Annotated in this window: 101 protein-coding genes, 2 tRNA genes and 1 pseudogene; 53 read left to right on the forward strand and 51 right to left on the reverse strand. The window is 69.2% G+C overall.

Annotation, left to right across the window (positions count from 1 at the left end; all coding sequences use genetic code 11):
• Positions 1–561: pseudogene (locus ACK4JY_RS07815) on the forward strand (peptidase M56); the annotation flags it as partial.
• Positions 562–596: 35 nt separating this feature from the next.
• Here the strand turns inward: ACK4JY_RS07815 and ileS are convergent.
• Entirely contained in the window at positions 597–3,524 is a 2,928-nt protein-coding gene (ileS, locus tag ACK4JY_RS07820) for an isoleucine--tRNA ligase (RefSeq protein WP_409604426.1), read from the reverse strand.
• 211 nt (positions 3,525–3,735) lie between these two features.
• On the opposite strand from ileS, the gene ACK4JY_RS07825 reads away from it, so the two are divergent.
• Positions 3,736–3,978: a hypothetical protein gene (locus tag ACK4JY_RS07825; RefSeq protein ID WP_409604428.1), complete on the forward strand. Its 243-nt coding sequence runs from the start codon at positions 3,736–3,738 to the stop codon at positions 3,976–3,978.
• On the forward strand, positions 3,959–4,639 hold the full coding sequence (locus tag ACK4JY_RS07830) for an AAA family ATPase (protein WP_409604430.1): 681 nt from the start codon (positions 3,959–3,961) through the stop codon (positions 4,637–4,639). The genes ACK4JY_RS07825 and ACK4JY_RS07830 overlap by 20 nt, the downstream gene beginning before the upstream one ends.
• Here ACK4JY_RS07830 and ACK4JY_RS07835 read toward each other — a convergent pair.
• From ACK4JY_RS07835 to ACK4JY_RS07845, 3 genes are read right to left on the reverse strand one after another with little or no spacing between them, the layout of a single operon-like run.
• Positions 4,569–5,516, reverse strand: coding sequence for a bifunctional riboflavin kinase/FAD synthetase (locus ACK4JY_RS07835; RefSeq protein WP_409604432.1), 948 nt, complete (start codon positions 5,514–5,516; stop codon positions 4,569–4,571). The genes ACK4JY_RS07830 and ACK4JY_RS07835 overlap by 71 nt on opposite strands.
• Positions 5,517–5,527: 11 nt before the next feature.
• Positions 5,528–5,986 (reverse strand): MaoC family dehydratase, encoded by a 459-nt coding sequence (locus ACK4JY_RS07840; protein ID WP_409604434.1) that lies wholly within the window; start codon positions 5,984–5,986, stop codon positions 5,528–5,530.
• A gap of 29 nt (positions 5,987–6,015) precedes the next feature.
• A complete protein-coding gene (locus tag ACK4JY_RS07845) occupies positions 6,016–6,885 on the reverse strand; it encodes a TIGR01459 family HAD-type hydrolase (RefSeq protein ID WP_409604436.1) in 870 nt (289 codons plus the stop codon).
• Between the two features lie 836 nt (positions 6,886–7,721).
• Between ACK4JY_RS07845 and ACK4JY_RS07850 the strand changes: the two genes are divergently transcribed.
• Positions 7,722–8,066 carry a YMGG-like glycine zipper-containing protein gene (locus tag ACK4JY_RS07850; RefSeq protein ID WP_409604438.1) on the forward strand — a complete coding sequence of 115 codons (345 nt, stop codon included), beginning with the start codon at positions 7,722–7,724 and terminating at the stop codon, positions 8,064–8,066.
• A 240-nt stretch (positions 8,067–8,306) separates the two neighbouring features.
• Here ACK4JY_RS07850 and ACK4JY_RS07855 read toward each other — a convergent pair whose 3' ends face one another.
• Positions 8,307–9,575, reverse strand: coding sequence for an EAL domain-containing protein (locus ACK4JY_RS07855; protein ID WP_409604440.1), 1,269 nt, complete (start codon positions 9,573–9,575; stop codon positions 8,307–8,309).
• Between the two features lie 108 nt (positions 9,576–9,683).
• Between ACK4JY_RS07855 and ACK4JY_RS07860 the strand changes: the two genes are divergently transcribed.
• From ACK4JY_RS07860 to ACK4JY_RS07875, 4 genes are read left to right on the forward strand one after another with little or no spacing between them, the layout of a single operon-like run.
• Complete coding sequence (locus tag ACK4JY_RS07860; RefSeq protein ID WP_409604442.1) at positions 9,684–10,454, forward strand: SDR family NAD(P)-dependent oxidoreductase; 771 nt, start codon at positions 9,684–9,686, stop codon at positions 10,452–10,454.
• A 48-nt stretch (positions 10,455–10,502) separates the two neighbouring features.
• Entirely contained in the window at positions 10,503–10,883 is a 381-nt protein-coding gene (locus ACK4JY_RS07865) for a DUF6165 family protein (RefSeq protein WP_409604443.1), read from the forward strand.
• Positions 10,873–11,835, forward strand: coding sequence for a glycosyltransferase family 9 protein (locus ACK4JY_RS07870; RefSeq protein WP_409604445.1), 963 nt, complete (start codon positions 10,873–10,875; stop codon positions 11,833–11,835). Before ACK4JY_RS07865 ends, ACK4JY_RS07870 begins: the two co-directional genes overlap by 11 nt.
• Before the next feature lie 4 nt (positions 11,836–11,839).
• Positions 11,840–12,799 (forward strand): lysophospholipid acyltransferase family protein, encoded by a 960-nt coding sequence (locus ACK4JY_RS07875; protein ID WP_409604447.1) that lies wholly within the window; start codon positions 11,840–11,842, stop codon positions 12,797–12,799.
• On the opposite strand, the gene ACK4JY_RS07880 is transcribed toward ACK4JY_RS07875, so the two are convergent.
• The 4 genes from ACK4JY_RS07880 to xseA all read right to left on the reverse strand — a co-directional run bounded on the left by ACK4JY_RS07880 (position 12,800) and on the right by xseA (position 16,140).
• Entirely contained in the window at positions 12,800–13,330 is a 531-nt protein-coding gene (locus ACK4JY_RS07880; protein WP_409604449.1) for a response regulator, read from the reverse strand.
• Positions 13,331–13,443: 113 nt separating this feature from the next.
• Positions 13,444–14,286 (reverse strand): M23 family metallopeptidase, encoded by an 843-nt coding sequence (locus ACK4JY_RS07885; protein WP_409604451.1) that lies wholly within the window; start codon positions 14,284–14,286, stop codon positions 13,444–13,446.
• Positions 14,283–14,483 (reverse strand): DUF2093 domain-containing protein, encoded by a 201-nt coding sequence (locus ACK4JY_RS07890; RefSeq protein WP_409604453.1) that lies wholly within the window; start codon positions 14,481–14,483, stop codon positions 14,283–14,285. Before ACK4JY_RS07890 ends, ACK4JY_RS07885 begins: the two co-directional genes overlap by 4 nt.
• Before the next feature lie 46 nt (positions 14,484–14,529).
• On the reverse strand, positions 14,530–16,140 hold the full coding sequence (xseA, locus tag ACK4JY_RS07895; protein ID WP_409604455.1) for an exodeoxyribonuclease VII large subunit: 1,611 nt from the start codon (positions 16,138–16,140) through the stop codon (positions 14,530–14,532).
• Between the two features lie 170 nt (positions 16,141–16,310).
• Here xseA and ACK4JY_RS07900 point away from each other — a divergent pair, with 170 nt between their 5' ends.
• The gene (locus ACK4JY_RS07900) at positions 16,311–17,096 is read left to right on the forward strand and encodes a DUF3313 family protein (RefSeq protein ID WP_409604457.1); all 786 of its coding nucleotides are present in this window, start codon (positions 16,311–16,313) and stop codon (positions 17,094–17,096) included.
• 22 nt (positions 17,097–17,118) lie between these two features.
• Here the strand turns inward: ACK4JY_RS07900 and ACK4JY_RS07905 are convergent, their stop codons facing one another.
• Positions 17,119–17,700, reverse strand: coding sequence for a class I SAM-dependent methyltransferase (locus ACK4JY_RS07905; protein WP_409604459.1), 582 nt, complete (start codon positions 17,698–17,700; stop codon positions 17,119–17,121).
• Between the two features lie 49 nt (positions 17,701–17,749).
• Between ACK4JY_RS07905 and ACK4JY_RS07910 the strand changes: the two genes are divergently transcribed.
• Entirely contained in the window at positions 17,750–18,271 is a 522-nt protein-coding gene (locus ACK4JY_RS07910) for an ion channel (RefSeq protein ID WP_409604461.1), read from the forward strand.
• Here the strand turns inward: ACK4JY_RS07910 and map are convergent.
• Positions 18,258–19,073 carry a type I methionyl aminopeptidase gene (gene map, locus ACK4JY_RS07915; protein ID WP_409604463.1) on the reverse strand — a complete coding sequence of 272 codons (816 nt, stop codon included), beginning with the start codon at positions 19,071–19,073 and terminating at the stop codon, positions 18,258–18,260. The genes ACK4JY_RS07910 and map overlap by 14 nt on opposite strands.
• Positions 19,070–19,282, reverse strand: coding sequence for a ParD-like family protein (locus tag ACK4JY_RS07920; RefSeq protein ID WP_409604464.1), 213 nt, complete (start codon positions 19,280–19,282; stop codon positions 19,070–19,072). Before ACK4JY_RS07920 ends, map begins: the two co-directional genes overlap by 4 nt.
• A gap of 119 nt (positions 19,283–19,401) precedes the next feature.
• Here ACK4JY_RS07920 and ACK4JY_RS07925 point away from each other — a divergent pair, with 119 nt between their 5' ends.
• From ACK4JY_RS07925 to ACK4JY_RS07940, 4 genes are all read left to right on the forward strand, one after another.
• The gene (locus tag ACK4JY_RS07925) at positions 19,402–19,557 is read left to right on the forward strand and encodes a hypothetical protein (RefSeq protein ID WP_409604466.1); all 156 of its coding nucleotides are present in this window, start codon (positions 19,402–19,404) and stop codon (positions 19,555–19,557) included.
• Positions 19,558–19,580: 23 nt separating this feature from the next.
• Positions 19,581–20,015 carry a hypothetical protein gene (locus ACK4JY_RS07930; RefSeq protein ID WP_409604467.1) on the forward strand — a complete coding sequence of 145 codons (435 nt, stop codon included), beginning with the start codon at positions 19,581–19,583 and terminating at the stop codon, positions 20,013–20,015.
• Between the two features lie 48 nt (positions 20,016–20,063).
• Complete coding sequence (gene purD, locus ACK4JY_RS07935; RefSeq protein ID WP_409604469.1) at positions 20,064–21,353, forward strand: phosphoribosylamine--glycine ligase; 1,290 nt, start codon at positions 20,064–20,066, stop codon at positions 21,351–21,353.
• A 79-nt stretch (positions 21,354–21,432) separates the two neighbouring features.
• Positions 21,433–23,352: a methyl-accepting chemotaxis protein gene (locus tag ACK4JY_RS07940; protein ID WP_409604471.1), complete on the forward strand. Its 1,920-nt coding sequence runs from the start codon at positions 21,433–21,435 to the stop codon at positions 23,350–23,352.
• Positions 23,353–23,380: 28 nt separating this feature from the next.
• Here the strand turns inward: ACK4JY_RS07940 and ACK4JY_RS07945 are convergent, their stop codons facing one another.
• The 8 genes from ACK4JY_RS07945 to ACK4JY_RS07980 form a co-directional block, all read right to left on the reverse strand.
• The gene (locus ACK4JY_RS07945) at positions 23,381–24,997 is read right to left on the reverse strand and encodes an AbgT family transporter (RefSeq protein ID WP_409604473.1); all 1,617 of its coding nucleotides are present in this window, start codon (positions 24,995–24,997) and stop codon (positions 23,381–23,383) included.
• 147 nt (positions 24,998–25,144) lie between these two features.
• Positions 25,145–25,801: a murein L,D-transpeptidase catalytic domain-containing protein gene (locus tag ACK4JY_RS07950; RefSeq protein WP_409604474.1), complete on the reverse strand. Its 657-nt coding sequence runs from the start codon at positions 25,799–25,801 to the stop codon at positions 25,145–25,147.
• 406 nt (positions 25,802–26,207) lie between these two features.
• The gene (gene lpxK, locus ACK4JY_RS07955; RefSeq protein ID WP_409604476.1) at positions 26,208–27,224 is read right to left on the reverse strand and encodes a tetraacyldisaccharide 4'-kinase; all 1,017 of its coding nucleotides are present in this window, start codon (positions 27,222–27,224) and stop codon (positions 26,208–26,210) included.
• On the reverse strand, positions 27,221–28,516 hold the full coding sequence (locus ACK4JY_RS07960) for a 3-deoxy-D-manno-octulosonic acid transferase (RefSeq protein WP_409604478.1): 1,296 nt from the start codon (positions 28,514–28,516) through the stop codon (positions 27,221–27,223). Before ACK4JY_RS07960 ends, lpxK begins: the two co-directional genes overlap by 4 nt.
• A gap of 1 nt (position 28,517) precedes the next feature.
• Positions 28,518–29,204, reverse strand: coding sequence for a lysophospholipid acyltransferase family protein (locus tag ACK4JY_RS07965; RefSeq protein WP_409604480.1), 687 nt, complete (start codon positions 29,202–29,204; stop codon positions 28,518–28,520).
• Positions 29,201–31,042: an ABC transporter ATP-binding protein gene (locus tag ACK4JY_RS07970; protein WP_409604482.1), complete on the reverse strand. Its 1,842-nt coding sequence runs from the start codon at positions 31,040–31,042 to the stop codon at positions 29,201–29,203. Before ACK4JY_RS07970 ends, ACK4JY_RS07965 begins: the two co-directional genes overlap by 4 nt.
• 65 nt (positions 31,043–31,107) lie before the next feature.
• Entirely contained in the window at positions 31,108–31,755 is a 648-nt protein-coding gene (locus tag ACK4JY_RS07975) for a hypothetical protein (RefSeq protein ID WP_409604484.1), read from the reverse strand.
• Complete coding sequence (locus ACK4JY_RS07980; RefSeq protein ID WP_409604486.1) at positions 31,733–31,915, reverse strand: hypothetical protein; 183 nt, start codon at positions 31,913–31,915, stop codon at positions 31,733–31,735. Before ACK4JY_RS07980 ends, ACK4JY_RS07975 begins: the two co-directional genes overlap by 23 nt.
• 90 nt (positions 31,916–32,005) lie before the next feature.
• Here ACK4JY_RS07980 and ACK4JY_RS07985 point away from each other — a divergent pair, with 90 nt between their 5' ends.
• The gene (locus tag ACK4JY_RS07985) at positions 32,006–32,671 is read left to right on the forward strand and encodes a fused DSP-PTPase phosphatase/NAD kinase-like protein (protein WP_409604488.1); all 666 of its coding nucleotides are present in this window, start codon (positions 32,006–32,008) and stop codon (positions 32,669–32,671) included.
• Positions 32,672–32,674: 3 nt separating this feature from the next.
• Here the strand turns inward: ACK4JY_RS07985 and ACK4JY_RS07990 are convergent, their stop codons facing one another.
• The 3 genes from ACK4JY_RS07990 to ACK4JY_RS08000 all read right to left on the reverse strand — a co-directional run bounded on the left by ACK4JY_RS07990 (position 32,675) and on the right by ACK4JY_RS08000 (position 33,440).
• Entirely contained in the window at positions 32,675–32,914 is a 240-nt protein-coding gene (locus ACK4JY_RS07990) for a hypothetical protein (RefSeq protein ID WP_409604490.1), read from the reverse strand.
• Positions 32,911–33,129 (reverse strand): hypothetical protein, encoded by a 219-nt coding sequence (locus tag ACK4JY_RS07995; RefSeq protein WP_409604491.1) that lies wholly within the window; start codon positions 33,127–33,129, stop codon positions 32,911–32,913. Before ACK4JY_RS07995 ends, ACK4JY_RS07990 begins: the two co-directional genes overlap by 4 nt.
• Before the next feature lie 65 nt (positions 33,130–33,194).
• Complete coding sequence (locus tag ACK4JY_RS08000) at positions 33,195–33,440, reverse strand: DUF4170 domain-containing protein (RefSeq protein ID WP_409604493.1); 246 nt, start codon at positions 33,438–33,440, stop codon at positions 33,195–33,197.
• Positions 33,441–33,545: 105 nt separating this feature from the next.
• On the opposite strand from ACK4JY_RS08000, the gene ACK4JY_RS08005 reads away from it, so the two are divergent.
• Positions 33,546–33,800 carry a hypothetical protein gene (locus ACK4JY_RS08005; RefSeq protein WP_409604495.1) on the forward strand — a complete coding sequence of 85 codons (255 nt, stop codon included), beginning with the start codon at positions 33,546–33,548 and terminating at the stop codon, positions 33,798–33,800.
• Here the strand turns inward: ACK4JY_RS08005 and ACK4JY_RS08010 are convergent.
• From ACK4JY_RS08010 to ACK4JY_RS08030, 5 genes are all read right to left on the reverse strand, one after another.
• The gene (locus ACK4JY_RS08010; protein WP_409604497.1) at positions 33,797–34,588 is read right to left on the reverse strand and encodes an inositol monophosphatase family protein; all 792 of its coding nucleotides are present in this window, start codon (positions 34,586–34,588) and stop codon (positions 33,797–33,799) included. The two genes, ACK4JY_RS08005 and ACK4JY_RS08010, sit on opposite strands and share 4 nt — an antisense overlap.
• On the reverse strand, positions 34,585–35,940 hold the full coding sequence (locus ACK4JY_RS08015; protein WP_409604498.1) for a TldD/PmbA family protein: 1,356 nt from the start codon (positions 35,938–35,940) through the stop codon (positions 34,585–34,587). Before ACK4JY_RS08015 ends, ACK4JY_RS08010 begins: the two co-directional genes overlap by 4 nt.
• Before the next feature lie 65 nt (positions 35,941–36,005).
• Positions 36,006–36,419, reverse strand: a complete 414-nt coding sequence (locus tag ACK4JY_RS08020) for an MAPEG family protein (RefSeq protein ID WP_409604500.1) — start codon at positions 36,417–36,419, stop codon at positions 36,006–36,008.
• 8 nt (positions 36,420–36,427) lie between these two features.
• On the reverse strand, positions 36,428–38,194 hold the full coding sequence (locus ACK4JY_RS08025) for a M14 family metallopeptidase (protein ID WP_409604502.1): 1,767 nt from the start codon (positions 38,192–38,194) through the stop codon (positions 36,428–36,430).
• A 101-nt stretch (positions 38,195–38,295) separates the two neighbouring features.
• Positions 38,296–39,831 (reverse strand): UbiD family decarboxylase, encoded by a 1,536-nt coding sequence (locus tag ACK4JY_RS08030; protein ID WP_409604504.1) that lies wholly within the window; start codon positions 39,829–39,831, stop codon positions 38,296–38,298.
• Positions 39,832–39,929: 98 nt separating this feature from the next.
• On the opposite strand from ACK4JY_RS08030, the gene ACK4JY_RS08035 reads away from it, so the two are divergent.
• The gene (locus ACK4JY_RS08035; RefSeq protein WP_409604506.1) at positions 39,930–40,202 is read left to right on the forward strand and encodes a type II toxin-antitoxin system Phd/YefM family antitoxin; all 273 of its coding nucleotides are present in this window, start codon (positions 39,930–39,932) and stop codon (positions 40,200–40,202) included.
• The gene (locus tag ACK4JY_RS08040; RefSeq protein WP_409604508.1) at positions 40,199–40,582 is read left to right on the forward strand and encodes a type II toxin-antitoxin system VapC family toxin; all 384 of its coding nucleotides are present in this window, start codon (positions 40,199–40,201) and stop codon (positions 40,580–40,582) included. Before ACK4JY_RS08035 ends, ACK4JY_RS08040 begins: the two co-directional genes overlap by 4 nt.
• A 14-nt stretch (positions 40,583–40,596) precedes the next feature.
• Here ACK4JY_RS08040 and ACK4JY_RS08045 read toward each other — a convergent pair whose 3' ends face one another.
• The 4 genes from ACK4JY_RS08045 to ACK4JY_RS08060 are packed head-to-tail and all read right to left on the reverse strand — an operon-like array spanning position 40,597 to position 43,493.
• Positions 40,597–40,845: a helix-turn-helix domain-containing protein gene (locus ACK4JY_RS08045; protein ID WP_409604510.1), complete on the reverse strand. Its 249-nt coding sequence runs from the start codon at positions 40,843–40,845 to the stop codon at positions 40,597–40,599.
• A 38-nt stretch (positions 40,846–40,883) separates the two neighbouring features.
• A complete protein-coding gene (locus tag ACK4JY_RS08050) occupies positions 40,884–41,735 on the reverse strand; it encodes an aldo/keto reductase (RefSeq protein ID WP_409604512.1) in 852 nt (283 codons plus the stop codon).
• 25 nt (positions 41,736–41,760) lie between these two features.
• A complete protein-coding gene (locus ACK4JY_RS08055) occupies positions 41,761–42,639 on the reverse strand; it encodes a serine aminopeptidase domain-containing protein (RefSeq protein WP_409604514.1) in 879 nt (292 codons plus the stop codon).
• Between the two features lie 50 nt (positions 42,640–42,689).
• Entirely contained in the window at positions 42,690–43,493 is an 804-nt protein-coding gene (locus ACK4JY_RS08060) for a hypothetical protein (RefSeq protein ID WP_409604516.1), read from the reverse strand.
• Positions 43,494–43,634: 141 nt separating this feature from the next.
• On the opposite strand from ACK4JY_RS08060, the gene ACK4JY_RS08065 reads away from it, so the two are divergent.
• The 12 genes from ACK4JY_RS08065 to ACK4JY_RS08120 all read left to right on the forward strand — a co-directional run bounded on the left by ACK4JY_RS08065 (position 43,635) and on the right by ACK4JY_RS08120 (position 57,223).
• Positions 43,635–43,874 carry a DUF3297 family protein gene (locus ACK4JY_RS08065; RefSeq protein WP_409604518.1) on the forward strand — a complete coding sequence of 80 codons (240 nt, stop codon included), beginning with the start codon at positions 43,635–43,637 and terminating at the stop codon, positions 43,872–43,874.
• Positions 43,875–43,979: 105 nt separating this feature from the next.
• Positions 43,980–45,398: a M20/M25/M40 family metallo-hydrolase gene (locus tag ACK4JY_RS08070; RefSeq protein WP_409604520.1), complete on the forward strand. Its 1,419-nt coding sequence runs from the start codon at positions 43,980–43,982 to the stop codon at positions 45,396–45,398.
• 11 nt (positions 45,399–45,409) lie between these two features.
• A tRNA-Leu gene (locus ACK4JY_RS08075) sits at positions 45,410–45,494 on the forward strand.
• Positions 45,495–45,700: 206 nt separating this feature from the next.
• Positions 45,701–48,010, forward strand: coding sequence for a TonB-dependent receptor (locus tag ACK4JY_RS08080; protein ID WP_409604522.1), 2,310 nt, complete (start codon positions 45,701–45,703; stop codon positions 48,008–48,010).
• Position 48,011: 1 nt separating this feature from the next.
• Complete coding sequence (locus ACK4JY_RS08085) at positions 48,012–49,337, forward strand: spinster family MFS transporter (RefSeq protein ID WP_409604524.1); 1,326 nt, start codon at positions 48,012–48,014, stop codon at positions 49,335–49,337.
• Positions 49,334–50,983, forward strand: a complete 1,650-nt coding sequence (locus tag ACK4JY_RS08090; protein WP_409604525.1) for a carboxylesterase/lipase family protein — start codon at positions 49,334–49,336, stop codon at positions 50,981–50,983. The genes ACK4JY_RS08085 and ACK4JY_RS08090 overlap by 4 nt, the downstream gene beginning before the upstream one ends.
• A gap of 11 nt (positions 50,984–50,994) precedes the next feature.
• Positions 50,995–52,557 carry an AMP-binding protein gene (locus ACK4JY_RS08095; protein ID WP_409604527.1) on the forward strand — a complete coding sequence of 521 codons (1,563 nt, stop codon included), beginning with the start codon at positions 50,995–50,997 and terminating at the stop codon, positions 52,555–52,557.
• The gene (locus tag ACK4JY_RS08100) at positions 52,544–53,290 is read left to right on the forward strand and encodes a TetR/AcrR family transcriptional regulator (RefSeq protein ID WP_409604529.1); all 747 of its coding nucleotides are present in this window, start codon (positions 52,544–52,546) and stop codon (positions 53,288–53,290) included. The genes ACK4JY_RS08095 and ACK4JY_RS08100 overlap by 14 nt, the downstream gene beginning before the upstream one ends.
• A 32-nt stretch (positions 53,291–53,322) precedes the next feature.
• Complete coding sequence (locus ACK4JY_RS08105; protein ID WP_409604531.1) at positions 53,323–54,210, forward strand: SDR family NAD(P)-dependent oxidoreductase; 888 nt, start codon at positions 53,323–53,325, stop codon at positions 54,208–54,210.
• Between the two features lie 175 nt (positions 54,211–54,385).
• Positions 54,386–55,816, forward strand: coding sequence for a pyruvate kinase (pyk, locus tag ACK4JY_RS08110; RefSeq protein WP_409604532.1), 1,431 nt, complete (start codon positions 54,386–54,388; stop codon positions 55,814–55,816).
• Between the two features lie 60 nt (positions 55,817–55,876).
• Positions 55,877–56,917, forward strand: coding sequence for a DNA adenine methylase (locus ACK4JY_RS08115; protein WP_409604534.1), 1,041 nt, complete (start codon positions 55,877–55,879; stop codon positions 56,915–56,917).
• 45 nt (positions 56,918–56,962) lie between these two features.
• Positions 56,963–57,223 (forward strand): hypothetical protein, encoded by a 261-nt coding sequence (locus ACK4JY_RS08120; protein ID WP_409604536.1) that lies wholly within the window; start codon positions 56,963–56,965, stop codon positions 57,221–57,223.
• Between the two features lie 211 nt (positions 57,224–57,434).
• Here ACK4JY_RS08120 and ACK4JY_RS08125 read toward each other — a convergent pair whose 3' ends face one another.
• Both ACK4JY_RS08125 and ACK4JY_RS08130 read right to left on the reverse strand, forming a co-directional pair.
• Complete coding sequence (locus ACK4JY_RS08125) at positions 57,435–58,073, reverse strand: ribonuclease HII (protein ID WP_409604538.1); 639 nt, start codon at positions 58,071–58,073, stop codon at positions 57,435–57,437.
• 26 nt (positions 58,074–58,099) lie between these two features.
• Positions 58,100–58,687 (reverse strand): DNA-3-methyladenine glycosylase I, encoded by a 588-nt coding sequence (locus ACK4JY_RS08130; RefSeq protein WP_409604540.1) that lies wholly within the window; start codon positions 58,685–58,687, stop codon positions 58,100–58,102.
• A 123-nt stretch (positions 58,688–58,810) separates the two neighbouring features.
• Here ACK4JY_RS08130 and ACK4JY_RS08135 point away from each other — a divergent pair, with 123 nt between their 5' ends.
• Complete coding sequence (locus ACK4JY_RS08135) at positions 58,811–59,050, forward strand: hypothetical protein (protein WP_409604542.1); 240 nt, start codon at positions 58,811–58,813, stop codon at positions 59,048–59,050.
• Positions 59,051–59,103: 53 nt separating this feature from the next.
• On the opposite strand, the gene ACK4JY_RS08140 is transcribed toward ACK4JY_RS08135, so the two are convergent.
• Entirely contained in the window at positions 59,104–59,892 is a 789-nt protein-coding gene (locus tag ACK4JY_RS08140) for a YgfZ/GcvT domain-containing protein (RefSeq protein WP_409604544.1), read from the reverse strand.
• Between the two features lie 83 nt (positions 59,893–59,975).
• On the opposite strand from ACK4JY_RS08140, the gene ACK4JY_RS08145 reads away from it, so the two are divergent.
• Together ACK4JY_RS08145 and ACK4JY_RS08150 are read left to right on the forward strand one after the other, a co-directional pair.
• Positions 59,976–60,929: a glycosyltransferase family 9 protein gene (locus ACK4JY_RS08145; protein WP_409604546.1), complete on the forward strand. Its 954-nt coding sequence runs from the start codon at positions 59,976–59,978 to the stop codon at positions 60,927–60,929.
• Positions 60,930–60,938: 9 nt separating this feature from the next.
• A complete protein-coding gene (locus ACK4JY_RS08150; protein WP_409604548.1) occupies positions 60,939–62,270 on the forward strand; it encodes a dihydroorotase in 1,332 nt (443 codons plus the stop codon).
• 10 nt (positions 62,271–62,280) lie between these two features.
• On the opposite strand, the gene ACK4JY_RS08155 is transcribed toward ACK4JY_RS08150, so the two are convergent.
• The 4 genes from ACK4JY_RS08155 to folE all read right to left on the reverse strand — a co-directional run bounded on the left by ACK4JY_RS08155 (position 62,281) and on the right by folE (position 64,605).
• The gene (locus ACK4JY_RS08155; RefSeq protein WP_409604550.1) at positions 62,281–62,955 is read right to left on the reverse strand and encodes an SdpI family protein; all 675 of its coding nucleotides are present in this window, start codon (positions 62,953–62,955) and stop codon (positions 62,281–62,283) included.
• A complete protein-coding gene (locus ACK4JY_RS08160; RefSeq protein WP_409604552.1) occupies positions 62,952–63,239 on the reverse strand; it encodes a metalloregulator ArsR/SmtB family transcription factor in 288 nt (95 codons plus the stop codon). Before ACK4JY_RS08160 ends, ACK4JY_RS08155 begins: the two co-directional genes overlap by 4 nt.
• A 116-nt stretch (positions 63,240–63,355) precedes the next feature.
• Positions 63,356–63,799 carry a biopolymer transporter ExbD gene (locus ACK4JY_RS08165; protein ID WP_409604554.1) on the reverse strand — a complete coding sequence of 148 codons (444 nt, stop codon included), beginning with the start codon at positions 63,797–63,799 and terminating at the stop codon, positions 63,356–63,358.
• A gap of 170 nt (positions 63,800–63,969) precedes the next feature.
• Positions 63,970–64,605 carry a GTP cyclohydrolase I FolE gene (gene folE, locus ACK4JY_RS08170; RefSeq protein ID WP_409604556.1) on the reverse strand — a complete coding sequence of 212 codons (636 nt, stop codon included), beginning with the start codon at positions 64,603–64,605 and terminating at the stop codon, positions 63,970–63,972.
• 115 nt (positions 64,606–64,720) lie between these two features.
• On the opposite strand from folE, the gene cysS reads away from it, so the two are divergent.
• Positions 64,721–66,130 (forward strand): cysteine--tRNA ligase, encoded by a 1,410-nt coding sequence (cysS, locus tag ACK4JY_RS08175; RefSeq protein WP_409604558.1) that lies wholly within the window; start codon positions 64,721–64,723, stop codon positions 66,128–66,130.
• A 780-nt stretch (positions 66,131–66,910) separates the two neighbouring features.
• Here cysS and ACK4JY_RS08180 read toward each other — a convergent pair.
• The 3 genes from ACK4JY_RS08180 to ACK4JY_RS08190 are packed head-to-tail and all read right to left on the reverse strand — an operon-like array spanning position 66,911 to position 69,425.
• A complete protein-coding gene (locus ACK4JY_RS08180; protein WP_409604560.1) occupies positions 66,911–67,117 on the reverse strand; it encodes a hypothetical protein in 207 nt (68 codons plus the stop codon).
• A 10-nt stretch (positions 67,118–67,127) separates the two neighbouring features.
• On the reverse strand, positions 67,128–67,574 hold the full coding sequence (locus ACK4JY_RS08185) for a hypothetical protein (RefSeq protein ID WP_409604561.1): 447 nt from the start codon (positions 67,572–67,574) through the stop codon (positions 67,128–67,130).
• A 36-nt stretch (positions 67,575–67,610) separates the two neighbouring features.
• On the reverse strand, positions 67,611–69,425 hold the full coding sequence (locus ACK4JY_RS08190) for a tetratricopeptide repeat protein (RefSeq protein WP_409604563.1): 1,815 nt from the start codon (positions 69,423–69,425) through the stop codon (positions 67,611–67,613).
• A gap of 131 nt (positions 69,426–69,556) precedes the next feature.
• On the opposite strand from ACK4JY_RS08190, the gene flbT reads away from it, so the two are divergent.
• Both flbT and flaF read left to right on the forward strand, forming a co-directional pair.
• A complete protein-coding gene (gene flbT, locus ACK4JY_RS08195; RefSeq protein ID WP_409604565.1) occupies positions 69,557–69,979 on the forward strand; it encodes a flagellar biosynthesis repressor FlbT in 423 nt (140 codons plus the stop codon).
• On the forward strand, positions 69,939–70,304 hold the full coding sequence (gene flaF, locus ACK4JY_RS08200) for a flagellar biosynthesis regulator FlaF (RefSeq protein ID WP_409604567.1): 366 nt from the start codon (positions 69,939–69,941) through the stop codon (positions 70,302–70,304). The genes flbT and flaF overlap by 41 nt, the downstream gene beginning before the upstream one ends.
• A 2-nt stretch (positions 70,305–70,306) precedes the next feature.
• Here the strand turns inward: flaF and ACK4JY_RS08205 are convergent, their stop codons facing one another.
• Entirely contained in the window at positions 70,307–71,578 is a 1,272-nt protein-coding gene (locus tag ACK4JY_RS08205; RefSeq protein WP_409604568.1) for a lytic murein transglycosylase, read from the reverse strand.
• Between the two features lie 193 nt (positions 71,579–71,771).
• Here ACK4JY_RS08205 and ACK4JY_RS08210 point away from each other — a divergent pair.
• The 4 genes from ACK4JY_RS08210 (at position 71,772) to ACK4JY_RS08225 (ending at position 72,966) form a co-directional block, all read left to right on the forward strand.
• Positions 71,772–71,848: transfer RNA gene (locus ACK4JY_RS08210), tRNA-Ala, on the forward strand.
• Positions 71,849–71,994: 146 nt separating this feature from the next.
• Positions 71,995–72,120, forward strand: coding sequence for a type B 50S ribosomal protein L36 (gene ykgO / locus ACK4JY_RS08215; protein WP_168044709.1), 126 nt, complete (start codon positions 71,995–71,997; stop codon positions 72,118–72,120).
• A gap of 172 nt (positions 72,121–72,292) precedes the next feature.
• Positions 72,293–72,568 carry a DUF2312 domain-containing protein gene (locus ACK4JY_RS08220; RefSeq protein WP_409604570.1) on the forward strand — a complete coding sequence of 92 codons (276 nt, stop codon included), beginning with the start codon at positions 72,293–72,295 and terminating at the stop codon, positions 72,566–72,568.
• 2 nt (positions 72,569–72,570) lie between these two features.
• On the forward strand, positions 72,571–72,966 hold the full coding sequence (locus ACK4JY_RS08225; RefSeq protein WP_409604605.1) for a hypothetical protein: 396 nt from the start codon (positions 72,571–72,573) through the stop codon (positions 72,964–72,966).
• On the opposite strand, the gene ACK4JY_RS08230 is transcribed toward ACK4JY_RS08225, so the two are convergent.
• From ACK4JY_RS08230 to ACK4JY_RS08240, 3 genes are all read right to left on the reverse strand, one after another.
• Entirely contained in the window at positions 72,967–75,768 is a 2,802-nt protein-coding gene (locus tag ACK4JY_RS08230) for a TonB-dependent receptor (protein ID WP_409604572.1), read from the reverse strand. It abuts the gene before it with no gap.
• A gap of 179 nt (positions 75,769–75,947) precedes the next feature.
• Positions 75,948–77,420 carry a sigma-54-dependent transcriptional regulator gene (locus ACK4JY_RS08235; protein ID WP_409604574.1) on the reverse strand — a complete coding sequence of 491 codons (1,473 nt, stop codon included), beginning with the start codon at positions 77,418–77,420 and terminating at the stop codon, positions 75,948–75,950.
• Between the two features lie 139 nt (positions 77,421–77,559).
• The gene (locus tag ACK4JY_RS08240) at positions 77,560–79,410 is read right to left on the reverse strand and encodes a DUF4153 domain-containing protein (protein WP_409604576.1); all 1,851 of its coding nucleotides are present in this window, start codon (positions 79,408–79,410) and stop codon (positions 77,560–77,562) included.
• A 362-nt stretch (positions 79,411–79,772) separates the two neighbouring features.
• Here ACK4JY_RS08240 and rplJ point away from each other — a divergent pair, with 362 nt between their 5' ends.
• The 3 genes from rplJ to ACK4JY_RS08255 all read left to right on the forward strand — a co-directional run bounded on the left by rplJ (position 79,773) and on the right by ACK4JY_RS08255 (position 81,562).
• Positions 79,773–80,288: a 50S ribosomal protein L10 gene (gene rplJ / locus ACK4JY_RS08245; RefSeq protein WP_409604606.1), complete on the forward strand. Its 516-nt coding sequence runs from the start codon at positions 79,773–79,775 to the stop codon at positions 80,286–80,288.
• A 66-nt stretch (positions 80,289–80,354) separates the two neighbouring features.
• The gene (rplL, locus tag ACK4JY_RS08250) at positions 80,355–80,741 is read left to right on the forward strand and encodes a 50S ribosomal protein L7/L12 (RefSeq protein WP_409604578.1); all 387 of its coding nucleotides are present in this window, start codon (positions 80,355–80,357) and stop codon (positions 80,739–80,741) included.
• A gap of 143 nt (positions 80,742–80,884) precedes the next feature.
• On the forward strand, positions 80,885–81,562 hold the full coding sequence (locus tag ACK4JY_RS08255) for a type 1 glutamine amidotransferase domain-containing protein (RefSeq protein ID WP_409604580.1): 678 nt from the start codon (positions 80,885–80,887) through the stop codon (positions 81,560–81,562).
• Positions 81,563–81,600: 38 nt separating this feature from the next.
• Here ACK4JY_RS08255 and ACK4JY_RS08260 read toward each other — a convergent pair whose 3' ends face one another.
• The 3 genes from ACK4JY_RS08260 to ACK4JY_RS08270 form a co-directional block, all read right to left on the reverse strand.
• Entirely contained in the window at positions 81,601–83,562 is a 1,962-nt protein-coding gene (locus ACK4JY_RS08260; protein ID WP_409604582.1) for a M61 family metallopeptidase, read from the reverse strand.
• A gap of 15 nt (positions 83,563–83,577) precedes the next feature.
• On the reverse strand, positions 83,578–85,524 hold the full coding sequence (locus ACK4JY_RS08265; protein ID WP_409604608.1) for a M61 family metallopeptidase: 1,947 nt from the start codon (positions 85,522–85,524) through the stop codon (positions 83,578–83,580).
• A gap of 92 nt (positions 85,525–85,616) precedes the next feature.
• Positions 85,617–86,126 (reverse strand): FKBP-type peptidyl-prolyl cis-trans isomerase, encoded by a 510-nt coding sequence (locus ACK4JY_RS08270; protein ID WP_409604584.1) that lies wholly within the window; start codon positions 86,124–86,126, stop codon positions 85,617–85,619.
• A 154-nt stretch (positions 86,127–86,280) separates the two neighbouring features.
• On the opposite strand from ACK4JY_RS08270, the gene ACK4JY_RS08275 reads away from it, so the two are divergent.
• From ACK4JY_RS08275 to ACK4JY_RS08300, 6 genes are all read left to right on the forward strand, one after another.
• The gene (locus tag ACK4JY_RS08275; protein ID WP_409604586.1) at positions 86,281–86,892 is read left to right on the forward strand and encodes a hypothetical protein; all 612 of its coding nucleotides are present in this window, start codon (positions 86,281–86,283) and stop codon (positions 86,890–86,892) included.
• Complete coding sequence (locus ACK4JY_RS08280; protein WP_409604588.1) at positions 86,885–87,109, forward strand: helix-turn-helix transcriptional regulator; 225 nt, start codon at positions 86,885–86,887, stop codon at positions 87,107–87,109. Before ACK4JY_RS08275 ends, ACK4JY_RS08280 begins: the two co-directional genes overlap by 8 nt.
• 57 nt (positions 87,110–87,166) lie before the next feature.
• Positions 87,167–88,534, forward strand: coding sequence for an acyl-CoA thioester hydrolase/BAAT C-terminal domain-containing protein (locus ACK4JY_RS08285; protein WP_409604590.1), 1,368 nt, complete (start codon positions 87,167–87,169; stop codon positions 88,532–88,534).
• 277 nt (positions 88,535–88,811) lie between these two features.
• Positions 88,812–92,927 (forward strand): DNA-directed RNA polymerase subunit beta, encoded by a 4,116-nt coding sequence (gene rpoB / locus ACK4JY_RS08290; protein WP_409604592.1) that lies wholly within the window; start codon positions 88,812–88,814, stop codon positions 92,925–92,927.
• A 95-nt stretch (positions 92,928–93,022) separates the two neighbouring features.
• A complete protein-coding gene (gene rpoC, locus ACK4JY_RS08295) occupies positions 93,023–97,219 on the forward strand; it encodes a DNA-directed RNA polymerase subunit beta' (protein ID WP_409604594.1) in 4,197 nt (1,398 codons plus the stop codon).
• 107 nt (positions 97,220–97,326) lie between these two features.
• A complete protein-coding gene (locus tag ACK4JY_RS08300) occupies positions 97,327–98,091 on the forward strand; it encodes an SDR family NAD(P)-dependent oxidoreductase (RefSeq protein WP_409604596.1) in 765 nt (254 codons plus the stop codon).
• Positions 98,092–98,108: 17 nt separating this feature from the next.
• Here the strand turns inward: ACK4JY_RS08300 and ACK4JY_RS08305 are convergent, their stop codons facing one another.
• Together ACK4JY_RS08305 and ACK4JY_RS08310 are read right to left on the reverse strand one after the other, a co-directional pair.
• Positions 98,109–98,834, reverse strand: a complete 726-nt coding sequence (locus ACK4JY_RS08305; protein WP_409604598.1) for a hypothetical protein — start codon at positions 98,832–98,834, stop codon at positions 98,109–98,111.
• A 67-nt stretch (positions 98,835–98,901) separates the two neighbouring features.
• Positions 98,902–99,657, reverse strand: coding sequence for a hypothetical protein (locus tag ACK4JY_RS08310; protein ID WP_409604600.1), 756 nt, complete (start codon positions 99,655–99,657; stop codon positions 98,902–98,904).
• Positions 99,658–100,004: 347 nt separating this feature from the next.
• Here ACK4JY_RS08310 and rpsL point away from each other — a divergent pair, with 347 nt between their 5' ends.
• The 4 genes from rpsL to ACK4JY_RS08330 all read left to right on the forward strand — a co-directional run.
• On the forward strand, positions 100,005–100,376 hold the full coding sequence (rpsL, locus tag ACK4JY_RS08315; protein ID WP_055832311.1) for a 30S ribosomal protein S12: 372 nt from the start codon (positions 100,005–100,007) through the stop codon (positions 100,374–100,376).
• A gap of 69 nt (positions 100,377–100,445) precedes the next feature.
• Positions 100,446–100,919, forward strand: coding sequence for a 30S ribosomal protein S7 (gene rpsG / locus ACK4JY_RS08320; RefSeq protein ID WP_055832312.1), 474 nt, complete (start codon positions 100,446–100,448; stop codon positions 100,917–100,919).
• A 149-nt stretch (positions 100,920–101,068) separates the two neighbouring features.
• On the forward strand, positions 101,069–103,150 hold the full coding sequence (fusA, locus tag ACK4JY_RS08325; RefSeq protein ID WP_409604603.1) for an elongation factor G: 2,082 nt from the start codon (positions 101,069–101,071) through the stop codon (positions 103,148–103,150).
• A 92-nt stretch (positions 103,151–103,242) separates the two neighbouring features.
• A partial coding sequence (locus ACK4JY_RS08330; protein WP_292097508.1) for a GTP-binding protein occupies positions 103,243–103,363 on the forward strand: 121 nt, incomplete at its 3' end.

Here is a 103,363-nt window from a genome sequence, read left to right on the forward strand (position 1 = left end):
GCGCCGCCCGCGCCGCCGGCGCCGCCCGCCCCGCCAGCGCCGCCTCCCCCGCCGCGCGTCCAGGACGGCACGCGGATAACGATCACGGACGGGGGGCGGACCCGGGTCTACCATTCGGTGGAGGAGATGGATCCGGAGACGCGCCGCGCCCACGAGCAGTCCAGGGCGGAGGCCTCGGCGGCCCGGGTGCAGGCCGCCGAGGCGAGGGAGCAGGCGCGCGCCGCCCGCGCCGAAGGCGCTCGCGCCCGGGCCGAGGCCGCCGAAGCCCGCGTCCACGCGACGGCCGCCCGGGAGGAGGCTCGCCACGCCATGGCCCGGGCCCGGGTCGAGATGGCCAGGGGCGCGGATGAGATGGAGCGGGGCGCGAGCCAGATGCGGGAAGAGGCCCGCCGTCTGCGCGATCCCGCCTATCGGGCGCGGCAGATCGAGGAGAACCGGGCGCGCGGCAGCACGGTCTCTGACGCCGAGCTGCTGGCCCTGTCGCGTCGTCTGCCGGAGCAGGCCGACGAGATGGAGCAGCAGGCCCGGCGGATGCGGGCGCAGGCCGCGGACCGGACCTGACGCCGATCAGGCCCCGCTTCGGCGGGGCCTTTTGCTTATGAGCGGGCGGCGTCCCACCAGCGGACGGCGTCGGCGTCGCGGGCGCTGAGGTCGGGGTAGGCGGGGTCCGAGCCGACGTCCGGCACGCGGCGCCATGAGCGGGCGCATTTCGGATGGTCGGCGAGGCAGACCTCGACCGTGACGGCGTCGCCGCCGGTGACCAGTTCGGCGCCCGAGGTGCGGAACACCTCGGCGGGGTCGAGGCCGTCGAACGGGGCGAAGGCGTCGGCCGGGCCGGTGACCACGGGCCAGGCGTCGAGCGCGCCGCCGATGATCTTGTCGCGACGGGCGGCTTCCAGCGCCTCGTTGACGACCTCAAGCACCGTTTCGACCTTGGCCCAGCGCGCGGCCTCGGCTGGATTGCGCCAGTCGTCCGGCGTCTCCGGGATGACACGGGCGCAGTTGGAGCCGGCGTCGGGGAAGCGGGTGGTCCAGGCCTCTTCCATGGTGAAGGGCGTCAGCGGGGCCAGCCAGGCGGTCAGGCGCAGGAAGATCTCATGCATGACGGTGCGGGCGGCGCGGCGACGGAGGGCGTCGGGCCGGTCGCAGTAGAGGCTGTCCTTGCGGATGTCGAAATAGAGGGCCGACAGGTCGTTGGAGCAGAACTCCAGCACTGGCCGCACCACGTCCTGGAAGCGGTATTCGGCGTAGGCCTTGCGGACGTCGCGGTCGAGCTCCCACAGGCGGTGCAGGATGAAGCGTTCGAGCGGCGGCATCTGGTCGAGGGGCAGGCGTTCAGCCTCCTCGAAATCGGCCAGGGCGCCGAGCAGGTAGCGGACGGTGTTGCGCAGCTTGCGATAGGCGTCGACCGTGGTCTGCAGGATCTGTTTGCCGATCCGCTGGTCCTCGGCGTAGTCGACCAGGGCGACCCACAGACGCAGGATGTCGGCGCCGGATTCCTTGATGATGGTCGCGGGGTCGGTCGTGTTCCCCTTCGACTTGGACATCTTCTCCCCGTTCTCGTCCTGGGTGAAGCCGTGGGTCAGGACGGCGTCATAGGGGGCGCGGCCGCGGGTGCCGGCCCCTTCGAGAAGGTTGGACTGGAACCAGCCGCGGTGCTGGTCCGAGCCTTCGAGATAGAGGTCGGCGGGCCAGTGCGACGGGCGGTCGCCGGCGTAGCCGTGGGCCGGGTCGCGGGCTTCCAGGGTGAAGGCGTGGGTGCAGCCGGAGTCGAACCAGACGTCGAGGATGTCCTGGACCTTCTCGTAGCGCTGCGCGTCGTGGGCGCCGAGGAAGTCCACGTCGGGCCGGTCGAACCAGGCGCCGGCCCCGCCTTCGGTGACCGCGGCGAGGATGCGGGCGTCGACCTCGGGGTCGTGCAGCGGCTGGCCGGTCTCCTTGTCGACGAACATGGCCAGCGGCGTGCCCCAGGCGCGCTGGCGGCTGATCAGCCAGTCGGGACGGCTCTCGACCATGGTGCGGATGCGATTCTTGCCGGCCGCCGGGTGGAAGGCCGTGGCGTCGATGGCCGACAGGGCGCGCTCGCGCAGGGTTCCGTCGTCCTTCAGCGGCTGGTCCATGCGGATGAACCACTGCGGCGTGTTGCGGAAGATGACCGGGGCCTTCGAGCGCCAGCTGTGCGGATAGGAGTGCTCCATCCGGCCGCGCGCCAGCAGGTTTCCGGCCTCGATCAGCTTTTCCATCACGGCGCCATTGGCGGGGCCGAATTTGCCGGTCTTCTTGCCCTCGGTCTCCAGCACCTTGAGGCCGGCAAAGAGGGGGACGGAGGGGTAGTAGGCGCCGTCGGGATCGACGGTGTCGGGGACCTCGTGATGGCCGTGGGCCTTCCACACCTCGAAGTCGTCGGCGCCGTGGCCGGGGGCGGTATGGACGAAGCCGGTGCCGGCGTCGTCGGTGACGTGGTCGCCGGCCAGCAGGGGCACGGAGTAGCCGTAGCCGGACGACAGCGCCGCCAGCGGGTGGGCGCATTCGAGGCCCGACGGGTTCAGGTCGTCGATGCGGGCCCAGCTGGCGATCTTCGCGGCCTTGAAGACTTCTTCCGCCAGTTTGTCGGCGACGATCAGGCGGTCGCCGGGTTTGGCCCAAGGCTCGAACTCGAGCCCGGTCTCCATGGCCGTGACCTCATAGAGGCCATAGGCGATCTCGGGGCCGTAGCTGATGGCGCGGTTGGCCGGGATGGTCCAGGGCGTGGTGGTCCAGATGACGACCGACGGATTGGCGCTGCGGAACGAAAGGAGGTCGTCGGGATGGTCGTCAGTGGCGGCGACGACCGGGAATTTGACCCAGATCGTCGGGCTGACGTGGTCGTGGTATTCGATCTCGGCGTCGGCCAGGGCGGTGCGTTCGACCGGCGACCACATGACGGGTTTGGAGCCGCGGTAGAGCTGGCCCGAGTTCTTGAACTTGTGGAATTCGGCGACGATGGCGGCCTCGGTGGTGAAGTCCATCGTGGCGTAGCGATGGTCCCAGTCGCCGAGGATGCCGAGGCGTTTGAACTGGTCGCGCTGCACGTCGATCCAGCCGGCGGCGTATTCGCGGCAGGCCTGGCGGAACTCGGCCTTGGAGACCTCGTCCTTGCGCTTGCCCTGGGCGCGGTAGCGCTCCTCGATCTTCCACTCGATCGGCAGGCCGTGGCAGTCCCAGCCGGGGACGTAGTCGACGTCGTTTCCGAGCAGGAAGCGGCTGCGGACGACGAAATCCTTCAGCGTCTTGTTGAGGGCGTGACCGATGTGGATGTCGCCGTTGGCGTAGGGCGGGCCGTCGTGGAGGACGTAGAGGGGCGCGCCCTCGGCCTGACGCTGTTTGCGCAGGGCGGTGTAGAGGTCGCCCCACGCCTCGATGATCGCCGGCTCCTTTTGCGGCAGGCCGCCGCGCATGGGGAAGGGGGTCTCGGGCAGGAAGACGGTTTCGCGGTAGTCGCGGGCGGGAGGGGTGTCTTCACCGGTCTTGGGGGCGTCAGCCATGAAGTCTCGTTTCGTCGTGTGTGATCGTTCGCGTGGAGTTCAATGTCCCGGCGAGCGCGGGGCATCGGCCCTGCGGCGCTACGCCGGGCGGCGAATTGAAATCAGGCGAAACACGCGGACGGTCATGGTTCGGGCGGTCTAGCAGGCGGTCGGTCCCAACGCCAGCCGACCCCTTGCCAACCCTCCTGTCGGGGCTGATATTCAGGGGGTCATGACCGATATCACCATCCAGCGTATTCCGGCCTCCAGCCGGCCGGGCCGCAAGCCCAAGGGCGTGACGTCCAAGCGCGTGACGGCGGCCAATGGCGAAAAGGTGACGATCCGGTCTATCGAGGCCAATAGCCCGACCTTCGGCGAAGACCTGCTTTACGTGTTCGGCCGCAATGTCGCGGCCGCGCGGCGCGAGAACAAGGCTCTGCTGGGGACGCCGTCCGGTGTCCGGAAGGCCAAATAGGCAGCCCACGCTCTGGATCGTCGCGGGGCCGAACGGCTCGGGCAAGAGCACCATCTATTCCCTGCTTTCGGCCGAGGAGCCGTCCGGGTCGATCTGGATCATCAATCCGGACGAGCTGTCCCGTCGCATTGAGGCGCAGGAGGGCCTGCCCCAGGTCGACGCCAACCTGGAAGCGGTCAAGCGGATCGAGGCCTGGCTATACGCCTCGGTGCACGCGCACCAGACCGTCGGTGTCGAGACCGTGCTGTCGACCGACAAATACCGGGCGCTGGTCAAGGAGGCGAAGGCGCACGGCTTCGCTGTCAGGATGATCTTCGTCTTCCTGCCGGACCCCGACCTCAACGTGGAGCGGGTGCGGGTTCGGGTGCTGAAGGGCGGCCACGACGTGCCGGAGGACCGCATCCGGGCGCGCTGGACCCGCTCGTTCCAGCAGTTCTCGTGGTTCCTCGCCGAGGCGGATCGGGTCGATGTGTTCGACAACGCGGGAGCCGAGCCGAAGCTCGTAATGACCAAGGCCGACGGGGCCCTGACCATCAGGGAGTCCCTCATTCCCGCGATGGCGCAGGCCGTCACGGCTGCGTTCGATGAGCTCACCTGGGTCGGGCCTCCCGGTGCAGAGCCTGACGCGCCGCCGCCGCGTCCCGGTCGATCTGGACCTTGAGGGCGTCGAGGTCGGCGAAGGTCTGCTCGCCGCGCAGGAGGGCGATCAGTTCGGTCTCGACGGTCTGGCCGTAGAGGTCCGCGTCGAAGTCGAACAGCCAGACCTCAAGCAGGGGCTCGTCGAGGGCGAACATCGGGCGCAGGCCGAGGCTGGCGACGCCGTCGATCAGGCGGCCGTCGGCCAGGCGGGTGCGGGTCGCATAGACCCCGTAGGCCGGGCGCATGTAGTCGCCGAGGCGGATGTTGGCGGTGGGGACGCCGATGGTGCGGCCGCGCTTGTCGCCGTGAACGACCTCGCCTTCGATGGCGAAGGGGCGGCCGAGGATGGCGGCGGCGCGGGCCATGTCTCCGGCCTTGAGGGCTTCGCGGACCGCCGAGGACGAGAGTTTCAGACCGTCGGGATCATCGACGCGGTCAGCGATGCTGACGCCGAAGCCGAGCATCTGGCCGTGGCGGCGCAGGCCCTCGGGCGAGCCGGTGCGGCCCTGGCCATAGGTGAAGTCGAAGCCGACGGCGGCGTGGCGGACGCCCAGACCGCCGGCGAGGACTTCGTGGGCGAAGGCCTGGTCGGACATGGCGGCCATGTCGGCGTCGAACGGCAGCAGGTAGAGGCGATCGACGCCGAGCGGCTCGAGCGCCCGGGCCATCTGGGCCGGGGTCATCAGGCGGAAGGGGGCGGCGTCGGGCTGGAACCAGCGGCGCGGATGGGGGGCGAAGCTGACCACGCCGAGCGGGGCGCCCAGCGCGCGGGCGGCCTCGCGGGCCGTGGCGATGACCGCCTGGTGGCCGCGATGGACGCCGTCGAAGGCGCCGATGGCGACGGCGGCGCCCTTGAGGTCGGCGGGCAGGACGCGCCAGTCGGTGACGGTCTGGATCACGCCGTCCGCCTTCAGTCCTTCGCCGGACGGCGGCGGCGCGGCACGCGGACGAGGGCCATGCCGTCCATGATCATCTTGCCGTCGACGAAGCCTTCGCAGGCCAGCTCGACGCGGGCGGTGTCGGGATCGACCGAGACGACGCTGATGCGGACCACGACGTCGTCGCCGATGCGCACCGGGAGGTGGAAGCCGAGCGTCTGGGACAGGTAGATGGCGCCGGCGCCGGGCAGGATGGTGCCGACCACGGCCGAGCCGAATGAGGCCGAGAGCAGGCCGTGGGCGATGCGGCCGCGATAGGCCGTCTTCGCCGCATAGGCCTCGTCGAGGTGGACCGGATTGAAGTCGTCCGACGCCTCGGCGAACAGCTGGATCCGCTGTTCGGTGACGTGGATGATCTTCTCGGCGGCCATGCCGACGCGGAGCTCCTCAAGGATGTATCCGCCCGAGGGGTGTGCCGTGACCAGTTCCATGCCGGGGGCTTAGCCTGATTTGGAGGCTGTCACCACGCCAGATCGAGCATGGCGTAGCGCGCGTATGTGGTCTCGGCTTTCAGCAGATCGGCGGCGCGGGCGGGGTCGAGACGGCCGTCGGGGCCGCGGGCGGCGTCGCCGTGGATGCCCTGGGCGATGAACAGGCAGTCGAGGGCCTGTTTGTCGGCGCCGAGCACATCGGTGACGACGCCGTCGCCGATGCACAGCACGCGGGCGCGGTTGACCGGCCGGCCGAGCAGGCGCTCGCCCTCGGCGATGGCCAGCTGGTAGATCGGGCCGAACGGCTTGCCGGCCATGGTGACCCGGCCGCCGAGGCTTTCGTAGAGGTCGGCGAGGGCGCCGCCGCAATAGATCAGCCGGTCGCCGCGCTGGACCACGCGATCCGGGTTGGCGCAGATCATCTCGAGGTCGCGGGCGGCGCCGGCGGCGAGCCGGTCGCGGTAGTCCTCGGGCGTCTCGGTCTCGTCGTCGACCAGGCCGGTCACGGAGATGAAGGCGGCGTCGGCGGCGCCCTGGGCGATGTCGAGGCCGAGGCCGTCGTACAGCGGCCCGTCGCGATCCGGGCCGATGATCCAGGCCGGGCCAGGGGCGCGTTTGGCCAGTTCGGCGCGGGTGGCGTCGCCCGAGGTGACGAAGGCCTTCCAGCTGTCGCGCGGCACGCCGAGCCGGTCCAGCTGGGCCACCACGTCGGACGAGGGGCGCGGGGCATTGGAGATCAGGATGACGTGACCGCCCTGTTCATTGAACCGGGTCAGGGCGGCGCAGGCCTCGGGCCAGCTTTCGCGGCCGTTGTGGATCACGCCCCAGACGTCGCAGAGCAGGATGTCGTAGTCGGCGGCGATCTCGCCGAGACCGGAGAGGGCGTGGGGGAGGGTCATGCCGGGCTGATAGCGGTTTCGGGGGAGGGGGTGAAGGGATGAGGGATTAGGATGAGGGATTGGGGATTGGGGATGTGGGGTGCGGGGTGTGGGGTGTGGGAGGAGGCACGGGTCTCCGCCGCCTGCGGACAGTCGGTGCGGGAAGGCGTGCGGAGCGCCGGGCCTGCGCCCGGAGTTCGTTGGAGTTACCGTTTCGACGCAGACAGACGCTCCGCGTGGAGGCGAACGGAAGCTTGCGTCGGGTGGCGGTCTTATCGCCTTACCGCAGCGCCTCCGGCGGGCGGGCCGTGCTTGCGACACGGTCCCCGGACCGGGCGAGTATCCCCCTCGCCCCTGACATCGCATCCGGCCTTTTCCTCAGCCGGACAGACCCCGGGCGTTCGCCTGCCTTCAGATGGCAGGCCGGAACCGGGTCCCCGCTTCTCCACATCCCGCCGCCAGATCACGCAAGGCCTCTGCGCCTCCCCGTGCGACGGAACGGAGCGCATTTTAAGGGAGCCCCGCCCTCGTACAGACAAAACGGATCGAGAAAAGGCTAGTGCGTTGTTTGTAAGCGAGAATATTCTGACAACTAGACTATAGATTCGCGAATTGTAAGCACAGCGTCACGACGACTTTCCTTCTCCCCTTGGGGGAGAAGGTGGCTCGGGGAGCGAGACGGATGAGGGGGATGGTTGAGGCAGGTCGTCTGTCAGCCGGTTCGGAGCCGGCCCACCCCTCATCCGGCCCTCCGGGCCGCCTTCTCCCCCAGGGGGAGAAGGATGCGAACAGCTCTCCCGCCGGAACGCCCCGGCCGACCCGCCGTTGATCCTGCGGGGCTTTCAGGGAGAAACGCGATGCGACATCTGTTGGGCGTGACGGCGGCGGCGGTGTGCGGGCTGACGCTGGCGGGGTGCGCCAGCACCGACAACTACGCCTCGGCGTGCGAGCGCGACTACGCCCGCAACCAGGAACGGGCCATGGCCAGCGGGGCGGTGCTGGGCGCGGCGATCGGCGCGGCGGTGGCCGGAAGCGGCGACCGGGAACGCGGCGCAGCCATCGGCGCGGCGGCGGGCGCCCTGCTGGGCCATACCCTGTCGGAGGAGGACGATCCCTGCGGCTACGGCTTCGGCGGCTACAATGAAGACCGCCGCTATGGTCGCGAGCGGGTCTACTGGCAGGATGGCGGTCGCCGCTGGTGAGAGCGCGGGCCCGCGGCGGCTATTTGCCCGCCGGGGCCCGACGCCGGGCGCGGCACAGGTCGCAGAATTCCCAGCCTTCGTAGCGGCGGTCGATGCGCCAGCGGTGCCGCTTGCATTGCAGACGCCTGACGAGTTTTCGAAGCCAGCGCACTGACATCTCCTGAAGGTCGATGATCGGCCTTGGCGGATGTCTGGCGACACGCCGGGCGAGGATGGGTTGGTGGCGCGCCGGGATCAGTTCTAGCCGAAACGTCTCCGGTGATCCGCGCTTCTCAAGGTTGAGCGGATGAAATCAGCCGGGGGATCGGTTTCGGCGAGAACGGCTTCCTTGATGGCGCGCGGCTCGCCGAACAAATGCCCCTGGCCGACCGAGATGTCCAGTTCGAGGATGTCGACAATTTGACGCTCCGTCTCGCATTTCTCCGCGATCAGCTCGATGCCGTAGCGGCGGGTGACGCCGGCGAAGTCGGCGGCGGAAATGTCGCGCAGGGCCGGCAGGGCCGAGGCGGCGTCGGCGTCCAGCAGGGTCTCGATCAGCAGGTCGGCGCTGACCTTCATGAATTTGACGTCCGACCTCTGAAGATCCGCGAAGTCGAGATCGAGGGTCTGGACCTTGTCGATCGAGAAGCGGAAGCCGAGGTCGGCCAGCTTGGCCATGTTGCGCGCCTCGACCGCGCCGCGGGCGTCGAAGGTGGCCTGGCCCAGTTCGAAAATCAGCGCCTGGTTGAGGTCGCGGTTCTCACTGAGGAAGTCGAGGAACTGGGGGAAGAAGGTCTCGTCGCCGAGCGAGGACAGGGCGACGTTGCAGAAGACGCCGACCTTGCGGTCCTGACGGGCGAGGCGACGGACGATCTGGGCGCAGCGGAACAGCAGCAGGTTGTCGATGGCCGGGACCAGGCCCTCGCCCTCGGCGACCGACAGATATTCGGCCGGCATCATGACGCGATCGTCGGCGGCGCGCAGGCGGGTGAAGCTCTCGTAGAAGATGGTGCGGCGCTGCGGCAGGGAGACCACCGGCTGGAGGTAGAGGTCGACGCGGTTCTCGGAGAGGGCCTCGTGAATGGTCTGCAGCAGGACGTTGGACTGCTCGCGGTGGCGGGCCTCGTAGGTGTTGTCCGGGGTCGGCTGGGAGATGCGCTGGTCAATCGACTCGCTCATCTGCTGGATCAGGGATTCCAGCATGCGGACCTCGCCCGACAGCTGTTCGGTCGAGGACAGGGCCCCGGTCTCGATGGCCTGGGCCAGTTCGGTCAGGGCCCCCTGGGTCGACTCCATGGCGTCGGCGAGCAGACGGTGGGCCTCGCGGACCTGGTCGATCTCTTTTTTCAGGACGGCGCGCTCGGTCTTGCCGGAGACCCAGGTGTGGACGGCGAGCAGCAGGCCCATGCTGGCGATGCCGGCGGCCGCCCCGGCTCCGGCGCCGAGGCCGGCGCGCCACACGAAGGCGCCGACCGTCAGGGACAGGAACAGGTAGCCGAAGAACAGAAAGCCCTGGGTCAGTGCGCGCATTGGAAACGGTTGTTCCGTGTTCCCGGATGGAATCGCCCGAGTATCGGGGTATCACGACAGATCGCCTAGCGTTCCTGCACGGATTCTCCCCAAGCTTCGAGGTTAACGATGGAATTGTTCGATCTGACCGGCCAGGTCGCGGTCATCACGGGTTCTTCACGCGGCATCGGCAAGGCCATCGCCGAACGGCTGGCCGAGCACGGGGCCCGGGTGGTGATCTCGTCGCGCAAGGCGGGGCCCTGCGACGAGGTCGCCAGCGCCATCAATGCGAAGCACGGCGAGGGCCGGGCCATCGCCGTGCCGGCCAATATCGCCTCGAAGGAAGAGCTGCAGCGGCTGGTCGACGAGACCAACGCGGCCTTCGGCAAGATCGACATCCTGGTCTGCAACGCCGCCTCCAACCCCTATGCCGGGCCGATGGCGGGGATTTCGGACGACCAGTTCGGCAAGATCCTGCAGAACAACGTGGTCTCCAACCACTGGCTGATCCAGATGGTGGCGCCGCAGATGCTGGAGCGGAAGGCCGGGTCGGTGATCATCGTGTCGTCGATCGGCGGCCTGAGGGGCAACGCCCTGATCGGCGCCTACAACATCTCCAAGGCGGCCGACATGCAGCTGGCGCGCAACCTGGCGGTCGAGTGGGGGCCGTCGAACGTGCGGGTCAACTGCATCGCCCCGGGCCTGGTGCAGACCGACTTCGCCAAATATCTGTGGGAGAACCCCGAGCTGCTGAAACAGGTGACCGACCCGGCGCCGCTGAAGCGGATCGGCCAGCCGGACGAGATCGCCGGGGCGGCGGTCTATCTGGCGGCGCCGGCCTCGGCCTATATGACCGGCCAGACGCTGGTCGTGGACGGCGGCATCACCATTGCCTGGTGAGGCCGCAGGCGCGGGCTGGCGGTCCATACAGATGAGGGAAGACGCGCCATGCTGATCAGGATTCCGGTTTCGGTCGGCGAGCTGTTCGACAAGATCACCATTCTGAAGATCAAGGCCGCGCGGCTGTCCGACGCCGGGCAGCTGGAGAATGTGCGGCGCGAGCTGGAGGAACTGGAGGCGGTGGCCACGGCGATTCCGGCCTCGCCCGCGCTGGACGACCTCGTCGGCCGGCTGCAGGCCGTCAACGACGGCCTGTGGGATGTCGAGGACGGCAAGCGGGCGCATGAGCGCGAGGGCCGGTTCGACGCCGACTTCATCGCCCTGGCGCGGCGGGTCTACAAGGAGAACGACCAGCGCGCGGCGCTGAAACGCGAGATCAACCGGCTGACCGGCTCGACCCTGGTCGAGGAAAAGTCGCATGGGGGGTGAGCGGGCCGATGACGGCGTCCTGATCATCACGGGCAGCCTGATCGGCGACCTCATCATGAGCACGGGGGCGATCGCGGAGATCGTCCGGCGCCATCCGGGGGCGCCGGTGACGGTGGTCTGTCCGCCGGCCACGGCCGTGCTGTTCCGCCATCTGCCGGCCCCGACCGAGGTCATTCCGCTGGCCAAGAAGAAGCGCGGCGAACACTGGCTGGAGCTGTGGTGGGCGCTGCGCAAGCGGCGCTGGGCGAGGATCTATGATTTCCGCAACAGCGGGGCGGGGCGGTTCCTGAACGGGCCGCGGTCGCTGACGCGCCGGTCTGTGGGGGTCGCGCACAAGGTGCTGGAGGCGTCGAGCATTCTCGGCGACGGGGCGGCGCTGGCGCCGGTGGTGTGGCTGACCGGGGCCGAGCGCGAGGCCCTGCCGCCGGCGATCCGGACGGCGAAGCGGCTGCTGGTGATCGGGCCGGGGGCGACGCGGATCGGCAAGGCCTGGCCGGTCGAGCGGTTCGCCGCCCTGGCGGCGCGGCTGACTGAGGCGGGCGGCCTGCTGGAGGGGGCGGTCGTGGCCCCGACCGGCGGGCCGATGGACCGGCCGGCGGCGGCGGTGATCGGCGCGGCGGTGGGGCCGGACCGCTTCGTCGACATGACCGGCGCCGACCTGCTGACCACCGCCGCCCTGATGGCGGGCGCCGACCTGTTCGTCGGCAATGACTCGGGCATGATGCATCTGGCGGCGGCGGCGGGGGCGCCGACCCTGGGCCTGTTCGGCCCGACCGACGAGCGGCTGTACGGGCCTTGGGGCGAGCGCGCCGCAGCGGTGCGGGCGCCGGGCGTCGATGTGGTGTTCGGCAAGGTGTCGAAGACGGTCAGCCCGACCGAGAACCAGATGGGCGATTTGACGGTCGACGAGGTCGCCGCGGCGGCGGACCGACTGCTCGGCGACGGACGATAGCGGCATGGCGGCGGAGACTCCGGACGGCGGGCGGCGGCGGGCGAAGGGCCCGGGCGGCCGGCTGCGGCAGGACCTGATCTGGCGGCTGGAGAGCGTCGGCTTCGCCGGCTTCGTCGGCCTGATGCGGTTGCTGGGGGTGGAGCGGGCCTCGGCGCTCGGCGGCTGGCTGCTGCGCACCCTGGGGCCGCGGACCGGGACGCAGAGGACGGTGATGCGGAACCTGCGCATCGCTTTCCCGGACATGCCGGCGGCGGAGCGCGAAAAGCTGGCGCTGGACCAGTGGACGCAGACCGGGCGCGCCTTCGCCGAGACGGCGGTGATGGACCGGCTGGTCGCCGAGGACCGGATCGAGGTGGTCGGGCGCGAGCGGCTGGAGGCGATCCGCGACTCCGGCCGGCCGGTGGTGTTCGTCGGCGGGCATTTCGCCAATATCGAGACCCAGGCGGCGGTCATCGTCGGGGCCGGGATTCCGTGCCAGATCACCTATCGCGCCGCCAACAATCCCTATGTCGACGTCCAGATCCGGGCGGCGCGGGCGCGCTACGGGATCAAGCTGTTCGCGCCCAAGGGGGGCGAGGGCGCGCGTGAGCTGCTGGCCGGCCTGGCGCGCGGCGAGTCGGTGGCGCTGATGAACGACCAGAAGTTCGACGAGGGGCCGGAGGTGATGTTCTTCGGCCAACCGGTCAACGCCGCGCCGGGGCCCAGCCGGCTGGCGCTGCGGTTCGGCGCCGTGCTGCAGCCGCTGTCGGTGGTGCGGTTGCCGGGCGTGCGCTTCCGGGTGACGGCCTATGAGCCGATCACGCTGGAGACCACGGGCGACCGGTCGGCCGACATCGCCCGGGGGGTGCAGGCGATAACCAGCTTCATCGAGGCGCGGGTGCGCGAGGCGCCGGTCGACTGGTTCTGGGTGCACAAACGCTGGCCGGACCGGGTCTACGCCGCCCTCAAGGCCGACGAGGCCTGATCAGGCGGAGGCGCCGGTCGAGGGCTCGACGGCCTCGCGCGCGGCGTCGATGGAGCGGCGGAAGGGACCGGGGTAGCCGGGCGCGGCGACGCGGCGGCGGTCGGGGCCGAAATAGCCTTCGGTCTTCACAAAGGGACGCGGTTTCCAGATCACCGACTGGATGCGGTCGAGCACGGCCTTGGCGGTGATCGGCTTGGCGAGGAATTCGGTGACGCCGGCGTCGCGCGCCTCATAGACCCGCTCCTTGCCCGAATGGCCGGTCATCATGATGATCGGCAGATAGGGGTTGGCGCTGTCGGGGCTGTTGCGGACGAGGCGGGTGAACTCGACCCCGTCCAGCGGGAACATCTTGTAGTCGACGAGAGCCAGGTCGACGGGGTGATCGCGCAGGATCTGCAGGCCGGCGCCGCCGTCGCCGGCCTCGAGAACCTTGCGAATGCCGGCGGATTTCAGAACCGCCGAGGCGATGGCCCGCATGTGCGGATTGTCGTCGATCAGGAGGACCTGGATCGCGGAGAGGGAGGTCGTCATGGTGGAAGGTCGCAAAGGCGCGTTCGGCGCTCGGTGGGCGGATGGTAGGGACCGATCGACGCTCCGTCCATGACCGACCGTCGATCAGGGGCGGCGTAACCGCTTACGGCCGCTCAACTGTGCACAAGAAGCGACGGGTCGAGGTTGCGGTCACGCCATTTCATACGCCAGCACAGGTGCGGGCCGGTGGCGCGGCCGCTCATGCCGACGCGGCCGAGCGGGTCGCCGCGCGCCACATCCTGGCCGGCGCGGACGTCGAGGCGGGACTGGTGCAGATACGCCGTGATCAGCCCCTGGCCGTGGTCGATCAGGACCAGGCCGCCCTCGAAATGCAGATCGGTCTCGGCGAGGGTGACGCGGCCGGCGGCGGGGGCGCGGATCACCGTTCCGGCCGGGGCCGCCAGGTCGATGCCGTAGTGCGGCCGGGCCGGCGTGCCGTTGAGCACCCGCTGGGCGCCCCAGCGGCTGGTGACGCGGAAGCCGGTCAGGGGCCATGCGAAGCCGTGCCGGAAATGGTCGGCGTCGATCCGGCTGGCGAAGCCTCCGGTCTTGAGTTCGGCCTCGCGGGCGATGCGCGCGAGCAGGGCGGGATCGGTCGGCGTCACCGTGGCGGGCGGCAGGCCGTCGACCCGGGTTACGGCGAAGTCGCCGGGGGCGATGTCGAGGATGCGGCGGGCCGAGCGGCCGTCGCCGCGCGCCTCGATCTCGACGCTGCCGGGGGCGTCGCGGTCGAAGCCGACGATGAAGGCGCCGCTGGCCGAGGCGGCGGTCAGGGCCTCGCCGTCGACGAAGATCAGGGCCCGCGGCCAGGTCTGCCCGAGGGCGTGGCCGCCCTGGACGAAGCGGCCGGTCAGGGGAAGGTCGTCGGCGGCTTGCGCCCGGGCGGACCCGGCGGCGGTCAGGGCGGCGGCGCCCGCCGCGACTCTGGCAAGGAAGGCGCGGCGGTCGGGGCTCATCGCGGCGGGACGAGGCCCTGCCGCGCCTCTTCGGGACCGGCGTAGGCTTCCTGCCGCTCGACCGACCAGTAGCGCAGGATCTCAAGCGGGATGGCGCGGCCGGTGACGGCGCAGGTCGCAAAGCGCCCGGCCTTGAGCACGGCGAATTCGCCGTGGGCATAGTGGAGGGTGGCGGGACCGGCGTCTTTATCGACCATGCGGCAGGCTAGCCCGGCGCGGCCGACGGGGACAAGGGCCGGGCGGTCAGAACAGGTCGCCCTGGCCCGGCGGCGGGGCCTTGGGGCGGGGAGCTGCGGTCGGTTTGGGACGCGGCGCGGGCGGGGCGTCGCCGTCGCCGTCGACATGGGCGTCGCGGGCGCCGTCGCCGAAGACGAGGCGGACGGCCTGACCGGGCAGGAGGGCGGCGGCGGACGTCAGCCAGTTGCGGTCGGCGTCCTCGACCCGGGCGAAGCCGGGCTTGGGCCGGCCGGGGTCGAGCGAGGCGAGGGCGCGACCGAGGGCCGCGAGGCTGGCCGTGTCTTTTTGCAGACGCCCGGAGAGGAGCGGCTTCAGTCGGGCGCCGACCGCGTCCAGACGGGCGGCGCGCTGGTCGAGCCGTCGTCGCAGCGGTTCGGGCGACAGGCGGGCGGAGACGCGCAGCAGGGCGGTCTGGTGGGCGGCGATGTGCTTGTTCAGGGCCGAGGGCAGGCGGTCGCCGAAGGCCGTGAGGCGATCGCGGCGGCGTTCCAGCGCCCGGTCCAGCAATCCGCGCGACAGACGGCCGGCGATGGTGATCAGCTGGCGCTCATGCACCGCCACATTGCGCTGCAGGCCCGAGCCAAGGCGGCTGGCGGCGTGGTCGAGGCGCTGGCGCGGCAGGGCCAGCAGGTCCTCGGGGCGGGCCGGCAGGCCGCGCTCGACGGCGCGCAGCCGGGTGCGGCGCTCCTCGATCAGCCGGCCGCCGGCGCGGACCAGGCGGCGGTCGAGGTCGAGCACGGCGGCGCGCAGGTCGGCCAGCACCGGCGTGGCGATCTCGGCCGCGCCGGTCGGGGTCGGGGCGCGGCGGTCGGAGACGAAGTCGATCAGGGTGGTGTCGGTCTCGTGCCCGACGGCGGAGATGATCGGGATGCGGGCGGCGGCGACGACGCGGGCCAGACCCTCGTCATTGAAGCACCACAGGTCCTCGACCGAGCCGCCGCCGCGGGCGACGATCAGCAGGTCGGGGCGCGGGAGGGCGCCGCCGGGGGTCATGGCGTCGAAGCCGCGGATGGCGTTGGCGACCTGGCCGCAGGCGGCGTCGCCCTGGACCACGACCGGCCAGACGATGACCCGGCACGGCCAGCGCTCGGCGATGCGGTGCAGGATGTCGCGGATCACGGCCCCGGTCGGGCTGGTGATGACGCCGATGACGGCGGGGAAGGTCGGGATCGGCTGTTTGCGCGCCGGGTCGAACAGGCCCTCGCCCTGCAGTTTGACCTTGAGCCGCTCCAGCTGGGCCAGCAGGGCCCCGGCGCCGGCGGCCTCCATGGTCTCGATGACGATCTGGTACGAGGAGCGGGCCGGGTAGGAGGTGATCTTGCCGGTGACGATGACCTCCAGCCCGGTCTCGGGCTGGACGCCGAGGCCGCGGGCCTGGCCCTTCCAGACCACGCCGTCGATGGCCGCCTTGTCGTCCTTGAGCGTCAGATAGACGTGGCCCGAGGCGTGGCGATTGACCTTGGAGATCTCGCCGCGCAGCCGGACATGGCCGAAACGGTCCTCGAGCGTGCGCTTGAGGGCGAAGGACAGTTCCGAGACCGTCTGGGGCGGATTGTTGTCGCGGGGCGCCGCCGGTTGATTCGCCGGGCTCTCGAAGACGTAGGAGTCGTCGCTCATCGGACGAGACTAGCTGGGGGCGGCGATGACGGGAACCGGCCAGTGGGCCGGCGGCCTGAAATCCGCTCCTCGCCGGCGCCGCCGGTGCGCCGCCCGCCCCGTGGGCGGAACCGCCCCGCGCCGCCGCCGTTGCGACAGGGCGGCCCTTTCGCAGCCGCAGGATAGTTTTCATGAGCCCTTCGACATCCGCCCCGCTGCTGCTGCTGATGGCCGGCGCGGCCGCGCTCGGGGCCTGCCAGACAGCGCCGGCGGCCAATGCCGGCTTTCTGTCGACCTATGACGGGCTGGAGACCAAGGAGGGCACGCTGCGGGTGTCGGTGCGCGACCGGCGTGACGAGGGCGCGGCGGCGGCGATCGAGCGATTGTTCATCGCGCCGGCGCAGCTGACCGAAGGCGCGGCGGAAGGCGTGGCGCCGGGCGATGTGGCCCTGGTGCTGGGCGAGGTCGACCGGCAGGTCTGCTACGAGCTGAGCCGGCGCTTCACCCTGCTGCCCGAACGGGCCGCCGACGCGGCGACAGCGCGCATCGCCGTGACGCGGATCGAGCCGACCGGGACCGTCGGCTCGGGGCTTTCGGCCGTGGCCAGCGCCTTCATTCCCGGGCCGATCGGCCTCCGGCCGCCGGGCTCCACCGGCATGCTGGCGGCCGAGGCCGAGCTGGTGACCATCGACGGGACCCAGGCCGCGGCCCTCGCCTGGGCGCGCTCGGCCAATGTCGTGGGGACGGACAGTCCGTCGCTGTCGCGCGTCGGCGACGCGCTGCAGTTCGCCGAGGTGTTCGGCGACCAGGTCGGCGAGAGCTTCGCCCCGGAAGGCCGCGAGGCCCGGCCGGTAGCCGACCCGGATCCCTGCGCCCATTTCGGGCCGCGTGAGCAGCCGGGCGGCTTCATCACCCGTTTCGTCACCGGCCTGTATGTGCCCGAGACCCAGGGCGTGAAGCCGCAGCCGGCGAAATAGCCGGACCGGCACCGGCCGACCGCTACGCCGTCGCCCGCACGGCGTCGAAATAGTGGTTGCCGCCGCCGTCGTCGTAGTGGCCGGACGGGCGCAGGCCCGCCTGTTGGAGCGCGCGCCGGTACTCATCCTCGCCGAGCGATTCGGAGGGCTGGCGCGTCAGGCTGTCGGTCCATTGGCAGGCCTGTCGCGGGGCGCTGAACAGAAAGCGTCCGCCCGGCTCGAGAGCGCGGGCGATCCGGGCGATGACGGCGCGCTGGTCTTCGGCCGGGAGCAGGAACAACAGGCCGACGGCGAGGGCGCCGTCGAAGCGGCGGTCGAACAGACGGCTGGTCTCGGCCGGCTCGCAGGCCACCTCGGCCGAGGGCAGGCGGCGGCGGAATTCGGCGACGAGAGTCGGCGAGGCGTCGACGCCGAAGACCGCGAAACCGGCCGCGACGAGGGTCTCGCCAACAGGGGCTCCCGAGCCGCAGCCGACGTCGAGAACGGCGGCGCCGGGGGGCAGCCGTGTCGCCCAGTGTCGGACGACGTCGGCGCCGATGTCGGAACGGGCGGCGATGAACCGGCGCGCGATCGCGTCCCAGCCGCGGGAGGGGTCGGGTGTCATGGGGGCGAGGCTAGCATGACCGGGACGGGGAACCGCGAGGGCTCCCGGGATGGTGGAACTGGCCGGTGCGGTGGAGGCGGGCGGTCGGTCAGGAACGAACCGGCGGCGGCGGCATTCGTCCGGCGTGGTTGAAGAAAGCGTCCAGACCGTCACCCTTGGCAAGCAGCTGGCGGCGTCCGGCGGCATGATGCTGGTGATGACGGTCGTTCACGCGCTGGGGCTGACGGGGATTTCCAAGCTTCTCAACCTCAGGAAAGAGCGCCTCAAGGAGATGGACTTCAGCGTCAAGAGCATCTCGCTGCTGTCGGCGATGGGTCTGTCGCTGCTCGTTCTGCACACGGTGGAGATCGGGATTTTCGCCGCCTTCTATCTGCTGATCGATGCGATGCAGACCGTCGAGGAGGCGCTGTACTACTCCGCCTCGACCTACGCCACGCTGGGGCGGACCGCCGACTACTTCCCGGCCGACTGGCGACTGATGGGGGCGATCGAGGCCCTGATCGGCTTCCTCCTGATCGGCTGGTCCACCGCCTTCATCGTCAGCAAGGTGAACCGGCTCATGCCGGGCTGACCGGCCGGCGCGTCGATGACCGACCGGGGCGGCTCGCGGCCGGTCCCGTCTCGTCCGGTCGCAGGGTCAGCACCCGCACCCCGTCGCGGGTCACCGCCACCGTGTGTTCGAACTGGGCCGAGAGCTTGCCGTCGGTGGTGACGACGGTCCAGCCGTCGTCCTCGGTGCGGACCGAGCGAACGCCCTGGTTCAGCATCGGCTCGATGGTGAAGACCATGCCCTCGCGCAGGGTCAGGCCGGTTCCGGCCTTGCCGAAATGCAGCACCTGCGGCGGCTCGTGCATCTCGCGGCCGATGCCGTGGCCGCAGTAGTCGCGCACGACCGAATAGCCCTTCTGTTTGGCGTGGCGCTCGATGGCGTGGCCGATGTCGCCGAGGCGCGCGCCCGGACGGACGGCGCGGATGCCCTTCCACAGCGCCTCGCGGGTGGCGCCGACCAATCGGCGCGCGGCCGGCGTCACCGCGCCGATCAGATACGTCTTGCTGGAGTCGGCGATGAAGCCGTTCTTCTCGAGGGTGATGTCGAGATTGACGATGTCGCCGTCGGCGAGGATTTCGTCTGCCGACGGCACGCCGTGACAGACGACATGGTTGCGCGAACTGTTCAGCACGAAGCCGTAGCCATACTGGCCCTTGCTGGCCGGGCGGGCGCCGAGCTGGTTGACGATGAAGGCCTCGACCCTGTCGTTGATCTCGAGCGTGCTCATCCCGGCGAGGGGCAGGGTGTCGAGCCAGGTGAAGACCGAGGCCAGCAGGCGGCCGGATTCGGCCATCAGCTCAAGCTCGGCCGGGGTCTTGGTCATGCGGCGGCGGCGGCCGGGAGGACGGCGTCGACGCCGGCGGCCCTGAGCTCGCGCGCGACCAGCTCCTGTAAGGTCAGGCCGGGGTTGAGTTCGCACAGCATGCCCAGCTTGATCCAGAAGGCGGCCTGGGCGTTGATCGAGCGGCACGAGGCGCGGCTGGCGCGGCGCAGCTGTTCGTGCAGCTCGTCCTCGATGTTGACGATGCCCATGGGGCGCTCCTGAATATACGGTTCGTATATGAACTGTATATTCGAGCGCGGGACTCTGCAAGGCGTCGGGTGCGGCGAGACGACCCGGAACCCCCCGGGGCGCGCGCCGTTCGGTTTGGATGCCCGCTGACCTGCCCGAGATCGACCCCGCCGACCGTGATCCGCGCGAGCGCGGGCTGGAGCGCCGCAGCGGCGGGCCGGCCCTGAGCCCGTGGCTGATCATCGGCGGCATCGCCCTGGTCGCGGTCGCCGTCTACGTCGTCTCGGCGCTGTGATCCAATCTTCGAAGGAAAAGACCATGAACCGACTGACCCTCGCCGCCGTCTCCCTGCTGGCTCTGGGCGCCGCCGCCTGTTCCGACCGTGAGGATGATGTCGCCATGGCCCCGGCCCCGGGCGCTGCTCCCGTGGCCGTCCCGGAAGAGACGGCCGAGGCCGCGACGCAGACCGCCGCCCTGGCCTTCGGCATGACGCGCGGACAGCTGGAGGACGCCGATCTGATGTCGCTGAACAACACCGACCTGGGCGATGTCGAGACGCTGGTGCTGGACGCCAGCGGGACCCTGACCCACGTCGTGGTCGAACTGGAGGGCCGGGGCGATCTGAAGAAGGCGGTGCCGCTGGCCAATCTGGGCGTCGGCGAACAGGTCGACGGCAGCGCCATCGACCTGACCACCGACCTGACCGCCGCCCAGCTGACGGCCCTGCCGGAGTGGACGCCGCCGGCGCAATAACCACGCCGCACGCTTGACCGGCCTCGCGGGGCCGGTCATTGCGCGGGGATGAACATCCTGCTGGTGGGATCGGGCGGTCGCGAACACGCCCTGGCGTGGAAGATCGCCCAGTCGCCGCTGGTGCGACGGCTGGTCATCGCGCCCGGCAATCCGGGCATGGACAGGCTGGGCGAGCGCGTCGCCCTGAAGGTCACCGACGCCGACGGCCTGTGCGCCCTGGCCCGGGAGATGAAGGCCGATCTGGTCGTCGTCGGGCCGGAGACGGCGCTGGAGGCCGGACTGGCCGACCGGCTGACCACGGCCGGCATCCCCTGTTTCGGGCCGACGAAGAAGGCGGCGCAACTGGAGACGTCGAAGGCGTTTTCCAAGGCCTTCATGGAGCGGCACGAGATTCCGACGGCCGGTTATGGCGTCTATGAGCGGCTGCACGAGGCGCGCCAGGCGCTGTCGGTGTTCAAACCCCCCTATGTGATCAAGGCCGACGGCCTGGCGGCCGGCAAGGGCGTGGCCATCAGCCCGACGAAGCGCGAGGCCGAGGGCGAGATCGAGCGGATGCTGGGCGGCCGCTTCGGCACGGCCGGGGCCCGGGTGGTGATCGAGGAATTCATGGACGGCGAGGAGGGCTCGCTGTTCGCCGTCTGCGACGGGACCCGGGCGGTGCTGCTGGGCGGGGCGCAGGATCACAAGCGCGCCTATGACGGCGATCTGGGCCCCAACACCGGCGGCATGGGCAGCTATTCGCCGGCGCCGGTGTTCACGCCGGACCTGGTCGGGGCGGCCGAGCGCGAGGTCGTCGGGCCGGTGATGGCCGGCATGGCGCGCGAGGGCATGCCCTATCGCGGCGTTCTGTATGTCGGGCTGATGGCCACGGCGGACGGCCCGAAGGTGGTCGAGTTCAACGCCCGGTTCGGCGACCCGGAATGCCAGGTGCTGATGATGCGGCTGGACGGGGACATCGTGCCGCTGCTGCTGGCCTGCGCGCGCGGCGACCTGACCCGGGTCGAGCCGCCGGCGTTCCGCCCCGAGACGGTGATCTGCGTCGTGCTGGCGGCCACCGGCTATCCCGACAGCCCGCTGGAGGGATCGATCATCCGCGGGGCCGAGCAGGATTTCGGGCCGGATGTGCAGGTGTTTCACGCCGGCACGCGGCGGCGGGACGATGGCCAGCTGGCCGCCGCCGGGGGGCGGGTGCTGAACGTCTGCGCCCGCGGCAAGGACATCGCCGAGGCCCGCCAGCGCGCCTATGCGGCGGTCCGCAAGATCGACTGGCCGGGCGGCTTCCACCGCACCGACATCGGCTGGCGGGCGATGGAGCGGGACGCCGGCGCGATGACGTAGGGGTTTGTACGTACAGGCCGCTTAAGCCGACTTTCAACGCGCCGTGAGACGCCGCTGGGGCAATAACCAGGGCGGGTCCATGAAAGCGTTGTCGATCGGCGGACGTATCAATCTTCTGACACTGCTGTCGGTGGCCGGCCTTCTCGTCATCCTCGGCCTGTCGCTGATGCGGCTGGACTCGGTCATGCGCAGCGAGATCGCCGACCGGACCCGCAAGACGGTCGAGGTCGCCCACGGCGTCGTCGCCCACTACCACGCCCAGGAGCAGGCCGGCCTGCTGACCCGGACCCAGGCCCAGTCGGCGGCGAAGGAGACGCTGCGGGCAGTCCGCTACGGCGGAACGGACTATTTCTGGGTCAACGACATGCACCCGCGCATGATCATGCATCCGACCAATCCCCGCCTCGAAGGCACGGACATCAGCGGCAATACCGACGCCAACGGCGTCCGCATGTTCGTGGAAATGGTCAGGGTGGTGCGCGAGGACGGCGAGGGATTCGTCGGCTACCAGTGGAACAAGCCGGACGAGACCGCGGCCTCGCCGAAGATCTCCTACGTCAAGGGTTTCGCGCCGTGGGGCTGGGTCGTCGGCTCGGGCGTCTATACCGACCAGGTGGCCGCCGCCGTCGGCAAGGCCGCCATCGGTCTTGGCGGCCTGGCGCTGCTGGTCGTGCTGGTCACGGCCGGCGCCGGCTGGCGGATCGGCCGGTCGGTCTCGCGTCCGATCGTGGCCCTATCGCAGCGCATGCGCGGGCTGGCGGACGGCGACCGGACCACTGACATTCCCGGCCTCAGGCGCGGCGACGAAGTCGGACAGATGGCGGCCGCCCTCGAGGTGTTCCGCGACGGCGCGAATACGGCCGACCGGCTGGAAGCCGAGGCCGTGGCCAGCCGCGAGGCGGCCGAGGCCGAGCGGGCCCGCAACCAGCGTCAGGCCGACGCCGCCGCCGAGGAGCAGGCGATCGTCGTCGAGGCCCTGGGCGAAGGTCTCGACCATCTGATGCGCGGCGACCTGACCTACACCCTGACCCAGACCTTCCCGGCCGACTACGCCAAGCTGCAGGCCGACTTCAACGCCGCCATCGGCCAGCTGAAGGAGGCCATGTCGGTGGTCGCCGGCAACGTCTCGGCCATCCGCTCGGGCGCCGGCGAGATCGCCCAGGCCTCCGACGACCTGTCGCGCCGCACCGAACAGCAGGCCGCCAGCCTCGAGGAGACCGCCGCGGCGCTGGACGAGATCACCGCCACCGTCAACCGCACCGCCTCGGGCGCGCGTCAGGCCTCGGAGACGGTCCAGGCCGCCAAGGGCGACGCCGAGACCAGCGGCAATGTCGTGCGCGACGCCGTCGGGGCCATGGGCGCGATCGAGAAATCGGCCCAGGAGATCAGCCAGATCATCGGCGTGATCGACGAGATCGCCTTCCAGACCAATCTGCTGGCGCTCAACGCCGGGGTCGAGGCGGCCCGGGCCGGCGACGCCGGCCGCGGCTTCGCCGTGGTCGCCTCCGAGGTGCGGGCCCTGGCCCAGCGCTCGGCCGAGGCGGCCAAGGAGATCAAGGTGCTGATCTCGGCCTCGACCAGCCAGGTCAACGCCGGCGTCAGCCTGGTGGGTCAGACCGGCGAGGCGCTGCAACGCATCGTCAGCCGCGTCGCCGAGATCGACGGCCTGGTGTCGGAGATCGCCGCCTCGGCCCAGGAACAGGCCACCGGGCTCCAACAGGTCAACACCGCGGTCAACCAGATGGACCAGGTGACGCAGCAGAACGCGGCGATGGTCGAGCAATCGACCGCCGCCAGCCACTCGCTGTCGCAGGAGGCCGAGACCCTGGCCGGCTCGGTGTCGCGCTTCCAGATCGGCGCCGACGCCGGCGCCGTCCCGGTCCGCGCCGCCCCGCGCCCGGTCCACCGCACGGTCACCGCCATGAAGACGGTCGGCCGCGGCGGCGCCGCCCGCAAACCCGCCCCGGTCGCCGCCGAAGACGGCTGGGAAGAGTTTTGAGTTCGGGGCCCGAACCCGGGCCCCGACGTCAGCCCGGCGTGTAGAAGGTCGGCGATCCCGGCCCGACCGGCAGGCCGAAGCCGAACACCCAGACGAAGAACAGGATGGTCCAGCCGATCGTGAAGAAGATCGAATAGGGCAGCATCATCGCGATCATGGTGCCGATGCCGACGTTGCGGTCGTAGCGCACGGCCCAGGCCAGGATCAGGCCGAAATAGCTCATCATCGGGGTGATGATGTTGGTGGTGGAATCACCGATCCGGTAGGCGGTGGCGACCAGTTCGGGCGAATAGCCGATCAGCATCAGCATGGGCACGAAGATCGGCGCGGTCATCGCCCACTGGGCCGAGGACGAGCCGATCGTCAGATTGACCAGGCAGCAGATCAGGATGAAGCCGATGAAGATGGCCGGCCCGGTCAGGCCGCTGTTCTGCAGGAAGGTGGCGCCCGCGACGGCGGTGATGCCGCCGAGGTTGGACCAGCCGAAGAAGGCGACGAACTGGGCGGCGAAGAAGACGATCACGACGTAGAGGCCGAGGGTCGAGACCGCCGAGGCCATGCCGTCGATGACGTCCTTGTCCCTCTTCATCGTGCCGGTCACGCGGCCGTAGGCGAAGCCGACGACGACGAAGAAGACGAAGATCCATGTCACGAAGCCGCTGAAGAAGGGCGAGCGCAGCCGGTCCCCGGTCTCGGGGTCGCGCAGCAGTCCGCCCTCGGGCCACAGGGTCAGGGCCATCAGGGCGAGGACGCCCAGCATGGCCAGGCCGGCCACCATCAGGCCCTTCTTTTCCATGCCGGTCAGGGGCTCGAGCGAGGCGCCCTTGAGGATCTCGGGGTCCGCCACCTTCGGGTCGTAGGGCCCGATCTTGGGCTCGACGGTATAGGTGCTGACGAAGGTGCCGATGGCGGCGATCATGGGCACGCTGACGGCCATGAAATACCAGCTGGCGGTGACCGAGACCTGATAGGCCGGATCGATCAGACGCGCGGCCTCCTGGGTGATGCCGGCCAGCAGGGGGTCGATAGTGCCGATCAGCAGATTGGCGGCATAGCCGCCGGAGACGCCGGCGAAGGCCGCCGCCATCCCCGCGAGCGGGTGTCGTCCCAGCGAGTAGTAGACCGCCCCGGCGAGCGGGATCAGCACCACATAGCCCATCTCCGAGGCGATGTTGGACATGATGCCGGCGAACACCACCATGAAGGTCACGAGGTTGCGGGGCGCGGCCAGGACCGTGCCGCGGACGGCGGCAGACAGCAGGCCCGAGCGCTCGGCCACGCCGACGCCCAGCATGGCCACCAGCACCACGCCGAGCGGCGCGAAACTGGTGAAGTTGCTGACCAGGCCGGTGAAGATGCGGCGCAGGCCGTCCTCGGTCATCAGGCTGACGGCGCGGATCATGCCGTCGTCGGCGCGGCCGGACGAGCCCACCGGGCGTGGGTCCTCGACCGCCACCCCGAGGGCGCCGAACACCCCCGACAGCAGGACGATGCCGACGGCCAACAGGAAGAACAGGGTCACCGGGTGCGGCAACAGGTTGCCGAGCCATTCCACGGTGTCGAGGAAGCGGGTGAAGGCGTTGCGCCTGACGGGCGGCGGCGGCGGCGTGGGGCCTTCCGGGCCGATCCGGGCGGTGTCGGTCATCGCGGTCCTTGCGTGCGGTTGGCGTTCCGTGGGCTCCGCGCCGGCAGGCGAAGCGGGGATCCCGACTCCGCCTCTGGCTAACCGGCCGGTCGGGCATCATCAACGGAGGCCCGCGAGGGGCGCCAATTCGTCACACCCGCGGCGGTGTCAGGCCCAAGCGAACAGCAGGCGGCCTTCGCCCATGCGCTCGCGCAGGGCCGGCAGGTCGTGGTGGGCGACGGAGAAGCAGCCGTAGCTGCGGCCCAGCTTGCCTTCGCGGGCGAGGAAGGCCGGGTCGGCGTAGTCGGCGCCGTGGATGATGATGGCCCGCTCGCGCGCCCGGTCGTTGGAGTATTCGAGCCCGTCGAGCAGGACGTTGGGGCCCTGCTGGGCGCCGTGGCTGGCCCCGGCGGTGGCGTAGGCGCCGACCGAGGACATGTGACTGTCGGGGGTGTTGCCGAAGCTGGTGGCGAAGCCGGTGTGCGCCGGGTCGGAGCCGCGGCCGTGGCTGGTGCGCATCAGGGTGACGGCGCCGCCGTGCAGATCGACCTCGTACAGCCGCTCTTCGCCGGAAAATTTCTTGAAGTCGACCAGATACATGCGGTCGCGCTGGGTGATCTTGCCGGTGTGGATGTCGAGCGCCGCCATGGCCCGCTCCATCAGTTCCTTGCGCACCGAGCCGCGCGGATCGAGCGGGCGGGTGGAGTTGAGTTGGGCGGTGATGGTTTCGGGCGGGCGGGCGACCTGGAGCGCCGGCGTCGGCGGGACCTGTCCGTGGGCGAGGGTGACCGGCGGTTTGACCGCCGCCGTGGCGCAGCCCGACATCAGCGCCGCGCCCCCCAGGATAAAGCCTCGTCTAGCAAGCCGCATGCGACGCCCCTCGCGCGGTTTCAGGAAGGCACAGGTTGTTTCAAATCATGACGTGGGTAGCAACCTGCGGCGTGGCCCCGACCCTGCGCCCGACGGGGTGAACAGGCCGTTTCGACGGGCCGGATCACGGAGATCGTGTCTGCAGCGGCGGCCGCTGCCTTATTTCGCACGGCCCGGGGGCTGCCGCGAAGCCCCGCCATCGCGAAGGTTTCGCCACGCCGGATAACCCGTGTTCCGGCAATTGGGGCCGCCGCCGCCGGCTTGGCGACCGGCGTTGTGCAGCGCGGTAAAACTCTCGTGATCGAAGGGAACCGCTGGCGAAAACGCCCGATCTGGCCCGGGTCGTCGCAGTTGGCGGGGTTCAGCGGGGCTCCCGGACCGCGCGCAGCAGCAGGGCCTGGAAGCCGCCCTCGTCGTCGAAGCGGGCCCTGACCGGCCATGAGACGACGCGCTCGCGCCATTCGGGCGGCAGGCGGAACCAGTCCTTTTCGGTGGTGATGAGTCGGGCGTGGGAACGCCGGGCGCGGTCGGAGAGGAAGGCCAGGTCGCTGTCGCGGAAAGCGGCGTGGTCGGGGAAGGGGGCGAAGTCGACCAGCTCGGCCCCGGCGGCGTCGAGGGCGCGCTCGACCTTCCACGGCTTGGCGATGCCGGCGAAGCCCAGCAGCGGACCGCGCGGCGGGGGGGCGGCGGGCACAAGCCGGGCGACGAAGACCGGCAGGGCGCCGAAGGCGGCGAGCAGCTCGGGGTCGGGGGGCGGGGCGTCGGCGGGCATCAGAATGACCACGGCGTCGGCGCGGGCGAGGCCGGCGCGCAGCGGCTCGCGCATCGGGCCGGACGGGAAGACGCCGCCGTCGCCGAACGGCCATTCGCCGTCGCGGGTCTCGCCGTCGACGACGACGAGGCTGAGGGACTTCTTCAGCGCCGGATTCTGGTGGGCGTCGTCCAGCACCACGACCTGCGCGCCCGCCCCGGCGGCGGCGCGGGCCCCGGCGACGCGGTCGCGGGCGATCCAGGCGGGGCCGCCGAGAGCCAGCATCAGCGGCTCGTCGCCGACGTCGGCGGCGGTGTGGACGGCGGGATCGACCCGCACCGGGCCCTTCAGCCGGCCGCCATAGCCGCGCGACAGGGCGTGGGCGGAGACGCCGGCCTCGTGCAGCAGACGCAGGGCCTCGCGCGCCACCGGGGTCTTGCCCGAGCCGCCGACCGTCAGATTGCCGACCGAGATAACCGCGGCGCCCGGATCGATCGGCTCGGCGCGGGCGATGCGGCGGGCGGTGGCGGCGGCCCAGACCCACGACAGGGGCGTGAGCAGCATCCGCGTCATCGGCGCGTGGCGGCGCTCGCGGTCGTACCACCAGCGGGGGGTGTTGAGCTTCATCGGCGGCCCCGAACGGCAGAGGGCGGCAGCAGGGCGGTCAGTTCGTCCCACAGCCGGTCGAGGCCCGAGCCGGCCTCGGCGGCGGCGCGGCGGCCGCGCTCGCCCATGGCTTTCGCCGCCCGGTCGTCGGCGAGCAGGGGAGTGAGGACAGCCGGCAGGTCCCACGGGGCCTCGACCACGGCCAGGCCGCCGGCGGCGACGAGGGCGTCGGTTATGGCGGCCCAGTTGCTCATGTCGGGGCCGGTGACGGCGGGCTTGCCGAGGCGGGCCGGCTCCAGCGGGTTGTGGCCGCCGACCGGGGGCTTCTCCAGCGCGGCGGAGAAGCTGCCCCCCATCACAACCACCTCGGCGAGGCGCAGGAACAGGCCCATCTCGCCGAGGGTGTCGGCGACATAGAGGTCGGTCTCGCGATCGGGCTCGCGGCCATCGGAGCGCAGGGCGAAGCGGTAGCCGTCGCGGGACAGGGCGGCGGCGATGTCGCCGCGGCGCTCGGGGTGGCGCGGCACGAGGATCAGGCACAAGCGGTCGGCCAGCCGGTCGAGGGCGCGGACGAGGGCGATCTCCTCGCCGTCGTGGGTGCTGGCGGCGACGACCACGGGGCGGTCGCCGATGGCGGCGCTGAGACGGGTGAAGGCCCCCGGATCGTGCGGCGGGGCGGCCCCGGCCAGCTTGAGGTTCACATGGCCATCGATGCGGGCGCCGAGACTTTCCAGCCGGGCGGCCGAGGCCTCATCCTGCGGCAGGATGCGGTCGAAGGCGGTCAGGACCTGACGCGCCGCGCCGGGGACGCGGCGCCAGCCGTCGGCGGTCTTCTCGGTGATGCGGGCGCTGGCCAGCACCAGCCTCACCTCGCGGCGGCGGGCCGCGAGGATCAGATTGGGCCACAGCTCGCTCTCGACGAACACGGCCGCGGCCGGCCGCCAGTGGTCGAGGAAGGCGCGCACGGCGCCGGGCGTGTCGACCGGGGCGAACTGGTGGATGACGCCGATCGGCAAACGGCTGGCCAGCAGGGTCGCCGAGGTCAGGGTGCCGGAGGTGACCAGCACGGTCAGGTCGGGGCGGCGTTCGCGCAGGCGCTCGACGAGGGGCAGCAGGGACAGGGTCTCGCCGACGCTGACGCCGTGCAGCCAGACCAGATCGCCGGCGGGGCGAGCGACGGAGGCGAAGCCGAGACGCTCGTCGACACGGGCCGGGTCCTCCTTGCCCTGTTTGGCGCGGGCGTCGAGCAGACGCGGGGCCAGCGGCTCGATCAGGCGGGTCAGGAGCCGGTAGACGATCAGGGCGGGGCTCACGTCAGATGCGCTCCAGCCCGGTGAGGGCGTCGGCCTCGGCCTCGAGGGCGGTGGTCTTCTCCCGCCAACGGTCGGCCACGTCGGACAGGTCGCCGCCTTCGGGGAAGGTGTCGAGGTCCCAGATGACGGCGCCCTTGCCGAACGGCATCGGCAGCAGGGAACGGTCCCAGCTGTTCAGGCGGATGGCGGGATTGCAGGACAGGCCGATGAAGAGGACGGGGACCTTTGACAGCTTGGCCATCAGCGGCAGGCCCTCGGCCATGCTGCGCACGGGGCCGCGCGGGCCGTCGGGCGTGATGCAGAGGGCGGCGGTCTTCAGTTGGCGCAGGCCGTCGCGAAGGGCCTGGGTCCCCCCCTTGTCGACTTCGCCCTTGTCCCTGTTGGCGGTCGAGCCGCGCACCGCGGGAATACCCAGCCGGGACACGGCCTTGGCGACGAATTCGCCGTCGACGCTGCGCGAGATCACGCCCTTGATCGGCTGGGCGCGATCCAGCGGCCAACTGTAGGGGCCCAGTGAGGTGCGCGAATGCCAGAAGACGACCAGCACGCCGCCGCCCTGCTTCCACACGCCCTCGGCCAGCGCCTGATTGCGGTGTTCCCAGCGGATCGTGGCGTAGCAAAAGCGCAGCCAGCACGAGAGCAGCCAGGCGAGAGCCGACTGGATGACCGGATTGCGCAGCGGCCTCACGAAACCGTCCCCACCGTGACCGGGTCGCCGTCGAGCGACTGCTGGCGGGCGAGGCGGGCGTAGAGGCCGCCCTTCTTCACCAGCTGGGCGTGGGAGCCGGTTTCGACGATGCGGCCGGCGTCGACGACATGGATGCGGTCGGCGTGGCGCACGGTCGACAGCCGGTGGGCGATCATCAGGGTGGCGCGGCCCTGCATCAGCCGTTCGAGAGCGGCCTGGACGAGGGCCTCGCTTTCGGTGTCGAGGGCGCTGGTGGCCTCGTCGAGCAGCAGGATCGGGGCGTCCTTGAGGAAGGCGCGGGCGATGGCGATGCGCTGGCGCTGGCCGCCCGACAGGCGCAGGCCGGCCTCGCCGGCGCGGGTCAGATAGCCTTCGGGCAGGGCGGTGATGAAGTCGTGGGCGGCGGCGGCGTCGGCGGCGGCCTCGATCTCGGCCTGGGACGCACCGGGACGGCCGTAGGCGATGTTGGCGGCGACGGTGTCGTCGAACAGGAAGGGCTCCTGCGTGACGAGGGCGACGCGGACGCGCAGGTCGTGCAGCTTGAGCGTCCGGATGTCGCGGCCGTTGACGGTCACGGCGCCGCCGGTGACGTCGTAGAAGCGCGGCAGCAGCGACAGCAGGGTGCTCTTGCCGCCGCCAGAGGGGCCGACGAGGGCGACGGTCTCGCCCGGCTTCACGGTCAGGGAGACGTCGGACAGGGTCGGGGCACCGCCCGCGCCGCCGGCGGCGTAGGCGAAGCTGACATGGTCGAAGGCGACGGTGACCGGGCCGTCGGGCAGGGGGGCGGCGTCGGCGGCTTCGCGGATCTCGGGCTGGATGTCGAGGGCGCCGAACAGGCGGCGGGCGGCGGTCAGGCCCTCGGCCATCACGGTCTGCAGATTGGTGACCTGGCGCAGCGACTGGCCGGCGGCCATCAGCAGGCCGATGTAGGCGGCGAAGGCGCCGACGGTCATGGCGCCGTCGCGGGCGCGCCAGCCGGCGTAGGCCATGACGGCGGCGACGACGAACATGGCCACGAGATTGGAGAAGGGCCCGGCGAAGGCGCGGCTGTCGGCGCTCTTGATCACATGGCGCTGGCGGCGGGCGACGACCTCGCCGACGCGCGCCTCCTCGGCCGCCTCGCGGTTCTCGATCTTGATCAGTCGGACGCCGTCGAGGTTCTCCATCAAGGCGGTGGACAGGTTCGAGGTCTCGACCATGGCCCCGGTGGTGGCCTTGCGCATCCGCTTGCCGAAGCGGCGCAGCACGAAGGCGATGATCGGCGCCCCCAGCAGGACGATGGAGGTCAGCCGCCAGTCGGTCCAGGCCATGTAGGAGATGACGGCGACGAGGGTCAGGGCGTGCTGGGTGTAGTTGACCACGCCATTGGTGAAGGCCTCGCGCACCAAATTGGCGTCGAACAGCACCGAGGAGACGAAGCCGCCGGAGTGCTGGCTGCGCAGCCGAGCGAGGTCGGCGCGAATCATCGAACCGAACAGGCGCACCTGGATGTCGCCGACGATGCCGTGGCCGAGACGGTTGACGAGGGCGGCCTGGCCGAGGGCGGCGACGGTCCAGATCAGGCCGGCGCCGATGATGATCAGCGGGATGGCGGTCAGCGCCTGGCCCGGCGGCACGGTGATCACGCCCCAGATGGTCACGGACTCGCCGAGGAACAGGCCGTCGATGGCCGGCTCGAGCAGTTGCAGCACGGTGGCGGCCATGACTCCGACCACGGCGGCGCACAGGATCGACAGGAACAGCGCGGCCCGGTGGTGCGAGAGGTAGTCGCGCCAGATGCGACCCAGCAGGGGGCGGAGCGGCTCCTTCTGGTCGGCGGCGGGGGCGGGCGTCGTCATCGGTCCGAGGTCGGACGGGTGGGAAGGGAAGTCAAGCGGGGAGGTGGGCTGCGGCGGGATCGAGGTCAGCCGGGTTCGGCCCGGGTCGCGATCCAGTCCCGCACGGCGAACAGGAAATCGCTATGGGTAAGATCGTCGGCGTCGAGGCGTCGAGGCGTCAGGAGTTCGCGGAGCTCCCGGGTGAAGAGGCGGTAGTCCGCTTGCAGGGCGGCGGCCCCCGGTAGCGGCGGTTCATTGGGGCGCCGGTGCTCCGACAGCCAGTTCCGCACACAGCAGATCGCCGCCTCGGGGTCATTCCCGTGCGACTCCACGTCCTGGCCGCTGATGTCGGAGAGGGCGCGGTCGTAGCGATGGGGTTCGGCGTCCAGAACAAGCGCCCGTTTGCGGCGATGCCGCTTCTCGCCCAGCAGACGCGCGCCGAGGTGGAGGCCGAGCTCCATCGGCATGTTGAAACGTGGCGACCCATCCGGCCCCACCTCCACCCTGGACAGGTCGTGGATGCCCCAGTCACAGGCGCCCAGAATCACGGCGATCTTGGCGATGCGGACCTCGGCGCCGTCGGTGGAGTCGAGGGCGCAGCGCGGGTGGTAACCGGAGACGATGATCGTGAAGACCATGGCCCGCAGGATGGGGCGATACGGATCGGCGAAGGGGCAGTTGATGAAGACCGACCGCGAGGCGGGGGCGGGTCTAGGCCTGGGCGGGCGCGCCATGGGGACGCTCCGACTTCTCCTCCAGATCTTTGCGGATGGCGCGGGCAAGCGATGACCGGCGCCCGGGCATGGGGGCGATCTTGATGCCGCGGTACACCACGGTCCGGTCGGGACGGTTGGAAGCCAGCGGCCGGGTTCTGTCCTTTGCGGGCGTGGTCATGGTCGAATTATGTGACCGGAGCGGGCTGAAGGCAAGGATTCCACCGTCTGTCGGATGACGCGCTCCGCCCGACCCGCTATCTCCATCGCCATGTCCCGCTACGACCTCACCACCCGCGCCGGCCGCTTCAGGGCGAGGTGGGACTATGCGTGGAAGGATCACGGCTTTCTGAGGCGGTGGTTCATGAACGCCCACTGGCTGGGCCCCGATCTGGTGCGGACCAACCAGCCGTCGCCGCGGCAGCTGGCGTACTGGAAATCGCAGGGGATCAAGACGGTCATCAACCTGCGCGGCGCGCGCGACGAGGCCTATTATGCGCTGGAGAAGGCGGCGTGCGAGCGGCTCGGGCTGACCCTGATCGACGCCCCGCTGGATTCGCGCGATCCGCCGCAGAAGGACCGCATCCACCGGGCGCGCGAGTTGTTCCGGACGATCGAATATCCGGTGCTGATCCACTGCAAGTCCGGGGCGGACCGGGCGGGGATGATGGCGGTGCTGTACCGGCATTTCCATCTCGGCGAGCCGATCTCGGAGGCGATCCGGCAGCTGGACAAGAAATACCTGCACCACCGCGAGGGGCTGACCGGGGTGCTGGACTATACGCTGGAGAAATATTTGGCGGAGGTCGAGCCGACAGGGGTCAGCTTCATCGACTGGATCGACAGCGACGCCTACGACCCGAAGGCGATCCGGGCCGAATTCAAGGCGCAGTGGTGGGGCACGCTGCTGACCGAGAAACTGCTCAAGCGAGAGTAGGGCTCAGCCCCACGGGCCGCGCGGGGTCCCGGACGACGGCGGCGTGGGCGAGGATGGGTCGCCGCCCTGTTCGGCGGCGAGTTCGGCCTCGCGGCGGGCCCTGCGGTCGGATTCCCAGCCGCGGAACCAGCGGGTCCAGTCGCGCTCGCCACGCCACGCCATCACCCACAGGACCAGGGCGGTCAGCAGGAAGACGAGGCTGGCGATCTCCTCGCCGCCAAGGGTGCGTCCGAACAGGGTCAAGGGCGGGGTTCCTGCGATGACGCCGACGGGGCGTCTTCGTGGGTGAAGGTCTCGCGCGGTGTGGCGACATCACCGGGGGTGACCGGGTCACTCCACGCCGTGTCGTTTTCCACCGGTCCGGCGGTCGGCTGGTCGGGTTTGCGGCGCGAGGCCCAGACGACGATGACGGCGCCGACGATCAGCAGGGCGAGGATGATCAGGGCGGGGGTCGACATGGGGCTCTCCGGGTTCAGGCTTGACGGTCTCTGTCGAAGCGCTCCAGCCGGGGCGGGGGTTCCCCCTAGTGCCCGTGGGCGTCGCCGCGCGGGTCGATCATCCGGTGCGCGTGGAGGATGAAATAGCGCATGTGGGCGTTGTCGACCGTGGCCTGGGCGCGGGCCTTCCACGCCTTGCGGGCTTCCTCATAGTTTGGGAAGGCGCCGACGAACTCGACCTTGGACAGGTCGCGGAACACCGGGGCGTCGAGGTGGCGCAGCTCTCCGCCGATGACGAGGTGGAGCAGCTGGGGGGCGGTTTCGGTGGTCATGGGACGTCCAAGGCGGGAACTGGCGGGGGCGCCTGCCGAATAGGCGTTGTGGGCCGGTCGATCAACGGGTTTGGCGCTTTCCAAGCGGTCTGGCATAATCGCGGTATGGCCGACGATCCCGACAATCTGGTTCTGGTCTACCTGCGCCGCATCGACGCGAAGGTCGACGCCATGGCTCAGGACATTCGCGAGCTGAAGGAAAGAGTGTCCTCGCTTGAGGTTGCTGTGGCGTCAGTACGCCGGGACATCGCCGTTTTGGCCGAGACCGACGCCCGCCTGCAAAACGCTGTTGACCGGATGCGTGACGACATCGGCCGCATCCAGCGTCGACTGGATTTGCACCCCGAGCCCGCAGCCTAGCCCATCGGGATCGACAGCGTCCGTCGAACGATCAACGGGTGAAGGGCCGGGGCGCTGCAGACGAGGCTGTTCTGGCGCGGGTCGGGCTGATTGAAGCGCCAGGCGCCGCCGTGGTGGTCGCTGACCTTGCCGCCGGCCTCCTCGACGATCAGGGCCCCGGCGCAGACGTCCCAGTCCCATTTGGGGGTCAGGTTGATCGCCGCGTCGAAGGCCCCGGCCGCGACCAGAGCCATGCGGTAGGCGAGGGCGTTGCGCTTCTCATAGCGCATCACCGGCCACGGCTCGGGCCAGTGCGGGCCCTCCATCAGCCGGGCGTCGGCCAGCACCGAGGCGTCGTCGAGGTCGGCGGTGTCCGAGGCGGTGATCGGCCGGCCGTTGAGGAACGCTCCGCCGCCGCGCGCGGCGGTGAAGGTCTCGCCGAGCGCCGGGGCGTGGATGACGGCGGCGACCGGCCGGCCGTCCTCGACAATGGCGATGGGAATGCACCACCACGGCTTGTCCTTCATATAGGCGACGGTGCCGTCGATCGGATCGACCACGAACAGCCGGCGGGCGGACAGGCGGTCGGGGGTGTCGGCGGTCTCTTCCGACAGCCAGCGGTGATCCGGCCGGGCGCCGATCAGGGCGTCGCGCAGCAGGGCGTCGACGGCGATGTCGGCCGAGGTGACGGGGGAGCCGCCCGACTTGGACCAGATCTTCAGCCCGGCCTCGCGCTCGGCCAGCGCCAGCTCGCCGGCGGCGAGGGCGGCGAGGCGGATCAGTTCAAGGTCAGCCGCCAGGTCGCTCATTTGCCCGCGATGGCCACCGCGTCGAACATCAGCGACGGGCTGTTGTTGGCCCCGCGGTACTCGAGGTCGGAGCCGCGCTGCATCCGGGCATAGAGGTCGGTCAGCTTGCCGGCCACGGTCACTTCGCTGACCGGATACGAGATCACGCCGTTTTCGAACCAGAAGCCGGAGACCCCGGCCGACCAGTCGCCGGTGTTGGCGTTCAGCGACGGGCCGAACATGGAGGTGACCAGCAGGCCGGCGCCGGCGTCGGCCATCAGGCCGTCGAGGCTGCGCTCGCCCGGCTCCAGATGCAGGCTGTGAGTCGAGACTCCGGGCGGGCCGGCGAGGCCGCGCGAGGCATGGCCGGTCGAGGCGAGGCCCAGCTGGGCGGCGGCGGCGCTGTTCAGCAGCCAGCTGGTCAGGACGCCGTCGTCAATGATTGATCGGCGCGTCACCGCCACGCCCTCGTCGTCGAACGGCGTCGAGCCGAGGCCGCGCGGGCGGAACGGGTCGTCGATCAGGTTGACGCCCTTGGGCAGGACGAGCTGACCGAGGCGGTCCTTGAGGAAGGACGTCCCGCGCGCGATCGACGGGCCCGAGATGGCGCCGATCAGGGGCGAGAGGATCTGCATCGCCAGCCGGTTCTCGAAGATCACGGGGGCGGTGGTCGAGGCGATCTTGCGCGGACCGGTGCGGGCGACGGCGCGGTGGCCCGCCTCGGCGCCGATGCTGTCCGCGGACGGCAGGTCGGCCAGGTGGCGAGCGGCGCGGTTCTCGCCGCCGCGCTCCATGGCGCCGTCCTTCTCGGCGATGACGCCGACGCCGAGCGAGAAGGCCGAGCCGTGATAGGCGCCGTCGAACCCGTGCGAGGTGACCAGGCGCCAGCGGCTGGACGAGGCCGAGGCGTGGCCGCCTTCGGAGCGGGCGACGCCCGGCACGGCGAGGGCGACGGCCTCCGCCTCGGCGGCGACGGCTTCCAGATCGGCGGCGCCGCGTTCGGTCGGATCGTAGAGGTCGAGGTCGGCGAACGGGCCGCGGGCGAGCCGGTCCTGGGGGGCGAGGCCGGCGTAAGGGTCTTCGGGGGCCAGTCTGGCCATGGCCACGGCGCGCTCGACGAGGCGGGTCCGGGTGGCGTCGGACAGGTCGGAGGCGGAGACGGTGGCCTGACGCCGGCCGATGAAGACGCGCAGGCCGAGGTCGCGGCTCTCCTCGCGCTCGACGTCCTCGAGGGCGCCGTTGCGGACGCCGACGGACAGGGCGGCACGCTCGGCCGAGACGGCTTCGGCGGCGTCGGCGCCGGCCTTCAGCGCGGCGGCGACCAGTTCGGGCAGGATGTCGGGGGAGGCGGAGGTCGGCAGGCTATCGGGCATGCCCCGATATGGCCGGGCCGATCGCGTCGCGCAACCGGCCGCTCGGGTCGGCGGTTCGGCCGTCGTCAGCTGTGGGGCGGGCCGCTGAAGGCGTGAACGACCAGCATCAGGCCGGCGAGGATCAGGGAGAGCCATGTCAGGCTCATGCCGATGACGCGGCCGACCGTCGGGCGCGTGGCGCTGAGGCTGATGGCGTGGACCAGCCGGCCGAGGAGCAGCGCTGCCCCGAGGCCATGCAGGACCCAGGCGGGCATCCCCAGCACGGCGAGGAGGGCCAGGGCGCCGATGCCGGCGGGGATGTATTCCGCGGCGTTGCCGAAAACCCGCGAGGCAAGGAGAACCTGAGCGTTGCCGCCGTCGCCCAGCACCACCCTGTTCCCCCGCCGGGCGATCGCCACCCGCGCACCCAGCCCCACGAGGAGCAGGATCATCAGGCCGCTCCACAGGGCGGCGGCCTGAACAGATGTCATCGCGGCCATGGGGGCCCTCAGTTCTCGCGCGCCACCGGATAGAGGCGGTAGCGGTCATCATAGAACGGGGTTCGCTCATAAAACCACTGCAAACGCGCGTCGCCATTGGCGGCGAATTCCGGCTCGGCGGCCAGTTTCGCCTCGAAATCGGCTTGCAGGCCCGGATCGGCGGCCAGCATGCGTTCGGCCAGCGGGGCGATGGCGTAGCCCTCGATATATTCGACGCGGCTCAGCACCTCCGGGAACATCCCCCAAGCGAAGAAGCTCTCGCTGGATTGCGGCTCCAGCAGCAGGACGACGATGTCGCCGAGCGGCTGGTCGGTCGGCACCCGCACCGAGCCGGTGGGGAAGGTCCAGTCGCGTCGCTGCGGCGTCACCGAGGTGACCGTGACCGGCACATGGCCCTCGTTCGGACGGGTCGACAGCTTCGGGTCGTCGAGACGCAGCATCTCGACGGCGACCGTCTGAGGGGCGTCCAGGGTTTCCATCGACACGCCGTGCAGGCGCAGCCGCTCGATGATGTCGGTGCGGTAGGACGGCACCCAATAGGCCTCGGGCCGGGTCAGGGTCAGGGTCGGGTGGGATGAGTAGAAGGGCAGCTGCCACAGCTCGGGATCGGCCTGGCCCAGCCAGCGGATCTCCTGACGGCCCGAGGCGGGGCTGTCGTACATTTCGTAGCGGATGCCCTTGAAGGCGCGGGTGGTCGAGGGCTGGTCGTCCTGGACGAAATTGGCCGGGAGCTCGGCCGGGCGCAGGGCGCTGTCGGCGGCGATGGCGGCGCGCAGATCGGGGCCTTCGGCGGCCAGGAGGCGCATCGCTTCCTCGAGGAAAACATAAGTGCCGAGCACGCGCTGCTCATGCGGCTTGAGGCTGTGGTTCTCGATCAGGATGGTCGGGACGTGGGCGGCCGAGCCCCAGCCGTTGGAGAAGCGCTCGCCGAGGCCGCCGTCGGACAGGCCGGCCTTCGGATCGTCGCCGACTCCGAACACCAGTTCGCCGGGGATATGGCCCTGGGCCTCGAGCGCGGAGTTCATCGCCGGCTTGAAGGCCGCATCGAGCCAGGCAGCGGTGGCCGGCGAGCGGGAATAGATGCCGTTCTCGCCGTTGTAGCCGTAGGTGACGTCGTACTGGTAATCCATGCCGTCGGTGACGTGGATGTCGACGTAGAGGTCCGGCGAGTATTTGAGGATCAGGCCGCGCACCGCCCGCATCTCGGGCTGGTCCAGTTTCAGGTAGTCGCGGTTGAGGTTCTGGTTGGTCGCCGTGTTGCGCCAGCCTTGGATGCGGGGGCCACGCTGGTTCGGCCGGGCATAGGCCGAGGCGCGCTCGTGGCCGTCGACCGACAGGATCGGGATCAGGATCAGATTAACCCGGTCCAGCAGGGCATCCTTGCCGTTGAAGGCGATGTCGCGCAGCAGCATCATGCCGGCGTCCTTGCCGTCGATCTCGCCCGGGTGGATGCCGGCCTGGGCCAGCAGCACCGGCTTGGCCGGGTCGAAGGCCGCGCCGTCGCGCGAGGCGATCACGGCGTAGATCGGACGGCCCTCGGGCGAGACGCCGAACTGTTCGATGCGGATCAGGTCAGAGGCGGCGTCCAGCCGGTCGAACCAGGCGCGCGTGTCGGCGTAGGTCGGGCTGAAATCATGCGCCGGGTCGGCCTCGAATGGCGTCACCCACGGGTCCGAGGCGTCGCGCAGCAGAGCCTTCGAGGCGCCGTCCCAATCCGGCGCCGGCGGCAGGAAGGGCTGGTCCCACGGTGCGGCGTTGGAAACGGACTGGGACATGGCGGGACTCGCTACGGACAGGACTGAGGCGATCAGGGTGACGACCAAACGCATGAAGACTCCCGAGGGCCATGAGAAACTGGCGCGGACCTTAGACGGCTTCAACGCGATTTCCAGATCGGCGCGCCGTCGCCGGGCAGGCCCAGGCGGTCCCACATTCCGGAGACCCGGTCGACAACGGCCTCGTCCATGCGGATTTCCTCGCCCCATTCCCGCTTCGTCTCGGGCGGCCATTTGTCGGTGGCGTCGAGGCCGATCTTGGAGCCGAGGCCGCTCTCGGGGCTGGCGAAGTCGAGATAGTCGATCGGGGTGTTCTCGATGACGGTGATGTCGCGCGCCGGGTCCATCTTGGTCGAGATGGCCCACATGACCTGTTTCCAGTCGCGGGCGTCGATGTCGTCGTCCACGACGATGACCCATTTGGTGTATATGAACTGGCGCAGATAGCTCCAGACGCCCAGCATCACCCGCTTGGCGTGGCCGGGGTAGGCCTTCTTCATGGACACCACGGCGATGCGGTAGGAACAGCCCTCGGGCGGCAGCCAGAAGTCGGTGATCTCGGGGAACTGGGCCCGCAGCAGGGGGATGAAGACCTCGTTCAGCGCCTCGCCCAGCACCGAGGGCTCGTCCGGCGGACGGCCGGTGAAGGTGGTCAGATAGATGGGGTCCTTCCGCATGGTGATGGCGGTGACGTGGAAGACCGGGAAGGTCTCGACCGAGTTGTAATAGCCAGTGTGGTCGCCGTAGGGGCCCTCGGGCGCGTGCTCGTCGAACAGGACGTGGCCCTCCAGCACGATCTCGGCGTTGGCGGGGACCATCAGCGGCACGGTCTTGCAGGGGACGAGTTCGGCCTTCTGGCCGCGCAGCAGGCCGGCGAACTGGTATTCCGACAGGGTGTCCGGCACCGGAGTCACGGCGGCGAGGATGGTGCCCGGGTCGGCGCCGAGGACGACGGCGCAGGGCAGGGGGCCCTTCTTGCCGGCCTTCTTGTGCCGGGCGTAGTGCTGGGCTCCGCCGCGGTGAGCCAGCCAGCGCATGATGGCCCTGTCCTTGCCCAGCACCTGCATGCGGTAGATGCCGAGGTTGAAGTCGTCCTCGCGGTCGTCGGACGGTCCCCTGGTGACGACGAGGCCCCAGGTGATGAGGGGCGCCGGCTCGCCGGGCCAGCAGCCCTGGACGGGGAGGGCGGTCAGGTCGATCTGGTCTCCCTTGAGCACGACCTGCTGCACCGGGGCGGTCTTCACCACCTTCGGCCGCATAGACATCACCGTCTGGGCCAGCGGAAGCATCTCCATGGCGTCGGACAGGCCGCGAGGCGGAGTCGGGTTGCGCAGGAAGGCCAGCAGTTCGCCGACCTCGCGCAGTTCGGCGGCGGTGGTGCGGGTCTTCTTGTCCATGGTCACGCCCATGGCCACGCGCTTCACCGTTCCGAACAGATTGGCGAGGCAGGGGATGGGGCTGATCGAGCCGTCCGGCATGACCGGCTTTTCAAACAGCACCGCCGGACCGCCGTTGCGCAGCAGCCGGGTCTGGATCTCGGTCATTTCGAGGTGGGTGGAGACGGGCTCGGACACCCGAACCAGTTCGCCCTCGGCCTCGAGCATCGCCATGAAGTCGCGCAGGGATTTGTAGGCCAAGGGGAACGCTCCGTGAGGGCGTCATGGATTAGGCGGAGGCAGGCGTCGTGTCACCCGCGACCTTGCCGCAGGGGGCTGGGTGAACTAACTTAGCTAATATGCGCCAGGTCAATATCCACGAAGCCAAGACCAAGCTTTCGGAGCTGATCGCCGCCGTCGAGGCGGGCGAGGAGGTGGTGATCGCGCGAGCGGGCAAGCGCGTGGCGCGGCTGATCGCCGAGGCGCCCGAACGCAAGGTCTATCGTGAGCCCGGCGCGTTGAAAGGCCAACTGATCTGGGATGAGAAGGCCTGGCGCGAAGGCGACGCGGAAATCCTTGAGATGTTCGAGGAGTCCGCCAAGGCGCCTCTTGATCCCGACAACAAGCCGTGAGGCCCTACTGGCTCGACAGCAACGTTCTGCTCTGGTGGCTGATCGATGATGAAAGGCTCAAGAAGCACGATGTTCGAGAGCGGCTTCGGTATGCCCGGCGCGTCATGGTCAGCGTCGTTTCGCCTTGGGAGCTCTGGATCAAACAGGCGACCGGCAAGCTGACTCGGCCATTCGACTTCGACGAACAGGTCGCCTTGGGGTTGGGCCTGGAGCTTGTCTCACCGACCCTCGCTGACGCCAGTCTGGCGACAGGCCTGCCGCTCCTGCATCGCGATCCGTTTGACAGGATGATCGTCGCCCAAGCCATCAACCGGCAGGCGACGCTGATCACCAGCGACGAGCAACTGATCCAGTATGGCGGCGAGGTGGTGCTTCTCTGACTTGAGGCGACGGCTCAATACGCCCGCGTATCCGACACCAGCGCCCACAGCGGCAGGTGCAGGGCGCTGGTGGCGGCGCCGATCTGGGCGGTGGTCAGGTGGGCGCGGCCGGCCTCGGCGCGGCGGGCGTCCTCGACCGGCATGTGGATCAGGGCGGCGACGTCCTCGATGGACAGGCCGCGATCCTCTCGCCACCGCTTCAGTCTGGCGCCGACCGCTGCGTCAAGCGGATCGACGCCGGGAAATCCCAGCACCGAGCCCATGCGTCTACTCCCTTGGCGCGCCGACTAGACGCGGCGCTTCAGGCCCATTCTTCATCCCATTTGAACGCCGGATCAATCCAGTCGCCGAGACGGCCGTCGGGACGGGCGAGGGCGTGGACGCGGTCGACCTCCTCTTCCGACAGCTGGAAGTCGAAGATGTCGAAATTCTCCTCGGCCCGGTGAACCTTCGACGTGCGCGGGATGGCGATGACGTTCTGCTGTATCAGCCAGCGCAGGGTGACCTGACCGGGCGTCTTGCCGTGGGTCTTGCCGATCTCGACCAGGGTCGGGTCGTCGGCGATGGCGCCCTGGGCGAGCGGCGACCAGGCGGTGATCGAGGAGTCCAGATCCCTGGCCGCCGCCTTCAGCTTCGAGAGCTTGAGGTAGGGGTGGTATTCGACCTGGTTGGTGATCAGCTTCGCCCTCGACAGTCCCTGCGCCTCGCGGAATTCGGCCGAGGGGAAGTTGGACAGGCCGATGGTCCGGGTCAGGCCCTGGTCCTGGGCCTCGTTGAGCGCGCCGAGGGTCTCGGCGAACGACGGCTCCCGTTTCGGCCAGTGCAGCAGCAGCAGGTCGGGGGTGAATCCGAGGCTGGCGGCGGACTCCTTCGCCTGGTTCAGCAGGCCGTCGCGGTCGAAATGGGCGACCCAGATCTTGGTGGTCAGCCAGAGGTCGTCGCGGGCGACATGGCCGGCCTCGATGGCGTCGCGGATGCCGTCGCCGACGGCGGCTTCGTTGTGATAGATCCACGCCGTGTCGATGTGGCGATAACCGATGCGCAAGGCCTCCGCGACCATGGTCCGGGCCACCTCGGGCGTCAGGTTCCAGGTGCCGAACCCGAGCTGGGGAATGGAATGGCCGTCGACGGTGATGGCGGGCTGGTCGGTCATGCAGAACTCCGGACTGGGGAGGAGTTTAACTGGGGGCGGCGGCCCCAGGTTCAACCAGCCAGTCGAACATCTCGTCCCACAAGGGCTCCATCCGGCGGCGGAAGGCGCCCTCGTGGCCGATGCGGGCGACGCCATAGTCGGCCGGGGCGCGCACCACGACCTCGCGCGGCGCATTGGGATAGACCTCCAGCAGGATGGGCGAGGTCACCGGCGTGGCGATCGGGTCGTCGGTGAAGATCCACGAGCGGATCGGCGCCGTCACCGCCTCGAAATGGTGCGGCCGCAGGCGGTCCTTGAGCTCGTCGCGAAAATACGCCGGCTTAAGGCACCAGCGCCGCCAGGTCCGCCACACGCCGCGCGGCAGGTCGGTCCCGGCCCACAGGCCGCCGCCCTTGATATAGCCGCGCCGGAACAGGCTCCACGGCCCGTAGCCGAGCCAGAAGAACAGCTCGAGCGGATTGTAGGCCCGGTGGTGCCGCCCCCAGTAGCCGCTGCCGACCGAGACGAAGGCGTGGCGGGCGATGCGGTGCTGGTTGGGCATGAAGCCGAGGAAATGGCCGCCGACGCTGTGGCCGACGTGGACGACCGGCAGGCCGGGCGCCGCCTCGATCAGGGCGTCGAGGGCGGCAGGCATGTCGAGCCGGCCCCAGTCGGGATAGTCCATCTCCATCGCCGCCAGATCGTCGGGCCGCGAGCCGGCGATGCCGCGGAAGTCATAGGTCAGCACCGCCGCGCCCTTGCCGGCGAGATGCCGCGCGAACCGGTCGTAGAAGCCCTTGGGGAAGCCGGTGCCAGAGCTGACCAGCACCGCGACGGTCGGGGTTTCTGCGGAGATCAACCGCATCGACAGCGGATAGCCGTCGGCGGCGGGGGCAGTGAAGTCACGGAGGACGGGGTCGCTCATCTCACGGGTCCGTAGTTATTCGCAACGAACCTTAGCCGACTGACGCGGCGTCAGGTCAAGGGCTGGTCCCGCGGCGCCGGCGGGGAGGCGGTCCACGGGCCGAGGGCGAGGAGGCCGTCGAAGGCTGGGTCGAGGTCCGGCGACAGCACGACGCCGCGCGCGGCGGCGTCGTCCACCGGCGTGATCGCCGCCACGCCGCACTCGTCGCGACACAGCCAGGCCTCGCCGCCCTGCCGCGCCACGGCGAGCGACAGGCTGTCCTCGGGCCGGATGTGCGCCGCCGCCGGCAGGCCAATGGGGGAGCCAACGCGGCGGGTCTTTTCGGCGTGGACGCGACCGACGAACACCAGCACGCGGTCGTCCGGGCGGGCGCGCGCCGCCTCGACCCAGACGGCGGCGCGATCCAGTTCGGCATAGGACTGGCCGAAGCCGGGCAGGCGCGGGCTGTCCGGGACGGTGGCGACGACGGTCAGCGGCCGGCCGTCGCGGCGCAGCGCGCGCAGCCGCAGCAGCATCGCCATCATCGCCTCGCTGCCGCGGCCGTCGTGAAACCGGAAGGGGCCGTAGGGGTAGTCGAGCAGGACGGCCCGCGCCGCCGCATCGGTCTCGGCCGCCATGAAGGCGTCGAGCGTCGGCTGCATGGCCGTGGGGAATTCCAGCGCCGCGGTGACCGGGCCCCGCTCCAGCGCGAGGCAGACCAGATCGGCGAAGGCGGCCGGCGCCTCGACCGTCCCGTGCGTCTCGCCGATGAAGATGAAGCGCGTCCCGTCGCGCCACAGGGCGTCAGACCCCGGCAGGGGGGCGCAGGCGGGGGCCTGGCCGAGGGCGAGGGGGGCGGCGAGGGCGGCGAGCATGGGCGTCTCCTCCTGTACGGGGACTGGGAAGACAGGGGGAGATTGCGGCGATTCCCCGGCAAGGACGGCTTGGACACCGGCGCGGCGGTCGGCTAAAGGCCGCTGCCTGAGTTTTCGCCTGAATTTCGAACGAGCGCCCCGATGTCCGACGCCCTTCCCGACCGCCTCTGTGTCGATCCCGACAGCCCGTTCCACGACGCCGACCTGCTGGCGCAGGGCGTCGGCGTCCGCTTCAAGGGCGAGGACAAGACCAATGTCGAGGAATACTGCGTCTCCGAAGGCTGGGTGCGTCTCGCCGTCGGCAACCGCGTCGATCGCCGCGGCAAGGCCCTGACGGTCAAGCTGCAGGGCCCGGTCGAGCCCTACATCAAGGGCGAATAGCCTCGAACCGCCTTATGGCGTGGCTGACAAAACTCCGCCCGAGGTCGCTTCTCCCGCCGGCCTGCCGGGTCTAGGTTCGGCGTCTTCTGAGTCCCGGAGCCGTCCATGCGCCTGTCCGTCCGCCTTCTCGCCGCCACCGCCCTGGCCCTCGCCGCCGGCCCCGTGCTGGCGCAGGACGCTCGCACCGTGCGCGAGGCCGAACAGCTGCGCGACCGGGCGCTGCAGGACAATGTCGCCTGGGAACTGGTGTCCGAGCTGACCACCCGGTTCGGGCCGCGTCTGGCGGGGTCGGAGTCGGAGCAGGCCTCGGCCCGCTGGGGGGCCGGGAAGTTCCGTGAAATGGGCTTCGACAACGTCTCGATCGAGGAGTTCCCGCTGGCCTTGTGGACCCGCGGCGAGGCCCGGGTCGAGATACTGTCGCCCTTCCCGCAGCCGCTCGAGGTCGTCGCCCTGGGCGGATCGATGGCCACGCCGGCGGAAGGGATCGAGGGCGAGGCGGCGATCTTCGAGACCTATCAGCAACTGCTGGACCAGCCCGAGGGCGCGCTGACCGGCAAGATCGCCGTGGTGCTGCAGGACACGGTCCAGGCCCAGGACGGGCGCGGCTATGGCGCCACCTCGCCGGTGCGCGGCAATGGCCCGACCGAGGCGGCGAAGCGCGGCGCGGTCGGCTATGTGCTGCGCTCGCTGGGCACCCATGATCACCGCTTCGCCCACACCGGCGCGACCCGGGTCGGGGAGGGGACGGTGCCGTCCTTCGCCATGAGCCCGCCCGACGCCGACCAGCTGCGCCGTATCGTCGCCATGACCGACCAGCCGGTGCGGATGCGGCTGTTCTCGAGCGGCGGCTTCACCGCCGACAGCAAGAGCCAGAACGTCATCGGCGAGGTGCGCGGGTCCGGCGCCCCGGAGGAGGTCATCGTCATCGGCGGCCACCTCGACAGCTGGGACCTCGGCACCGGGGCGATCGACGACGGCGCCGGGGTGGCGATCACCGCCGCCGCCCTGAAGCTGATCGAGGACATGCCGCGCAAGCCGCGCCGCACCATCCGCGTCGTCTGGTGGGGTTCGGAAGAAGTCAGCCAGCCGCCGCCGGCTCAAGGGCTGGCCGGCGCGCGCTTCTACGCCTCCAGCCGCGCCGCCGAGATGGCCAACCATGTCGCGGTCAGCGAAAGCGATTTCGGCGCGGGCCCGATCTACAGCCTGGCCCTGCCGGCCGGCGCCGCCGACACCGATTTCCGCCGCGCCGCCCAGGCGGTGCTGACGCCGCTGGGGGTGCTGTTCGACGGTTCGCCGGCGACCGGCGGCGGCCCGGACACGGGTCCGACGGTGGCGGCCGGCGTTCCGGCCTTCCGCCTGAACCAGGACGGCACCGACTATTTCGACACCCACCACACCGTCGACGACGTGCTGGACCGGATCGACCCGGAGGCGATGGATCAGAACGTCGCCGCCTGGGCCGCCTTCCTGTGGCTGCTGGCCAACTCGGATGTGGACTTCCGCGCGCTGAAGCCGGCGCAATAGGGTTCACCGCCGCGAGCGTGGCGAAACTGGTAGACGCACGGGACTTAAAATCCCGCGACTTCGGTCATGCGGGTTCGACCCCCGCCGCTCGCACCACCCCGGCGCCCCACTTCCATTTCCAGCGCCCTTCGCCGCCACCGCGGTCAGACGCCAGCGCGTGAGCGCGGCGCCACGGCCGACCGCGCCACGTCCACGGCAAGATGTTCACACACACGAGAGGGAATATTGACAAGCCCGGCGTTGCGTGTCCCTCTTCCGTCCAAGCGCTGACGTTCATGATCGGCGTATGGGAGGGACAACACATGAGGGCGATACTGCTCGCTTCCGCCTGCGCCGCTGCGCAGATGGTCGTCGCCGCGCCGGCTCTGGCCCAGGCGCAACAACAGCAACCCGCGGTTTCGGCGTCGGAAGACGAACGCCAGGACCGTCAGGCCACCAGCATCGAGGACGTCATCGTCACCGCCACCCGGCGCGCGGAACGGCTGCAGGACGTGCCCGTCAGCATCACGGCCCTGTCGCAGGAGGATCTGAACGAGCGCGGCATCGTCAACTACGACGGCCTCGCCACCGCCACGCCGGGCGTCGTGCTGAACCGGGCCTCCGCCAATTTCAACAACTTCACCGCCCGCGGCATCGCCACCAACGGCTATGGCGCCAATCTGCAGAGCACCGTCGCCATCTATCTGGACGAGCTGCCGATCTCGTCCAATGGCAACTCCACCATCCTCGATCCCAGCCTTTATGATGTCGAGCGGATCGAATTCCTGCGCGGGCCGCAGGGCACGCTGTTCGGATCGGGATCGCTGGCCGGCGCGCTGCGTATCCTGACGCACGATCCGGACCCGAGCGCTTTCGACTTCTCCGCCCTTGTGGACCTCGGGACGACCGAGGAGGGCGGGCTGCGCCAGCGTTACAATGCGATGGTCAACGTCCCGCTGATCAGGGACGAACTGGCCCTGCGCGTCGTCGGCTTCTCGCGGCACGAGGAAGGCTGGGTCGACAACGTCGGCACCGGCATCGAGGACTCCAACTCGCTGGTGCAATACGGCGGCCGCGCCATCCTGATGTGGGCGCCGACGGAGCGGTTTTCCGCGCGCCTGATGTATTCGAAGGAGATCAGCAACCCGCATGACTCCTCGCTGACCAACCCCGACAGGGGTGAATACGTCCGCCTGACGGATCGGCCCGATCTGTTCCAGAGCGACATGACCAACTACAACCTGACGCTGGAATACCAGTTCGACGGGGCGTCGCTGACCAGCTCGACGACGCAGTCCGACTATACCGGCCTGTTCTATGTCGACCTCGCCGGGACCTACGCCCAGGCCTTCCCCTTCGCCCTCGACGCGGACGCCTGGGACAAGACCTTCGTCCAGGAGGTGCGGCTGGTGTCGGATCCGGGCGGCAGCTTCGACTGGTCGGTCGGCGGCTTCTATTTCCGCAAACGCCGGGACGTGGATTACAACTACCGCTCCAGCGAGGAATTCCTCGCCGAGCAGGGGTTCACCGGCCTGCCGGACGAATACTATCTGCGCTTCGGCTCGCATTTCATCGCCCACGAGGTCGCGGCCTTCGGCCAACTGACCTACCGGTTCACGCCGGACCTGTGGATCACCGGCGGCCTGCGCTACGGCACCACCGACGCCCAGGGCTTCACCGAAGACGGGGGCTACACCTCCGACTATCTGACGCGGGCCTATGTCGCGGAGGTTCTGAACTTCCCCAACCCGGGTCCGCTCGTCGTCACCGACGTTCCGCCGGTGACCGGGGTCAAGGCCGAGGAGAGCGGCTTCTCGCATCGGCTGAGCCTGTCGTGGCGCCCGACGCCGGCGGTGACCACCTATGCGGCGGTGTCCACGGGCTTCCGGCCGCCGATCGTCAACGCCCGCGCCGGCGCGCCGCCGCCCGCAACCTTCCCGGACGACATCATCATCCCGGACGGGGCCACGTCCGACAATCTGACCAACTACGAGATCGGGTTGAAGGGGCGGTGGTTCGGCGGCCGGCTGGTCGCCGATGCGGCCGTGTACTGGATCGACTGGAACGATATTCAGGTCCAGGCAAACCGTGTCTCGGACTCGGTCCAGTTCGCCACCAACATCGGCGGCGCGACCAGCAAGGGCGTCGAGATGTCGGTCATCGCCATTCCGGCGGATGGCTGGACGGTGGCCCTGACCGCCGGGTTCAACGAGGCCAAGGTCGACGACCTGACGCCCGAGGAAGCGGCCATTTCGGGGGCCGTGATGGACGCGCGCCTGGCCGGGCCGGAAGTCCAGGGCTCGGTGCGGGTCAACTACGAATGGCAACCGACGGCGGGAATCATCGCCAACGCCTCGGTCGCCGTCTCGCACGTGGGCAGCTTCCCCAACAGCTTCCCGAACACGCCGGGGCAGCCGCTCGTGCCGCTGCCGACCTATGACGACACCGACGCCTACACCTTCGTGAACGCCAACCTGGCCCTGGCCTTCGACCAGTTCACTGTCGCCGCCTATGTCGAGAATCTGTTCGATGACCGGTCGGTGAACTACATCCATCCCGAGGCCTTCCTCGACGGTCGCTATGGCCGTCTGCGCCCCCGGACCATCGGCGTTCGTGTCGGCTATGAGTACTGAGATGGGAACCGTCGACACCACCGTCCCGGGTGCGCCTGTCGCGCGCCCGGGGGCCCGGGCCTGGTTCGTTCTGGCCGTCCTGTGCTTCGTCTATGTGCTGAACTTCCTCGACCGGCAGCTGCTGTCGATCCTGGCCAAGCCGATCCAGGATGAGCTGGGCGTCACCGACGGACAGCTGGGGCTGCTCGGGGGCTTCTATTTCGCGCTGTTCTACTGCGTCCTGGCGATTCCCGTCGGCTGGCTGGCCGACCGGACCAACCGGGTCCGGGTGCTGGCCTTTTCCTGCGCCCTGTGGAGCGCGGCGACGGCGGCGTGCGGCCTGTCGACCAGCTTCGGCCAGCTGGCCGTCTCGCGCATGGCCGTCGGTGTCGGGGAGGCCGGCGGCGTGCCGCCGTCCTATGCGATCATCTCGGACTATTTCCCGTCCGGGATGCGGGGCCGGGCGCTGAGCCTGTTCAACCTCGGTCCGCCGATCGGTTCGGCCCTCGGGGTCGCCTTCGGGGCCTCGATCGCCTCGGCCTATTCATGGCGCGACGCGTTCCTGTGGGTCGGCCTGGTGGGCGTGGTCACCGCCGTGTTCGTCTGGCTGTTCGTGCGCGAGCCGAAGAAGGGCAGACTGGACCAGCCGCTCGAGACCCATCCGCCGGCCGACGCCGCGCCCGTGCCCCGGGCCGGCTTCCTGGCCACCTGCAAGATGTATTTCGCCAATCCCGTTTTGCGCGGCATGGCCCTGGCGTGCGGCGCGACCCAGTTCATCACCTACGCCCTGCTGAATTTCGCCACTCTGTTCCTTATGCGCGAGAAGGGCATGACGCTGCAGGAGGTGGCCCTGTGGTACGCCCTCGTGGTGGGCATCGGCGTCAGCGCCGGCATGTTCGCCTCGGGCTGGCTGATCGACCGGCTGAGCCGGCGCTCGAAGACGGCCTACGCCTGGCTGCCGGCCGTGGGCCTGGCCCTCGCCGCGCCCTTCTTCGCCGCCTTCGTCTGGGCGCCGAGCTGGCAGCTGGGGCTGATCTTCCTGATCCTGCCGATGGGGCTGAACTATTTCTACCTCTCGCCGGCCATCACCATGGTCCAGGAAGAGGTTCGCCCGGACCAGCGCGTGCTGTCGGGCGCCCTGCTGCTGCTGGTCATGAACCTGATCGGCCTGGGGCTGGGACCCACCTATCTGGGCGCGGCCAGCGACTTCTTCCGCGCCAGCTATCCCGACAATTCGCTGCAGATGGCGATGTACACCCTGCTGCCCTTCTACGGCCTGGCGATCGCGATGTTCGTCGGTCTGGCGGCGACGATCCGGCGGCAGGCCGCGAAGGAGGCCCGGGCATGATGCGGATATCCACTGGCGTTCTGGCCGCCCTGGCGGTCGCCGGCTGCGCCCTGATCCCGACGGCGGCCTCGGCCCAGCCGGTCGTCGACGCCCCGGCCGGGGCGGTGCGCGGCGAGGCGGCGGAGGGCGTCAATGTCTTCCGCGGCCTGCCCTACGCCCTGCCGCCGACGGGCTGGCGTCGGTGGCGGGCGCCCGCGCCGATGCCCCGCTGGAGCGAGACCCGCGACGCGACGGCGTTCGGGCCCGCCTGCCACCAGCCGACCGCGCGCGGGACCAGCATCTACGCCGCCGCCGAGCCGCCGGAGATGAGCGAGGACTGTCTGTCGCTCAACATCTGGTCGCCCGAGGGCGCGACCGAGGCACCGGTGTTCGTCTGGATCCACGGCGGGGCCCTGACCACCGGCGCCAGCAGCGAGGCGATGTACGACGGGGCGCGGCTGGCCGCATCGCAGGGCATGGTGGTGGTGTCGATCAACTATCGCCTCGGCGTGCTGGGCTATCTGGCCCACCCCGAACTCAGTGCGGAGTCGCGCCGCAAGGTCTCCGGCAACTACGGCCTGCTGGACCAGATCGCGGCCCTGAAGTGGATCGAGGCCAATATCGCCGCCTTCGGGGGCGACCCGGACAGGGTCACCATCGCCGGCGAGTCCGCGGGCGCGCTCAGCGTCATGTATCTGATGGCCTCGCCGCAGGCGCACGGTCTGTTCGACCGGGCCATCGCCCAGAGCGCCTATATGATCTCGACGCCGGAGCTGCGCTCCAGCCGCTACGGCGATCCGCCGGCCGAGGCCGTCGGCGTCTGGCTGCAGAGCCAGCTGGGCCTGACCAACCTCGCCGACCTGCGCGCCATGGACCCGCAGACCCTGACCACCTCGGCGGTCCAGACCGGCTACCATCCGTGGGGGACGATCGACGGGGAGGTGCTGCCGGAGCAGATGGTCGAGATCTTCGACCGCGGCCAGCAGGCCGCCGTGCCCTTGCTGGTCGGCTTCAATCAGGGGGAGATCCGCTCGCTGCGCGCCCTCGCGCCGCCCGCGCCGGCCACCGCCTCCGACTACGAGGCGGCCGTCCGCAGCCGCTATGGCGAATTGGCCGACGCCTTCCTCGCCCTCTATCCGTCCAGCGACATCGCCGAGAGCGTGCTCGCCGCGCCGCGCGACGCCCTGTACGGCTGGACCACCGAACGGATGGCGCGGCGCCAGACCGCCCTCGGCCAACCGGCCTTCGTCTATCTGTTCGACCACGGCTATCCAGCGGCGGACGAGGCCGACCTGCACGCCTTCCACGCGGCCGAGATTCCGTATGTCTTCGGCGGCCTCGACCGGCTCCCGCCGCGCTGGCCGGTCATTCCCGACACCCCGGTCGAGCGGGGACTGTCCGATGCGTTGATGGCCTGGTGGGGCTCGTTCGCCCGCGACGGCGCGCCGACCGCGCCCGGTCAGCCGGCCTGGCCCGCCTGGGACCGGACCCGGTCCTACATGGCCCTCGAAGAGGCCCCGGTCGTCCGCGAGGGCCTGATGCCCGGCATGTTCGATCTGCGCGAGACCGAGGTCTGCCGACGCCGCGTCGCCGGCGGCACGCCGTGGAACTGGGCTGTCGGCGTGATCGCCACCCCCTTGCCTCCTGCTGCGTCGCCCTGCCCATGATCGATGGAGAAATGCAGGCCTTCCCCCTGACGCTCGACAAATTCCTCGATCACGCCGCCAAATGGCGTCCCGGCGTCGAGGTCGTGACGGCGGTGGGAGAGGGACGGGTCCAGCGCGTCGGCTACGCCGAACTCCGGCGGCGCAGCCTCAGGATTTCGGCGGTGCTGGCGGGCCTCGGCGTGCGGGCGGGCGAGCGGGTGGCGACCTTGGCGTGGAACACCCAGGCCCACGTCGAGGTCTGGTACGGCGTCATGGGCATGGGGGCGGTGTGTCACACGCTGAACCCGCGCCTGACCGAGGCGCAGCTGGCCGCCATGGTCGGGCAGTCGCAGGCGCGCATCCTGATCGCCAGCGCCGACCTGGCGCCGCTGGCGCGGCGGGTCGCGGCGCGGACGCCGACGCTCGAGACGGTGCTGACCATCGACGCCCCGGCCGGCGCCGCCGGCCCTGCCGCCGACGACCTCGAGCCGCTGATCGCCGCGGCTGGCGAGGATGCGGTCTGGGGCGGCTTCGACGAGACCGCGCCTTGCGGCCTGTGTTTCACCTCGGGGACCACGGGCGCGCCCAAGGGCGTGACCTACACCCATCGCTCCAGCTTCCTGCACACCCTGCGATTGCTCCAGGCCGACGTCATGGCGATTACCGCGACCGATGCCGTGCTGGCGGCGGTGCCGATGTTCCACGCCAACGCCTGGGGCCTGCCCTTCGCGGCGCCGGCGGCCGGGGCGCGGCTGGTGCTGCCAGGGCGCGAGCTGGACGGGGCCAGCCTCGCCCGGCTGATCAACGCCGAGGGGGTGACGCTGGCGGTCGGCATCGCAACCGTCTGGCTGGGGGTGCTGGAGCATCTGGAGGCGACCGGCGGCGAGACCCCGAGCCTGAAGCGGATCATCGTCGGCGGCGCGCCCATGGCGCCGGCCCTGATGGAGCGGATCGAGCGGCGGCTGGGCGTTACGGTGCAGACCAGCTGGGGCATGACCGAACTGTCGCCGCTGGGGACCTGCGCGCCGCCCGACGATCCGGATCGGACAGCCCAGGTCTCGGGCCGCCCGGCCTTCGGCGTCGACCTGCTGCTGACCGACGCCGACGGCCGGACCCTGCCGGAACAGCGGGGCGTCGAGGGCCATCTACGCGTCCGCGGCGCCGCCGTTCTGGAACGCTATTTCGGCGAGACCGACAGCGCCACCGATGCGGACGGATGGTTCGGCACCGGCGACCTCGCCCGGATCGGCATCGACGGCGATCTGGTCATCACCGGCCGGGCCAAGGATCTGATCAAGTCCGGCGGCGAATGGATCAATCCGGCCGAGATCGAGGCCGTGGTCAACGAGCACCCGTCGGTTTCCCTCGCCGCCGTGATCGGCCGGCCCGACCCGAAATGGGGCGAGCGGCCCGTGCTGGTTATCCAGACGCGGGACGCGCAGGATGTCAGCGACGAGGACATCCTGTCGCCCTTGCGCGGCCGCGTGGCCCCGTGGTGGATTCCCGATGAGGTCATTCGCTTGCCGGAGATGCCCCTGGCCTCGACCGGCAAGATCGACAAGATGCGCTTGAGAGTTGACTATGGCGGCTGCTGAAAAGACGTCCGGACGCGAGACGCCCAAGGCGCGGAGCGAAGCGGCCGAGGCCGCCAGGCCGCGGCGACGGCGCACCAAGGTCGAACAGCGCGCCGACAAGATGGAGCAGATCCTCGACGCGGCCGAGTATCTGTTCTCGGTGCACGGCCTGTACGGCGTGACGCTGAAGGACGTGGCCCAGCGGGTCGGCGTCCACCACACCCTGCTCAACTACTATTTCACCGACAAGAAGAAGCTGTTCGACGCCGTCATCGCGCGGCGGGCCGAGGTCACGAGTGGGCTGCGGATGAAGGCGCTGGATGAGTATGAAGCCGCCAGCGGCGACACGCCGACGGTCGAGGGCGCCCTGCGCGCCTTCCTCGACACCGACCTCGACCTCTACAGCCAGGGCGGGGAGAACTGGAAGAACTACGGCGCCCTCGGCGCCCAGGTTTCCAACACGACCTATGGCGCCGAGTTGATGGACCTGCATTTCGACCCGGTGGTCCTGCGGCTGATCGATATCCTGAAGAAGGCCCTGCCGGGCTGCGCCGAGGCCGACATCTTCTGGGGCTATCACTTCGTCACCGGCGGCCTGATGCTGACGCTGGCGCGCACCGGGCGGATCAACCGGCTGTCGGGCGGGCTGTGCGACTCCGATGATTTCGAGGCGGTGAAGGACCGGATGGCCACCTTCATGGCCGCCGGCTTCCTGAGCATCTGCAAGCCGGGCGCCGCGCGGCCGGCGCTCTGAACGATCCAATCACACACAACGGGAGACAAGGCATGACGCTCAAGGGGCGGGTGGCGATCGTGACGGGCGCGGGCGGCGGGCTGGGACGCCAGCACGCCCTGTATCTGGCGCGTCAGGGGGCGCATGTGACGGTCAACGACCTCGGTCAGGCGGCCGCCGACGCCGTCGCCGCCGAAATCGTCGCGGCGGGCGGCCACGCCATCGCCGTCGCCGGCTCGGTGACCGACGAGGCCGCGGTCGAGGCGATGGTCGAACGCACGCTGGCGACCTGGGGCCGGATCGACATCCTGATCAACAACGCCGGCATCCTGCGCGACAAGAGCTTCGCCAAGATGAGCCTCGACGACTTCCGCCTGGTGCTGGACGTGCATCTGATGGGCGCGGCGGTCTGCTCCAAGGCGGTGTGGGAGGTCATGCGCCGGCAGACCTACGGCCGCATCGTCATGACCACCTCGTCCTCGGGCCTCTACGGCAATTTCGGCCAGGCCAACTACGGCGCCGCCAAGATGGCCCTCGTCGGTCTGATGCAGACACTCGCCATCGAGGGCGAGAAATACAACGTCCGGGTCAACTGTCTCGCCCCCACCGCCGCCACCCAGATGACGCAGGGCGTGCTGTCGGAGACGAGCCTGACCCAGCTGGATCCGGCGCTGGTCAGCCCGGGACTGCTGCCGCTGGTGGTCGAGGACGCCCCGACGCGCGCCATCCTGTGCGCCGGAGCCGGCCATTTCGCCCGCGCCTATGTCACCCTGACGGCCGGCCGATACATCGGCGGCGAGGCCGGGGCGGGCGAGCGGCTGCAGGCGGCCTGGGCCTCGGTCTCCGATCCGGACGGCGCCATCGTCCCCGACTACGGCTTCACCCAAGCCGAACGCGAGGTGGCCAGCGCCGAGGCTCACGCGGCGGCGGCCGTCGCGTGATGGCCGGGGGCGGGAGGATCGCCGGCCCTTGCGCCGGCTGATCGGCCAGTTTCACCCGGCGCTCCGCAGCCAGGCGCGAGCGCATAACTTCGTGTTTCCGGCTGCGAACCGGCCTTAACCGGGCGCGCTTTCATGGCACAAGGGAGCTTCCCCTTTCAGTCCGTATGGATATCGCATGAAAAGAGCCCGGCGCGCCCGCATCGTCGCGACCCTCGGACCCGCCAGTCGGGCGCCCGGCACGGTCAAGGCCTTGGCCCAGGCCGGGGTCGACGTCTTCCGTCTGAACTTCAGCCACGGCTCGCATGAAGACCACGCGGCGGCGCTGAAGGCCGTGCGCGGCGCCGAGATGGCGCTGAAGCGGCCACTCGGCGTGCTGGCCGACCTGCAGGGGCCGAAGCTGCGGCTGGGCCGGTTCAAGGACGTCGAGATCGACATCAAGCCGGGCCACAAGATGCGCTTCGACCTCGACCCGACGCCGGGCGACGCGACGCGGGTGCAGATGCCGCATCCGGAAATCTTCCGCGCCCTGCGCACCGGCATGCTGCTGCTGCTCGACGACGGACGGGTGCGGCTGCGGGTCAATGAGCGCACCGACGACTGGGCCGATGTGACGGTCGAGAGCGGCTCGAAACTGTCCGACCGCAAGGGCGTGGCCGTGCCAGAGGCGGTGGTGCCGGTCTCGGCCCTGACGCCCAAGGACCGCGAGGACCTCGCCTTCGCCCTGCGCATCGGCGTCGACTGGGTGGCGCTGAGCTTCGTCCAGAAGGCCGAGGACATGGCCGAGCTGAAGCAGATCGTGAAGGGCCGCGCCGCCTGCCTCGCCAAGATCGAAAAGCCCCAGGCCCTGGTCGAGCTGGAGAGCATCCTCGACTACTGCGACGGCGTCATGGTCGCGCGCGGCGACCTCGGCGTCGAACTGGACCCCGAAGAGGTGCCGGTGGCGCAGAAGCAGATCATCCGCGCCGCCCGCCATCGCGGCGTGCCGGTGATCGTCGCCACCCAGATGCTGGAATCGATGACGTCGTCGCCGGCCCCGACCCGGGCCGAGGCGTCTGACGTCGCCAACGCCGTCTATGAGGGCGCCGACGCCCTGATGCTGTCGGCCGAAACGGCCTCGGGCGACTATCCGCTGGAATCGGTCGGCATCATGAACCGCATCATGGAGCGCGTGGAGCGCGACCCGATGTGGCCCAGCCTGATGGACGCCGAACACGCCGGCATGGACGAGCACGACGTCGACGCCCTCGTCGCCGCGGCGCGCAAGGCGGCCGAAGCCCAGTCGACCGCCGCCATCGTCGTCTTCACCACCCTCGGCGGGACGGCGCGGCGGATGTCGCGCGAGCGGCCGCTGCAGACGGTGCTGGCTTTGACGCCCAAGCCGGAGACGGCGCGGCGGCTGGCGCTGGTCTGGGGACTGGAGCCGCGTCTCAGCCGCGAGCCCGCCTCGCTGGAGGAGGTCACCGACGACGCGGTCGCCAAGGCGGTCGAGTTCGGCCTCGCCGAGCCGGGCCAGCGGTTGCTGATCCTCGCCGGCACGCCGTTCGGCGCCCCGGGGGCTGCGAATCTGCTGCGACTGGCGCATGTTCCGACGAAGGCGAAGCGCTGACGGGCACCCCCTCCACCGCTTCGCGGTCCCCCTCCCCCTGAGGGGGAGGAGACGTCCGGCATGATCAAATACATCGGCTCGAAGCGCGCGCTGCTGGCGCAGATCGTCGCCGCCATCTCCGGCGTGCTGCCGCAGGGCGGGACCGTCTGCGACCTGTTTTCCGGCTCCGCCCGGGTCGGGCATGCGCTGAAGAAGCAGGGCTTCCGGGTCTGGTCGAACGACCACAACGCCTACGCCCATGTGCTGGCCACGGCCTATGTCCAGGCCGACCGCGACCGCTGGCTGGAGCGGGCGGAGGCGGTGCTGGCCGAACTGCGCGCCGTGGCGCCGGAGGCCGGCTGGTTCACCAAATCCTTCTGCGAGGACGCCCGATATTTCACGCCGGAGAACGGGGCCCGAATCGACGCCATGCGCGCCCGCATCGCGGCCATGGCGCTGGAGCCGGAGCTGGAGGCAATCGCCTTGGTCAGCCTGATGGAGGCGGCCGACCGGGTCGATTCCACCGCCGGCCTTCAGATGGCCTATATGAAGTCGTGGGCCGCGCGGGCGCTGAAGCCGCTTGAGCTCCGGATGCCGGACACCCTGCCCGGCGTGCCGACCGGGCCGTGCAAGGCCACCCGCGCTGACGCCGTCGAACTGGCCCCCTCGGTCGAGGCCGACCTCGTCTATCTGGACCCGCCGTACAACCAGCATTCCTACCTCGGCAACTACCACTGCTGGGAGAGCCTGGTGTTGTGGGACAAGCCCGAGACCTATGGGATCGCCAACAAGCGGATCGACGTGCGCACCCGCAAGAGCGCCTTCAACAGCCGCCCCGGCATCGCCCCGGCGCTGCAGGCGGTGATCGAGGGGCTGAAGGCGCCGAACCTGATCGTCTCGTTCAACGACGAGGGCTATCTGGGCCGCGACCAGCTGGTGGACATGCTGTCGGGGCGAGGCGAGGTGCAGGTCATCGAGATCGCCCGCCCGCGCTACGTCGGCGCCCGCATCGGCATCCACAATCCCAAGGGCGACAAGGTCGGAACCGTGGGCCGGCTGAGGAACGTCGAATATCTGTTCGTGGTCAGCGAGCGCGGGGTGAATCTGGCCAACGCAGCCTGAGCGTGGCGTTGGGAACGCGACGGATTTGCGACCGTTATGTCGGTCATGGAACAGATGACCTTCACCCCCTCGCGGCGTCTGGAAGCGAACCGGGCCTATGGCCGGATGGTAGACGCCTTCGAAACCGTGGCCTGGCGGCCGCCGTCCGCGACGCGCTTCGACAGTCACGTGGCCAATGACGCCGGGGTCCCGTCGCCGGTGGTGAATGAGTGGACCACGGAGCTGCCCGGTTGGGTCACCGTGATCGCCGGCGGCCTGGCCGCGGCTCTCGCCGGCGCCCTGATGGGCGGAATGCTTCAGGTCTGACGCCGGACACGTCCGCTTTTGACGCAGGCGCATGTTTCACCGGCCGCTGGCCCCTTCGGGCCGGGTCTTTGAAAACGTCCAGATCGCAGGAAGTGTCCGTCACCAGCCTACCTTCAGGCGCCGTCAAGGCGCTGAAAACCAACCGCAATCCTCCGAAGTGTCCGAAAGTGTCCCACGAATTTTCCGTGGACACGGACACTTTTCCGTCGGCTCAACCTTCCAGCAGCGCCCGGATAGGGGCCCAGCCGCGGCGGTGGGCCGGGCAGGGGCCGAGGCTCCGAAGGGCGGCCTGATGCACCGGAGCGTTGTAGCCCTTGTGCCCGGCGAAGCCGTAGCCCGGATATTCCGCGTCCAGTTCCACCATCAGCCGGTCGCGCGCCGTCTTGGCGAGGATCGAGGCGGCGGCGATCGACAGCGACAGGCCGTCGCCGCCGACCACCGTCTGCACGTCGCACGGCAGTTGGAACCGGTAGTTGCCGTCGACCAGGGCGGCGACCGGCTGGACAGCCATCGCCTCGATAGCCCGGCACATGGCCAGTCCGGTGGCGTGCAGGATGTTGAGTTCGGCGATCTCCTCGACCGAGGCGAAACCGACGCCCCAGGCCACGGCGCGGGCCTTGATCTCGATCTCGATGGCCTCGCGCCGGGCGTGGGTCAGGGCCTTGGAGTCGTCGATGCCCTCGGGCAGATCGTCGGGGTTCAGGATCACCGCCCCGGCCGAGACCGGCCCGGCCCACGGCCCGCGCCCGGCCTCGTCAACGCCGCAGACGAGGCCGCCGCACGACTGGATCAGCACCGTCTCCAGCGCCAGCGTCGGGAAGCCGCGCGGCGCTTTCGCGGCGGGCTTCACCTTGCCGGTTTTTTTCGCGGGAGCCTTCACGACCCCGCCATCGCACGAACCTGCCGGTGACGGAAGCATTCCACGCCGTGATCGTTGACCATGCCCACCGCCTGCATGAAGGCGTAGACGATCACCGGGCCGACAAAGGTGAAGCCGCGCTTTTTCAGCGCCTTCGACAGGGCCTCCGATTCGGGTGTGGAGACCGGCCGCGCGGCGCTGTCCGGCCAAGCGTTCTGGACCGGGGCGCCGCCGACGAAGGACCACAGCCATTCGCTGAAATCCTCGCCCTGATCCCGCATCTCCAGCCAGATCTTCGCCCCCTTGATGGCGCTGTTGATCTTGGCGCGCGAGCGGATGATGCGCGCGTCGCCCAGCAGCCGTTCGATATCCGCCTCGCCGTAGCGGGCGACGATCTCCGGGTCGAAGCCGTCGAAGGCTTCGCGCATGCCGTCGCGCTTTCTCAGGATGGTAATCCACGCCAGCCCGGCCTGGAAGCCGTCCAGCACCAGCTTCTCCCACAGGGCGCGCGGGTCATGTTCGGGCACGCCCCACTCCTCGTCATGATAGGCGACGTACAGCGGATCGGTCCCGCACCAGGCGCAGCGGTGGAATGAGTCGGCCATGGCGACAGGGTAGGGCGGCCGGCGTCCAAGTGCAGCCTCGAACGATCGGCCTCACTCAGTTCTGAACTGGACAAGCGCCGCCGGAGACGAAACAACTGGTCTTCCATCACGGAGGATTCCCCCATGCGTATCGCCCTGCTCGCCGCCACCGCGGCCGCCCTGACCCTCGCCGCCTGCTCGCAGCAGACCGGCGACAACGCCGCCGAAACTGCCGACGCGGCCGGCGACACCGTGGCCTCGGCCGCCCAAGACACCGCCGAGAACGTCGACACCGCCGCCGACAACACGGCCACCGCGACCAACGAAGCCGCCGAGGACGTCGACGCCTCGATCCAGACGCCCGCCGAGACCCCGGCCCAGTAATCAAACGGGCCTGAGGATCGGTGACGCGCCCGGGGCCCGCCCCGGGCGCGTTTCTAATTCACGGCCCAGTCCGGGCGGCCGACGGTGACGGGCCGTCCGTCGACGGTCAGGGCGCCGTCGATCCGGTCGAGGCGCAGCAGGGCCATGGCGGCGCCGTCGCGGCCGCCGAGCACCTCGCCGGCGCGCAGGTCGCCGTTCAGGATCTCGGCGCCGAACGCCGGGGCCGGGCCGTCGAAGGCGATCGGCAGCATGCGGGTCTTGATCGTCCCCCGCCGCTTCATCCGGGAGGTCGTCTCCTGCCCAACGAAACAGCCCTTCTGGAAGTCGATGCCGTTCAGCAGATCGAAATTCGCCTCGATCGGATAGGTCTTGTCGGACGGGGCGTCGGTCGCCGGATCGGGGACGCCGACGGCGAGGCGATGGGCCTGCCAGTCGGCTTCGGTTGCGTCGACCGCCGCCGCGCCGCCGTAGCGCCGGCCGCCGAGGTCGGGCGCGCGCGGGTCGGCGGTGAAGCCGTCGGCGACGCCGGGCCATGAGGCGAAGACCGCGCGGTCGTCCGCCTCGACCGCGACCTGGGCCCTGAGCCTGTACATCGACAGGCGCTGCAGCAGCGCCTCGCGACGGTCGGCGGCGACGTCCAGCAGCACCCCGGCGGCCTCGCCCCACAGGAACAGATCGAAGAGCAGACGGCCCGGCGGGGAGAGGAGGGCCCCGAAGCGCAACTGGCCCTCCGCCAGGGTTTCGACGTCCTGGGTCAGCAGATTGTGCAGGAAGGGCCGGGCATCGGGGCCCGAGACCCGGATCAGGGCGCGGCTGTCGAGGCGGGCGATGCGGACGGTCATGGAGTGCAGATAGGGAAGCCCGCCCCTGTGGACCACACCCCTTCGACGCTGAGGGATCGGGAGAATCCGTATACGGTCCAATCATGAGCGCCCGGTTCCCCATCCTCTATATCGCCGAGGCGGGCGCACAGGACGCGGTGCTGTCCAGCGGGGTGCTTGCCTGGCTGGTCGATGCCATGCCGCAGGCGGGCTTCACCATCGTCGGATCGCCGGCCAGCGCGCCGCTGTTCGCCGACACGCCGCGCCTCGACCGGCTGATCGTGCTGGAGAAGGAAAGCCGGCTGGACTGGCTGGGCCTGTGGAACCAGGTGCGGGCTACGTCCTGGGGGCTGGTGGTCGACATGCGCGGCTCGGCCCTGTCGGGCAAGCTGAAGCGGCAGAAGCGGGCCGTGCGCGGCGAGCCGGAGGCCGGGGTGCATGCGGTCGAGCTGGCGGCGCGGGTGCTGCAGCTGGACGAGGTGCCAGCTCCGCGGCTGTTCGTCTCCGAGGCGACGCGGGTCTCGGTCGAGGCCCTGATCCCGCCCGGCGAGGGGCCGTTGCTGGCGATCGGGCCGGGGGCAGCGTGGATGGGCCGACGCTGGCCGCCCGAGCGCTTCGCCAAGGTGGCCTCGGCCCTGGTCGGCGACGGCGGGCCGCTGGAAGGCGGCAAGGTCGTGGTGGTCGGCGACGACAGCGATCGAGACGCCGCCCACACCATCCGCCTGGCCCTGCCGCGTCACCGCACCATCGAGCTTCACGGCCGGCTGAGCCCGCTGCAGGCGGTGGCGGCGGTCGGGCGCAGCGCCCTGTATCTGGGCGGGGATTCGCTGTGGACCGATCTGGCGGTGGCCTCGGGCACGCCGGTGGTCGCCGCCTACGGCCCGTCCGACGAGGCCGAGCGGGGGCCATGGGGCGGGATCGCGGTGCGCGGGCCGCGCTCGGTCGAGGAGTACCGCAAGATCGATCCGCGGCTCGATCAGGCCATCGAGCATATGAACGACCTGCCGGCCGAACGGGTGCTGAAGGCGGCTCGCAAGCTTCTGGCGGAGCGGGTATAGGGCCGGGCCATGACCCAGACATACGACTTGATCGTCCGCGGCGGCGAAGTGGCCAATCATGCGGGGCGCGGCCTCGCCGACGTGGGCGTGATCGACGGGCGGATCGCCTTTGTCGGCGACCTGTCGCAGGCCTCGGCCGGCGAGGTGGTCGACGCCACCGGCCTGACCGTCCTGCCCGGCGTGATCGACACCCAGGTGCATTTCCGCGAGCCGGGGCTGGAGTGGAAGGAAGACCTCGAGACCGGCAGCCGGGCGGCGGCCCTGGGCGGGGTCACGGCGGTGTTCGAGATGCCGAACACCGAGCCGAATACGACCGATCCGGACACCCTGGCGGACAAGCTGGACCGGGCCCGGGACCGGATGTGGACCGACCACGCCTTCTACATCGGCGGCACGCACGAGAATGCGAAATACCTCGCCGAGCTGGAGCGGCTGCCGGGCTGCTGCGGCGTCAAGGTGTTCATGGGGGCCTCGACCGGGACCCTGCTGGTCGCCGACGACGACGGGGTTCGCGAGGTGCTGCGCCATGTGAAGCGGCGGGCGACCTTCCATTCCGAGGACGAATACCGGCTGGTCGAGCGACGCCCGCTGGCCCGGCCCGGCGACTGGACCAGCCACCCCGAGGTCCGCGACGCCGAGAGCGCCATCCGCTCGACGCGGCGTCTGGTCGGGCTGGCGCGCGAGGTCGGGGCGCGGATCCATGTGCTGCACGTCTCGACCGCCGACGAGGTGCGCTTCCTTGCCGACCACAAGGATGTGGCCACGGCCGAGGTGACGCCGCAGCATCTGACGCTGGACGGGGACGAGGCCTATGCTCGCCTGAAGGGCTACGCCCAGATGAACCCGCCGATCCGCAACGCGGCCCATATCGCCGGCCTGTGGGGCGGGATCGAGCAGGGGGTGTTCGACGTGCTGGGCTCGGACCACGCGCCGCATACGATCGAGGAGAAGGCCAAGCCCTATCCGGCCTCGCCTTCGGGGATGCCGGGGGTGCAGACCCTGGTGCCGGTGATGCTGACCCATGTGGCCAAGGGGCGGCTGAGCCTGGACCGGTTCATCGACCTGACCTCGCACGGGGCCAATCGGGTGTTCGGCATCGCCGGCAAGGGGCGAATGGCCGAGGGCTATGACGCCGACCTGACCATCGTCGACCTGAAGGCGAGGCACGTCATCGCCCATGCCGACATGGCCAGCCGCTGCGGCTGGACCCCGTTCGACGGCTTCGAGGCGACCGGCAAGGCCGTGGCGACGATCGTGCGCGGGCGGCTGGTGATGAAGGACGGCGAGCTGGTCGGAAGCGCGCATGGGCGGCCGGTCCGGTTCCAGGAGACGCTGGCCTGAGGCCACGGTTTCAGAAGGGTTGGCGGTCGGGGTCGGTGCGCCAGACGCGCCAGCTTTCGACGACCGACCAGACGACGGCGATCATCAGGCCAGCGAACAGGGCGTAGAGGCCGGCCGGCTGCGGCGCGAGGGCGGCGGCGGCGAGGCCGAACAGGCCGAGGACGAACAGCAGCCGCCCGGCCAGCCGGTTGCTGCGATCCCAGGCGAGGCGGCTCTTGTAGGCCCACGGCGTGCGCACGCCGACGAAGGGATTGGGGCCGACCCGGCCGAGGAAGGCGCCGGCGGCGAGCAGGGTCAGGCTGAGGCCCGCCATGGGCAGGCCGCCGGCGATCGAGGTCACGCCGCCGAGGCTGGCGCCGCCGGCGAACAGGGCGACGCCGAGCACGGTGACGACGCAGACCAGCTGGGCCATGCGCAGGGCCCGGCGGCCGGCGGGGTCGCCGGCCCGGGCCGCGGCGAGGCCCATGCCGCCGCCGACCAGCACCAGCAGCCCGCCGAGTCCGGCGATGAGGGCGCCGACCTCCTCGCGCGCGCCCCATCGGTCGACCTCGCCGGACAGGCCGTAGTGGACGGGCATCAGCTCTGTCGGTCCGGCGAAGAACACCCCGGCGCCGGCGCCGGCGATCATCAGGCCCGTGAGCCCGGTGGCGATGTCGGCGATGGCGGGTCTGGCGGGCGGGTTCATGGGCGGTCCCTTGTCTGGTCCGGCGCCCCGGCGCCGGTCATCTGCAGCAGGAAGGCGAGGGCCTCCTCGACGGCCGAAATCTCGAGCCGGTAGCGGATCGAGACCCCGTCCCGCTCGGGCGAGACCAGGCCGGCCTCCTTCAGGGCGTTGAGGTGGCCGGTGATGGTCGGCCAGCTCATGTCGAAGGCGGCGGCGATGTCGCCGGACGGCATCGGGCCCCGGCGCAGCATCTCGATGATGCGGCGCCGCACGGGATGCGACAGAGCCTTGAACAGCACGTTCATAGGGGGAACGCTAATTAGGAAATTCGCTAAGTTCAAGGGTTTTCGATGAAGGGGCCAAAGAAAAAGGGCCGCGTCCATGCCGGACGCGGCCCCTGATCGGGGAACGGGTGAGAACCCTATTCGATATCTTCGTTCAGCAGGCCGACCTTGAAGAAGCCCTTGGCCTGCAGCTCGTTCATGACTTCCATGAACTGGTTGTAGGTGACTTCCGGGTCGGCGCGGATGAAGACGCGCTCGTCCTTGCAGGCCGGGTCGCCGCCGCCGAGGGCGGTGCAGACGTCCGAGGCCAGGCCTTCCAGCGACGACTGCTGGTCGGCGATGAAGATCGAGCCGGTTTCCTGGACGGTGATGTACACCGGGTCCTTCTGCACGGCGTCCGGCGGGGGCGGCACCGCCGGCGGCAGGTCGAGCCGGATCGACACCGTGGCCATGGGGGCCGCGACCATGAAGATGATCAGAAGCACCAGCATGATGTCGACGAACGGCGTGACGTTGATCTCGGCGTTCTGGTCAATGGTGTGGCCCTTGCCGCCACCAGGTCCGGAAAGTTTGGCGCCCATGCGCTGGTTCTCCATCTGGCCCGGCGCGAAGGCGGCGAGCGACGCTAAAAGCTTCGGACCGTCTCTTGGCGTCCCCGGCCCGGCTTGTAAAGCGGGTTCGGGACGAAGTCGGTTCCCTCGCGGCTTTCGTCTACACTTTACGCCTCGGGGGCGACCCCCGTCGGCCCCGATCAGCGCCCCTGGGCCAGCTTCAGGAAGCGGTCCTTGACCGCGGCGTCGGTCTTGAAGGCGCCAGTGAAGCGCGTGGTGATGGTCGAAACGTGGCGGTGATGCACGCCGCGGGTGGTCATGCACTGGTGTTCGGCGTCGATCAGCACGGCCACGCCCGCGGGCTCCAGGTGCGATTCGATGGCCCCGGCGATCAGCTGGGTCAGGGTCTCCTGGGTCTGCAGCCGGCGCGAGAAGATCTCGACCACGCGCGCCAGCTTTGAGATGCCGACGACCTTCTCGTTCGGAATGTAGGCGACATAGGCCTTGCCGAGGAACGGGGCCATGTGGTGCTCGCAGTGGCTCTCGACCTCGATGTCGCGCAGCAGCACCATGTCGTCATAGCCCTGGACGTCCTCGAAGGTGCGCGACAGCTCCTTGCCGACATCGGCGTCATAGCCGTCGAACCATTCGCCATAGGCGTCGACCACCCGCTTGGGCGTGTCGATCAGGCCCGGACGGTCGGGATTGTCGCCGGCCCAGGCCAGCAGGGTCCGGACGGCCTTCAGGGCCTCCTCGCGCGACGGGCGCGTCGTGGTCGGGCCCGTGACCGGGTCATTGTCGCCGACCAGAACGGGCTTGACGGGAGTAAGGCTCATGGGACGGTTCTCGAACGCGCGGCTTTGTAAGTCGCGGGGGACTGTTTATCAGCTTGGCGGCGTATATGGGACCGCTCGTCCGTCCCGCAAGAAAACTCTCCCGCAAAGACCGCTCATGCCCCTGACGATCCACGACACCCTGCACCGCGAGAAGCGCGTGTTCACGCCCCGCGACCCCGACCGGGTGACCCTCTATGTCTGCGGCCCCACGGTCTATGACTACGCCCATATCGGCAACGCCCGTCCGCCGGTGGTGTTCGACGTGCTGGTCCGCCTGCTGCGCCGTGAATACGGGGCCGACAAGGTCGTCTTCGCCCGCAACGTCACCGACGTCGACGACAAGATCAATGCGAAGGCGGCGAAGGAGGGGACGCCGATCGGCGACGTCACCGCCCGCTACGAGGCCGCCTATCTCGAGGACATGGCCCGGCTCAACGTCAGCCCGCCCGATATCGCCCCGCACGTCACCGACCATATGGCCGCCATCGTCGCCCAGATCGGCGCCATCATGGACCACGGCTGCGCCTATGCCGCCGAGGGTCACGTGCTGTTCGACGTCTCATCCTACGAGGCCTATGGCCGCCTATCCGGCCGCAACCTCGACGACATGATCATGGGCGCCCGCGTCGAGGTCGCCCCCTACAAGAAGAACCCGCACGACTTCGTCCTGTGGAAGCCGTCGAAGCCGGGCGAGCCGTCGTGGCCGTCGCCGTGGGGCGAGGGGCGCCCCGGCTGGCATATCGAATGCTCGGCCATGATCGAGGAGACCCTCGGCCTGCCGATCGACATCCACGGCGGCGGCATCGACCTGGTGTTTCCGCACCATGAGAACGAGATCGCCCAGGGCGTCTGCGCCCACGGCCACGCCCATGAAAGCGCGCCGCACGCCGAGTACAGCCGCTACTGGATGCACAACGGCTTCCTCACCGTCGACGCCGAGAAGATGTCCAAGTCGGTCGGCAACGTCCTGCTGCTGCATGATCTGGTGCAGTCGATGCCCGGCGAGGTCGTCCGCTGGGCCTTGCTCAGCGCCCACTACCGCCAGCCCCTGGACTGGAACCAGTCCCTGCTGGACCAGAGCCGCAAGGCGCTGGACCGCCTCTACGGCGCCCTGCACCGCGCCGCCGCCGTCGCCGCCTCGACCGACGAGCCGCCGGTGGAATTCCTCACGGCCATCGAGGACGACCTGAACACCCCGGGCGCCATGGCGACCCTGTTCGCCCTGTCCAGCGAGATCGAGCGCGCCATGACCGCCGGCGATCACGGCGTCGTCGCCCGCGCCAAGGGCGAACTGATCGCCGCCGCCGCCCTGATGGGCGTGCTTCAGGCCGATCCGGGCGCCTGGCTGGAGGGCGAGGTCGCCGACGACCTGCGCGCCGAGGTCGAGACCCTGCTCGAACAGCGCGCCGCCGCCCGCACGGCGAAGGACTGGCCCGAGGCCGACCGCATCCGCGACCGTCTCAACGCCCTGAACGTCGTCGTCATGGACGGCCCCACGGGCGCCACCTGGCGGTTGAAGGGGTAGGGGCGCCAACCGTTCACCTCCCTATCGGCGAAGGCCGATGGGGAGGACGGTCGCTGCGCAGCAGCGGCCAGGAGGGGGCGGCTCCGTCAGATGCTGGTTCGCGCCGGACTCCCCCACCGCCTGCGCCGCCCCTTCCCGATCGTCGCTGACGCGCCGATCTGTCCTCCCCATTCGCCTTCGCGAATGGGGAGGTGAGGGCCATGACGCTGTGCTTACAATCGGCGAATCTATAGTCTAGTTATCAAACTATTAGACAGCCTATTCAACGCACTAGCCTTTTCCCAAACCGTTTTGTCTGTCCTAGGGCGGGCCTCCCGTAAACTGCTGCCCATCCCGTCGAAGGGGAGGGCGTCGGATCCACGTTCCTCGATGGCGGCGGGCTGTGGTCGAGCGATGAAGCCCGGGCGACGGAGAGTCCGGGGGTCCTCGAGGGCAGGGATGGATCCTGCCCGCTTGCTCGCCGCGCGCTAACGGATTGCGGACTGCTGACGTCCCATGGCCGTCATGTCCGCCCCATGTCGGGTGCAGCAATGACCCCGGCGTGATCCGGCAAGGCCCGAATGCCAGGGCCGCCAGCCGGAGGGCGTGTGGAAAACGACTGCGCGGGGCGGTCTGCTTCGTCGAAACGGTTATCTATCAAAGCACCGGGCGAGGCCCGGCCGCCCCGCTCCCTCCCCACCCGCTTGTCCGCAAGCGGCCAAGAGTCATGCCCGCCTCCCTCCCCGCGACGGGGAGGGAGAACCGCTCTCAGGTCTTTGACAATCGAACCGTAACCGCGCCTCAGGTGATGTGCTTCGCCGAGGGGGGGTCGCTGGCCGGAAAGCTCTCCTCGATGCTTTCGTCGATCAGCGCCTCCTGCCGGTTCTCGGCCTTGCGCTCGTCCTCGCACAACTGGTCCGGCTTGCCGGTTTCGCGGTCCGCCTGGCGGGCGTAGGCGACATCGTCGGCCGGGGCCTGCTGGTGTTTCGGGTTGGGTGTCTCGGTCAAGATAAGCTCCTCAATTCTTCGGATGATCTTCGTCGCCGTCCGGGCCGTAGCCCAGTTCGGAAATGTCGTCGTCTGACAGGCGTTTGGCCTCCCAGTGGGCGGCGCTGGCCTGGGCCCCGCGGGCGTTCCGCATCAGGCCGGAATAGACCAGCTCCACCTCATCCGGTCCGCCGCCGCCCGAACTCTCGCCGTCGATCTCGGTCAGCTTTTCGCCGTCGACGCCCAGCAGGGCGTCGGCCTCGGCCTCGATGCCGGAGGCTCCCAGTTCGTCGTCCACGTCGTCGATGTCGTCCTCGTCGAACGGCTCCTCGTCGGCGTCGCCGTCCATCTGGGTGACGTCCAGCACCGGGTCCGCCTCGTCCGGCAGGATGTCGCCGTCGCCCTCATCGTCGATGTGGGTTTCGTCAAAGGTTTCAGACTGTTCCTGATCGTCGGAGTAGTCGTCGATGTCTGGCACGGGAACCTCCATAGCTGGAGGAACAACGCGGCTGAGTCAGGCGGCGTTCCAGCCTTCGGCCACCGCCCGGTCCAGCGCGGCCCGCATGTCGTCGATCACCGCCGGCCAGCCGTCCACCGCGCCGCGAATGAAGACCCTGGTCGCGGGGTAGAAGACATAGCCGTCGGTCTTCATCAGATGCCAGTCGTCGGGCGCGGCCACCAGCCAGGTCCGGGCCCCGCAGGACGCCGCGATATTGGTCCCGGCGATGCCCGGCCCGATCACCAGATCGCAGGCGACCGACAGGGCGGCGACATCCTCGAGGTCGTCCTTGAGATTGATCGGCGGGGTCCACAGCTGCGCCCCCGCCGCCTCGGCGGCGGCGAGGTCGTCCGAGACATCGCCGCACTGCAGGTTGATCATCACGCAGCCCGGCGTTCGCAGGATCGGCTCCCAGCGCTGGAAACTGGAGGCGAAGACGGCGGCCCGTGATCCGGACATCACCAGACTCTTCCAGTGAAGACCGACCTTGAGCCCCGGTCCCAGCTTTTCCAGCTCCGCCTTCCAGTGGCTGACCCGCTCGGGATCGGGCCGGATATAGCCGTGGTGCTTCGGAAACGCCGCCACCGACGGTCGGTAGACCCCCATCAGGCTGGCCATGGGGAACCAGAACTCCGGGGCCTCGTCCGCCGGCAGCTTCTCGATGAAGGGCACATAGCGGGTCAGCCGGCCCTCCAGCCGCACCGCCTTGTGGCCGCCGACGATCGCCTTCGGGAAGCTGCGCTGGAACAGGTCGACCATCCGCCTCTCGACGGCGATGAAGACCTGACCCTCCGGTCCGACCGCCTCGATGACGTCGTTCAGACAGTTGGCGAACACCAGTTCGTCGGCGATGCCCTGTTCCCCGACGATCAGCAGCCGCCGCCCGCGGATATCCTGTTCCGCGGGCGCCCAGCGGGGCGCCGGAACCGCCACCCGCAGGGCGTCCGGCAGATAGGGGTTGAACCGGACCTCATAGGCCTCGAACCCGTCGGGCAGCCTGCCCTCGCCCATCAGCATCAGGGCCCGCGCCATGTTCATCATGGCCACCTCATAGGCGCCGTCGGCGCCCGGCAGGGCCGCCTCCAGGTCCTCCATGGCGCCGGCGATGTCGCCCAGCGGCCGCCGCACATTGGCGCGGTTGTAGCGCGCCTTGGCGAATCCCGGATTCAGCCGCAGCGCCTCCTCGAAGAAGGTCAGGGCCTCGTTCAGCCGCCCCTGGTCGTTCAGCACCGTGCCGAGGGTGTTCCACAGGATCGCGCTTTCCGGCTCGATCTGAAGCATCGGACGCAGGGTCTCGATGGCGTCCGCATACCGCTGCTGATCGCGCATGACGCAGGCCAGGTTGTTGGTCGCCTCGATATGTCCGGGATTGGCGGCCAGAAATTTGACCAGCAGCTTTTCGGCGATCTCGAGATAGCCGAGACGCTGCGCCAGCCGGCCCAGGTCATGGGCGATGTCGATCTGCGCCGGCAGCAGCTTCAGCGCCGCCTCATAGGCGTGCAGCGCGGGCCCGAACCGGTTGACCTTCTCCTGACAGATCGCCAGCACATGCCAGGCCACGCCGTTGGTCTTGTCGGTCTTCAGCACGGCGAGGGCGCGCTCGGCGCCGCCCTCAAAATCGTTCAGGCGGATCGCGGCCAGCGCGGCCTTCAGCAGATCCAGCGACTTCTTGCGGGTCTTGAGCGACCGGTCCTTCCCGGCCGCCAGAACCTGCGAAAGCCGGTTTATGGCCGCGGGAGACGCGGCGTCGCCGGCCATGCCTTGCGCCGTCGGCGCCGGCGCGTGGGCGGCGTCATCCGCCGGAAGGGAGGGGGTCTGGGCGAGGAGCATGGACGACTCGGACTGTGATGACCCGCCATCTAACCGTCGCCAGCCACAATACATGGTTAACCACGACTGTTTATCGTGCGTTTGTTCCGGCTTCCTAACGTCGCCGTGCGCCTGTTCAGGAGACGCCCCGAATGCCGCTGAAGCTGTCGCTGAAGCCCGGTGAGAAATTCGTGCTCAACGGGGCCGTCGTCCAGAACGGCGATCGCAGGGGCGTGCTGATCCTCCAGAACAAGGCCAGCGTGCTGCGTGAGAAGGACATCATGCAGCTCGAGGACGTCAACACTCCCGCGCGGCGGGTCTATTTCCCGGTCATGATGATGTACCTGGACGAGGCCTCGGCGCCGAAGGTCTATGACGAGTTCGCGAGGCGTCTGACCGAGTTCATGAGCGCAACCCGCAATCCGCAGGTCCAGGCCGACTGCGTCGCAGCCTCCCGGCATGTGATGTCGCGCGAATACTACAAGGCGCTGATGGCCGCGCGCAAACTGGTCGATTACGAGGAAAATCTGGCGAATGTCGCTTCAGGCGTACAAGACCGCGGCGGCGCGGGCTGAAAACCCGCGTGAGTTGGAGTATCGGCTGTTCGGGCAGGTGACCCGGGCGCTGATGCACGCCTCGACCGTCGACAAGACCGATATCAAGACCCGAATCGACGCCCTGGACTGGAACCGGCGGCTGTGGTCGACGCTGGCCACCGACTGCTCCGATCCTGGCAACGCCATGGACAAGAGCCTGCGGGCCCAGATCATTTCGATCAGCCTGTTCGTCGGCCGCCATTCCTCCGCCGTCATGCGCGGCGAGGAGGGTTTCGAGGACCTGATCGACATCAATCGCATGGTCATGCAGGGCCTCGCCGGCCCCGGCGCCCAGGCCGCCTGAACTCAGCCGCCTCGGCGGATCAGTTCGTCGGCCAGTTCGGCGGTCAGATAGCCGTCCGCCAGCCGCCCGGTCGCCATCTGCCAGCGACGCAGCGCCGCGCGGGTATTGGCCCCGATCACCCCGTCGATGCCTTGGGTGTCATAGCCGAGGGCGGTCAGGGCGCGCTGGGCCCCGATCCGCTGGTCGCGCGACATCGGGGCGTCGTCGGGCCATGTCGCGACCAGTCCCGGCCGGCCCTGGATGCCGTCGGCGGTCAGGCCGATCGCCAGGGCGTAGCTCACCGAATTGTTGTAGCGCCGGATGACATAGTGGTTCGGCAGGGCGAGGAAGGCCGGCCCGCGCGCACCTTGCGGCAGCAGGATCGTCGCCTCCTCGCCGGCCTCGGCGGCGTTGGGTGCGCCGCCATGGGCGAGGGTCACGCCGCGCGCGGCCCAGTACGACCACGGATGGCGCGGCCCCTCGGCGTCGGAATAGTCGAAGTTCGAGGGCAGGACGACCTCATAGCCCCAGCCCTGACCTCGCTTCCAGCCGGCCTGGGCCAGCAGGTTGGCGGCCGAGGCGAGGGCGTCGGCGTCCGAGCCCCAGATATCGACCTTGCCGTCGCCGGTCTCGTCGACGCCGAGCCGCAGATAGTTGTCGGGCATGAACTGGGTCTGGCCCATCGCCCCGGCCCAGCTGCCCTTCAATCCGGCCCGCGGCCGGCGTTCGTCGACAACGATGTCGAGCGCGTGCTTCAACTGCTGCTCCGCCCAGTCGCGGCGGCGGCCGTCATAGGCGAGGGTGGCCAGCGAGCGGATCACGTCATTGTCGCCCTGCACCTGACCGAAGGCGGACTCCTGGGCCCAGATGGCGACGAGGATTTCGGACGGAACGCCATAGCGCTGCACCACCGACCACGGCACGCGGTCCGTGCGCTGCCGGCCCTGGGCGATGCGGCTGGCGGTGACGGCGTTCTGGACATAGGCCCCGGCCGGGCGGCTGAACTCCGGCTGGTTGCGATCCAGCCGGATCACCGACGGATCGGGCGTCAGCCCCGCCAATTCCCCTTCGTACCGCGCGCGGCGGGCGCCGCCGTGGCGGGCGAGAAAGCCCTGCTTCCAGCCCTCGAAGCCGGCCTGGTCGACCGGCCCGGCCACGGGCGGGGTCGGGACGGGAGCGGGCGGCGGCTCGGCCGGCGCCGGCGCTGGCGTGGGTCCCACAGGCGGGGGCTCCGGCAACATGGGCGCGCAGGCGGCGACGGTTCCGATGAGGATAAGGCGAAGGCTGAAACGCATGATGTGCAAGCTAGTCTCCCCGGCGGCCGGGGCCTCATAACAAGTCCGCGAGTCAGGCGCGCGACGGAAAGATACAGCGCCCGGATGGAGAAAGCGTTGCCGTGAGACGGCCATGCCCTGCCGTTAACCGTCAATGTCCTTGGCGCGGTAACGGGTAGAGGCGCATAGGACGACGGCTCTCTGAGACCGACACGGCCTGGTGGCGGAGGGGCGACGCGTCGGGCCCGCAAGCCCGAAGACCCTCCGTTCGACCCGGAGGCCAGGCCTCCAATTCCTTGCCGCGCCGCTGACCCGCGGGCGGACGACAAAGGCGCCGCCATCCTGTTGACGGCTGAAGGAAGCCTCTCTATACGCACCGCTCCGCCGCAGGTTCGTCCCGCGGCTTTTCTGTTTTGCTTTGCCTCAGGACGACGACCATGAAGGTCCGCAGCTCGCTCAAGTCGCTCAAGGGTCGCCACCGCGACTGTAAAGTCGTGCGCCGCAAGGGCGTCGTTTATGTGATCAACAAGACCGACCCGCGCTTCAAGGCGAAGCAGGGCTGATCCAGCGCTCTAGCAGGCCGCGACCGCGTCGCGGCCGATAGCGCACAAGGATGGTCTATCCACAGGTCGCGGGCCTTGTCCGCGGCCTTTTTCGTGCCCGATGTTGAGCCGGCCGGAGAGGCGTGGTTAGCGTCCGGGCTCTGTTCCATTCCCGCTTTCCAGGAGTCCGCCCGTGGCCGACGACGCATCCTTCGACGCCAGCCCCGACGTCCTGACCTCGGCGGCCCAGGGCCGCCTGCGCACCATCATCGAGCGCATCGAGCGCCTCGAAGAGGACAAGGCCGCCGTCATGGCGGACATGAAGGAGGTCTTCCTCGAGGCCAAGGGCGAGGGCTACGACGTCAAGATCCTGCGCAAGGTCATCCGCATCCGCAAGCAGGACAAGGCCAAGCGCCAGGAAGAGGACGCCATCCTCGACCTGTACATGGCCGCGCTCGGCGAGATCTGACACTGAAGCGAACCGGCTTTGGCGGCGGCAAGGGCGGTTCGAAATCGCCCTCAAGCAGCCGTTCCGGCGATAGGGCGGCAAAAAAGCCGCCCGCCAGTCCGTTTGAAGCCGAACGCAAGGCGGCCCAGCGCGCCGCGCTCAACGCCATGCGGCGCGCCCGTCGGGCCGCCGAAAAGGCCGGCATCCCCCTGTCCGAATGGGAAGGCGAGTTCCTCGATTCCGTTTCGGAGCGGGTGAAGACCCACGGCCGCGCCTTCGGCGATCCCGAACTGGGCGCGCCGGGTCAGGCCCTGTCGGCGATGCAGGGCCGCAAGCTCAAGGAAATCGCCGCCAAGGCCCGCGGCGAGGAACCGAAACGGCGCTGGGGGCGCAAGGCCCCCAGGCCGGCGGACGGCTGATCAGAACAGGATCTTGCGCAGCGAGAGGCTGATCGTGCGCCCCTCGGGATCGAGGAAATCCGGCTGGTAGTTCAGCGGCGTGTCGCCCGTGGCGCTGGTGACCTCGGTGCGGCTGTCGAACAGGTTGCGCACGCCCAACTGCAGGCGCGCGCCCTTGAGCCACGAATATCTCTCGACCCATTTGGTCTGGGCCCCGAGATCGATGAACATGTTCAGATTGACGGTCGCCAGGCTGGAGAAATTCAGGTCCGGACCGGTTCCGCCGTCAATGCGGGTGCCGTCCTGCCAGTTGGCCTGAAGGAAGGCTCCCATGCCGCTCTTGAACACCCCGCCCTGGGCCTGGACTTCATGGCGGGCCGTGCCGCCGCGGCTGGAGGTCGCCGCCCCGTCAAGCAGGTCGAGGATCGGCAGGCCCTCGGCGATCAGGATCTGATCCTGGATCCGGTAGGTATGGTAGACCGACAGCATGAAACGCCCCTGACCGGCCTGCATGCCGCCGCCGCCTCGACCGCCGCCGCCGCCCATGCGAACCATCGGTCCGCCGCCGCCCTCTCGCCGGCCACTCCGGGGACCGCCGCCGCCGGGGCCGCCGGGACCGCCGCCGACCACGATCGGCCCGCCGACTCCGGGCTGGGCTGCGGCCGGCGTCGGCGTTCCAAACGCCTTGGAGAAGTTGAAGCCCGTGCGCACATCCTCGCGCTCGGCCCGGGCGAAGTTGATCGGCCGGGAGTCGATCGCGATCAGATCGCCGTCGGCGTCGCGGCTGAAGCGGCTGGGCAGGGCGGCTTCGAGGTCCGGGGTGATGGTCGGGAAGCTGTTGATCGCATTGTCGGTGGCGTTGCGGGTCCAGGTCGAGCTGATCGACAGATTCTCTTCCTTGAACGGGCGCAATGTGATCCCGGCCTTCCAGACGCGGCGGTCCTCGGCGTCGAGGTCGGCGTTGCCGCCTTCGACCCGGTTGACCAGCACCGTCTCGCCCGTGGCGAAGTCGAACACCGGAACATTGGGCGTCGAGATCACCGGGTCGTTCAGCTGGCCGATCGTCGGCGCGCCCTGCTCGTCGGTGTAGCTGACGAGGAAGGAGACCATCTCGAGCGGCGTCCAGTTCACGCCCAGACCCAGGATGGCCAGGCCGCCGAAGTCCGACAGGTCTTCGTAGCCGGCGTTGAAATTGACCGACAGGTCGCCGAGCTGCGATAGAACCCCGGTGCGGGTGCTGGCGATGGGCAGGTCGAAACTGGCCTGGCCGCTGTAGCGGTCCCGCGATTGCGACCGCTCGGTGGTCACGCCCGAGCGGGTGCTGATCGAGTCCAGCGAGCGGGTGTCGGCGCCGAACTTGAACGTCGAGGAAATGTCGCCCGCCGGCAGCTGCCAGACATCCCCGTTCAGGACCACTTCGGTGGCCAGCGCCTCGGACACCGAATTGGCCGTGTCGTTGGGGGTCAGGGCGAAGTCGGCCGGGACGAGGGTCGCGAACGGATTGGCGTCGGCGTCCCCCCCGTCGAGGCGGGTCTGGAACGGGGCGGCGTTGTAGCCGCGCCCCGTGACGGTGTCCGTCTCGACCCGGTTATAGTCGCCGGACCAGGTCCAGCGCCAGTTCTCGCCGAGGAAGCCGTCGACGAGAACCCCGGCCCCGGCCGTCAGCGAGTCGGTGCTGCGGCCGAGGGCGGCGGCGTCGTCGAGATAGCGATAGACCAGAACATCGTCGGAGAAGTCCGACCAGGGATTGGTCTCGGGCAGGTTCAGCACCACGCCGGGCAGGCCGTTGAAGCTGCGGCTGCTGTTGTCCTCGAGGCTGCCGCTGAAGGTGACCTGCGTCGTGCCGTTAATGTCGCGCTTGACCGTTCCGCCGAGCGTGGTGTTCTCGGTGGCGGCTATCAGGGTGCGGGAGATGCCCAGATCTCCGGTGCGCGGATCGCCATAGGCGGCGGCGAAATCGCCGAGTCCATATCCGCCGGTCGGCACGGGCGCGACCGTAGCCGTTTCGCCGACCAGGCCGGACAGGGCGGGATCAATCTCGGTATCGAACGGATTTCCAGAGATGTTGCCGATCAGGTCATAGGGCGTGGACCCCGGATCACGCACCAGGTCGCGCTCGCTCTCGAACAGCGGCGTCGCCTTTTCGTACTCCAGCTCCATCGACCATCGGTCGCCGCCGGCGATGCGCAGGACATTGGCGTCGACCTCGGTGACAGAGCGGCCGCCGGAGGTCGGCAAACGGCCCTCCAGCTCGGCCGTGAGCGACTGGAAATTGGCCTTGAGGACGAAATTCACCACACGCTGGTCGGCCCGGTAGCCGTATTGCAGGGCGACTTCCTCGGGCAGGATGTCGACCCGCTCGATCGCCTCGGGCGGCAGGCCGCGGATCTCGCGGAAGCCCGAGATGCGCCGTCCATTGACCAGCATCACCGGCTGGCCGCCGGAACCGCGCGAGCTGCGGGTCACCGGCTCCAGATAGGTCAGCAGTTCGGCGATGCTGCCCGCGCCATAGGACTGGATGTCCTCGGCGCTGAGCGTCAGATCCGGCGGGATGTCGCTGTCGACGCTGCCGCGCGGCCGTTGGCCGGAGACGGTGATCGTGCCCAGATCGACGGCGCCGTCGAGGTCGTCGTCATCGGCGGTCGGGGCAGGCGTCGCGTCCTCGGGCGTCGCCTCCTGGGGCTCCGCGTCCTGCGGTGTCGCGACCGGCCCGGAGGCGGCCGGCGGGGGAACCTGCTGCACAGCCGGTTGGGCCGCGGGCGCCGGCGCGGTCTGGATCATGCCGGCCATAAGGCCGGACAGGGCGGTGGTCACGAGCAGCATGCGGCGATGTTCCGGGAGGAGAGAGACAATGGGCTTGAACGTGCCGCCCCGGCATTTCCGTCGTGTTGCAAGCGCGAAACGGGCCGGGGCGCCGCCGGTGCTGTCGCACGACGGGGCCGTCGGACCTGAGTGAACTTTCGTTCAGGTTGCAGTCCTTCTGAAGGCGTCGCCGGCGGGCCTCAGCCCGCGTCCCGGATCGCGCCCTCGAGGCCCTGTTCGCGGACCTTGCGGTACAGGGTCGAGCGGCCGATGCCGAGGCGGCGGGCGATCTCGGACATGTGACCGGCATAAACCTCGATGGCGTGCTGGATCAGGTCGCGCTCGATCTCCTCCAAAGTCCGCAGATGACCGCGCTCGTCGAGAATGCGGATAGGCGTGTCGGGCAGTGGCGGCAGGTCCACACCGGCGGCCAGCATCGCCGCCAGTCCGTCGGCGGCCTGACCGTCCGGCCCGCCCTCCGCCGGCAGGAAGGGAGCGGCGACGCCGGAGATGGCGGGAAAGTCGTGCGGCTGCAGGAAGGGGGAGTCGGACAGCACGATGGCGCGGTAGATGGCGTTTTCCAGCTGGCGGACATTGCCGGGCCAGTCGAAGGCCGACAGCAGGGCCAGGGTCTCGGGGGCGCAGCCGGCGACGCGCTTGCCTTCCTCGACATTGAAGCGGCCGATGAAGTGGTCGACCAGGGCCGGGATGTCCTCGCGCCGGTCGCGCAGGGCCGGGGCCTCGATCGGGAAGACGTTCAGGCGGTAGAACAGGTCCTCGCGGAACCGCCCCTCGCGCACCTGTTCGGCGAGGTCGCGGTTGGTGGCCGAGACGATGCGGACGTCGACCTTGACCGACCGTTTGGAGCCGATCGGGTCGATCTCGCCCTCCTGCAGGGCGCGCAGCAGCTTGACCTGCATGTCCAGCGGCAGTTCGCCGATCTCGTCGAGGAACAGGGTGCCGCCGCTCGCTTCGGCGAACTTGCCGAGGTGTTTGTCGCTGGCCCCGGTGAAGCTGCCCTTCTCGTGGCCGAACAGGATCGACTCGACCAGATTGACGGGCAGGGCGCCGCAGTTGACGGCCACGAACGGCTTGCCGCCGCGGTCCGAGGCGCCGTGCAGGGCGCGGGCGATGACTTCCTTGCCGACGCCGCTCTCGCCGGTGATCAGCACCGGAATGCCCGACTTGGCGGCGCGCAGGCCCAGCGAGCGGACCATCCGCATTGGCGCGCTCTGGCCGACCAGATCGTCGAACGAGGTACGGCCGCTGACGTGCTTCTTCAGCCGCCCGACCTCGGCCGTCAGCTGGGTCAGTTGCAGGGCGTTGCGGACCCCGACCAGCAGACGTTCGGCCGAAACCGGCTTGACGAAGAAGTCCTGGGCCCCGGCCTGCATGGCCTTGACCACGGCGTCGACGCCGCCCGAGGCGGTCAGCACGATCACCGGCGTGGTTACGCCCGCGGTGCGCATCTCGGCGAGGGCCTCCATGCCGCTCATGCCCGGCATGATCATGTCCAGCAGCACCACATCGGCGCCGCCGCCCTTGGTCAGCCGGTCGATGGCCTCGCCGCCGGACTCGGCGTGGACCACGGCATAGCCCTCGCGCTCCAGCACCGCCTGCGCCAGACGGCGCTGGGAGGGATCGTCGTCGACCACGAGTACGGTCTTGGCCATGGAGCGCCCTTCATCATCACGTCAGGCCGGTCCTCGTTGCGGCGGGACTGGCTCATTCCGGGACGTTTTAGGCCGCACAAGGTGAAGATCGGGTTGTGCGGGGTGGTGAGCGCAGGGTTAACGGGCGAGCTTGAGTGGCTTAGGGCAGCCTTGTGCAGGCCCGCTCCATTTCAAGGTGGCTGACTTCTTCGACGTGTTGATCACTCGGAATGATCAAGTCAGGCCAACGAGGCGGCGCGAATCTGGGGGGCTCGCCGCGCAAGACGTCACGAGCATCCCTTTTCGGCTGACCGGGACACCAACCTGGCCGGTAGTTGCCACGCCGGCCCCAGCCGCTGGACTCACTCTTTGCCCACAGCGCGATGCTACGCTCATCTGCAACAAGGACTTCCACGGCTCCGTCGCCGTCGAGGTCACGGACCGTGGCGACACACGCCGCCGACTTGTCGCATTTCGCCCGCTCGTCGGTCGGCGGGACCGGAACGGCGAAGCCCTGCGGCAGCGCCGCGCCGGCGGGGACGACCTCGAACTCGGGCGTCCGGTTCGGCGATCCAATGTCAGCGTTGTCCCAGCGGTTCGTGACCGCTTTCACGTTGCGGGCGCTGCGCGCGACCACCGGATCCGACGATCGGGTCAGCCGCTCCAGCGCCGCCTCGCCGGCCTTGCCGCTCTGGAAGCGCAGGAAGCGGTAGTCGAACTGATCCGGCTTCACCGCCCCGCGCTCCAGCCGGGCGACTTGATCGGCGACCGACAGACGCGCCGGATCGGCGATGGGGCTGAACAGGGCGAGGATGACGGCGATCTCCAGCACCGCCGTCGCGACATTGGTGCGCTCCAGCGGCTGCATCCAGCCCGCGCCCTTGCGCCAGAACGGGCTGAGGGCGGCGAAGCCATAGCCGGCCGCATAGGCCGCGCCGATCACGGCGCAAGCCGCGGCGATGATCCGGTCGGGCGTCAGCCCGTGCTGGCCGATGCGCAGGGCCAGACCCCAGAAGGCGATCAGGACCAGCGGCGTCAGCAGCACGGCGGCGACGCGCACCGCGCCGCGCAGGATCGCCGGCGGCAGATTGTCGGCCCGCCCGTCCTGATAGGCGGTGTTGATGAGGATGATCAGGGTCGCCGCCGCCGAGAGCACCAGGGCGGTGGCGCTGCCCGTCTCCCACAGACCGTCCAGACCGGTGAAGGGTAGGGCGGCGAGGAAGCCGGCGACCAGCACCGTCATCAACAGCAGGAGCCATGACAGCAGCATCAGGGCGACGCTGCGCACACCCCGGATCAGGCCGTCGCGCACATCGGTCAGGTGCACGGCGATGGCGAAGACGACGGTGGTCACCGGAATCGAGAACCAGTCCTGGCCGATCAGGTCGCGCAGGAAGTCGAGGCCGATGACATTGAACAGGGCGGCGCCGAGGAACAGCAGCAGCCAGAAGGCGCCGGTGAAACCGATCGACAGGACCAGCTGCACCCCGGCCTTCCACGCCGTGTCGAAATAGGTCGGGAAGGCGGCGATCCACCGCCGCTCGAGGTCGGCGGGCAGCACCAGATGGTGGCCGATGAACAGGGCCGTGGCCGCGAAGAACGGCATCGGCCACGGCAGGAACGGCGGATAGCGGCCGGAGCCGTATTCGGCCGCCCCCTGACTGGCCACGCCGTGCCAGCCCAGCAGGGCGAGAAAGGCGGTCGCGGCGACGCCCCACGCCAGCAGCACGGGCCAGCGCATGCGCCCGACCCCGGCCAGCATCAGGACCGGGACCATGACCAGGATCATCGCCAGCGGCCCGAACACCTCCGGCTGGGTGGCCGGCCAGTGCAGGTCCTTGGCGCAGGTTTCGGCGGTTTCGCAGACCCTTCCGAAAAGCGCAGCCGAACGGTACAGCCACCAGAGGGCCGCACCCTGCAACAGGCCGATAGCCAGCCGCGCCGCAACCAGCAGCGGCGATCCAATGCGGCCCAAGCTGTCCCGGCCTGTGGCTTCGATGGCGTCCGTCATGCGATCCTCCCCGATCGGGTGGCATGTGACCCGGTTTATGCATCCCTGCCTAGGCCCGCGCTTGAGTTCCCGCCCGTTCCGTGTATAGAGCGCGCCTCTTCCGTCGCAGCTTTTCGCCGCGGCGGTCCTGTCCGAGAACTTCGGGGTCTGGGGGTCACCCAGACCATAAATGTCAGAGAGCCCTCTGACGCCGTGGGGAGATGGGGATGCAGACGACCACGTCACCCGGTTTCCGGGGGCACGGGGTTTGAGCTTCCTTCGGACATTACGACCGGCCTGAACGCATCGCAGCGATGCGCGGCGCTTTGGCCAATCCGTCGTCGGGAATAAGCCCGGCGGCGAATACCAGACTGGAGACCGCAATGGACCGCGCTCAAAAAGCCGAGTCGATCGAGACGCTCAAGGGCGTCTTCGCCGACGCGGGCGCCGTGGTCGTGACCCACAACCTGGGTCTGACCGTTGCGGACATGGAAGACCTGCGTGGACGCCTTCGCAAAGAGGGCGGCACGTTCAAGGTGGTCAAGAACCGCCTGGCGCTCAAGGCGCTCGAAGCCGACGAAGGCAGCGACTACCACGGCCTGTTCAAGGGTCCCGTGGGCATCGCCTATGCCGACGACGCGGTGACGGCCGCCAAGATCACCGCTGAATACGCCAAGGCCAACGACAAGTTCGTGGTTCTGGGCGGCTTCATGGGTGAGAAGGTTCTGGACGCGAAGGGCGTGGAGACTCTCTCCAAACTGCCGTCGCTGGATCAGATCCGCGCTTCGCTGCTCGGCCTGCTCAACGCCCCCGCGACCAAGATCGCCGGCGTCGTGCAAGCCCCGGCTTCCCAACTGGCCCGCGTGTTCAGCGCGTACGCCTCGAAGGACGCCGCGTAGGCGACATCGCCTCTTTCATCTCTGCAAACTCTCTACTGAAACCCAATCCTCCGAAGGAACCTACCCATGGCCGATCTCGCCAAAATCGTTGAAGACCTGTCGAAACTGACCGTTCTGGAAGCCGCCGAACTGTCCAAGCTGCTGGAAGAAAAGTGGGGCGTCAGCGCCGCTGCTCCGGTGGCCATGGCCATGCCGGCCGGTGGTGGCGGCGCCGCCCCCGCCGAAGCCGCTGAAGAGCAGACCGAGTTCACCGTCGTCCTGCTGGACGGTGGCGACAAGAAGATCAACGTCATCAAGGAAGTCCGTGGCGTGCGTTCGGACCTCGGTCTGAAGGAAGCCAAGGACCTGGTCGAAGGCGCTCCGCAGAACGTCGTCGAGAACGTCTCCAAGCAGAACGCCGACGAAGTCGCCAAGAAGCTGACGGAAGCCGGCGCCAAGGTCCAGATCAAGTAAGATCTGGATCAGCCGTCCGCCCCGAAAGGGGAGGAAGACCTCAGACGGGTCCGGAGGGAAACCTCCGGGCCCGTTTTCGTTGGGGTGGCGGGCAGGGCGTGGGCTTCCCACCTGCCGTGCCTCCCCAATCGAAAGGCCTCCCCGTGAAGATTCTGATGGTTCTGACCTCGCACGACGCGCTCGGCGACACCGGCAAGAAGACTGGCTTCTGGCTGGAGGAGTTCGCCGCCCCCTACTACGTCCTGAAGGACGCGGGGGCCGACATCACCCTGGCGTCGCCCAAGGGCGGCCAGCCGCCGCTGGATCCCAAGAGCGACGAGCCCGACGCCCAGACCGACGCCACGGGGCGCTTCAAGGACGATGCGGCGGCGAAAGCGGAACTGGCCTCGACCCGGCCGCTGTCAGAGGTGTCGGCCGACGACTTCGACGCCGTCTTCTACCCCGGCGGCCACGGCCCGCTTTGGGACCTCGCCGAGGACCCGGCTTCGATCGCGCTGATCGAGGCCTTCGCCAGGGCTGACAAGCCGGTCGGCGCCGTCTGCCACGCCCCGGCGGCCCTGCGCCATGTGAAGGGCCCCGACGGCGAATTCCTGGTGAAGGGCCGCAAGGTCACCGGCTTCACCAATGGCGAGGAGGAAGGCGTTGGCCTGACGGATGTCGTGCCCTTCCTCGTGGAGGACATGCTGATCGCCAACGGCGGCCGCTATTCGAAGGGCGCGGACTGGGGCGTGCACGTCGTCACCGACGGCAAGCTGGTCACCGGCCAGAACCCGGCCTCCTCGGAAGGCGCGGCAGAGGCGCTGCTGGCCCTGCTGAAATAGGAGGAAGCGGAAGGGGGCGAGCGGCCCCCTTCCAGCGCTCAGCGCCGGCGCGGAGCGAAGATGTCGGCCAGCCGGTCGCGCGTGCCCTCGATCCGCTCCAGCCGCGGATAGCGCAGGCCGTCATGCCAGGCGAAATTCACCGTGCGGAACTCGTCGCCCCGCTTGATGACCAGAGCGATCGGCTCGCTGCCGCCCTTGGCGGCGGTTACCGCATCCCGCAGCGCCTCGGCGGAGGCGACGCGATCGCCGACCGCGACCAGCTCCCAGCCCGCGCCCAGCCCCTGTTCGAAGGCGGGACCGCCCCAGCGGATGCCGGTGATGCGGTTGCCGGCGCCCAGACTGAACCCCAGCGAATACTGGAAGTCATTGCCCCAGCCGCCCATCATCCGCTTCTCCAGCGGCGTCAGTTGGTCGACCCATGTCAGCCGCCAGCCGGCGCGCTCGATTCCGTCCAGCGGGGCCTCGGCCCCGGGGCCGACGGCGTCCAGCCGGGTGCGCAGGAAGCTGGCCCAGTCGTGCGGATGGACCGCGTTCAGATGCTCGACGACATCCTCGAACGTATAGGGCCGCGCCTCCCAGACGCCGTCTTCGCTCCCGTAGAAGCTCCTGGCGAAGTCATCCAGCGACTTGCGCTCGCGCGTGGCCTCGCGGATCAGGGTGTCGGCGTCCAGCCAGATCAGCAGCGCCTCGCGGTAATAGTCACCCGTGCCGCGCATCCACGACGGCCATGGGTTGGAGGTGCGATAGCCCAGCAGGTTGTGATTGGTCGTGTCCTGCAGCGCCCGCCATTCCCGTCCGGGCTGCTGGTCGTAGAAGCCCGCGACTTCCGCCAGATTGACGACGGCTTCCTCGACCGTTCCGAGGCCCGACCGGGGCGTGAGCACATCGCCCCAGTACTCCGTCTGGCCCTCGTAGACCCACATCAGGCTGTTCTGGGTCGGCACGTTGAAATTGGCCACCAGCTCATCCGATGGCCGCCGGTATTTGCCATTCCAGCTGTGCACATACTCGTGCGGCAGCAGACCGCGTGAGCCATAGGCGGGATTGGGCGCGGTGAAGAAGGTCGGACTGGCGGTATTCTCGGACGACCGGTGGTGCTCCAGCCCGATGCCGCCCAGTTTCGACGTCAGGCCCAGCAGGAATTCGTAGCGATCGAAATGGCGCGCCCCGAACAGGCGGTCGGCCTGATCGACCAGCGCCTCGTATTTGGCGATCCATTCCGGACTGGCGTTGATCGAGGCGGCGGTGTCGCCGACCAGGTTCAGATGGACCGGCGACCGGCCGCCCGGATCGATATCGATGCGGCGGTAGTGCTTGCCCGCGAACATCGGGCTGTCGGCCAGATGCTCGAGCGAGATCGGGGCGAAGGTGGCGACGTTTCCGTCGCGCGAGACCGTGTCGAGCGCCACGCCATAGTCCCAGCCCTCGGGCAGCACCACGGACGGGGCGAAGGTGATCCGGCCGTGGCTGTAGCCAGCCGGATAGAGCACGGCCTTCTCCCACTGCAGATTGACGATCTCGTCGGTCATGACCACGCGCCAGGTCGAATTGTCCGGCTGGGTCAGCCATTCGAACCCGACCTCGATCGTCTCGACGCCGGCCGGGATGTCGAGATGGAAGGCGTGCGGGTCAACCGTGTCGCGCAGCCACTCGATGCGCTGGCCGTTTCCCGTCACCGTCAGGCCCGAGATCAGCTGGATCGGCCCGGTGTCGGCGTGGTTGCCGGGAATGAATTTCGGATACTGCAACACCAGCGAGCCGGCGCTGACCGGCACGGTCTGGTTCACCCTGATGACCTTGTGCGCCAGATCGGTCAGGTCGACGCGGATGCCGATGGTCCCGGGATAGTCGCGGTCCTGCGGCGCCGGGATCGGCGGCAGGGGGCGCGGCAGGCTGGTCGGCGCCGGCAGGGGCGTCTGCGCCTGCGAGGCCGCGACCTGGGCAAGCGCGGGGGCGGCGGTCGAGACCAGAAGCAGGGCGAGGGCGGTGGATTTTAGCATGGTCTTACCTCGCGATTAGCGGCGGCGGGGAGCGAGGATGTCGCCCAGGCGGTCGGGCGTCCCCTCGATCCGCTCGAGGTGCGGGTATCGCAGGCCATCGTGATAGTCGAACCGCACCGTGCGGAAGCGCTCGCCATTTTTCAGCATCATCTCGATCGGGGTCGTATTGCCCTTCGAGGCGGTGATCGCCGCGGCGATGACGGCCGGGCTGGCGGCGCGGCCGTTGACGGCGACGATCTCCCAGCCCGAGGTCAGCCCCGCCTCGAAGGCCGGCGAGTCCCAGCGCACCGACGAAATCCGGTTGGCGCTATTGGTGCTAATGCCGAGGGAGTACTGGAAGTCGTTGCGTCCGTACTCGCCGTACAGCGCCTTCTGATAGGGGTTCGGCTCCTCCCTGAAGACCAAGCGGTAACCGCCCCGCTCGATGCCGTCCAGCGGCATGGCCGCATCGGCGCCGACGGCGTCCAGACGCGTGCGCAGGAAGGTCGCCCAGTCGTTCGGCTGAACCGCGTTGAGGGTCCGCACGATGTCGTCGAACGTGTAGGGGGCGGGATCCCAGTCGCCGTCCTCGACGCCGTAGAAGGCCTTGGCGAAATCGTCCAGCGACCGCCGGCCGCCCGATTGCTCGCGGATCCAGGTGTCGGCGTCGAGCCAGATCAGGGCCCCTTCGGAATAATAGTCCTCGCTGCGCTGCATGCTGCCCCACGGCTGCGGCCGCCGCTGGGCGATGATCGGATCGTTGACGGTGTCCTGCATGGCGCGCCAGGCGCGACCGGGGCTCAGGCCGTAGGTGGCGGCGGTCATGGCCAGCGAGCCCAGTTCCAGCTCCTTGCTCAACAGGCCGGCGCGGGTGGTCAGCACCTGACCCCAGTATTGGGTCTGGCCCTCATAGACCCACAGCAGGGTGTTCTGCATCGGCTCGTTCAGGGTCGGGGTCAGCTGGTCCGCCGGGCGCCGCCATTTGCCGTTCCACGAGTGGACGTATTCGTGGCCCAGCAGATCACGGTCGCCGAGGGTGTCAGAGGGCGCCGTGAAATATTTCGTGTCCACGCTGTTCTCGGACGAGCGGTGATGCTCCAGCCCGATGCCGCCCAGCTTGTCGCTCACCGCCAGCAGGAAGTCGTAGTGGTTGAAATGCCGCGCCCCGAACAGGCGGTCGGCCTGATCGATCAGATCGCGGTGCAGCTCGATATGCGGTTCCGTGGCGGCCAGCATGGCGGCGTCGTCGGCGACCACGTTCAGCCGCACCGGCGAGCGGCCGCCCGGGTCGAGATCGATCTGGCGATAGTGAGCCCCCGCGAACACCGGGCTGTCGGCGAAATGCTCGAGGCTGATCGGGGCGAAGGTCGCGAGGCCGTTTTCGAAGCTCTCGGTGTCCAGCGCGGTGCCGTAGCGCCAGCCCTCGGGCAGGCGCAGGGTCGGGCGGAAGGTGATCTGGCTGGAGTAATAGCCCGCCGGATAGAGCAGGGCCTTCTCCCACTGGATGTTGAGCATGTCCTCGGTGATCACCACGCGGCCCTGGCTGCCGTCGATCGGCGTCAGCCATTTGAAGGAAACGTCCAGCGCCGTCGCGCCGGCGGGGACCTCGATCTGGAAGCCGTTGGTATGGACGGTGTGGCGCACCCAGCGCAGCGGCTGGCCGTTGGCGGTGATCTGCAGGTCGGCGATATCGTCGACGGGGCCGACCGGTCCGTGGTTGCCGGGAATCCACTGCGGATAGAGCAGGACCATCGGCCCGGCGCCGGTCACCGGGATGGTCTGTTTCACCGTGACGATGCGGCGGTCGAGGTCCGTGGCGTCCATGTCCAGCGAGATCACGCCGGGGTAGGGCGCGTCCCGCGGCGCGGGGATTGGCGCCAGCGCGCGATCAAGCGCCGGCGTCCCCACCTGGGCCAGGGCGGGCGCGGCGCCGAACAGAAGCGCGGCGGCGCAGGCGGAAGCAAGCAGGCGGGCGGGACGCATCATCGGAGGCTCTCGGTCATTGAGGTTTGACGGCACGCTAGAGCGGACCGACGGCTCGCCGGATTAAATCCTCGTCATGTTCCGGGTTCCGATCAGTCGGCAGGCTTCACTTCGAGCAGCTCGACGGTGAACAGCAGGGTCGAATTGGGCGGCAGTTCGTCGCCGCCCACCCAGCGCTCGCCGTAGCCGAGGGCGGCGGGGATGACGAACTCAAAGGTCTCGCCCTCACGCATCAGGCCGACCCCTTCGGTCCAGCCCTTGATCACCCGGTTGAGCGGAAACTCCGCCGGCTCGTTGCGGGCGTACGAGCTGTCGAACTCGCGCCCGTCGACGAAGGTCCCGCGGTAGTGGACCTTGACCGTATCGGTCGCGGCGGGCTGTCGGCCGGACGGTTTGGCGCCGCCCACGCGGCGGTATTGCAGGCCGGAGGCGGTCGTCGTCCAGCCGCTCCGGGCGGCGTTCAAGGTCAGGTAGGCCGCGTTGCCGGCGTCCCAGTTGGCTTGGCTCGTCGTTCCGGAAAAGTCGAGGTCGCTCGCGGGCGGCGCGGAAGCGCAGGCGGCGAGGGTCAGGGCGGCGGCGGCCGCGAGAGCGATGCGTGTCATGCGGCGACGCTAGCGGGCCGAACGGCTCCCGTGAAGCCTGCTGAAGCAAGGCGCCCGACCAACGCCGGAGGAGGGGCTCAGCCCTTTGGCGCCTGTCTGCTTGACAAGACATTATGTACGCTCGACATTACATTTAGACATCTGGAGCGTACGTGTGAGCAGAATTTTCGGCGTGTTGGCGATCAGCCTGGCCTTCGGCGCCTTTCTGGCCTGGCCCTTCTTCGCCTGGCCGGTGCGTCCGGGCTGGATCGGTGCGGCCGTGCTGTTGCTGGTCGCGGTCGGGGTTCGCCGCCACTGGGACGCGCGCGGGCGAGTGGCCGGCGACGATCCTGGCGCGCGGGAGCGCCAGTCGTGGCACGCCGTGGCCGCGCTCGGCGTGTTGAGCGGTCACCTGATCGCCGCCCTGGCGCAACAGGTCGATCTGCATGTCGGCCGGGGCAACACCCTGGCGCTGGACAACTGGACCCTGCTCGCCGCCGCCGCCCTCGGCTGGCTGATCGTGCGCGCCCCGCGGATGGTGAAGGATGAGCGCGACCGCGAGATCGCCGCGCGCGGAGCCCATGTCGGCCACGCGACCCTGACGGGGCTTCTGGTGGTCCTGCTGCTGACGCTCGGTTTCGCGCCGCCGCCGGTGGTGGATCAACTGCAGCCCTTCGTCCTCGGCAATGTGCTGGTGGTCCTGATCCTGCTTGCGGCGCTGGCGAAGCATGCGACCCAGCTGGTCGGCTACTGGGCTGCACGGCCGGGGGACGACCTCAATGGCTGAGCTGGCCATCGGCAATCATCTGCGGCGGCTGCGCTTCGAGCACGGCGAGATGACCCAGGACGCCCTCGCCCGATCGGCCGGAGTGACCCGGCAGACGGTGATTTCACTGGAGGCGGGCCGTTACGCCCCCTCGCTGGAGCTGGCCATGCGGCTGGCCCACGTGTTCGGGCGGGGCGTGGACGACGTCTTCTTCTGGCGGACGCCGCCGACGCCCTGACGACTGAGCGAGTTTCATCTTCAACGCGCGCCACGGCGCACAGACGGGATACGATCCATGACGGCTGGACAGCACACCCTCCGGTCCCTCGCGGGCGCCGCGGCCCTGATCGCCGTCATGGCGGCCGGCGCGGCGACGGCCCAGACCTTTGAGATCACCCCCGGCGGAGACGTGCTGCAGGGGCGGCCGGTCGCCGTGCGTCTGACAGGGGTGACCCCCGGTCGGGCCGTCGAGATCAGCGCCGAACGCCGCTTCGGGCGTCCCGAGCCGATGGTCTGGCGCTCCAGCGCCGCCTTCATCGCCGACCCGCAGGGCGAGATCGATCTGACGGCCGACCCGGCGATGGGCGGGACCTATGACGGAGTCGACGCCGCCGGCCTGTTCTGGTCGATGACGCCGACCCCGACGCCCGCGCCCGCAGACTGGCGGACCGGCGAGGTCCGGCTGACGGCGACGGTCGACGGACAGGTCGTCGCCACCGGCGCGACGCGTCTTATCGGAGCCCTGCCGGCCGTCGGGACGGAAGAGATTCCCGGCTTCCCGGCGGCGCGGCTGTTTCGCCTGCCCGGGGGCGGCCCGCGGCCGGTGATCGTGGTGCTACATGGCGCGGACGGCGGAACCGGAGCCAGTGACCGCTTCGGTCGCAAGCTGGCCTCGCTTGGCTATGCGGTGGTCGGCCTGCCCTACTATTCCCCGGACTGGGGCGCCTACGGTCCACCCAAGGAAATCGCCGAACTGCCCGGCAGTTTCATCGACATCCGCATCGACCAGATCGCGGAGCTGCGTGACTGGCTGCGCACCCAGCCGGGCGTCGACGCCGACCGGATCGCCCTGTTCGGCGGCTCCAAGGGGGCCGAGTTCGCCCTGATCGCGGCCAGCAAATACGACTGGATCACCTCGGTCGTGGCCTTCGCCCCGTCGGACCTGGTGTGGGAGGGCTGGGGCCTCGAGACGCTGGAGGGCGAGGGCCTGCGCTCGTCCTTCTCGCATCAGGGAGAGCCGCTGCCGTTCATGCTCTATGTCGGCTTCCTCGATGGACTGCTGGCGGGGCCGGGCAATGCCGATCTGCTGAAGATCCACGAGGACGGCCGCGCCGCCCATCCTGACCGCGAGGCCGCCGCTCGTATCCGGGTCGAGGACTATCCGGGGCCGGTGCTGCTGGTGGCGGGCGATGCCGACCGCGAATGGCGGTCCGGCCAGATGGCGCGCAACGTGGCCGCGAGCCGGACGGCCGCCGGGCGCGAAACCACCCTGCTGATCTATCCCGAGGCCGGCCATGACGTTGGCGGCGACGGCTGGGCCCCGACCGCCGGGGAAGTCGCGCGCGGCGGCGGTTCGGCCCGGGCCAACGCCCACGCCCAGGCCGATGCCTGGCCCAAGGTACTGGACTTTCTGGAACGGTCGCTGGGCACGGACGAAAGATAGGGAAGCGAGGGCCTTTATTTCGCCGTCAAAGCGAGTATATCAGCGCGTTCCGCTAGCTCCATAAGAGATACGCGCGAAAGCGCCGAGGCCCGGTTTGTCGCCCTCCGACCGGTGCGAAGGCGCGCTCCTTCCCAAGGGAGCCCTACATTTCAGGCGTCCTGGCTGAACAAGCCGAGGGTGGACGCCGAAACCGATGGTCACGGGTCGCCGGAATGGCGGAGCCGTGGCTGCTGCATTGAGCGCGGGCTGCCCGGCCTCGCGCGATTGGGAAGACAGAATGGCCAAGTCCAACGCCGAACTCGCCGTCAACGGTCAGTTTGCCACCGCCACCTCGTTCACCGGCAAGAAGCGCATCCGCCACTCCTTCGGGCGGATCCCCGAAGCGGTGCAGATGCCGAACCTGATCGAGGTTCAGCGCGCCTCCTATGAGCAGTTCCTGCAGCGCGAGGTGCGCTCGGGACCGCGCAAGGACCAGGGCATCGAGGCGGTCTTCAAGTCGGTCTTCCCGATCAAGGACTTCAACGAACGCGCCATCCTGGAATACGTCTCCTACGAGTTCGAGGACCCGAAATACGACGTCGAGGAATGCATCCAGCGCGACATGACCTATGCCGCGCCGCTGAAGGTCAAGCTGCGCCTGATCGTCTTTGAATCGGACGAGGAAACCGGCGCGCGCTCGGTCAAGGACATCAAGGAGCAGGACGTCTACATGGGCGACATCCCGCTCATGACCGACAAGGGCACCTTCATCGTCAACGGCACCGAGCGGGTCATCGTCTCGCAGATGCACCGTTCGCCGGGCGTCTTCTTCGACCACGACAAGGGCAAGACGCACAGCTCGGGCAAGCTGCTGTTCGCCGCCCGCGTGATCCCGTACCGCGGTTCGTGGCTGGACTTCGAATTCGACGCCAAGGACGTGGTCTACACCCGTATCGACCGTCGTCGTAAGCTGCCGGCCACGACCTTCCTGATGGCCCTCGGCATGGACGGCGAGGAGATCCTCAAGACCTTCTACGAGACCGTGCCTTACGAGAAGCGCGGCGAAGGCTGGGTCACGCCCTACAAGGCCGAACGCTGGCGCGGGGTGAAGCCGGAGTTCGATCTGGTCGACGCCGACACCGGTGAAGTCATCGCCGCCGCCGGGACCAAGATCAGCGCCCGTCAGGCCAAGAAGCTGGGCGACACCACGACCTCGCTGTCGCTGGCCGCCGACGCCCTGCTGACCAAGTACCTGGCCGCCGACGCCGTCAACTATGAGACCGGCGAGATCTACGCCGAGGCCGGCGACGAGCTGGACGCGCCCACCATCGAACTGCTCGAAAGCCACGGCTTCACCACCATCGACGTGCTGGACATCGACCACGTCACGGTCGGCGCCTACATGCGCAACACCCTGCGCATCGACAAGAACACCGGCCGCGAGGACGCGCTGTTCGACGTCTACCGCGTGATGCGTCCGGGCGAGCCGCCCACCCCGGAAGCCGCCGAAGCCATGTTCAACTCGCTGTTCTTCGACAGCGAGCGCTACGACCTGTCGGCCGTCGGCCGGGTCAAGATGAACATGCGTCTGGAGACCCCCGAGGTGTCCGACGAAATCCGCGTCCTGCAGAAGGACGACGTCCTCAAGGTGCTGCAGATCCTCGTCGGCCTGAAGGACGGCCATGGCGAAATCGACGACATCGACAACCTCGGCAACCGCCGGGTGCGTTCGGTCGGCGAACTGCTGGAAAACCAGTACCGCGTCGGCCTGCTGCGGATGGAGCGCGCCATCAAGGAGCGCATGTCCTCGGTCGATATCGACACGGTGATGCCGCACGACCTGATCAACGCCAAGCCGGCCGCCGCGGCCGTGCGCGAGTTCTTCGGCTCGTCGCAGCTGTCGCAGTTCATGGACCAGACCAACCCGCTCAGCGAGATCACCCACAAGCGTCGCCTTTCGGCGCTTGGCCCGGGCGGTCTGACGCGCGAGCGCGCCGGCTTTGAAGTCCGCGACGTGCACCCGACCCACTACGGCCGCATCTGCCCGATCGAAACGCCGGAAGGGCCGAACATCGGCCTGATCAACTCGCTGGCCACCCACGCGCGGATCAACAAATACGGCTTCATCGAGAGCCCCTACCGTCGCGTGAAGGATGGCAAGGCGACGGACGAGGTGGCCTACATCTCGGCCATGGAAGAGGCGAAATACACGATCGCCCAAGCCAACATCGAGCTCAAGGACGGCATGATCGTCGAGGAGCTGGTTCCGGGGCGCATCAACGGCGACTCGCAGCTGCTGATCCGCGCCGACGTTGACATGATGGACGTGTCGCCGAAGCAGGTCGTTTCGGTCGCCGCCGCCCTGATCCCCTTCCTCGAAAACGATGACGCCAACCGGGCCCTGATGGGCGCGAACATGATGCGTCAGGCCGTGCCGCTGGTTCAGTCGGACGCGCCGCTGGTCGGCACCGGCATGGAGTCGGTGGTCGCCGTCGATTCCGGCGCCGTCGTCGTGGCCCGTCGTGACGGGGTCGTTGAACAGATCGACGGCACCCGCATCGTCGTCCGCGCCACCAACGAACTGGACGCCGGCCGTTCGGGCGTGGACATCTATCGCCTGTCGAAGTTCCAGCGGTCCAACCAGTCGACCTGCATCAACCAGCGCCCGATCGTGCGCGTGGGCGATGAGGTCAAGGTGGGTGACGTGATCGCCGACGGTCCGTCGACCGACCTCGGTGAACTGGCCCTGGGCCGCAACGCCCTCGTCGCCTTCATGCCGTGGAATGGCTACAACTTCGAGGACTCGATCCTGATCTCGGAGCGCATCGTGCGCGACGACGTCTTCACCTCGATCCATATCGACGAGTTCGAGGTCATGGCCCGCGACACCAAGCTGGGCCCGGAAGAGATCACCCGCGACATCCCGAACGTCGGCGAGGAAGCCCTGCGCAACCTCGACGAGGCAGGCATCGTGGCCATCGGCGCCGAAGTCCAGCCGGGCGACATCCTGTGCGGCAAGGTCACGCCCAAGGGCGAGAGCCCGATGACCCCGGAAGAGAAGCTGCTGCGCGCCATCTTCGGCGAGAAGGCTTCGGACGTCCGCGACACCAGCCTGCGTCTGCCGCCCGGCGTCGCCGGCACCATCGTCGATGTCCGCGTCTTCAACCGCCACGGCGTCGACAAGGACGAGCGGGCCATCGCCATCGAACGTTCGGAAATCGAACGTCTGGGCAAGGACCGCGACGACGAGCTCAAGATCCTCGAGCGCAACGTCTACGGCCGTCTGAAGCCCCTGCTCCTCGGCAAGAACGCCACCTCGGGTCCGAAGGGCCTGGGTCGCGGCGAGGTCACCGAAGCCAAGCTGGGCGAGCTGTCGCGCGGCCTGTGGTGGCAGATCGCCCTCGACGACGAGAAGGCGATGGGCGAGCTCGAGGCCATGAAGAAGCAGTTCGAGGACGCCCGCAAGGCGCTCGACCGCCGCTTCGAGGACAAGGTCGAGAAGCTGCAGCGCGGCGACGAACTGCCTCCGGGCGTGATGAAGATGGTCAAGGTCTTCGTGGCCGTGAAGCGCAAGCTTCAGCCCGGCGACAAGATGGCCGGACGTCACGGCAACAAGGGCGTCATCTCCAAGATCCTGCCGATCGAGGACATGCCGCACCTCGAGGACGGCACCGCGGTGGACATCGTTTTGAACCCGCTGGGCGTGCCCTCGCGCATGAACATCGGCCAGATCTTCGAAACCCACCTCGGTTGGGCCGCCGCCGGTCTCGGCAAGCAGATCCAGGGCCTGCTGGAAGCCTGGCAACAGGGCGGTCAGAAGAAGGCGCTGGTCGACCATTTGACCAGCGTCTACGGCCCCGACACCCCGCTGCCGGAGTCCGAAGAGGACCTGGTCGAACTGGCCCGGAACCTGTCGAAGGGCGTGCCCTTCGCCACCCCGGTGTTCGACGGCGCGCACATCGACGACATCGAGGAACTGCTGGAGAAGGCGGGTCTCGACCGCACCGGCCAGTCGATCGTCTATGACGGCCAGACCGGTGAGCAGTTCAAACGCCCGGTCACCGTCGGCTACATCTACATGTTGAAGCTGCACCACCTGGTGGACGACAAGATCCACGCCCGTTCGATCGGCCCCTACTCGCTGGTCACCCAGCAGCCGCTGGGCGGCAAGGCGCAGTTCGGCGGACAGCGCTTCGGCGAGATGGAGGTCTGGGCGCTGGAAGCCTACGGCGCCGCCTACACCCTGCAGGAGATGCTGACGGTGAAGTCCGACGACGTGGCCGGCCGGACCAAGGTCTACGAGGCCATCGTCCGCGGCGACGACAGCTTCGAGGCGGGCATTCCCGAGAGCTTCAACGTGCTCGTCAAGGAAATGCGCTCGCTGGGCCTGAACGTGGAGCTGGAGAACAGCTGACCGACCGGATGATCCCTCTCCGCGCAAGCGGGGAGGGACGGTCTCTCGCTCTCTCCACATGAAATTACGCGGGAAGCCCCGCAGAAGGAATCAAGATGAACCAGGAAGTCCTGAACATCTTCAACCCGGTCCCGGTCACTCCGACCTTCGACCAGATCAAGATCGCCCTCGCCAGCCCGGAGAAGATCCGGTCGTGGTCGTTCGGCGAGATCAAAAAGCCCGAGACGATCAACTACCGGACGTTCAAGCCCGAGCGTGACGGCCTGTTCTGCGCCCGTATTTTTGGCCCGACCAAGGACTACGAATGCCTGTGCGGCAAGTACAAGCGCATGAAGTACAAGGGCATCATCTGCGAGAAATGCGGCGTTGAGGTCACTCTGGCCCGCGTCCGGCGCGAGCGGATGGGCCACATCGAACTGGCCGCCCCGGTCGCCCACATCTGGTTCCTGAAGTCGCTGCCGTCGCGCATCTCGCTGATGCTGGACATGGCGCTGAAGGACGTAGAACGGGTTCTCTACTTCGAGAACTACATCGTCACCGAGCCGGGCCTGACCCCGCTGAAGCAGAACCAGCTGCTGACGGAAGACGAATTCTACCGCTACCAGGACGAGTTCGGCGATGACGGCTTCACCGCCGAGATCGGCGCCGAGGCCGTGCGCAACCTGCTGATCGGCATCGACCTGCACGCCGAGGCTGAAAAGCACCGCGGCGAGCTGGCCGACAGTCCCTCGGAAATGAAGGCCAAGAAGGCCTCCAAGCGCCTGAAGCTGATCGAGGCCTTCCTCGAGTCCGGCAACAAGCCCGAGTGGATGATCCTGACGGTTGTTCCGGTCATCCCGCCGGAACTGCGTCCGCTGGTTCCGCTGGACGGCGGCCGCTTCGCCACCTCCGACCTGAACGACCTCTATCGCCGGGTCATCAACCGCAACAACCGCCTCAAGCGCCTGATCGAACTGCGCGCCCCCGACATCATCATCCGCAACGAAAAGCGGATGCTGCAGGAATCGGTCGACGCCCTGTTCGACAACGGCCGTCGCGGTCGGGTCATCACGGGCGCCAACAAGCGTCCGCTGAAGTCGCTGGCCGACATGCTGAAGGGCAAGCAGGGCCGCTTCCGCCAGAACCTTCTGGGCAAGCGCGTCGACTATTCGGGCCGTTCGGTCATCACCGTGGGTCCGGAGCTCAAGCTGCACGAGTGCGGCATTCCCAAGAAGATGGCGCTCGAGCTGTTCAAGCCGTTCATCTATGCGCGCCTTGACGCCAAGGGCCTGTCCGGAACCGTCAAACAGTCCAAGCGCATGGTCGAGCGCGAGCAGCCGCAGGTGTGGGACATCCTCGACGAGGTCATCCGCGAGCACCCGGTGCTGCTGAACCGCGCGCCGACGCTTCACCGTCTGGGCATCCAGGCGTTCGAGCCGAAGCTGATCGAGGGCAAGGCGATCACGCTGCACCCGCTGGTCTGCACCGCCTTCAACGCCGACTTCGACGGCGACCAGATGGCCGTTCACGTCCCGCTGAGCCTCGAGGCCCAGCTGGAAGCGCGCGTCCTGATGATGTCGACGAACAACATCCTGTCGCCCGCCAACGGCAAGCCGATCATCGTGCCGTCGCAGGACATCGTCCTGGGCCTGTACTATCTGTCGCTGGTCAAGGAAGGCGAGAAGGGCGAAGGCAAGCTGTTCGCCAACATGGGCGAGATCGACGCGGCGCTCGACGCCGGCGTCGTGACCCTGCACACCAAGATCAAGGCCCGCTGGACCGAGATGAACGCCGAAGGCGCGGTCATCACCAAGGTCATCGACACGACCCCGGGCCGGATGAAGCTGGGCGCCCTGCTGCCGCATAACGCCAACATCGGCTACCGCCTGCTCGAGAAGAACCTGACCAAGAAGGAAATCGGCAACCTGATCGATCAGGTCTATCGCCACTGTGGTCAGAAGGCGACGGTCATCTTCGCCGACCAGATGATGCAGCTGGGCTTCCGTGAAGCCGCCAAGGCCGGCATCTCCTTCGGCAAGGACGACATCGTCATCCCGGCCGCCAAGGCCACCCTGGTCGCCGACACCCGGACCCAGGTCGAGGAGTACGAGCAACAGTACGCCGACGGCCTGATCACCAAGGGCGAGAAGTACAACAAGGTCGTCGACGCCTGGGCCAAGGCCACGGACAAGATCGCCGATGCGATGATGGGCGAGATCGCCCAGCCCCGCGTGCTGGCCAAGGGCCAGAACCCGGACATCAACTCGGTGTTCATGATGGCGAACTCCGGCGCCCGTGGTTCGCAGGCGCAGATGAAGCAGCTGGGCGGCATGCGGGGCCTGATGGCCAAGCCGTCGGGCGAGATCATCGAGACGCCGATCATCTCGAACTTCAAGGAAGGCCTGACCGTCCTTGAATACTTCAACTCGACCCACGGCGCCCGCAAGGGTCTGGCCGACACCGCGCTGAAGACCGCCAACTCCGGCTATCTGACGCGTCGTCTGGTCGACGTGGCGCAGGACTCGATCGTCACCGAGGACGATTGCGGCTCGACGCGGGGCATCACCCTGCGCGCCGTGGTCGAAGGCGGCGACGTGCTGGTCTCGCTGGGTCAACGCGTCCTGGGCCGTTACGCGGCCGAGGACATCAAGGAGCCGGGCGGCGACAAGGTCCTGTTCAAGGCCGACACCTACCTGCAAGAGGAAGAGGTCGAGATCATCGACAGCGCCGGCGTCCAGTCGGTCAAGGTCCGCTCGGCCCTGACCTGCGAGGCCGAAGCCGGCATCTGCGCCTATTGCTACGGACGTGACCTGGCGCGCGGCACCAACGTCAACATCGGCGAAGCGGTCGGCGTCATCGCCGCCCAGTCGATCGGCGAACCCGGCACCCAGCTGACGATGCGGACCTTCCACATCGGCGGCACGGCCCAGGTGGCGGAAACCTCGTTCTACGAGGCGACCAACCCCGGCGTCGCCAAGATCACCGGCCCGACCGTCAAGGCGGCCCACGGCGATCTGGTGGCCATGAGCCGCAACGTCGTCGTCACCATCGTCGTCGACGGCAAGGACCGCGAGAGCCACAAGATCCCCTACGGCGCCCGTCTGCGGGTCACCGAAGGGGCCGAGGTCAAGCGCAGCCAGCGTCTGGCCGAGTGGGATCCCTACACCTCTCCGATCCTGACCGAAGTGGGCGGCGTGATCCGCTTCGAGGACCTGGTCGAGGGCTTGTCGGTCCGCGAGGAAACCGACGAAGCGACGGGCATCGCCCAGCGCGTCGTCTCCGACTGGCGCGCCAGCCCCCGCGGCGCGGACCTGCGTCCGGCCATGGGCGTCACCAAGGGCGACGAATACGCCAAGCTGGCCTCGGGCTCCGACGCCCGTTACCTGCTGCCGGTGGGCGCGGTTCTGTCCGTGAACAACGGCGATGTGGTCAAGCCGGGCGAGATCATCGCCCGCGTCCCGACCGAAGGCGCCAAGACGCGCGACATCACCGGCGGTCTGCCGCGGGTGGCCGAGCTGTTCGAAGCCCGTCGTCCCAAGGACTGCGCGGTCATCGCCGAGATGGACGGCCGCGTCGAATTCGGTCGCGACTACAAGAACAAGCGCCGCATCAAGATCACGCCTGAGGTCAACGCCGACGGCGAACAGGGCGATGCGGTCGAGTTCCTGATCCCGAAGGGCAAACACATCTCCGTCCACGACGGCGATCTGATCAACAAGGGCGACTACATCATCGACGGCAACCCGGATCCGCACGACCTGCTGCGCATCCAGGGCGTCGAAGCCCTTGCCGAGTACCTGGTCAACGAAGTGCAGGAGGTCTACCGACTGCAGGGCGTGCCGATCAACGACAAGCACATCGAGGTGATCGTTCGCCAGATGCTGCAGAAGGTCGAGATCCTCGACTCGGGCGAAACCACCCTGATCCGTGGCGACACGGTGGAAGTGGCGGAGGCCGTGGCCGAGAACCTCAAGGTCGAGAAGCGCAAGGGCCGTCAGGCCACCACCCAGCCGGTCCTGCTGGGCATCACCAAGGCGTCGCTGCAGACCCGCAGCTTCATCTCGGCGGCGTCCTTCCAGGAGACCACCCGCGTCCTCACCGACGCCTCGGTCAACGGCAAGAAGGACACGCTGGAAGGCCTGAAGGAAAACGTCATCGTCGGCCGGCTGATCCCGGCGGGCACCGGCGCCTACCTCCGCGCCCTGCAGAAGGTGGCCAACGAACGCGACGCCGTCCTGACGTCGCAACGCGAAGAGGCCATCGAGCCGCTTCCGGCCGATCTGGCCCTGGAGCTGGAGAACAGCGAGAGCTGATCTGCGGCGACGGAGTGAAATGACGAGGGCGGCCCCGGCGACGAGGCCGCCCTTTTCTTTTGCCGGTTTCACGCTGAAGCTGGCGGCCTCGCGCACGGAGATCGGCCATGACCCTGACGCCCCTTCCGTCCTTCCGCCTCGACGGCAAGCGCGCCCTTGTCACCGGCGGCGGCCGGGGCATCGGCGCGGCCGGCTCCGAGGTCTTCGCCCAGGCGGGCGCCGCCGTGACCCTGTGCGGCCGCACCTCCGCCGATCTGGATGCCCGCGTGGAAGAGATCCGCGCGGCGGGGTTCGAGGCCGAGGCCTTCGTGCTGGACGTCACCGACATCGCCGCCGTGCGGCAGGAGATCGCGGCCCGCGGTCCGTTCGACATCCTGCTCAACAACGCCGGGGTGAACCGCATCCGCCCGATCACCGAGGTGACCGAGGAGGACTATGACGCCGTCCTCGATCTCAATCTGAAGTCCGCCCTGTTCGTCGCCCAGGCGGTGGCGAAGGGACTGCTGGAGGCGGATCGGCCCGGCTCGATCATCAACGTCTCGTCGCAGATGGGCCATGTCGGCGGCGCCGGCCGGTCGCTGTACAGCGCGTCGAAATGGGGGCTGGAGGGCCTGACCCGCTGCATGGCGATCGATCTGGCGCCTCACGGCATCCGGGTGAACACGATCTGCCCCACCTTCATCGACACGGCCATGACCCGACCCATCCTCGACACCCCCGGGACGCGCGACTTCGTGCTGAGCCGCATCAAGCTGGGGCGGCTGGGCCGGATGGACGAACTGACTGGGGCCCTGCTGTTGCTGGCCTCCGACGCCTCCACCCTGATGACGGGCGGCTCCGTCATGGTCGACGGGGGCTGGACCGCCGGCTGACGGTTAGCGTCGGGTCGTCAGTCTTCTTCAACCTCGCGGACGCGGTCGCGCCGGGTGCGGACGTTGGTGGTCGAGTCAGGTCGCAAGGCCGGTTCGAGGTGCGCCCCCGCTACGCCAATTCCGAAGTTCGAGCCGGGTCCGTCCTGCGGCCCGACCACCCCGACGCCGCCGCTGAGGGGCCGTCGCCGCCCCTCGTACTCGGCCAGCGCCCGGGCGCCCTCGCGGGCGAAGCGGGCGTCGCGTTCGGGATTGCCCGTGCCTTCGATCGGCGCGGCGACCGCGGCTCGGGCGCCGAAGCGATCGTCGCAGATCGCCCGCTCCGCCGCGGTCAGCAGCCGGGGACTGGCGCAGCCGACCGGACTGGTGCGCAGGCCGCGTCCGACTCGGTCGCCGGTCGTCTCGGGCCGCACCTGCCACGGCGCCGTGCCGACGGCGGCGGGAGGGCGCGGGGCCCCTGGGGCGGGAGCGCGCGGGGAGGGGGCGGCGTTGTCGTCCTCGTCCTCGGGTCGCCGGAAGGGATCGGTCCGCGCCGTGGCCGGTCCAGCGTCCGGCAAGGCTTCCGCGGGCGTCTGGGGCCGCGCCGGCGGCGGCCGCACCCGGGCGACCTCGCCGGGCAGCAGGGGGCGGGGCTCGATCTCGACATAGATCACCCGGTCCACGGGTGGCGGCGGGTCGCCGAGGTCGATCGAGCGCAGGCCGATGACGCCCAGCACCAACGCATGAAGCCCGACAGAGACAGCCACGATCGCCGGCGTCCGCCAGCGCTCGGCCCGACGGGGCCAGACAGGATTCCATACACGGCGCCGGCCTTCACTCATCGTCGCCTCTCAGGTTCGGCAGCCAGCCGTCGATCGAAGAGAACAGATCGACGTGGATTTCCATTTCGCACTCGGCGATGGGCCCTGTCTTGTCGCAGGGCGGATCGTCGGCGCCCGACAGGGGCGCCCGTCGCGCCTCATAGCGGGCGAGGGCGCGGGCGCCCTGGCGGGCGAGACGGGCGTCGCGAGCACGATCGCCGGTCCCCGGGATCGCCGCCACCCGCGCCGCCATGCGGCGGTCGCACCGGGCGCGTTCCTCTTCACCCAGCAGCGCGGGGCGGGCGCAGGCGAGAGCGCTGGCGCGCAGGCCGCGACCCATCCGATCGCCCATGGCGTCGGGGCGCACCCGCCACGCTTCCGCGACGACATCGGTCGGCGGGGAAGGGGCCGGGACGACGTCGCCGGGCGAGAGCGCCGTCGGCTGGCCGGGCGGGGCGGATCCGGCCGAACCTGTCGTAGCCGCCCGGCGGCTTCCCGGGTCCGCGAGCCTGGCGACGGGGCTGTCTGGCGCGGGTGCCGCGCGGGTCCGGGCCGTCTCGCCGCGGCGCAGCAGACGGGGCTCGATCTGGACATGAATCACCGGCCCCGGAAAATAGTCTATGATCCGGCCGGACCGACGGGAGCCCTCGAAGGTGTCGAACGCCATATTGCCCAGCACCACGGCATGAAGAGCCAGGGACGCGGCCACGATGGCCGGCTTGCGCCAGCGTTCGCCGCCCATGGGCCACTCCCACGCCAGCCCGCCCATCCGTCCTCCCTCTGTTGGACCGATAAGGACGGGCGAGCGTGGCGGTATTGCGGCCTCCGGCGGCCCTCCCGAACCGGCTGCGCCCTTGACCGCGGAAGGCTCCCGGCGTAGAAGCCGCCCACTTTCGAGGCGGGCGCGTCAGCGTTTCACCGAGATCGTGACAATCGAACGACCGGGCTGTCGCCCGCCGGAACGCCCGAAGCGCGCGTTCCGGCTTTTCTGTTTGTCGCGATCGCTGCTCGAAACCCCACCCGGGGCGACGCATCAGCGTCGTCCGAAAAGAAGGCTCACGAGGCGCCCCGGCCGAAAGGCACACGCCTCCATCGATTGAAAGAGACGAGTTTCGAATGCCGACTATCAACCAGCTGATCCGCAAGCCGCGCCAACCCAAGCCGGTCCGTAACAAGGTTCCCGCGCTGAAGGGCTGCCCGCAACGCCGCGGCGTCTGCACCCGCGTCTATACGACGACCCCGAAGAAGCCCAACTCGGCCCTGCGTAAGGTCGCCAAGGTGCGTCTGACCACCGGCATCGAAGCCGTGTGCTACATCCCCGGCGAGGGCCACAATCTGCAGGAGCACTCGGTGGTCCTGATCCGCGGCGGCCGCGTCAAGGATTTGCCCGGCGTTCGCTACCACATCCTGCGCGGCGTGCTCGACACGCAAGGCGTCAAGGACCGCAAGCAGCGCCGTTCGCACTACGGCGCCAAGCGTCCGAAGTAAGCGACCCGCTCCATCAGATTTCTCCCGGCCCGTCCGGGACTCCAGACACCGTTTTAGAAGGCCAGGCTCATGTCCCGTCGTCACCGCGCACAGAAGCGCGAAGTTCTGCCGGATCCCAAATACAAGGATCTGATCGTCACCAAGTTCATGAACTACGTCATGTACGAGGGCAAAAAGGCCGTCGCCGAGAACATCGTCTACGGCGCGTTCGAGATCCTGGCCGACAAGAAGAAGGAACAGGAGCCCGTCGCCACCTTCCACGCCGCCCTGGACAATGTGGCTCCGGCCGTCGAAGTCCGGTCGCGTCGCGTCGGCGGCGCCACCTACCAGGTGCCGGTCGAGGTTCGCCCGGATCGCCGCCGCGCCCTGGCCATCCGCTGGCTGGTCAACGCCGCGCGCAAGCGTGGTGAGAACACCATGACGGAAAAGCTGGCCGCCGAGCTGCTGGACGCCTCGAACAACCGCGGCACCGCGGTCAAGAAGCGCGAAGACACCCACAAGATGGCCGAGGCCAACCGCGCCTTCAGCCACTACCGCTGGTAACGCCTTCAAGGGGCCGTCTTCGGCTCCTATCTACAGACTATCCGGCGCGGGCGGTTTGAGCTAAATCGCCCGCGCCTGCTTATCCAGACAGACGCAGATCTCCCCGAGGGCGCGAAACGCGTCCTGACCTCACTTCAAGGCACGCTTTCATGGCCCGCACGCACAAAATCGAGGACTATCGGAACTTCGGCATCATGGCCCACATCGATGCGGGCAAGACGACGACGACCGAGCGGATCCTGTTCTACACCGGCAAGTCCCACAAGATCGGCGAAGTCCACGACGGCGCCGCGACCATGGACTGGATGGACCAGGAGCAGGAACGCGGCATCACCATCACCTCGGCCGCGACGACCGCCTTCTGGAAAGAAAAGCGCCTCAACATCATCGACACCCCCGGCCACGTGGACTTCACCATTGAAGTCGAACGTTCGCTGCGCGTGCTCGACGGCGCCGTGACGGTGCTGGACGGCAACGCTGGCGTCGAGCCGCAGACCGAGACCGTCTGGCGCCAGGCCGACAAATATTCGGTGCCGCGGATCGTCTTCGTCAACAAGATGGACAAGATCGGCGCCGACTTCGACGCCTCGGTGCAGTCGATCCGCGACCGCCTGGGCGCCAAGGCCGTGCCGATCCAGTTCCCGATCGGTTCGGAAAGCTCGCTGAGCGGCCTGGTTGACCTCGTCGCCATGAAGTCGGTGGTCTGGGACAATGACGCCCTGGGCGCCAACTTCACCGTCGGCGAGATCCCGGCCGACCTCCTCGACAAGGCCAATGAGGCCCGCCAGTACCTGATCGACAACGCCGTCGAGCTCGACGACGAGGCGATGGAAGCCTACCTCGACGGCACCGAGCCCTCGCTCGAAGTGCTGAAGAAATGCATCCGCAAGGCCGTGCTGACCGGCGCCTTCTATCCGATCCTGTGCGGCTCGGCGTTCAAGAACAAGGGCGTCCAGACGCTGCTCGATGCCGTCGTCGACTACCTGCCGTCGCCGATCGACATCCCCCCGACCCCGGGCATCGACTACAAGACGGAAGAGCCGGTCACGCGCCGCGCCGCCGATGACGAGCCCCTGTCGGTTCTCGCCTTCAAGATCATGGACGACCCGTTTGTCGGCTCGCTGACCTTCTGCCGCATCTATTCCGGCGTCATGGAAACCGGCATGGGCCTTCTGAACTCCAGCCGCGACCGCAAGGAACGCGTCGGCCGCATGCTGCTGATGCACTCCAACGACCGTCAGGACATCAAGGAAGCCTACGCCGGCGACATCGTCGCCCTGGCCGGCCTCAAGGACACCCGCACCGGCGACACCCTGTGCGATCCGCTGAAGTCGCCGGTCATCCTCGAGAAGATGGAATTCCCGGCGCCGGTGATCGAGATCTCGGTCGAGCCCAAGACCAAGGCCGACCAGGAGAAGCTGGGCGTCGCCCTGGCCAAGCTGGCCTCGGAGGATCCCTCCTTCACCGTCTCGACCGACCACGAGTCGGGCCAGACCATCCTGAAGGGGATGGGCGAGCTGCACCTCGACATCAAGATCGACATCCTGCGGCGGACCTACAAGGTCGACGCCACCATCGGCGCGCCGCAGGTGGCCTATCGTGAATCCCTCGGCCGCAAGGTCGACATCGACTACACCCACAAGAAACAGACCGGCGGTACCGGCCAGTTCGCCCGCGTCATGCTCACCTTCGAGCCGGGCGAACCGGGTTCGGGCTTCGTCTTCGAAAGCTCGATCGTCGGCGGCGCCGTGCCCAAGGAGTATATCCCGGGCGTCCAGAAGGGCCTCGAGTCCATCAAGGACAGCGGTCTGCTGGCCGGCTTCCCGCTGATCGACTTCAAGGCGACCCTGACGGACGGCAAATACCACGACGTCGACTCCAGCGTGCTGGCGTTCGAAATCGCGGCCCGCGCCGCTTTCCGCGAACTGAAGGAAAAGGGCGCGCCCAAGCTGCTCGAGCCGATCATGGCGGTCGAGGTCGTGACCCCCGAGGACTACCTCGGTTCGGTCATCGGCGACCTGAACGGCCGTCGCGGCATGATCCAGAGCCAGGACATGCGCGGCAACGCCACCGTCGTGAACGCCTTCGTGCCGCTGGCCAACATGTTCGGCTATGTGAACACGCTTCGCGGCATGTCGCAGGGCCGCGCGGTCTTCACCATGCAGTACGACCACTACGAACCGGTGCCGCAACACGTCGCCGACGAAGTGATCAAGAAGTACAGCGCCTAAACCCACCCCTTAGCTTTCGGCGGACCTCTGGTCTGCCGGGGCCCCTGAAAACCCAAGGATAAGCCCCCTGTTCAGGGGACGGAGAGAAGAGAATGGCCAAGGAAAAGTTCGAACGTAACAAGCCGCATTGCAACATCGGCACGATCGGTCACGTCGACCACGGCAAGACGACGCTGACGGCGGCGATCACGATGGTCCTGGCCAAGGCCAGCG

This window comes from Brevundimonas sp., from assembly GCF_046295595.1.
In the GTDB taxonomy this organism is placed as follows: domain Bacteria; phylum Pseudomonadota; class Alphaproteobacteria; order Caulobacterales; family Caulobacteraceae; genus Brevundimonas.

Coding starts and splice junctions, on each gene's coding strand:
- ACK4JY_RS08130 (WP_409604540.1), bottom strand. CDS start 58,687: ATGGCCGACTCATTCCACCGCTGCGCCTGGTGCGGGACCGATCCGCTG.
- cysS (WP_409604558.1), top strand. CDS start 64,721: ATGCCCCTGACGATCCACGACACCCTGCACCGCGAGAAGCGCGTGTTC.
- ACK4JY_RS07860 (WP_409604442.1), top strand. CDS start 9,684: ATGGAATTGTTCGATCTGACCGGCCAGGTCGCGGTCATCACGGGTTCT.
- ACK4JY_RS08005 (WP_409604495.1), top strand. CDS start 33,546: ATGGCCGACGATCCCGACAATCTGGTTCTGGTCTACCTGCGCCGCATC.
- ACK4JY_RS08270 (WP_409604584.1), bottom strand. CDS start 86,126: ATGACACGCATCGCTCTCGCGGCCGCCGCCGCCCTGACCCTCGCCGCC.
- ACK4JY_RS07865 (WP_409604443.1), top strand. CDS start 10,503: ATGCTGATCAGGATTCCGGTTTCGGTCGGCGAGCTGTTCGACAAGATC.
- ACK4JY_RS08260 (WP_409604582.1), bottom strand. CDS start 83,562: ATGCTAAAATCCACCGCCCTCGCCCTGCTTCTGGTCTCGACCGCCGCC.
- rpoB (WP_409604592.1), top strand. CDS start 88,812: ATGGCCAAGTCCAACGCCGAACTCGCCGTCAACGGTCAGTTTGCCACC.
- ACK4JY_RS08060 (WP_409604516.1), bottom strand. CDS start 43,493: ATGCTCGCCGCCCTCGCCGCCCCCCTCGCCCTCGGCCAGGCCCCCGCC.
- ACK4JY_RS08055 (WP_409604514.1), bottom strand. CDS start 42,639: ATGAGCGACCCCGTCCTCCGTGACTTCACTGCCCCCGCCGCCGACGGC.
- ACK4JY_RS08090 (WP_409604525.1), top strand. CDS start 49,334: ATGATGCGGATATCCACTGGCGTTCTGGCCGCCCTGGCGGTCGCCGGC.
- ACK4JY_RS08240 (WP_409604576.1), bottom strand. CDS start 79,410: ATGACGGACGCCATCGAAGCCACAGGCCGGGACAGCTTGGGCCGCATT.
- flbT (WP_409604565.1), top strand. CDS start 69,557: ATGCCGCTGAAGCTGTCGCTGAAGCCCGGTGAGAAATTCGTGCTCAAC.
- ACK4JY_RS08065 (WP_409604518.1), top strand. CDS start 43,635: ATGTCCGACGCCCTTCCCGACCGCCTCTGTGTCGATCCCGACAGCCCG.
- ACK4JY_RS08310 (WP_409604600.1), bottom strand. CDS start 99,657: ATGGGCGGGCTGGCGTGGGAGTGGCCCATGGGCGGCGAACGCTGGCGC.
- ACK4JY_RS08085 (WP_409604524.1), top strand. CDS start 48,012: ATGGGAACCGTCGACACCACCGTCCCGGGTGCGCCTGTCGCGCGCCCG.
- ykgO (WP_168044709.1), top strand. CDS start 71,995: ATGAAGGTCCGCAGCTCGCTCAAGTCGCTCAAGGGTCGCCACCGCGAC.
- ACK4JY_RS07905 (WP_409604459.1), bottom strand. CDS start 17,700: ATGACACCCGACCCCTCCCGCGGCTGGGACGCGATCGCGCGCCGGTTC.
- ACK4JY_RS07950 (WP_409604474.1), bottom strand. CDS start 25,801: ATGTCGGGCTGCGCCACGGCGGCGGTCAAACCGCCGGTCACCCTCGCC.
- folE (WP_409604556.1), bottom strand. CDS start 64,605: ATGAGCCTTACTCCCGTCAAGCCCGTTCTGGTCGGCGACAATGACCCG.
- ACK4JY_RS08080 (WP_409604522.1), top strand. CDS start 45,701: ATGAGGGCGATACTGCTCGCTTCCGCCTGCGCCGCTGCGCAGATGGTC.
- ACK4JY_RS08230 (WP_409604572.1), bottom strand. CDS start 75,768: ATGCTGCTCGTGACCACCGCCCTGTCCGGCCTTATGGCCGGCATGATC.
- ACK4JY_RS08165 (WP_409604554.1), bottom strand. CDS start 63,799: ATGGGCGCCAAACTTTCCGGACCTGGTGGCGGCAAGGGCCACACCATT.
- ACK4JY_RS07875 (WP_409604447.1), top strand. CDS start 11,840: ATGGCGGCGGAGACTCCGGACGGCGGGCGGCGGCGGGCGAAGGGCCCG.
- ACK4JY_RS08120 (WP_409604536.1), top strand. CDS start 56,963: ATGGAACAGATGACCTTCACCCCCTCGCGGCGTCTGGAAGCGAACCGG.
- rplL (WP_409604578.1), top strand. CDS start 80,355: ATGGCCGATCTCGCCAAAATCGTTGAAGACCTGTCGAAACTGACCGTT.
- ACK4JY_RS07880 (WP_409604449.1), bottom strand. CDS start 13,330: ATGACGACCTCCCTCTCCGCGATCCAGGTCCTCCTGATCGACGACAAT.
- ACK4JY_RS07920 (WP_409604464.1), bottom strand. CDS start 19,282: ATGGGCATCGTCAACATCGAGGACGAGCTGCACGAACAGCTGCGCCGC.
- ACK4JY_RS08140 (WP_409604544.1), bottom strand. CDS start 59,892: ATGACCGTCCGCATCGCCCGCCTCGACAGCCGCGCCCTGATCCGGGTC.
- ACK4JY_RS07910 (WP_409604461.1), top strand. CDS start 17,750: ATGGTGGAACTGGCCGGTGCGGTGGAGGCGGGCGGTCGGTCAGGAACG.
- rpsG (WP_055832312.1), top strand. CDS start 100,446: ATGTCCCGTCGTCACCGCGCACAGAAGCGCGAAGTTCTGCCGGATCCC.
- ACK4JY_RS08150 (WP_409604548.1), top strand. CDS start 60,939: ATGACCCAGACATACGACTTGATCGTCCGCGGCGGCGAAGTGGCCAAT.
- pyk (WP_409604532.1), top strand. CDS start 54,386: ATGAAAAGAGCCCGGCGCGCCCGCATCGTCGCGACCCTCGGACCCGCC.
- ACK4JY_RS08100 (WP_409604529.1), top strand. CDS start 52,544: ATGGCGGCTGCTGAAAAGACGTCCGGACGCGAGACGCCCAAGGCGCGG.
- ACK4JY_RS07825 (WP_409604428.1), top strand. CDS start 3,736: ATGACCGATATCACCATCCAGCGTATTCCGGCCTCCAGCCGGCCGGGC.
- ACK4JY_RS08015 (WP_409604498.1), bottom strand. CDS start 35,940: ATGCCCGATAGCCTGCCGACCTCCGCCTCCCCCGACATCCTGCCCGAA.
- map (WP_409604463.1), bottom strand. CDS start 19,073: ATGACCAAGACCCCGGCCGAGCTTGAGCTGATGGCCGAATCCGGCCGC.
- ACK4JY_RS08050 (WP_409604512.1), bottom strand. CDS start 41,735: ATGACCGACCAGCCCGCCATCACCGTCGACGGCCATTCCATTCCCCAG.
- ACK4JY_RS08235 (WP_409604574.1), bottom strand. CDS start 77,420: ATGGCCAAGACCGTACTCGTGGTCGACGACGATCCCTCCCAGCGCCGT.
- ACK4JY_RS07980 (WP_409604486.1), bottom strand. CDS start 31,915: ATGACCACGCCCGCAAAGGACAGAACCCGGCCGCTGGCTTCCAACCGT.
- ACK4JY_RS08025 (WP_409604502.1), bottom strand. CDS start 38,194: ATGTCCCAGTCCGTTTCCAACGCCGCACCGTGGGACCAGCCCTTCCTG.
- ACK4JY_RS08000 (WP_409604493.1), bottom strand. CDS start 33,440: ATGACCACCGAAACCGCCCCCCAGCTGCTCCACCTCGTCATCGGCGGA.
- ACK4JY_RS08045 (WP_409604510.1), bottom strand. CDS start 40,845: ATGGGCTCGGTGCTGGGATTTCCCGGCGTCGATCCGCTTGACGCAGCG.
- ACK4JY_RS07970 (WP_409604482.1), bottom strand. CDS start 31,042: ATGACGACGCCCGCCCCCGCCGCCGACCAGAAGGAGCCGCTCCGCCCC.
- ACK4JY_RS08135 (WP_409604542.1), top strand. CDS start 58,811: ATGCGTATCGCCCTGCTCGCCGCCACCGCGGCCGCCCTGACCCTCGCC.
- ileS (WP_409604426.1), bottom strand. CDS start 3,524: ATGGCTGACGCCCCCAAGACCGGTGAAGACACCCCTCCCGCCCGCGAC.
- lpxK (WP_409604476.1), bottom strand. CDS start 27,224: ATGAAGCTCAACACCCCCCGCTGGTGGTACGACCGCGAGCGCCGCCAC.
- ACK4JY_RS08145 (WP_409604546.1), top strand. CDS start 59,976: ATGAGCGCCCGGTTCCCCATCCTCTATATCGCCGAGGCGGGCGCACAG.
- ACK4JY_RS07930 (WP_409604467.1), top strand. CDS start 19,581: ATGAACCGACTGACCCTCGCCGCCGTCTCCCTGCTGGCTCTGGGCGCC.
- ACK4JY_RS08115 (WP_409604534.1), top strand. CDS start 55,877: ATGATCAAATACATCGGCTCGAAGCGCGCGCTGCTGGCGCAGATCGTC.
- ACK4JY_RS07975 (WP_409604484.1), bottom strand. CDS start 31,755: ATGGCGCGCCCGCCCAGGCCTAGACCCGCCCCCGCCTCGCGGTCGGTC.
- ACK4JY_RS07850 (WP_409604438.1), top strand. CDS start 7,722: ATGCGACATCTGTTGGGCGTGACGGCGGCGGCGGTGTGCGGGCTGACG.
- ACK4JY_RS08070 (WP_409604520.1), top strand. CDS start 43,980: ATGCGCCTGTCCGTCCGCCTTCTCGCCGCCACCGCCCTGGCCCTCGCC.
- ACK4JY_RS07855 (WP_409604440.1), bottom strand. CDS start 9,575: ATGCGCGCACTGACCCAGGGCTTTCTGTTCTTCGGCTACCTGTTCCTG.
- purD (WP_409604469.1), top strand. CDS start 20,064: ATGAACATCCTGCTGGTGGGATCGGGCGGTCGCGAACACGCCCTGGCG.
- ACK4JY_RS07925 (WP_409604466.1), top strand. CDS start 19,402: ATGCCCGCTGACCTGCCCGAGATCGACCCCGCCGACCGTGATCCGCGC.
- ACK4JY_RS07900 (WP_409604457.1), top strand. CDS start 16,311: ATGAGCCCTTCGACATCCGCCCCGCTGCTGCTGCTGATGGCCGGCGCG.
- rpsL (WP_055832311.1), top strand. CDS start 100,005: ATGCCGACTATCAACCAGCTGATCCGCAAGCCGCGCCAACCCAAGCCG.
- rpoC (WP_409604594.1), top strand. CDS start 93,023: ATGAACCAGGAAGTCCTGAACATCTTCAACCCGGTCCCGGTCACTCCG.
- ACK4JY_RS08035 (WP_409604506.1), top strand. CDS start 39,930: ATGCGCCAGGTCAATATCCACGAAGCCAAGACCAAGCTTTCGGAGCTG.
- fusA (WP_409604603.1), top strand. CDS start 101,069: ATGGCCCGCACGCACAAAATCGAGGACTATCGGAACTTCGGCATCATG.
- xseA (WP_409604455.1), bottom strand. CDS start 16,140: ATGAGCGACGACTCCTACGTCTTCGAGAGCCCGGCGAATCAACCGGCG.
- ACK4JY_RS07870 (WP_409604445.1), top strand. CDS start 10,873: ATGGGGGGTGAGCGGGCCGATGACGGCGTCCTGATCATCACGGGCAGC.
- ACK4JY_RS08285 (WP_409604590.1), top strand. CDS start 87,167: ATGACGGCTGGACAGCACACCCTCCGGTCCCTCGCGGGCGCCGCGGCC.
- ACK4JY_RS07940 (WP_409604471.1), top strand. CDS start 21,433: ATGAAAGCGTTGTCGATCGGCGGACGTATCAATCTTCTGACACTGCTG.
- ACK4JY_RS08280 (WP_409604588.1), top strand. CDS start 86,885: ATGGCTGAGCTGGCCATCGGCAATCATCTGCGGCGGCTGCGCTTCGAG.
- ACK4JY_RS08020 (WP_409604500.1), bottom strand. CDS start 36,419: ATGGCCGCGATGACATCTGTTCAGGCCGCCGCCCTGTGGAGCGGCCTG.
- ACK4JY_RS07890 (WP_409604453.1), bottom strand. CDS start 14,483: ATGGTCGATAAAGACGCCGGTCCCGCCACCCTCCACTATGCCCACGGC.
- ACK4JY_RS08190 (WP_409604563.1), bottom strand. CDS start 69,425: ATGCTCCTCGCCCAGACCCCCTCCCTTCCGGCGGATGACGCCGCCCAC.
- rplJ (WP_409604606.1), top strand. CDS start 79,773: ATGGACCGCGCTCAAAAAGCCGAGTCGATCGAGACGCTCAAGGGCGTC.
- ACK4JY_RS07845 (WP_409604436.1), bottom strand. CDS start 6,885: ATGACCCTCCCCCACGCCCTCTCCGGTCTCGGCGAGATCGCCGCCGAC.
- ACK4JY_RS08155 (WP_409604550.1), bottom strand. CDS start 62,955: ATGAACCCGCCCGCCAGACCCGCCATCGCCGACATCGCCACCGGGCTC.
- ACK4JY_RS08205 (WP_409604568.1), bottom strand. CDS start 71,578: ATGCGTTTCAGCCTTCGCCTTATCCTCATCGGAACCGTCGCCGCCTGC.
- ACK4JY_RS07995 (WP_409604491.1), bottom strand. CDS start 33,129: ATGTCGACCCCCGCCCTGATCATCCTCGCCCTGCTGATCGTCGGCGCC.
- ACK4JY_RS07885 (WP_409604451.1), bottom strand. CDS start 14,286: ATGAGCCCCGACCGCCGCGCCTTCCTTGCCAGAGTCGCGGCGGGCGCC.
- ACK4JY_RS08300 (WP_409604596.1), top strand. CDS start 97,327: ATGACCCTGACGCCCCTTCCGTCCTTCCGCCTCGACGGCAAGCGCGCC.
- ACK4JY_RS07985 (WP_409604488.1), top strand. CDS start 32,006: ATGTCCCGCTACGACCTCACCACCCGCGCCGGCCGCTTCAGGGCGAGG.
- ACK4JY_RS08160 (WP_409604552.1), bottom strand. CDS start 63,239: ATGAACGTGCTGTTCAAGGCTCTGTCGCATCCCGTGCGGCGCCGCATC.
- ACK4JY_RS08105 (WP_409604531.1), top strand. CDS start 53,323: ATGACGCTCAAGGGGCGGGTGGCGATCGTGACGGGCGCGGGCGGCGGG.
- ACK4JY_RS07840 (WP_409604434.1), bottom strand. CDS start 5,986: ATGGAACTGGTCACGGCACACCCCTCGGGCGGATACATCCTTGAGGAG.
- ACK4JY_RS08265 (WP_409604608.1), bottom strand. CDS start 85,524: ATGCGTCCCGCCCGCCTGCTTGCTTCCGCCTGCGCCGCCGCGCTTCTG.
- ACK4JY_RS08095 (WP_409604527.1), top strand. CDS start 50,995: ATGCAGGCCTTCCCCCTGACGCTCGACAAATTCCTCGATCACGCCGCC.
- ACK4JY_RS07945 (WP_409604473.1), bottom strand. CDS start 24,997: ATGACCGACACCGCCCGGATCGGCCCGGAAGGCCCCACGCCGCCGCCG.
- ACK4JY_RS08010 (WP_409604497.1), bottom strand. CDS start 34,588: ATGAGCGACCTGGCGGCTGACCTTGAACTGATCCGCCTCGCCGCCCTC.
- flaF (WP_409604567.1), top strand. CDS start 69,939: ATGTCGCTTCAGGCGTACAAGACCGCGGCGGCGCGGGCTGAAAACCCG.